The 115343-nt window shown below is 42.5% G+C and carries 105 protein-coding genes (1 of these 105 running past the window's edge); 40 read left to right on the top strand and 65 right to left on the bottom strand.

Going from position 1 to position 115343, the window contains the following annotated elements; genetic code table 11:
• Nucleotides 1-177: 177 nt before the first annotated feature.
• From rplT to NQ546_RS09365, 17 genes are all read right to left on the bottom strand, one after another.
• Nucleotides 178-528: a 50S ribosomal protein L20 gene (gene rplT, locus NQ546_RS09445; RefSeq protein ID WP_004289896.1), complete on the bottom strand. Its 351-nt coding sequence runs from the start codon at nt 526-528 to the stop codon at nt 178-180.
• Nucleotides 529-629: 101 nt separating this feature from the next.
• The gene (gene rpmI, locus NQ546_RS09440) at nt 630-827 is read right to left on the bottom strand and encodes a 50S ribosomal protein L35 (protein ID WP_004289895.1); all 198 of its coding nucleotides are present in this window, start codon (nt 825-827) and stop codon (nt 630-632) included.
• 65 nt (nt 828-892) lie between these two features.
• Nucleotides 893-1495 carry a translation initiation factor IF-3 gene (infC, locus tag NQ546_RS09435; protein WP_004289894.1) on the bottom strand — a complete coding sequence of 201 codons (603 nt, stop codon included), beginning with the start codon at nt 1493-1495 and terminating at the stop codon, nt 893-895.
• Between the two features lie 119 nt (nt 1496-1614).
• Nucleotides 1615-3555 (bottom strand): threonine--tRNA ligase, encoded by a 1941-nt coding sequence (gene thrS / locus NQ546_RS09430; protein ID WP_004289893.1) that lies wholly within the window; start codon nt 3553-3555, stop codon nt 1615-1617.
• Between the two features lie 80 nt (nt 3556-3635).
• The gene (locus NQ546_RS09425) at nt 3636-5681 is read right to left on the bottom strand and encodes a tetratricopeptide repeat protein (RefSeq protein ID WP_004289892.1); all 2046 of its coding nucleotides are present in this window, start codon (nt 5679-5681) and stop codon (nt 3636-3638) included.
• Between the two features lie 117 nt (nt 5682-5798).
• Nucleotides 5799-6353 (bottom strand): peptide deformylase, encoded by a 555-nt coding sequence (gene def / locus NQ546_RS09420; protein ID WP_004289891.1) that lies wholly within the window; start codon nt 6351-6353, stop codon nt 5799-5801.
• A gap of 44 nt (nt 6354-6397) precedes the next feature.
• A complete protein-coding gene (ruvX, locus tag NQ546_RS09415) occupies nt 6398-6823 on the bottom strand; it encodes a Holliday junction resolvase RuvX (protein WP_004289890.1) in 426 nt (141 codons plus the stop codon).
• Nucleotides 6824-6903: 80 nt separating this feature from the next.
• Nucleotides 6904-7467 carry a nucleoside deaminase gene (locus tag NQ546_RS09410; RefSeq protein WP_004294854.1) on the bottom strand — a complete coding sequence of 188 codons (564 nt, stop codon included), beginning with the start codon at nt 7465-7467 and terminating at the stop codon, nt 6904-6906.
• A gap of 73 nt (nt 7468-7540) precedes the next feature.
• On the bottom strand, nt 7541-8506 hold the full coding sequence (locus NQ546_RS09405) for a PCMD domain-containing protein (RefSeq protein ID WP_004289888.1): 966 nt from the start codon (nt 8504-8506) through the stop codon (nt 7541-7543).
• A 22-nt stretch (nt 8507-8528) separates the two neighbouring features.
• A complete protein-coding gene (locus NQ546_RS09400; RefSeq protein WP_004289887.1) occupies nt 8529-9635 on the bottom strand; it encodes a sulfotransferase family protein in 1107 nt (368 codons plus the stop codon).
• 20 nt (nt 9636-9655) lie between these two features.
• Nucleotides 9656-11116, bottom strand: a complete 1461-nt coding sequence (gene cysN, locus NQ546_RS09395; RefSeq protein ID WP_004289886.1) for a sulfate adenylyltransferase subunit CysN — start codon at nt 11114-11116, stop codon at nt 9656-9658.
• Between the two features lie 31 nt (nt 11117-11147).
• A complete protein-coding gene (gene cysD / locus NQ546_RS09390) occupies nt 11148-12059 on the bottom strand; it encodes a sulfate adenylyltransferase subunit CysD (RefSeq protein WP_004289885.1) in 912 nt (303 codons plus the stop codon).
• A 6-nt stretch (nt 12060-12065) separates the two neighbouring features.
• The gene (cysC, locus tag NQ546_RS09385) at nt 12066-12668 is read right to left on the bottom strand and encodes an adenylyl-sulfate kinase (protein WP_004289884.1); all 603 of its coding nucleotides are present in this window, start codon (nt 12666-12668) and stop codon (nt 12066-12068) included.
• A gap of 7 nt (nt 12669-12675) precedes the next feature.
• Nucleotides 12676-14229 (bottom strand): SLC13 family permease, encoded by a 1554-nt coding sequence (locus NQ546_RS09380; protein ID WP_004289883.1) that lies wholly within the window; start codon nt 14227-14229, stop codon nt 12676-12678.
• Between the two features lie 16 nt (nt 14230-14245).
• Nucleotides 14246-15061, bottom strand: coding sequence for a 3'(2'),5'-bisphosphate nucleotidase CysQ (gene cysQ / locus NQ546_RS09375; RefSeq protein ID WP_004289882.1), 816 nt, complete (start codon nt 15059-15061; stop codon nt 14246-14248).
• A 247-nt stretch (nt 15062-15308) separates the two neighbouring features.
• Entirely contained in the window at nt 15309-15812 is a 504-nt protein-coding gene (locus tag NQ546_RS09370) for an SPOR domain-containing protein (protein WP_004289881.1), read from the bottom strand.
• Nucleotides 15813-15861: 49 nt separating this feature from the next.
• Nucleotides 15862-16314 carry a lipocalin-like domain-containing protein gene (locus tag NQ546_RS09365; RefSeq protein ID WP_004289880.1) on the bottom strand — a complete coding sequence of 151 codons (453 nt, stop codon included), beginning with the start codon at nt 16312-16314 and terminating at the stop codon, nt 15862-15864.
• 201 nt (nt 16315-16515) lie between these two features.
• On the opposite strand from NQ546_RS09365, the gene NQ546_RS09360 reads away from it, so the two are divergent.
• From NQ546_RS09360 to NQ546_RS09350, 3 genes are read left to right on the top strand one after another with little or no spacing between them, the layout of a single operon-like run.
• Nucleotides 16516-16725: a YtxH domain-containing protein gene (locus tag NQ546_RS09360; RefSeq protein WP_004289879.1), complete on the top strand. Its 210-nt coding sequence runs from the start codon at nt 16516-16518 to the stop codon at nt 16723-16725.
• A gap of 29 nt (nt 16726-16754) precedes the next feature.
• Nucleotides 16755-17117 carry a hypothetical protein gene (locus NQ546_RS09355; RefSeq protein ID WP_004289878.1) on the top strand — a complete coding sequence of 121 codons (363 nt, stop codon included), beginning with the start codon at nt 16755-16757 and terminating at the stop codon, nt 17115-17117.
• A gap of 6 nt (nt 17118-17123) precedes the next feature.
• Nucleotides 17124-17384: a hypothetical protein gene (locus NQ546_RS09350; protein WP_004289877.1), complete on the top strand. Its 261-nt coding sequence runs from the start codon at nt 17124-17126 to the stop codon at nt 17382-17384.
• Between the two features lie 86 nt (nt 17385-17470).
• On the opposite strand, the gene NQ546_RS09345 is transcribed toward NQ546_RS09350, so the two are convergent.
• The 30 genes from NQ546_RS09345 to NQ546_RS09200 form a co-directional block, all read right to left on the bottom strand.
• Nucleotides 17471-17572: a smalltalk protein gene (locus tag NQ546_RS09345; protein ID WP_017141194.1), complete on the bottom strand. Its 102-nt coding sequence runs from the start codon at nt 17570-17572 to the stop codon at nt 17471-17473.
• Nucleotides 17573-17616: 44 nt separating this feature from the next.
• Nucleotides 17617-18099, bottom strand: coding sequence for an HU family DNA-binding protein (locus NQ546_RS09340; RefSeq protein WP_004289876.1), 483 nt, complete (start codon nt 18097-18099; stop codon nt 17617-17619).
• 174 nt (nt 18100-18273) lie between these two features.
• Nucleotides 18274-19833, bottom strand: coding sequence for an ATP-binding protein (locus NQ546_RS09335; protein ID WP_115615910.1), 1560 nt, complete (start codon nt 19831-19833; stop codon nt 18274-18276).
• A gap of 88 nt (nt 19834-19921) precedes the next feature.
• Complete coding sequence (locus NQ546_RS09330) at nt 19922-21481, bottom strand: ATP-binding protein (RefSeq protein WP_115615909.1); 1560 nt, start codon at nt 21479-21481, stop codon at nt 19922-19924.
• An 88-nt stretch (nt 21482-21569) separates the two neighbouring features.
• On the bottom strand, nt 21570-23126 hold the full coding sequence (locus tag NQ546_RS09325) for an ATP-binding protein (RefSeq protein ID WP_004294860.1): 1557 nt from the start codon (nt 23124-23126) through the stop codon (nt 21570-21572).
• A 168-nt stretch (nt 23127-23294) separates the two neighbouring features.
• Nucleotides 23295-24428 (bottom strand): OmpA family protein, encoded by a 1134-nt coding sequence (locus NQ546_RS09320; protein ID WP_021939871.1) that lies wholly within the window; start codon nt 24426-24428, stop codon nt 23295-23297.
• 158 nt (nt 24429-24586) lie between these two features.
• A complete protein-coding gene (locus NQ546_RS09315; RefSeq protein WP_039953220.1) occupies nt 24587-25561 on the bottom strand; it encodes an MraY family glycosyltransferase in 975 nt (324 codons plus the stop codon).
• 37 nt (nt 25562-25598) lie between these two features.
• Entirely contained in the window at nt 25599-26495 is an 897-nt protein-coding gene (locus tag NQ546_RS09310) for an NAD-dependent epimerase/dehydratase family protein (RefSeq protein WP_004289871.1), read from the bottom strand.
• 36 nt (nt 26496-26531) lie between these two features.
• Nucleotides 26532-27353 carry a glycosyltransferase family 2 protein gene (locus tag NQ546_RS09305; protein WP_004289870.1) on the bottom strand — a complete coding sequence of 274 codons (822 nt, stop codon included), beginning with the start codon at nt 27351-27353 and terminating at the stop codon, nt 26532-26534.
• Nucleotides 27354-27576: 223 nt separating this feature from the next.
• Complete coding sequence (locus NQ546_RS09300; RefSeq protein WP_004289869.1) at nt 27577-28536, bottom strand: glycosyltransferase family 2 protein; 960 nt, start codon at nt 28534-28536, stop codon at nt 27577-27579.
• A gap of 60 nt (nt 28537-28596) precedes the next feature.
• A complete protein-coding gene (locus NQ546_RS09295) occupies nt 28597-29574 on the bottom strand; it encodes a hypothetical protein (protein WP_115615908.1) in 978 nt (325 codons plus the stop codon).
• 177 nt (nt 29575-29751) lie between these two features.
• Nucleotides 29752-30627, bottom strand: coding sequence for a glycosyltransferase family 2 protein (locus NQ546_RS09290; RefSeq protein ID WP_004289867.1), 876 nt, complete (start codon nt 30625-30627; stop codon nt 29752-29754).
• A gap of 110 nt (nt 30628-30737) precedes the next feature.
• Nucleotides 30738-31652: an NAD-dependent epimerase/dehydratase family protein gene (locus tag NQ546_RS09285; RefSeq protein WP_004289866.1), complete on the bottom strand. Its 915-nt coding sequence runs from the start codon at nt 31650-31652 to the stop codon at nt 30738-30740.
• 3 nt (nt 31653-31655) lie between these two features.
• Nucleotides 31656-32087: a hypothetical protein gene (locus NQ546_RS09280; RefSeq protein WP_004289865.1), complete on the bottom strand. Its 432-nt coding sequence runs from the start codon at nt 32085-32087 to the stop codon at nt 31656-31658.
• The gene (gene rfbG / locus NQ546_RS09275; protein WP_004289864.1) at nt 32084-33187 is read right to left on the bottom strand and encodes a CDP-glucose 4,6-dehydratase; all 1104 of its coding nucleotides are present in this window, start codon (nt 33185-33187) and stop codon (nt 32084-32086) included. The genes NQ546_RS09280 and rfbG overlap by 4 nt, the downstream gene beginning before the upstream one ends.
• A gap of 20 nt (nt 33188-33207) precedes the next feature.
• A complete protein-coding gene (gene rfbF, locus NQ546_RS09270; protein ID WP_004289863.1) occupies nt 33208-33978 on the bottom strand; it encodes a glucose-1-phosphate cytidylyltransferase in 771 nt (256 codons plus the stop codon).
• Nucleotides 33979-34005: 27 nt separating this feature from the next.
• Complete coding sequence (locus tag NQ546_RS09265) at nt 34006-35535, bottom strand: MATE family efflux transporter (RefSeq protein ID WP_039953170.1); 1530 nt, start codon at nt 35533-35535, stop codon at nt 34006-34008.
• 70 nt (nt 35536-35605) lie between these two features.
• The gene (locus NQ546_RS09260; protein WP_004289861.1) at nt 35606-36496 is read right to left on the bottom strand and encodes a glycosyltransferase family 2 protein; all 891 of its coding nucleotides are present in this window, start codon (nt 36494-36496) and stop codon (nt 35606-35608) included.
• 1 nt (nt 36497) lies between these two features.
• The gene (locus tag NQ546_RS09255; RefSeq protein ID WP_004289860.1) at nt 36498-37685 is read right to left on the bottom strand and encodes a hypothetical protein; all 1188 of its coding nucleotides are present in this window, start codon (nt 37683-37685) and stop codon (nt 36498-36500) included.
• Between the two features lie 43 nt (nt 37686-37728).
• Nucleotides 37729-38466 carry an SDR family oxidoreductase gene (locus NQ546_RS09250; protein ID WP_004289859.1) on the bottom strand — a complete coding sequence of 246 codons (738 nt, stop codon included), beginning with the start codon at nt 38464-38466 and terminating at the stop codon, nt 37729-37731.
• A 1-nt stretch (nt 38467) separates the two neighbouring features.
• Complete coding sequence (locus tag NQ546_RS09245) at nt 38468-39799, bottom strand: aminotransferase class III-fold pyridoxal phosphate-dependent enzyme (RefSeq protein WP_039953218.1); 1332 nt, start codon at nt 39797-39799, stop codon at nt 38468-38470.
• Between the two features lie 4 nt (nt 39800-39803).
• Nucleotides 39804-40526, bottom strand: coding sequence for an acylneuraminate cytidylyltransferase family protein (locus NQ546_RS09240; RefSeq protein WP_004289857.1), 723 nt, complete (start codon nt 40524-40526; stop codon nt 39804-39806).
• Nucleotide 40527: 1 nt separating this feature from the next.
• Nucleotides 40528-41565 (bottom strand): nucleotidyltransferase family protein, encoded by a 1038-nt coding sequence (locus NQ546_RS09235; RefSeq protein WP_004289856.1) that lies wholly within the window; start codon nt 41563-41565, stop codon nt 40528-40530.
• A 1-nt stretch (nt 41566) separates the two neighbouring features.
• Nucleotides 41567-42736, bottom strand: coding sequence for a UDP-N-acetylglucosamine 2-epimerase (gene neuC, locus NQ546_RS09230; protein WP_004289855.1), 1170 nt, complete (start codon nt 42734-42736; stop codon nt 41567-41569).
• Nucleotides 42720-43742 carry an N-acetylneuraminate synthase gene (gene neuB / locus NQ546_RS09225; RefSeq protein WP_004289854.1) on the bottom strand — a complete coding sequence of 341 codons (1023 nt, stop codon included), beginning with the start codon at nt 43740-43742 and terminating at the stop codon, nt 42720-42722. The genes neuC and neuB overlap by 17 nt, the downstream gene beginning before the upstream one ends.
• Complete coding sequence (locus NQ546_RS09220) at nt 43742-44374, bottom strand: acetyltransferase (protein ID WP_004289853.1); 633 nt, start codon at nt 44372-44374, stop codon at nt 43742-43744. Before NQ546_RS09220 ends, neuB begins: the two co-directional genes overlap by 1 nt.
• Complete coding sequence (locus tag NQ546_RS09215) at nt 44371-45525, bottom strand: LegC family aminotransferase (RefSeq protein ID WP_004289852.1); 1155 nt, start codon at nt 45523-45525, stop codon at nt 44371-44373. Before NQ546_RS09215 ends, NQ546_RS09220 begins: the two co-directional genes overlap by 4 nt.
• Nucleotides 45526-45540: 15 nt before the next feature.
• Nucleotides 45541-46749, bottom strand: coding sequence for a UDP-N-acetylglucosamine 4,6-dehydratase (locus NQ546_RS09210; RefSeq protein WP_039953166.1), 1209 nt, complete (start codon nt 46747-46749; stop codon nt 45541-45543).
• 28 nt (nt 46750-46777) lie between these two features.
• Nucleotides 46778-47239, bottom strand: a complete 462-nt coding sequence (locus tag NQ546_RS09205; protein WP_004289850.1) for a UpxZ family transcription anti-terminator antagonist — start codon at nt 47237-47239, stop codon at nt 46778-46780.
• A gap of 49 nt (nt 47240-47288) precedes the next feature.
• Complete coding sequence (locus tag NQ546_RS09200) at nt 47289-47807, bottom strand: UpxY family transcription antiterminator (RefSeq protein ID WP_004289849.1); 519 nt, start codon at nt 47805-47807, stop codon at nt 47289-47291.
• An 899-nt stretch (nt 47808-48706) separates the two neighbouring features.
• Here NQ546_RS09200 and NQ546_RS09195 point away from each other — a divergent pair.
• From NQ546_RS09195 to NQ546_RS09185, 3 genes are all read left to right on the top strand, one after another.
• A complete protein-coding gene (locus NQ546_RS09195) occupies nt 48707-48892 on the top strand; it encodes a hypothetical protein (protein ID WP_239463449.1) in 186 nt (61 codons plus the stop codon).
• A 191-nt stretch (nt 48893-49083) separates the two neighbouring features.
• The gene (locus tag NQ546_RS09190; protein ID WP_004289846.1) at nt 49084-49431 is read left to right on the top strand and encodes an SH3 beta-barrel fold-containing protein; all 348 of its coding nucleotides are present in this window, start codon (nt 49084-49086) and stop codon (nt 49429-49431) included.
• Nucleotides 49425-50270 carry a DUF4373 domain-containing protein gene (locus tag NQ546_RS09185; RefSeq protein ID WP_004289845.1) on the top strand — a complete coding sequence of 282 codons (846 nt, stop codon included), beginning with the start codon at nt 49425-49427 and terminating at the stop codon, nt 50268-50270. The genes NQ546_RS09190 and NQ546_RS09185 overlap by 7 nt, the downstream gene beginning before the upstream one ends.
• 138 nt (nt 50271-50408) lie before the next feature.
• Here NQ546_RS09185 and NQ546_RS09180 read toward each other — a convergent pair whose 3' ends face one another.
• Complete coding sequence (locus NQ546_RS09180) at nt 50409-51383, bottom strand: type I phosphomannose isomerase catalytic subunit (protein ID WP_004289844.1); 975 nt, start codon at nt 51381-51383, stop codon at nt 50409-50411.
• Nucleotides 51384-51586: 203 nt separating this feature from the next.
• On the opposite strand from NQ546_RS09180, the gene NQ546_RS09175 reads away from it, so the two are divergent.
• Genes NQ546_RS09175 through galK form a run of 3 tightly spaced genes read left to right on the top strand, consistent with a single transcriptional unit; the run spans nt 51587 to nt 55258 of the window.
• A complete protein-coding gene (locus tag NQ546_RS09175; RefSeq protein WP_004289843.1) occupies nt 51587-52684 on the top strand; it encodes an aldose epimerase family protein in 1098 nt (365 codons plus the stop codon).
• A gap of 54 nt (nt 52685-52738) precedes the next feature.
• On the top strand, nt 52739-54049 hold the full coding sequence (locus NQ546_RS09170; RefSeq protein ID WP_004294887.1) for an MFS transporter: 1311 nt from the start codon (nt 52739-52741) through the stop codon (nt 54047-54049).
• Nucleotides 54050-54103: 54 nt separating this feature from the next.
• The gene (gene galK, locus NQ546_RS09165) at nt 54104-55258 is read left to right on the top strand and encodes a galactokinase (protein WP_004289840.1); all 1155 of its coding nucleotides are present in this window, start codon (nt 54104-54106) and stop codon (nt 55256-55258) included.
• A gap of 92 nt (nt 55259-55350) precedes the next feature.
• Here galK and NQ546_RS09160 read toward each other — a convergent pair whose 3' ends face one another.
• The 3 genes from NQ546_RS09160 to NQ546_RS09150 are packed head-to-tail and all read right to left on the bottom strand — an operon-like array spanning nt 55351 to nt 59834.
• Nucleotides 55351-56322 (bottom strand): glycoside hydrolase family 43 protein, encoded by a 972-nt coding sequence (locus NQ546_RS09160; RefSeq protein ID WP_004289839.1) that lies wholly within the window; start codon nt 56320-56322, stop codon nt 55351-55353.
• Between the two features lie 24 nt (nt 56323-56346).
• The gene (locus NQ546_RS09155; RefSeq protein WP_004289838.1) at nt 56347-58326 is read right to left on the bottom strand and encodes an alpha-L-arabinofuranosidase C-terminal domain-containing protein; all 1980 of its coding nucleotides are present in this window, start codon (nt 58324-58326) and stop codon (nt 56347-56349) included.
• Nucleotides 58327-58346: 20 nt separating this feature from the next.
• Entirely contained in the window at nt 58347-59834 is a 1488-nt protein-coding gene (locus NQ546_RS09150; RefSeq protein ID WP_039953163.1) for an arabinan endo-1,5-alpha-L-arabinosidase, read from the bottom strand.
• 177 nt (nt 59835-60011) lie between these two features.
• Between NQ546_RS09150 and NQ546_RS09145 the strand changes: the two genes are divergently transcribed.
• The 21 genes from NQ546_RS09145 to NQ546_RS09045 all read left to right on the top strand — a co-directional run bounded on the left by NQ546_RS09145 (nt 60012) and on the right by NQ546_RS09045 (nt 91695).
• A complete protein-coding gene (locus tag NQ546_RS09145) occupies nt 60012-64274 on the top strand; it encodes a hybrid sensor histidine kinase/response regulator transcription factor (protein WP_004289836.1) in 4263 nt (1420 codons plus the stop codon).
• Nucleotides 64275-64669: 395 nt separating this feature from the next.
• Nucleotides 64670-67864, top strand: coding sequence for a SusC/RagA family TonB-linked outer membrane protein (locus tag NQ546_RS09140; protein WP_004289835.1), 3195 nt, complete (start codon nt 64670-64672; stop codon nt 67862-67864).
• A 37-nt stretch (nt 67865-67901) separates the two neighbouring features.
• A complete protein-coding gene (locus tag NQ546_RS09135) occupies nt 67902-69653 on the top strand; it encodes a RagB/SusD family nutrient uptake outer membrane protein (protein ID WP_004289834.1) in 1752 nt (583 codons plus the stop codon).
• Between the two features lie 94 nt (nt 69654-69747).
• Complete coding sequence (locus NQ546_RS09130) at nt 69748-71547, top strand: bacterial Ig-like domain-containing protein (RefSeq protein WP_004289833.1); 1800 nt, start codon at nt 69748-69750, stop codon at nt 71545-71547.
• A 79-nt stretch (nt 71548-71626) separates the two neighbouring features.
• Nucleotides 71627-73519: an arabinan endo-1,5-alpha-L-arabinosidase gene (locus NQ546_RS09125; RefSeq protein ID WP_004289832.1), complete on the top strand. Its 1893-nt coding sequence runs from the start codon at nt 71627-71629 to the stop codon at nt 73517-73519.
• A 165-nt stretch (nt 73520-73684) separates the two neighbouring features.
• Complete coding sequence (locus tag NQ546_RS09120) at nt 73685-74824, top strand: aldose epimerase family protein (protein WP_004289831.1); 1140 nt, start codon at nt 73685-73687, stop codon at nt 74822-74824.
• A 26-nt stretch (nt 74825-74850) separates the two neighbouring features.
• Nucleotides 74851-76545: a sodium:solute symporter gene (locus NQ546_RS09115; RefSeq protein ID WP_004289830.1), complete on the top strand. Its 1695-nt coding sequence runs from the start codon at nt 74851-74853 to the stop codon at nt 76543-76545.
• 116 nt (nt 76546-76661) lie between these two features.
• On the top strand, nt 76662-77339 hold the full coding sequence (locus NQ546_RS09110; protein WP_004289829.1) for an NUDIX hydrolase: 678 nt from the start codon (nt 76662-76664) through the stop codon (nt 77337-77339).
• A 46-nt stretch (nt 77340-77385) separates the two neighbouring features.
• Complete coding sequence (locus tag NQ546_RS09105) at nt 77386-78072, top strand: L-ribulose-5-phosphate 4-epimerase (protein WP_004289828.1); 687 nt, start codon at nt 77386-77388, stop codon at nt 78070-78072.
• Nucleotides 78073-78127: 55 nt separating this feature from the next.
• A complete protein-coding gene (gene araA, locus NQ546_RS09100) occupies nt 78128-79636 on the top strand; it encodes an L-arabinose isomerase (RefSeq protein ID WP_004289827.1) in 1509 nt (502 codons plus the stop codon).
• Nucleotides 79637-79742: 106 nt separating this feature from the next.
• Nucleotides 79743-81341 (top strand): xylulokinase, encoded by a 1599-nt coding sequence (locus NQ546_RS09095; protein WP_004289826.1) that lies wholly within the window; start codon nt 79743-79745, stop codon nt 81339-81341.
• 404 nt (nt 81342-81745) lie between these two features.
• The gene (locus NQ546_RS09090; RefSeq protein ID WP_004289825.1) at nt 81746-84091 is read left to right on the top strand and encodes a beta-L-arabinofuranosidase; all 2346 of its coding nucleotides are present in this window, start codon (nt 81746-81748) and stop codon (nt 84089-84091) included.
• A gap of 72 nt (nt 84092-84163) precedes the next feature.
• Nucleotides 84164-85708 (top strand): alpha-N-arabinofuranosidase, encoded by a 1545-nt coding sequence (locus tag NQ546_RS09085; protein WP_004289824.1) that lies wholly within the window; start codon nt 84164-84166, stop codon nt 85706-85708.
• Nucleotides 85709-85888: 180 nt separating this feature from the next.
• On the top strand, nt 85889-87898 hold the full coding sequence (locus tag NQ546_RS09080; RefSeq protein WP_004289823.1) for a transketolase family protein: 2010 nt from the start codon (nt 85889-85891) through the stop codon (nt 87896-87898).
• A gap of 56 nt (nt 87899-87954) precedes the next feature.
• Nucleotides 87955-88392, top strand: coding sequence for a ribose 5-phosphate isomerase B (gene rpiB, locus NQ546_RS09075; protein ID WP_017141181.1), 438 nt, complete (start codon nt 87955-87957; stop codon nt 88390-88392).
• A 180-nt stretch (nt 88393-88572) separates the two neighbouring features.
• Nucleotides 88573-88848: a tetratricopeptide repeat protein gene (locus NQ546_RS09070; RefSeq protein ID WP_004289821.1), complete on the top strand. Its 276-nt coding sequence runs from the start codon at nt 88573-88575 to the stop codon at nt 88846-88848.
• A gap of 13 nt (nt 88849-88861) precedes the next feature.
• Nucleotides 88862-89089: a 4Fe-4S dicluster domain-containing protein gene (locus tag NQ546_RS09065; RefSeq protein ID WP_004289820.1), complete on the top strand. Its 228-nt coding sequence runs from the start codon at nt 88862-88864 to the stop codon at nt 89087-89089.
• An 11-nt stretch (nt 89090-89100) separates the two neighbouring features.
• Nucleotides 89101-90186 carry a 3-methyl-2-oxobutanoate dehydrogenase subunit VorB gene (locus tag NQ546_RS09060; protein ID WP_004289819.1) on the top strand — a complete coding sequence of 362 codons (1086 nt, stop codon included), beginning with the start codon at nt 89101-89103 and terminating at the stop codon, nt 90184-90186.
• Nucleotides 90183-90356 (top strand): hypothetical protein, encoded by a 174-nt coding sequence (locus NQ546_RS09055; protein WP_004289818.1) that lies wholly within the window; start codon nt 90183-90185, stop codon nt 90354-90356. The genes NQ546_RS09060 and NQ546_RS09055 overlap by 4 nt, the downstream gene beginning before the upstream one ends.
• A gap of 12 nt (nt 90357-90368) precedes the next feature.
• Nucleotides 90369-91133 carry a thiamine pyrophosphate-dependent enzyme gene (locus NQ546_RS09050; RefSeq protein ID WP_004289817.1) on the top strand — a complete coding sequence of 255 codons (765 nt, stop codon included), beginning with the start codon at nt 90369-90371 and terminating at the stop codon, nt 91131-91133.
• 19 nt (nt 91134-91152) lie between these two features.
• Nucleotides 91153-91695, top strand: coding sequence for a 2-oxoacid:acceptor oxidoreductase family protein (locus NQ546_RS09045; protein WP_004289816.1), 543 nt, complete (start codon nt 91153-91155; stop codon nt 91693-91695).
• Nucleotides 91696-91832: 137 nt separating this feature from the next.
• On the opposite strand, the gene NQ546_RS09040 is transcribed toward NQ546_RS09045, so the two are convergent.
• The 4 genes from NQ546_RS09040 to NQ546_RS09025 all read right to left on the bottom strand — a co-directional run bounded on the left by NQ546_RS09040 (nt 91833) and on the right by NQ546_RS09025 (nt 96502).
• On the bottom strand, nt 91833-93206 hold the full coding sequence (locus NQ546_RS09040) for a BACON domain-containing protein (RefSeq protein ID WP_004289815.1): 1374 nt from the start codon (nt 93204-93206) through the stop codon (nt 91833-91835).
• Nucleotides 93207-93231: 25 nt separating this feature from the next.
• The gene (locus NQ546_RS09035; RefSeq protein ID WP_004289814.1) at nt 93232-93807 is read right to left on the bottom strand and encodes a hypothetical protein; all 576 of its coding nucleotides are present in this window, start codon (nt 93805-93807) and stop codon (nt 93232-93234) included.
• Nucleotides 93808-93838: 31 nt separating this feature from the next.
• Nucleotides 93839-94492 carry a response regulator transcription factor gene (locus NQ546_RS09030; RefSeq protein WP_004289813.1) on the bottom strand — a complete coding sequence of 218 codons (654 nt, stop codon included), beginning with the start codon at nt 94490-94492 and terminating at the stop codon, nt 93839-93841.
• Between the two features lie 105 nt (nt 94493-94597).
• Entirely contained in the window at nt 94598-96502 is a 1905-nt protein-coding gene (locus NQ546_RS09025) for a tetratricopeptide repeat-containing sensor histidine kinase (RefSeq protein ID WP_039953217.1), read from the bottom strand.
• Nucleotides 96503-96728: 226 nt separating this feature from the next.
• Here NQ546_RS09025 and NQ546_RS09020 point away from each other — a divergent pair, with 226 nt between their 5' ends.
• Both NQ546_RS09020 and NQ546_RS09015 read left to right on the top strand, forming a co-directional pair.
• Nucleotides 96729-98810, top strand: a complete 2082-nt coding sequence (locus tag NQ546_RS09020; RefSeq protein ID WP_004289811.1) for a putative porin — start codon at nt 96729-96731, stop codon at nt 98808-98810.
• 18 nt (nt 98811-98828) lie between these two features.
• Complete coding sequence (locus NQ546_RS09015; RefSeq protein WP_004289810.1) at nt 98829-99647, top strand: transporter substrate-binding domain-containing protein; 819 nt, start codon at nt 98829-98831, stop codon at nt 99645-99647.
• Nucleotides 99648-99668: 21 nt separating this feature from the next.
• Here NQ546_RS09015 and NQ546_RS09010 read toward each other — a convergent pair whose 3' ends face one another.
• The gene (locus NQ546_RS09010) at nt 99669-101594 is read right to left on the bottom strand and encodes an NAD(+) synthase (protein ID WP_004289809.1); all 1926 of its coding nucleotides are present in this window, start codon (nt 101592-101594) and stop codon (nt 99669-99671) included.
• 234 nt (nt 101595-101828) lie between these two features.
• Between NQ546_RS09010 and NQ546_RS09005 the strand changes: the two genes are divergently transcribed.
• Nucleotides 101829-102263 (top strand): Fur family transcriptional regulator, encoded by a 435-nt coding sequence (locus NQ546_RS09005; protein WP_004289807.1) that lies wholly within the window; start codon nt 101829-101831, stop codon nt 102261-102263.
• A gap of 26 nt (nt 102264-102289) precedes the next feature.
• Entirely contained in the window at nt 102290-102847 is a 558-nt protein-coding gene (locus NQ546_RS09000; protein ID WP_004289806.1) for an NADH peroxidase, read from the top strand.
• 283 nt (nt 102848-103130) lie between these two features.
• Here NQ546_RS09000 and NQ546_RS08995 read toward each other — a convergent pair whose 3' ends face one another.
• Nucleotides 103131-104825: an OmpP1/FadL family transporter gene (locus NQ546_RS08995; RefSeq protein ID WP_004289805.1), complete on the bottom strand. Its 1695-nt coding sequence runs from the start codon at nt 104823-104825 to the stop codon at nt 103131-103133.
• Between the two features lie 33 nt (nt 104826-104858).
• The gene (locus tag NQ546_RS08990; protein WP_039953216.1) at nt 104859-106172 is read right to left on the bottom strand and encodes a hypothetical protein; all 1314 of its coding nucleotides are present in this window, start codon (nt 106170-106172) and stop codon (nt 104859-104861) included.
• 205 nt (nt 106173-106377) lie between these two features.
• Between NQ546_RS08990 and prmA the strand changes: the two genes are divergently transcribed.
• Nucleotides 106378-107220, top strand: a complete 843-nt coding sequence (prmA, locus tag NQ546_RS08985; RefSeq protein ID WP_004289803.1) for a 50S ribosomal protein L11 methyltransferase — start codon at nt 106378-106380, stop codon at nt 107218-107220.
• Between the two features lie 176 nt (nt 107221-107396).
• Here the strand turns inward: prmA and NQ546_RS08980 are convergent, their stop codons facing one another.
• From NQ546_RS08980 to nusB, 5 genes are read right to left on the bottom strand one after another with little or no spacing between them, the layout of a single operon-like run.
• A complete protein-coding gene (locus tag NQ546_RS08980) occupies nt 107397-107828 on the bottom strand; it encodes a DUF5606 family protein (RefSeq protein ID WP_004289802.1) in 432 nt (143 codons plus the stop codon).
• Between the two features lie 28 nt (nt 107829-107856).
• A complete protein-coding gene (gene coaE / locus NQ546_RS08975) occupies nt 107857-108471 on the bottom strand; it encodes a dephospho-CoA kinase (RefSeq protein ID WP_004289801.1) in 615 nt (204 codons plus the stop codon).
• Nucleotides 108461-109477, bottom strand: a complete 1017-nt coding sequence (locus NQ546_RS08970; RefSeq protein ID WP_004289800.1) for a CdaR family protein — start codon at nt 109475-109477, stop codon at nt 108461-108463. Before NQ546_RS08970 ends, coaE begins: the two co-directional genes overlap by 11 nt.
• A 14-nt stretch (nt 109478-109491) precedes the next feature.
• Nucleotides 109492-109821: a preprotein translocase subunit YajC gene (yajC, locus tag NQ546_RS08965; protein ID WP_004289799.1), complete on the bottom strand. Its 330-nt coding sequence runs from the start codon at nt 109819-109821 to the stop codon at nt 109492-109494.
• A gap of 38 nt (nt 109822-109859) precedes the next feature.
• Entirely contained in the window at nt 109860-110786 is a 927-nt protein-coding gene (gene nusB / locus NQ546_RS08960; protein ID WP_004289798.1) for a transcription antitermination factor NusB, read from the bottom strand.
• 171 nt (nt 110787-110957) lie between these two features.
• Between nusB and NQ546_RS08955 the strand changes: the two genes are divergently transcribed.
• The 5 genes from NQ546_RS08955 (at nt 110958) to NQ546_RS08935 (ending at nt 114203) form a co-directional block, all read left to right on the top strand.
• On the top strand, nt 110958-111359 hold the full coding sequence (locus tag NQ546_RS08955; protein WP_004289797.1) for a PUR family DNA/RNA-binding protein: 402 nt from the start codon (nt 110958-110960) through the stop codon (nt 111357-111359).
• Between the two features lie 136 nt (nt 111360-111495).
• Entirely contained in the window at nt 111496-112089 is a 594-nt protein-coding gene (locus tag NQ546_RS08950; RefSeq protein ID WP_004289796.1) for a 50S ribosomal protein L25/general stress protein Ctc, read from the top strand.
• Between the two features lie 141 nt (nt 112090-112230).
• Nucleotides 112231-112794: an aminoacyl-tRNA hydrolase gene (gene pth, locus NQ546_RS08945; RefSeq protein WP_004289795.1), complete on the top strand. Its 564-nt coding sequence runs from the start codon at nt 112231-112233 to the stop codon at nt 112792-112794.
• Nucleotides 112791-113207 carry an RNA-binding S4 domain-containing protein gene (locus NQ546_RS08940; protein WP_004289794.1) on the top strand — a complete coding sequence of 139 codons (417 nt, stop codon included), beginning with the start codon at nt 112791-112793 and terminating at the stop codon, nt 113205-113207. The genes pth and NQ546_RS08940 overlap by 4 nt, the downstream gene beginning before the upstream one ends.
• A gap of 9 nt (nt 113208-113216) precedes the next feature.
• A complete protein-coding gene (locus NQ546_RS08935; RefSeq protein WP_004289793.1) occupies nt 113217-114203 on the top strand; it encodes a Gfo/Idh/MocA family protein in 987 nt (328 codons plus the stop codon).
• Between the two features lie 60 nt (nt 114204-114263).
• On the opposite strand, the gene NQ546_RS08930 is transcribed toward NQ546_RS08935, so the two are convergent.
• On the bottom strand, nt 114264-114689 hold the full coding sequence (locus NQ546_RS08930) for an HIT family protein (protein ID WP_004294914.1): 426 nt from the start codon (nt 114687-114689) through the stop codon (nt 114264-114266).
• A gap of 53 nt (nt 114690-114742) precedes the next feature.
• A protein-coding gene (locus NQ546_RS08925; RefSeq protein ID WP_004289791.1) for a cation:proton antiporter crosses the window boundary here: on the bottom strand, nt 114743-115343 show its end. It continues 1667 nt past the right edge of the window; only the last 601 of its 2268 coding nucleotides appear in the window; the start codon falls outside the window, past its right edge; its stop codon occupies nt 114743-114745.

The following is a 115343-nucleotide window of genomic DNA, read 5'->3' as shown; positions in this document are numbered from 1 at the left end:
TCAATGCGGCTATTTTTTCTACTTCAAAGGTAATGAGTTTCTAGGAAAGAAACAAGAAAAACAGGAAATTTGTTTGCCTGTACCTTACGTTTTCACACTTTACCGCTATTGCCCAAAACAAAAGGCGCTGATTACCTGTTTGTAACCAGCGCCCTAGGATTTATCTTTTATCCCAGCTTATGCAGCCTTTGCTTTAGCAACAATAGCTTTGAAAGCTTCCGGATGATTCATCGCTAAATCAGCCAAAACTTTACGGTTGATTTCAATACCAGCTTTGTGCAAAGCGCCCATCAGTTTGGAATAAGACATACCTTCCAAACGTGCAGCAGCGTTGATACGTTGAATCCACAAAGCGCGGAAGTTTCTTTTCTTGTTCTTACGGTCGCGGAACGCATAAGTCAAACCTTTTTCCCAAGTATTCTTGGCAACGGTCCAAACGTTCTTTCTTGCACCAAAGTAACCTCTGGTCAATTTCAAAATTTTCTTTCTTCTTGCTTTAGAAGCAACATGATTTACTGATCTTGGCATAGTTTTACTTGTTTTTGAATGTTAGCGCCAGTGCTTCACGCAGCGGACTTAAAGCTAATGCATTCGGTTAATAACTTTAATAATACTTCTTACGCTTTTGATTACTTCATAGCTAAGAGTTCCTTAACCTGGCTCACATTCGTTATATCAACGGTTGTAGAGTAACACAGATTTCTCTTTTGCTTCTTAGTTTTCTTAGTCAAAATGTGACTGTGAAAAGCGTGCTTTCTTTTGATTTTACCTGTTCCGGTAAGAGTAAATCTCTTTTTAGAACCGGAGTTAGTCTTCATCTTTGGCATCTTACTTATTTTTTAATTATTTAATTATATGGCAACGCACTATACCTGTGGCGTTACTCATTTCTTTAGTCTTCGCTTTGTTCTTCAGCCGGAGCAGCTTTTGAAGCCTCTGCCGGTTTCGGTGCAGCAGGTTTCTTGGGAGCAGCGCCCTTTTTCGGAGAAAGCTGAATAGTCATTCTCTTTCCTTCCAGAATCGGCATCTGATCTACTTTTGCATAGTCTTCCAAATCATTGGCAAAGCGCAACAGCAAAACCTCTCCCTGCTCCTTGAATAAGATAGAACGGCCTTTAAAGAACACGTATGCCTTTACTTTGTCTCCATCTTCCAAAAAGCCTTTGGCATGCTTCAACTTGAAGTTATAGTCATGGTCGTCCGTTTGGGGACCGAAACGAATTTCCTTCACGTTTACTTTCACCTGCTTCGCCTTTTGTTCCTTCTGACGCTTCTTTAACTGATAAAGAAATTTAGAGTAATCAATAATACGACAAACAGGGGGTTGTGCATTTGGAGAAATCTCTACGAGATCCGCTTCCATCTCCTCGGCCATCTTTAAGGCCTGAGCTATCGGATATACTTTAGGTTCCACTTCATCGCCCACAATGCGGACTTCTTTGGCACGGATTTGCTCATTAATCCGATGTTGCCCTTTTAAGCTGTCATTCTTCATTAAATAACGTTTACTTCCAGTTTGTTTCTTGTTTATTACTCCCAAATTATTTTTTTGTTAAGTAAAAGCTGTCTTTAGAACATCGTATGTATGCTATGCTTTTACAATTGGGCGCAAAGTTACCATTTATTTATCATATTTTGAACTTCTTCGTTCACTTTTTTAGCAAATTCTTCAAATTTCATGGTTCCCTGGTCGCCTTCGCCTTGTTTGCGGACGGAAACTTCTCTGTTTTCAGCCTCTTTCTCACCTACAATCAGCATATAGGGAATACGTTTCATTTCGTTATCACGAATCTTACGTCCGATCTTTTCGTTACGTTCATCCACAATGGCGCGAACATCGTATCTCTTCAGATAGTCTTTCACTTCCTGGGCATAGTCATTGAATTTCTCACTGATAGGCAGGATAGCTACTTGATCAGGAGTCAGCCACAACGGGAATTTACCGGCTGTATGCTCGATAAGTACGGCAACGAAACGTTCCATAGAACCGAACGGCGCACGATGAATCATTACCGGACGGTGCTTCTGGTTGTCAGCTCCCGTATATTCCAGCTGGAAGCGTTCGGGCAAGTTATAGTCTACTTGGATGGTTCCCAACTGCCAACGGCGACCGATAGCGTCTTTCACCATAAAGTCCAGCTTAGGACCATAGAAAGCTGCTTCACCATACTCAACTTTAGCTTTCAGCCCCTTTTCTTCACAAGCCTCGATAATGGCCTGTTCCGCCTTTTCCCAGTTTTCATCGCTACCGATATACTTTTCGCGGTTCACTTTATCGCGCAAAGAAATCTGTGCTTCGAAATTCTCAAAATGCATGGACTGGAACACAATCGAGATTATGTCCATCACACGCAGGAATTCATCCTTCACCTGATCGGGACGGCAGAAGATATGCGCATCATCTTGCGTGAAACTACGGACACGAGTCAACCCATGAAGCTCGCCACTCTGTTCGTAACGGCAAACCGTACCGAACTCGGCCAAGCGCAAAGGCAGATCTTTATAAGAACGGGGAGAGTTCTTGTAAATCATACAGTGATGAGGGCAGTTCATCGGCTTCAGGAAGTACTCCTCACCTTCTTCCGGCGTATGGATGGGCTGGAACGAATCTTTACCATATTTGGCATAGTGTCCGGAAGTGATATATAACAACTTATTTCCAATAGGCGGACACATCACTTCCTGATAATCGTAACGTGCCTGAATACGACGCAAGAACTCTTGCAGACGGATACGCAATGCGGCACCCTTCGGCAACCACATCGGAAGTCCCTTGCCTACCGTATCGGAGAACATGAACAAATCCATCTCCTTGCCAATTTTACGATGGTCGCGTTTCTTGGCTTCTTCCAGCAGCACAAGATATTCATCCAACATCTTCTTCTTCGGGAAAGTGATACCATAGATACGGGTCATCATCTTGCGGTCTTCCTGTCCACGCCAATAAGCGCCGGCAACAGAAGTCAGCTTAATAGCCTTGATAGGTGCGGTAGTCATCAAGTGAGGACCACGACACAAGTCCGTAAATGCACCTTGCGTATAAGTGGTGATATGGCCATCCTCCAATTCCGAAATCAACTCACATTTATAAGTTTCACCGCGATCGCCGAACATTTTCAGAGCATCTGTCTTTGATATACTTTCTCTGACAACAGCTTCTTTCTTAGCAACCAACTCTGCCATTTTCTTTTCGATAGCAGGCAGATCGGCTTCCTTGATAGTGGCCTCTCCCGGATCTACATCATAATAAAAACCGTTCTCAATAGCCGGACCGATACCAAACTGAATACCCGGATACAACTCTTGCAAGGCTTCCGCCAGCAAGTGGGCACTGGTATGCCAAAAGGCATGCTTGCCTTGTTCGTCTTCCCATTTATAGAGAACCACTTCGGCGTCTTCACTGATAGGACGCCCCAAATCATAAGTTTCTCCGTTCACTCCACAAGCCAGCACGTCTTGTGCCAAGCGTGAACTAATGCTTTCTGCTATTTGCAGTCCCGTTACTCCTTCGTTGTATTCACGAACAGAGCCGTCTGGAAAAGTTATCTTTATCATAATGTTATGTATAGTTCATTTTTTTAGAACGCAAAAATAGCTAATTCTTTATTGATATTCTATTTTTTAGCAAAAAAATGTTATTGCTGCGTATTGGTAAATCGCTTGATAATGTTGTAGGCGGAAACAATACCCAATTCACCCGCCTTGCTCAAATCCGAAATACCCTGCCTGTTATTACCCAGGAAAATATGTGTCAGTCCACGATTGAAATATGCCTCGGCAAAGTCGGGGTTCAGTTCAATTGCTTTATCGTAATCCACCAGTGCCGCACGATAGTCTTTCAGCATGGACAATATATTTCCGCGATTATAATAGCCGTAAACAAAATCGGGCGCTAACCGGATGACATGGTCCAAATCATTTTTCACAATGTCGTAGTCCATAGCCGTCACTTCCGATTTTTTCACTTCCGATGCGCCGGAAACAGCACCCTCACTCATTCCGGCCTCCGCTTTTTTGTATTCCAATTGCTTATAACGCACCAAAGCACGCATAAAATATGCCGGAAAGAAAGTATCATCCAATAAGATACTCTGTGTAAAGTCGTCTATGGAACTTGCGAAATCTTGTACCAAATAGAAATCCAGCCCCCGCATGAACCGTTTTTTGGCATTCTTCTCATCCGCTACAATCTCTGATGTATGAGCGTCGATCAAAGCAAAATGGAAACGCACCTGCTCTTCTGTCAACGGAGACTCCATATTGGTGATTCGCAGCGGCTTGGGAAGCAATTTCGAATGATTCAATTCATCGATGTACTTATGATAGTGCACTATCCGCTTCACATCGCTCAGCTTCTCATAGTAGGTCAGCGCATACATCGGTTCGAGCTTGATAGTTACATTCCGATCTTGCACACGCCCACGATAGTCGCTCTTGTAACGCTGATCGGCTTCCGAATCATCCGCTATCACAATCTTGCGATAGTTCTCCATATTCTTATCAGACTTCTTACGGGTCTTACCGCTGTCCTGCCCGGAATCTCCGTTATTATTATCCGCCACATCCTTACCGTTACCACCGGAAGTTACACCGTTACGCTTGTCGAGCTGCATCTTCATAACCTTAAACTCATCCTGCTCCGCCCCCTTACGATCACCAATCTTCTTTCTGGCTTCAGCGCGATGATAGTAACCGGCCATGAAATTGGGATATTCATCTATCACTCTGGAATAATCGCTGATAGCACCGCGATAATCCCCTGTCTGTGCACGCAACAAACCACGATTGAACGTTGCCATCATATTATCCGGCTCTATCTTCAGCACAAAGTCAAAATCTTCTATCGCCCGGTTGTCATCACCAACTTGCGCACGCAACAAACCGCGATTATAGTGTCCGAGGAAATTATTAGGATCAATATCCAGCGCCAAATCGTAGTCACTCATGGCACCTCTCAAATTATTCTGATGAAAACGCGCCAAAGCACGATTAATGTAGTTGCCTGAGTTGCGCACACTCAGATGTATCGCCTGGTCTAAATCACTTTCAGCCTCTTTGTAATCGGCTTGCTGGAGACGCACAATAGCTCGTGCGGCCCAACTGTCCGGATCATAACGATCCATATCGATAGCTGTATCAAAGTCCTTCAAAGCCTGTATCGTATCGTTCTGCTTCAGGTTGACTTCACCTCGCATCAGATACGCCCGCGTATATCTCGGAGCTATGGCAAGCAGCTTACCTAAGTCTTCCTTGGCAGAGCTGAAGTCCTCTTTCTGCATATGGCACAAAGAGAGATTATGCCAGAGCACCACATTTTCCGGATCATATTTCAAGGCAGTTTTATAGTCTTCTATCGCACCATCAAACTTATCCTGGCGAATACGCGCCAATCCTCTTATCTGATAAGCGCCCACAACAAAAGGATTGCGCTGAATAGCCAAATCACAATCCATTTCAGCACCCTGAAAATCATCCAAATTAATTTTGGCCAGTGCACGAAAGAAATAAGGCTCATATAAATAAGGCTTCGCGTTGATTACCTGATTGAAGTATTGGATAGAAAGCACGTAGTCCTCAAAATACAATGCGTTCCGGGCAATAGTCATCACCCTTTCCGTATTGATTTGCGCATATAACAACGTGGGCAATAACAAAATTGCCAGCAATATCTTTTTGATCATATTGTCTTATAAATGCTTGTAAACAAAACAAAAGTAGCGTTTATTCATTTATATATCAGGATATACGGAAGACTTTTTATTTTTTTTGAGCCTTTTATACCTTATTATATGGTTTTCTTACTTAACAGTTTTCACTTTGTAAGTGCAATGTGCCTTACCTTTCAACATGGCATTCAATTTTCCTTTTATCATCTGCTTGCGCAAAGGCGACAAATGGTCGATGAACATCTTACCGTCCAAATGGTCAAACTCATGCTGCATTACACGAGCAAGATAACCTTCCACGATCTCGTCATGCTCCACCAAGTCCTCATCCAGATATTTCACACGTATTTTATTGCCTCTTTTTACAGATTCATGAATACCGGGCAAGCTCAGGCAGCCTTCTTCCATAGATACTTCCTCGCCCGATACTTCCAGAATGTGTGCATTGATATATGCTTTACGGAAACCTTTATATTCAGGATAGTCCTCCGACAGCACATCCAAATCTACAACAACCACACGAATCGGCAAACCGATCTGCGGTGCTGCAAGTCCCACACCGTCAGCGTGGTCCATTGTTTCAAACATATTCTGAATCAATTCTTTCAGGTTCGGATAGTCAGGAGTGATGTCCTCTGCCACTTTTCTCAATACGGGTTGTCCGTATACATAAACGGGTAAAATCATTTCTTTAATTATGAATTATCAATTATGAATTATTTCTTATACACTTATAAAGAAGCGAAACGCTTGTTCTCCAAATAAGTTTGCAGGATAATAGTCGCACTGATTTCGTCGACTAACGCCTTGTTCTGCCTGTCTTTCTTCTTCAATCCGGCTTCCAGCATCGTACGGTGCGCCAATACCGAAGTAAAGCGTTCATCCACGTACTCCACCGGCATATCCGGTAACTTCTTTTTCAGAGAGCGCACAAAGGGTTCGATACGCTTCATGTTCTCAGAAGCCTCGTTATTCATCTGTTTCGGTAAGCCGACAAGAATCCGTTCTACCGGTTCTTTTGCCACATAGTCAAGAATAAAGGCGAGCAACTCATGCGTAGGTACAGTAGTAAGTCCGTTAGCAATCATCTGTAACGTATCGCTAACGGCTATACCCGTACGCTTCTTACCGTAATCAATAGCTATTATTCTACTCATAATGGGCTACAAAATTACGATTAATATTTTAAATCAGCTTAAAAGAGATAAGTTTTATCTCTACGACAGTTTTTTACTACTCAATAAGGTATCTTGTCGCTCTTCTCCTGCCATTTACGGAATGCTTTCTGAGCCTCATCACGCAGGAAATGTTCACAACGAATGGAACGTTGGTCGTACCCCAAGTCCAGCTGGTCATAAATGAAAGAGTCGTCGAAGTCAATGGCCTTGGCATCAGCTTTCGTATTGCCGTAACAAATGCGTTTCACTCCCGCCCAGTAGAGGGCACTCAGGCACATCGGACAAGGCTCGCACGAACTGTAAACAGTACATCCTTCCAATTGAAAAGTATCCAACTTCTGGCAGGCATTGCGAATGGCATTCACTTCGGCATGGGCAGTAGGATCATTATTGGGAACCACCCGGTTCACTCCCGTAGCAATGACCTCTCCGTCACGAACAATGACGGCGCCAAAAGGACCGCCTCCATTATCAATGTTCTCAACAGACAAGTCAATAGCCATCCTCATGTAACGGGCATCTTCGTCGGAAAAATCCGTCTTTTCAGGAAGTCCATTCCGATTATTCCGCCCGGAACCGGAAAACAAAGAAGCTATTGCAGCTCTGATATTAAAATGTTTCATACCACAACCATTTATTTTTTTATATTCTTCATTAAAGTTGCAACCACCCTGTCCGGCCAATCGGAAAAAAGAATCAATATACCAACTTCACATTATCCACATAGAACGAGTTGCCCGGAGAACCGATGTACGCTCCGCCATGACTGGATGTAAATTGCAGCTGAATATGGGTAGGGACATCATCTTCCGTTCCCCACGCCACTTCTTTGATAGGCACACTTTCGCCCTTGCTGTTCACCGCATAGCGTTCCTGTACTTGCAGACGCATCATATGCGCTTTATATTCAGGATTACCCGTAATATCACCATACATAATGGAATAAGTGGCGTTATTGCGCCAGTCGTCCGTAGTGTTGTAATAGCGTACCACTACCGTACCCACACGTTTGGCGTAGATATTTCCATCCTTATCCTCCCAGCGTTTCTGCAAAAAGAGGTTCATTTCCGGAAAATCCTTACCTTCTACATCGGTTATCTTGCTGAAACCCGTTGCACGAATACGCTTTTCCCGGTCGGACATTTTCACCTTGTAGTCAAACTGGATTGCAATGGGCTTTTTCGTAAACGGAATACCGGAGTTCAGCATTTTCTGCGGATTTTTCGTTCCCTTGATAGGCTCGTGCACATTACCAAGGAATATGGAACCGGCAGCCAGCACCGTAATATCCACAATGCCAAATACCTTTACACTTTCCATACGGGTGTCCATACGGGCGCAAAAGCCATCACCCCGTTTTTCCGGAAATACCGAAGTATTGGTTTTGGTAATACCCGCCACGCGTGCCATTACATTGGAAGTAGCCCAGGGAGAGCCCCCCATATTCGTATATGCCTTATTCTCTGTGATAGTAGCAGTAGGCCCGATAGCAAATACATTCTTGGTGGCGCCACCGATAATCCCCGACTCTTTAATCTGACGATCAATCCATTGATCCATATTTCCAAAAGGAATCATTTCGACTTTATGCTGTGCCGATGCTGCTACGCTACAAAGCATTACGGACAGCAAACTCAACATACGAAGTTTTTTACGAATCATTTCTTTAGCCTCCTACAATCAATTAAAGTTCATAGTTCCATTGTTTCAGTGCAAAATTCCAGTTTTCCTGAACCAGCCGCACCGTACGGTCATCATATTTATATTTATTCTTCTTATAACCTTTCTTACCGCCTACATACTGTTCAATAGCGCCGCGGGCATCTGCAAAACCGGGTATGGACAGCGCATCGTAGATGTGTTCTGTCATTCCCATCGCATCAGCTTCAAAATCCTCAAATTTCACTTCAATCAAGTTACCAGCCGGAATACTTGCCTTGTCTGCCTCATACTTATGGTAGAGCTTGGCATAAACAGACAATATGTTCTGCTCCAACTCCGCAGGAGTGATATCCTGAAGTTTCAACGGCTGGATAGTATTCGTAAAGAAACTACGCGTACTTTCAAACACCGTATAAGGATTGCGCATCAAGTAGATGAACTTGGCATTAGGGAACATCTTCACCAGCTCCTTCACACGTCCCGTATGAGGCGGGTTCTTACTGAGGAACTGAGTTCCATGCGTATTCCACAAGGAAATCTTGATAAGCTTGGTGAATGTTTCTTCAAATACCCTCAACTCTGCTTCGCTTATATCATCAAACAACAGATACTTATCTGCATATTCTTGTTGGTGCTTAGGCAGAAACCAGAAATTGTAGTAGGTATAAGGCATCATATTCGCCAATGCAAACTCTTCTTCCTGCGGCAAGTCCACAGCCAGCTCCATATTATCCGTAGGACGCTTGTCGGGCATCAGCCAGCTCATATTCTTCTTGAAGAAAGGCTGTCCCCACATCATCAGATGCGGAAATACGGTCTGATAAGTTGTGTTATAGCCAAAGTGCTTATCACAAGAGAACACATTATGCACGAAAGTTGTTCCGCTGCGCCAGTGCCCGAGGATAAAAACCGGATCATGTTCCAGCGGCTTGGCAGCCAATAACTTCTCATAACGCTTGTCCTGCAAAGGAGCCAGTGTAGCAAGCAGACGGCATACGGCTTTCGTCAATCGATATTTCCCTTTGTATGCAGCATCTATTTCACGCCCCTTTGTAATGGCATTAAACGTTTTCCAGTCTGCACCGACAAGCGTATTAATCGGCAATTTATTGAATTCTAATAGACCCATTTTGTTTAATTCTTAACTTTTCACTTCTTGATTATCACTGCTATTCCCTGGCGTTCCAGTTCTTTCACAGCCTTTTCCACAGCCTCATACTGTCCGGGGAGAATTCCCAATTTCGGCAAATCCAATACGGGAAGTTCCTCGGAAAGGTGCATGTCCTTATCTTCCACCCGGTCGATAATCATACCTACGGCGCTGGTATTATTGGTTATCGGGTCTATCAAGATAAACGAACCGGTGGCTTTGTTAGCCCTGTACGGGTCAAAGAACAACTCTTTAGCAGTAGTCAACACCATGCGGGCAATCTGGTTCAGCTGCAGTGGCATAGTTTCTTTCGTCAACCGGCCATTATCAATGGAAAGCTCCTCCATTGTGTTGACATCTACCTTATACTTGATACTATCAATGCGCGTACGGCTCAAATTAGTAGTCTGCTTGATGAAGAAAGATTTATTTACGTCCATCGGTTCTTCATCCATCCACACCACCATAGCTTCAAAATTACGCTCCATCATCGGAAGATTATCAGGATGCACCAGCATTTCCCCACGCGAAACGTCGATCTCGTCTTCCAGTGTCAGCGTAACGGACTGTGGCGGGAAAGCATAATCCAGTTCACCTTCGTAAGTCACGATACTCTTGATACGGGACTTCTTTCCCGACGGCAACGCCATAACTTCATCGCCCTTACGGATAATGCCCGAAGCCACTTTACCGCAGAAACCGCGGAAGTCAAGATTAGGGCGAAGCACATATTGCACCGGGAAACGGAAATCTTTCAGGTTGTGGTCATTGTCAATAGGCACAGTTTCAAGGAAGTCAAGCAGAGAAACGCCCTTGTACCAAGGAGTACGGTCCGACTTCTCCACTACATTATCACCATCCAGTGCAGAAAGTGGGATGCAAGTCACATCGGGAATACCCAGCGGAGCTATAAATTTCTTATACTCCCCTACTATTTCATTAAAGCGCTCTTCGGAAAATCCCACCAAATCCATCTTATTGACAGCAAGCACTACATGCTTGATACCCAACAAAGAAACAAGGAAAGTATGGCGGCGTGTCTGTGTAATGACTCCCATTCGGGCGTCTACCAGAATGATTGCCAAGTTAGCGGTGGAGCCGCCGGTAATCATATTACGCGTATACTGTTCGTGTCCCGGAGTATCGGCAATAATGAATTTACGATTATTTGTAGAGAAATAACGGTAGGCTACATCAATCGTAATGCCTTGTTCACGTTCCGCTTTCAAGCCATCCAGTAGCAATGCATAATCAATGTGGTCGCCGGCATTGCCCATACGCTTGCTGTCGCGTTCCAACGCATCCAACTGATCTTCGTACAACTTCTTACTATCAAACAACAGGCGTCCGATAAGTGTGGACTTTCCGTCGTCTACCGAACCTGCAGTAAGGAAACGAAGCAAATCTTTCTGTTCATCTTTATCAAGGAAAGCCTTTATATCAAGTCTTGAATCATTCATTTCTTAATTCTCAATTTTAATTCTTAATTCCTTAGAAATATCCTTCACGTTTTTTCTGCTCCATACTTGCTTCCTGATCGAAGTCGATGACGCGGGTAGTACGTTCACTCTTGGTGGTAGTCATCATTTCCTCTACAATCTTCTCTATTGTATCGGCATTACTTTCCACAGCTCCGGTCAACGGCCAGCAGCCCAACGTACGGAAACGCACCATACGCATCTCTATCTTTTCACGATATTGTTCCGGCAGGCGGTCGTCATCAGCCATAATCAGATTACCGTCAATTTCCACACAAGGACGTTCTTTGGCAAAGTACAGAGGTACGATAGGAATATTCTCCAGACGAATGTATTGCCAGATATCCAATTCTGTCCAATTACTCAGCGGGAACACGCGGATGCTCTCCCCTTTATGGACACGTGCATTATATATATCCCACAATTCAGGGCGCTGGTTCTTAGGATCCCATTGGTGGAATTTATCGCGGAAAGAGAAAATACGTTCCTTCGCACGCGATTTTTCCTCGTCGCGACGGGCGCCGCCAAAAGCGGCATCAAACTTATATTTGTCCAATGCGTGCAGCAGAGCCTGAGTCTTCATCAAATCGGTGTGTACCTTACTGCCATGCGTAAAAGGTCCAACACCGGCTTGGAATGCTTCCATATTACTTTCCACAATCAGATTCCAACCATACTTTTTGGCATACTCGTCACGAAATTGGATCATTTCCTTAAACTTCCACTTTGAGTCGATATGCATCAGCGGGAAAGGCACTTTACCCGGTGCAAAAGCCTTTTCAGCCAGACGTACCATAACCGATGAATCCTTACCGATACTATAAAGCATCACCGGATTCTCAAATTCCGCAGCCACCTCGCGGATAATATGAATAGACTCTGCTTCGAGTTCTTTCAAATGGCTCAGTTTATATTCTTCTTTCATTATATATTATTTCTTCTGAATTCTCGGTAAAATTAATTCCAATAGCTTATTGACAGACTCTTCCAGACTCAATGCAGACGTATCCAACACCAACGCAGGCTGAGCAGGTGCCTCGAAAGGGGCGGAAATACCGGTGAAGTTCTTAATCTCCCCCCGACGCGCCTTTGCATACAGACCTTTTACATCCCGGCGTTCACATTCCTCGATGGGCGTACTGACGTACACTTCCAGAAAATCATCTTTTCCGATAATATTGGCCGCCATTTCGCGAATATCATTACTGGGGCTGATGAAGGCGGCAATCGTTATGATACCCGTATCTACAAAAAGTTTGGAAACCTCAGCTATGCGACGAATATTTTCTATACGGTCGGCTTCCGTAAAACCCAGATTATTATTAATACCGCTACGGATATTGTCTCCATCCAGAATACGGCAAAGCAGTCCCCGCTTATGCAACTCACGCTCTAAGGCGATAGCTATCGTACTCTTACCCGAACCGCTTAGTCCGGTAAACCAAATCATCACGCTATGTTGTTTCAAAAGCTCTTCTTTGTCTTGCCTCGACAACATTCTGTCAAAAATAGGATATATATTATTCTCTGTCATAATTCAATCAAAATGGCCAAATTAGGGGAATAAGGAATATGGATATAAGAAAAGTGATAATATTCAACGGCAGTCCGATACGAACAAAATCAGTAAACTTATAATTACCGATACCCTGTACTATCAGATTGGTCTGATAACCGATGGGTGTTGAAAAACTTGCCGATGCAGCCATGCAAATCACCACAAGAAAAGGTGTCGGGCTCACTCCCAACTGTGATGAAATGGAAAGCGCCAATGGGAAAGCGAGTGCAGCGGCGGCGTTATTCGTTATCAGTTCGGTAAACAGGTTTGTAATGATAAACATGACAGCCAGTAATACCGTAGGTCCATAATGTTCCGTAAGGCCGATAATATATTTAGCCACAGCATCCGCCACCCCGGAATTCACCATTGCCTTACTGATGGCGAAAGCACAAGCAATCGTTATCAGGATATCCCATGATATATATTTTGTATATTTACGTGCAGGAAAGATTTTTGTCCACGCCATTATAATGGTCGTCACCGAAACGAAGAAGAACATATCCAGCTTTATATTCGGAAAAGCTTCTTTCACAGCAGGAAGTTCACCGACTGTTGCTCCGGTAATCATCAATAACAACAGAATAAGTGCAAACCAGCGTTTGCCTCTGCTTGCAACAGGTTCCGTATCCTTACCGTTAGCCAACATTACGAACACAGAAGATTCTCCCCAAGTCTGCACAAAGGAGTCGTCAGCCATTACAACCAATGTATCACCTTCCCGAAAATATTCATTCTCCAAATCCTGCGTATAACTCTGGCCGTTACGTTTTATTTCTTTTACTTCAGCTCCGTAATGACGTTTAAAGTTGAAATCCTTCAACTTCTTGTTAATACCGGGAAAACGAGCGCCCAAAACAGCCTCTACACGATGCAAATCACTATGCTCTTCCGGTTCGTCATCCAATTTCACAGCATCTTTACGTACATCCGGCAGCAGTTTGGATGAAAACAGAAACAGATAGAGGATACCAACTACCGCCACAAAAATCCCCACCTTTCCAAGTTCAAACATGGTAAAGCCTTCATACCCGGCTTCCAATATCATGCCATGCACCACCAGGTTTGTAGAAGTACCGATCAATGTACATATACCTCCCAGAATCGTGACATATGAAAGAGGTATCAGGAATTTCGTTGCCGGAAGTTTTACCGACTCTGCCCAGCGCTTTATTATCGGGGCAAAAATTACAACAACAGGAGTATTGTTCAGGAAAGCGGAAATAAAGGAAATTATCGGCAACATTCGAAGTTGAGCCTTGAAAACCGTAGTTTTACCCTGCGGAAGCAGTTTCTTTATAAGCTGTCCCAATGCACCTGACTGGCGTATACCTTCACTGACTAAAAACAGCATGGCTACGGTAATCATCCCCTTATTACTGAATCCTTCCAACATTTCTTTAGGTGTCAGGATTCCCGCACAAAGGAACAACACCACAACCGAGAAAAGCACCATTCCCGGACGCATCTTGTCCAGAATCAGGGCTATCACCATACCCACCAGTGCCAAAAGCACAAATATGATTTCAAAGGTCATATATACGAGTCATTATTTAGTTACGCCTGGGCTCTACTATAAACCAAGGGTTCAGCAAATCTTCTTTATTATATTGCAAAGGCTCTTCCTTTTCAGCCTGATATACCTCCATACCGGCTGCGCGTGCAATGGCGTGTCCAGCCGCAGTATCCCACTCCATTGTCGGAGCAAAACGGGGATATACATCCGCTTTTCCCTCCGCAACCAAGCATATCTTGATAGAACTGCCACTTGAAACCAATTCCACATCCGAATGACAACACTTCATCTTTTCAATATAGCTTTCGGTTTCCGGAGACAAATGGGAACGGGATGCCACAATCACAAACCCGGAATGTTTGTCCTTCACAGGCAAACGAACGGCTTCTGCCATCAATTCTTCCAACGACGCCTCGCCACGAGTGGTGAAACCGGAAAGCTTGTAAGCCCCCAAAGTCTCTTCGGCAAAATAAAGTTCTTTTTTCACCGGAAGATAGATAACTCCCATTACAGGAACAGAGTTATGCACCAAAGCGATGTTAACAGTAAATTCTCCATTCCGTTTTATGAACTCCTTCGTTCCGTCCAAAGGATCCACAATCCATAGAGTGTCCCACGTACTTCTCTCGGCATAAGATAAATGCTTTCCTTCTTCGCTCAATAATGGGTAAGGGGTATTCTTTAGATATCCTGCAATGGTTTCATGCGCTTTTCTGTCAGCAATCGTCAAAGGGGAATTATCCGCTTTCTTTTCTATTTGAAAGTCTGATGCCGGATCATTATAAATAGAGAGAATGTCTGCACCGGCACACAGTGCTGCATCAATCGCATCAAGTATATATTGTCGTCCCATATGTATTCTAAAAATATATAAGGTGCAAAATTAAAAACTTTTCCACCGCAAAAAGTTTTTAATTTTGTTTTATAACTTCTTTTAAACGAAAAAGAGAAATTTATAAGCACTTTTCACAATCTCAAAAAACAGAGTTTTCATTATCATTTCCAACACATTATGAAAAAGGCAGTAACTTCCCAGTTACTGCCCTATCTTGAAAGGAGGAAGATACCCCTTTCCTATGAATTACCAAAAAGAATTCAAATTAATTAATGCGATACAGCAGCCAAGCACCCTGAAAATCCTGACGATTAGGATATTTGGCCTTGAAAGCATCACGAGCATTAGCAGCAGAATTTCTATCGGCGTATGTGCTCACAATCACGCGGTACATAGCAGCATCTGCATTAAATGCAATCACAGCATTGTAACCCTCCTTGTCCAAGAAGTTTTTCAGGTTCTCTGCATTAGCCTTCACACCGAAACTACCGCATACAACACTATAATCTTTCAGTCCGTCAACACCGGACACAACCGTTACTTTTTCTTCACGAATCGTACCTACCGGTGCACTTTCCACAACTTTTGCTTCTACAGGAGCGCTAACCACAGGGGCCACTTCCTCTACCGGTGTGGTAGTTTGTGGTTCAGCCAATTCCTGCTGTTTAGCCTTTTCATATGCCTTCTTGTAAGCACTTTCACTTGATTTACAAGAAGAGAATGCCAGTACAATACATACTCCCATTCCTAATACTGCCAGTTTTTTCATCTTTTTCTTTTATTTTTTGTTAGTAACTATGTCTATTCCAAAACTACACTCAATACTTACGGAAAACATATTTCGTTCCCTCATAGTTCAATCGCATCTTCTTGTCGGTCAGTTCTTCAACCTTGAATGTCCTTTCACCGGTATCTCCCCAGCCAAAGAAATTCTTATAACTTGCAGAATTCACCAGTTCCTCGTGCGCTGCCTCATTTCCGGAACTATTATCCGGCCACAAAGTTATAGAAATTTCATCATCTTTCAACTTATAATAGCCATAAAAACCTTCATAGCTTCCACTTTTATTCATACAATATGCCAAAAAGCTACCTTTTTGAAAGCCATAAAAGATGCTGTCCACTTTCTGCACTTTACCGTCGGGATACTGATATTCACGCAACTGCCATTTTCCAACCCAATCGGAACCTCCGTCATTCATACAAGACGTCAATCCCGATACTGCACACATCAAAAGTAATAGAATTGTCCCATTCAACAATTTTTTCATATACCTCTTTTTAATTTATGGAGCAAAAGTACGCCGAACCGCTTATCTTATGCCCTCCGATGCAGTTAAATATAATTAAAATGTACATTTTGTTGGTTTTCATGGTATATATTTCTAAAAAACAAGAACTGTTGAACAATCATTCAAAAAAAATTGTTAGCTTTGTTACATTAGACCTAATAAAAAGAAAGGAGTATTATTATGAAAGGATTAAATGTTTTAGCAGCATTTTTAGGTGGTGCAGCAGTAGGTGCCGCCATCGGTATTTTGTTTGCCCCGGAAAAAGGAGAAGACACGCGTCAAAAGATTGCAGAGATTCTCCGTAAGAAAGGTATCCGGTTGAACCGTAATGAAATGGAGAACCTCGTTGACGAGATTGCCGCAGAAATCAAAGGCGAAGCAAACGAATAAATCAAACCACATTTCAAAACAAAGCCACTATGTTTGCAGACGACAACAGTATTGAGAATATTCAGCAATTATTTTTAGAATTCAAGAAGTATCTGGAATTACAAAAGAAATATACCCAGCTGGAAGTAGCGGAGAAGCTAACCATATTGCTTTCCACACTTATACTTGTATTGTTGGTCGTCATTCTTGGCATGGTGGCTTTGTTCTATCTCTCTTTTACGCTGGCCTATATATTAGACCCGATAGTGGGCGGACTCATGGTAAGTTTCGCCATGATAAGTTGTTTCCACATCTTATTGATTGCACTGATTGTCATATTCCGCAAAAAAATCATTATTAATCCAATGACCAGATTCATTGCAGGATTATTCATAGATAACAACAAGAACTAAAATATCATGAATATGAATGATATTTCCAATACAGAGATCCTTACATTAGAAGACCTCCAACAGCGAAGAGCAGAAGCATTAGAAGAATTGCGTACTCAGAAACAGGTCATGTCCGACACCGCCCGAAACTTATTTGCTCCGATTGCCCCAGCAGCAGATAAAGGAACCGCTATCATGCGGGCATTTAACACCGGAATGGCAGTCTTCGACGGAGCAATGCTTGGAATAAAGCTTATGAGAAAAATCAGAAAAATATTCAGACATTAACAAATCACCCCATAACAACGAACACTCCCGGCATGCGTGCTCCACACAGCTTGCCGGGAGTGTTTCCATATTCGGACCGGAAATTCCTAAATACCTATTGCTTGTCCGCCAATTACACCTGCAATAGCGCTTGCCACTGCAATAATCACTTTCAGAATCTTATCCCAAACTGATACTTTTATACTCATTGTCCCTAAATTTTAAATTATTACTCGATAAATCATAACTCTTCTCATCCCAACGGATCTTCTTCCTCTCCGCCATCCGATTCGCCACCGCCGGAAGTTCCACCATCAACGGCTGCTTCCAGCCATTTTTCAAATTCCACGCCCTGCAACAAAGCGCGAGTAGTACCAATAGCCGCCGGGCGCGTATATTCCGGGGTAAACTGGCAACGCAACGCCGTAACTTGATTCGGGTTTACATCTTCTGCTTTTTCCGTCCCCTTACCACGCGTACGGGCCTTCATGGTGAATGTACCCAGACCATTCAGACGTACCGTACGACTATTCAACAGATGCATCCGCATCGTCGACATCAAGTTACGAATTACGTTCTGCACATCACCCGGAGTCAATGACGATTTTTCGGCAATACTCTCCGCCAGCAACTGCGTATCCACAACTTTTCCTACTTTTTTCAAACTCAGGTGCCATGTCTTTACACCCTCTTTCGTTGCAATCTGCGACTGTCTCGCATAATAAAATAGAGGCATATTATCTCTCCTTTACATTTTAAATTAGACTTTCTTTAAATTTTCATTTCGTTGATCAACGATGCAAAGGTGAGAATATACACAGGCATAAACAAAGAAAACAGCCCCACCGGAGCTGTTTCCTAGAAATACTTTATAAAACTTTCATTTCATGACAGTTACGTTTGCACTGATTCAGCCTATAACATAACAGTCTATATTGCGCTTCTCCTTACTAAAGTTCACCCCCACTTTCACCAACTTTCTCCCATCTAAAGTATAAGGTATCAGATACCCTTTTTCATCTATCTGCTTCAGCGCTTCTTCGGCAGTTCCATTCAGCTTGAATTCAAAAACAAAAATAAAGTCTTTTGTTTTCACAACTGCATCGGCACGACCACGAGCACTACGAACTTCCGTTTCTACAAATTGTCCCATCAGGGTGAAGACAACATAGAAAATCGCCTGATAATGACGCTCAGTATTCTCACTCAATTCATAAGGCATACCTGCAAAAAACACCTTCAGGCGCTCCATAAAGGCTTCAATATCTCCCGAACGAAGCTCCCGGATAAACTTGGCGATATGAAAACCCGTTTCATCATCAGAAACATTGGTATAATAAGGTACCAAAAAATTCAAAAAGCCGTAACAGACCTCATCATTAGGAAATTTCAAAGTATAAAGGTCTACTTCTTTATCATAATGCTTTATAGTCAGATACCCGCTCTGATAAATCATAGGAAGAGGATTATTCGCTTCCGCCCGGTACTCGCTGAAAGCGGAATTAGTTGTTTCGATGCCGTTTATTAAAAGACGGAGATCGTAATCACTTTGCTTCAACAAATCAACCAGGTAAGTGGGTGTACCTGTCTGAAACCAGTAGTTACCAAGCTTCAACTTCTGCAAAGCATTCAGCACACTGAACGGATTAAAAAGCCCGACAGTAGTATCCTCACAGAAATGATAACCGTCATACTGCTTCTCAAGACGATCAACAATTTCCTCAAACGTCAGGCCCAGAAACTCACCCAGATTCTTTATCTCAGGCACAAAGTTACTTGACAGTTCCTCTTTCGTGATGCCACACAATGAATTATAGGCATAATCCATACTGATATCATTCAACTGATTCAAGTCACTGAACACACTGACCTGAGCAAACTTGGTTACCCCTGTCAGGAATACAAAACGAAGATAACGGTCCGCACTTTTCAACACGCCGTAAAAAGCTTTCAGCGTACGGCGGTATTCTTCCAACAACGGCTCATCAAGGATAGCCTGAAGCAATGGCTTGTCATATTCATCGATCAGTACTACTGCTTGTTTGCCGGTCTGTTCGTAAGTACGCCTAAGTACTCCTGCAAAACGAGAAGCAAGTGTATCTTCTGCCGCATCCTTTCCCCATCGATCTTCCCACAGACTTAAATTACGAGAAAGCACCTGTTCCAGTGCTTCCTTACTATCATATTTTTCGGCGTTCAAATCCAAATGAAATACCGGATATTCTTTCCATTCGGTTTCCAATTTTTCTATAGCAAGTCCTTCGAACAGATCTTTCCGACCCTGAAAATAGGCTTCAAAAGTAGAAATAAGCAAACTCTTGCCGAAACGACGCGGACGACTCAAGAAATAAGGTTTACCGACATTTGCGAGCTGATACACCATAGCAGTTTTATCCACATAAAGATAATTCTCCTTACGTATTTCCTCAAAAGTTTGTATGCCTATCGGCAATTTACGCATTTGTTCCATTCTATTCTTTTTTAGAAGCCATATGCAAATATACAGCTTTTCATCTGTCTCTGATACAATTAGTAAAACACAGGCATAAATAAAGAAATCAGCCTATAACATAACAGTCTATATTGCGCTTCTCCTTACTAAAGTTCACCCCCACTTTCACCAACTTTCTCCCATCTAAAGTATAAGGTATCAGATACCCTTTTTCATCTATCTGCTTCAGCGCTTCTTCGGTAGTTCCATTCAGCTTGAATTCAAAAACAAAAATAAAGTCTTTTGTTTTCACAACTGCATCGGCACGACCACGAGCACTACGAACTTCCGTTTCTACAAATTGTCCCATCAGGGTGAAGACAACATAGAAAATCGCCTGATAATGACGCTCAGTATTCTCACTCAGTTCATAAGGCATACCTGCAAAAAACACCTTCAGGCGCTCCATGAAAGCATCAATATCTCCCGAACGAAGCTCCCGGATAAACTTGGCGATATGAAAACCCGTTTCATCATCAGAAACATTGGTATAATAAGGTACCAAAAAATTCAAAAAGCCGTAACAGACCTCATCATTAGGAAATTTCAAAGTATAAAGGTCTACTTCTTTATCATAATGCTTTATAGTCAGATACCCGCTCTGATAAATCATAGGAAGAGGATTATTCGCTTCCGCCCGGTACTCGCTGAAAGCGGAATTAGTTGTTTCGATGCCGTTTATTAAAAGACGGAGATCGTAATCACTTTGCTTCAACAAATCAACCAGGTAAGTGGGTGTACCTGTCTGAAACCAGTAGTTACCAAGCTTCAACTTCTGCAAAGCATTCAGCACACTGAACGGATTAAAAAGCCCGACAGTAGTATCCTCACAGAAATGATAACCGTCATACTGCTTCTCAAGACGATCAACAATTTCCTCAAACGTCAGGCCCAGAAACTCACCCAGATTCTTTATCTCAGGCACAAAGTTACTTGACAGTTCCTCTTTCGTGATGCCACACAATGAATTATAGGCATAATCCATACTGATATCATTCAACTGATTCAAGTCACTGAACACACTGACCTGTGCAAACTTGGTTACCCCTGTCAGGAATACAAAACGAAGATAACGGTCCGCACTTTTCAACACGCCGTAAAAAGCTTTCAGCGTACGGCGGTATTCTTCCAACAACGGCTCATCAAGGATAGCCTGAAGCAATGGCTTGTCATACTCATCGATCAGTACTACAACCTGCTTACCGGTCTGGATATATGCCTGCTCTATTATATAAGCAAAACGTTCTTCAGAACTACGATTACGCTTCTCATTTCCATATTTTTGCTCCCATTTTTCTAAATACTGATTAAGCATTGCAGTCAAGTCATCGGATGTCTCATACTTCTTGGCGTTCAAGTCCAAATGTAGCACCGGATATTCTTTCCATTCGGTTTCCAGTTTTTCTATAGCAAGTCCTTCGAACAGATCTTTCCGACCCTGAAAATAGGCTTCAAAAGTAGAAATAAGCAAACTCTTGCCGAAACGACGCGGACGGCTCAAGAAATAAGGTTTACCGACATTTGCGAGCTGATACACCATGGCAGTTTTATCCACATAAAGATAATTCTCCTTACGTATTTCCTCAAAAGTTTGTATGCCTATCGGCAATTTACGCATTTGTTCCATTCTATTCTTTTTTAGAAGCCATATGCAAATATACAGCTTTTCATCTGTCTCTGATAAAATTAGTAAAACACAGGCATAAATAAAGAAATCAGCCTATAACATAACAGTCTATATTGCGCTTCTCCTTACTAAAGTTCACCCCCACTTTCACCAACTTTCTCCCATCTAAAGTATAAGGTATCAGATACCCTTTTTCATCTATCTGCTTCAGCGCTTCTTCGGCAGTTCCATTCAGCTTGAACTCAAAAACAAAAATAAAGTCTTTTGTTTTCACAACTGCATCGGCACGACCACGAGCACTACGAACTTCCGTTTCTACAAATTGTCCCATCAGGGTGAAGACAACATAGAAAATCGCCTGATAATGACGCTCAGTATTCTCACTCAGTTCATAAGGCATACCTGCAAAAAACACCTTCAGGCGCTCCATGAAAGCATCTACATTACCGCTCCTCAACTCACGCATGAATTTTACAATATAAAAACCGGTCTCCGCATCAGACACTTCTGTATAATAGGGGATCAGGAAATTCAAAAAGCCATAACGAACCTCGTCATTAGGAAATCCCAAAGTATAAAGACTGACCTCTTTATCATATCCCTTGATTGTGAGATAACCACTCTGATAAATCATAGGAAGCGGGTTTCTTATCTCCGCACGATATTCCGAAAAAGCAGATGCCTGTACTTCTACTCCATCAATCAACAGGCGCAAATCATAATCACTCTGTTTCAGCAAGTCAACGAGATAGGTAGGTGTACCCGTCTGAAACCAATAATTATCAAACTTATAACTATCAAAAACATTTAACAGGCTAAAGGGATTAAAAACACCTTCTGCCGATTCTTCAAAATGATAGCCATCATATAAGGCTGTCAAACGACATACGGTTTCGTCAAAAGTAAGTCCGTTCTTCTCTCCCAAATTATCAATTTCGGGAGTAAACGTTTCCACCAATTCATCCTTCGTAATACCACAAACAGTGGCATAAGCTGGTTTCATACTGATATCGTTCAACTGATTCAAGTCACTGAACACACTGACCTGTGCAAACTTGGTGACTCCTGTCAAGAATACAAAACGAAGATACCGGTCCGCACTTTTCAACACGCCGTAAAAAGCTTTCAGCGTACGGCGGTATTCTTCCAACAACGGCTCATCAAGGATAGCCTGAAGCAATGGCTTGTCATACTCATCAATCAGTACTACTGCTTGTTTGCCGGTTTGTTCGTAAGTACGCCTAAGTACTCCTGCAAAACGGGAAGCAATTGTATCTTCTGCCGCATCCTTTCCCCATCGATCTTCCCACAGACTTAGATTACGAGAAAGCACCTGTTCCAGTGCTTCCTTACTATCATATTTTTCGGCGTTCAAATCCAAATGAAATACCGGATATTCTTTCCATTCGGTTTCCAATTTTTCTATCGCAAGTCCTTCAAACAAGTCCTTACGTCCTTGAAAGTAAGCCTCAAAAGTGGAGATAAGCAGGCTTTTTCCGAAACGACGTGGACGACTCAAAAAATAAGGCACAGAGGTAGATGCAATCCGATAAACCAATGCAGTCTTATCTACATAAAGGTAGTTTTCTTCACGTAGTTTCTCAAAAGTTTGTATGCCTATTGGCAATTTGCGCATTTGTTCCATTCTATTCTTTTTTAGAAGCCATATGCAAATATACGTTTTTTCGTTTATAAGTTTTGAAATAATTAGCAAAAACACAGGTATAAACAAAGAAAACAGCCCCATTGGAGCTGTTTTCTGAAAATAGATTATGATACCGTTGATTAGTTGTCTATTATAGACAGATGCAAATTAATCTTCATTGATTGTACAGATGCTGACGCGGTTCCAATCAGGTTCTTCAAACATATTACCTACACCCTGACCTTCGGCAGTTATACGATTTGCAGCAATCTTGTATCTGTTGATAAGCATATTCTTCACTGATTCTGCACGTTGTTTAGCGATACGAGCATTTACATCAGCATTTCCTTCCGGAGAAGCATATCCCTTGATAGATACGGTTGCATTTTTATGATTCTTCAAATAAGTAGCGATACGCTCTACATTAGGAGTTTGTGAAGACTCTACAGAAGTACCGCCTTGACGGAATGTAACAACAGATTCCAAAGTCTTCTTATTGTTGGTAACAGTCTCTGTAATTACTTTCGGAGCCTGATTTTTACAATCATTCAGTGCTTTTTCCAAATCAGCAGCTTTCTGGTTGGCATTCTTCAACGCAGCAGCATTATCATCAGCTTCCCGGCGCATATTGTTGATTTGATCATTCAAAGCATCTATTTCCGATTGATTATACGGTTTCACAATGGTGAAGTAATGTTTACCGTTACTGCAACTGAAGTGATACTTCAATCCGGCTGTAAACTCCCATGCGGCACGATTGGCATTGAAACATACATTGTCAGTTCCGTCTGCACTCATGTCATATACCAAAGCCGGTTTGAAAGCCAAAGTCCATGCTTTCTCTTCTCCTAGATTGAAGTTGAAGTTAAGTCCCAATTTGCTTGACATACTGTTAAGGTCACTTTCACCATTTACAGCATAATGCAGCCAACCGATACCGGCAACAGTCTCTACCTCAAAAAGTCTCGGTGCACCGGCATAACCGCCAAACAGATTGCTTAAGTTCAATGTACCCAGCACACTCAGGTTCGTATTATCAAATGCTGTCCGACTTGGCGTAGTATTGATGCTTGTCATTGCTTCAAATCCCAAACCTAATACCGGAGTTACCTGCTTGTCCAGTCCTACTCCCAATACAGCCCGCATATTTTTGAAAAAAGCGCTATGAGTAAGCGGAGTAGTTCCACCAGCATTAAAGCCTACCGACCAATTATCTGTAAACTTGTTTCCTTCTACTGCTTTCTGCGCATTAGCTGCAATAACAGCCATGCACAATACCAAACTTGCAACAATTTTTTTCATGTCTGTTTATAATTTAAAAATTCGGGGTGCAAAGATAGAAATAATACAACATAACAAGCAATATTTTCAATTCCCAATTAACAAAAAGGCCAAAAAATCCTACAATTTGAACAAAAACGTTTTTATTCATATTGAATAAAGCAACTATATCCCAAATATCACTTTATTATATTTTGTTGTTTCAAGTAAGTCTCGTGCAAAGGATAATATCTGTACATACAAATAATGTAAATTACGGCTAAACCACCAATAACCGTAAAAAAATACACCCAATGATCTACCGGTAGCCACAATAATCCTGCCACTATCAAAAATTGCAATACCATATAGATAACAGACACCGCCACATGAGGTATCCTTAGTTCATTAGCCATTAACTGATATAAATGCTTACGATGCGGTAAGCCTATGTTCTCATGCAACATCAACCTGTGAAAAATTGTCAATACGCTATCCACTCCATATACTGACAGCAATATAATCCAACTAAAATCCCCTGTTTGGATAATCAGCTTTCCTAGCAAGAATAATAAAATAAAAGCAATACTTACCGACCCCACATCACCTGCAAAACATCGTGCTTTCTTTCTGAAGTTGAAGAAACAAAAAACCAGTACTGACATTATTACTGTATAAATCAGGTCTTGTTCCACAAACGGAGTAACTTCCTCATTGATATAAGCCAAAGACAGCAAAACTACCAATGAATAACCTCCAGTTATCCCGTTAATACCATCCATAAAGTTATAAGCATTAATAATACCTATACATATTATCAAAGCTATAATTATCCACCACCAAGATAAAGAGAATAATCCCCATTGGTAGAACATCAAAGCCATAGCCGAAAAATGGAACACCAATCTTAATTTCTGAGATGTGGAACGAATATCATCTATGAAACTAATAATAGCCACAAAAGTCAATGCTAGCATAAACCATGGATACTCAAATCCACTCGTCAGAAAATATACCAATGCTCCGAAATAAAAGATAACTCCCCCACCACGCAGGGTTATTCGTGTATGACTGCTACGTTCATTAGGTTTATCAATGATATTATACTTATCCGCGACTTTAAAATAAAAAAGTTCTGCTAAAAATAGCAGAACTAAAATAATTAAATAATACATCATTTTATTATCTCTTTGTTAGAAAAACATCAAAGGTTTATTCGATTCTAAAGTTTTCCAATACATTTGTAGGCTTCCAACCTAATTCTCGTATTGCCTTTTCATTACTAAAAGTTAAGGACTCTGTTATTTTTTTCAATTTAGAAGTATTGATTGGAGCCTTTTCCCCAAGAACATTACCTAACAATGCCATACAGTTAGCTATCCAATACGGAACTGATATCGGCAAAGACTTTCTCAACTGCTTACAAATAACTATTTCCAGTTCTCTAAATGTAGGTTGGTAACTGTCACAAACATTATAAATGCCTCCTTTTTCAGTTAACAAAGGGACTAATGTGGCAATATCCTGTACCAGAAGCACGCTCTTACGGGCTTTTCCTCCAGCAATGCTCAAATATTTCCCACTACGAATTCCATTTATCATTGCTCCCAAATTACCCGGTGGATTAGGACCTGCAATTAAAGAAGGACGAATAATGCCTAGCACCACCTCATTTTTACTACACCACTCTTGCAGAAACTCTTCTGCAAGACGCTTACTCATAGCATAAGGAGTTTTTCCATTTAAAGGATGTTCTTCTGTAATATTCTCACCAAAATCACACCCATAGACAGCAACTGTAGAAACAAAGATAAATGCTTTGGGTATTCCTGTTCTTTCCAATGCTGTACAAAGATTTTTAGTTCCTTGTAGATTCACATCGAAAAACAGTTGTTTCTCTTCTTCCGTTTTGGGTATCGAATGAGCTTTTCCGGCAGCATGTAGTACGATATCATATACTTCATTAAAAACAGGAATCTCCTTAGCAATATTTATGGTATAATTATCACCAGGCATCAACCCTACTGTTGTGACATCATACATATTCTTTAAAAGAGAATATATGCTATTTCCCAAAAAACCAGAAGAACCTGTAAATAAAAGCCTCATAAATTTATAACTTTTTCAAATAAATAGCTCACTATTTTATAAACTTTTATTATAAATGTATTTAGTCTTTCTATTTATTTCTCGTCTTTCTTTATCAAAAAACCATCCCCATTTATTCAAATAATAAATAGCAGCTTTTACATGTATCCAAAATAAACGTAAACTTTTATGAGAACCTCTTTCAAATGCATGAGTTATAGTAACCATCGGATAATACATCGTTCTATACTTTTTATAAATACGACGATTTAAATCAGTATCTTCTCCATACATAAAAATACCTTCATCAAAAACTCCTATATCTTCAATAACAGATTTGCGCAAAAACATAAAACACCCTGACAAATATGGTACATTCATTTCCTCGTTATAATTAGCAAAACGCATCTCAAAGGAATAATTAATTCTCTCTTTAATTTTTTTTACGGGGATAAATATTCGTCCAACCCATTCCAGTGGAGAAGGCAAAAGTTTACAAAGATATTGTAACTCACCATTAGGATAGACAACACGAGGCATCACATTACCAACATCTATATTAGCATCCATATAATCACACAAACGTTCTAAAACTCCTACTTCAAAGTATATATCAGGATTCAAAATTAAATGGTATTTTCCCATCTTTTCAGGACATCGTAATATTACATTATGACCTGATCCGAAACCGTTATTGGAATCCATATATATATATGTAATCCGATCATCTGAGAATATTTCCCCCAAATCATCTTCAGGAGAATTATCAACTATATATAGATGAACATCTAACCTTGTCGTCAAGAAACTATTAATCGTTTTTAGTAACTGATTAGGATTGTTCTTATAAGTAACAATTGTAGCTGTCAACAATAGCATAATAAAAGATTTATATATAACATCATGAAAGGTTATTTAAACAATTTCTGACTTTTCAATAATTCATAATCCTTTCCATTCTTCTCGAAAGAAAGTTATATTCATTTTATCATATTAACAGATAAAAAAATTGAATTATATTAGTCCTTCATAACTTCTAAAATGGATTATTATAAGTATACAAAGCATCAAGAATAGAATTGAAGAAGCAAAAGAGCAGTAATTATCTGATTTTTTTATACAACAGGTATATAGGTGTAACAAACAAATAAAACACAAAAAAAGGGCATCTAAATATGAAAGAATATCTTTTCTTGCTTTTTACTATTTCAATTATTCTTGAGTAATATTTACTACTTTCACTATAGGTACCATCAAAATTCAATAAAAGTAAAGCTGTATTTAAACACCAAAAGTCAATATACCGATAATATTCATTTTCGTACTTGATCGGTATACTACCATGATTCCATTCCAAGCTAATTGTTTCTAAGATAAATAAAAGACTATCAATCTTACGAGAGTTATTTTTATAGGTAGTTATCGAATTCTTACGAATTTTATAAATATATGTAGCCTTTGCTACTAGAGCAATTACCTTAGCTTTATTTGCCACTTCATAAGACCAAAGTATATCTTCGTGCAATAAGCCATTTTTAAAAAGTAATCCGTTTTCGATAAGAAATCTTTTCTTGTATAACTTATTGCATGCACTAGTATTCCATTCTCTTTTCAAATATGATAAAATAGGTAATGTCTTTTCAACTTCACATAAAATTGGCCTTATATGAATAGATTTTGCACCTTCTAAGCATAAATCAGCAACAGTAAAATCCGCACCTGAAGTTTCAATAACATTATAATGTTTTTCAATACAATCTATCGTTATTTCATCGTCAGAATCCATAAAAAACACATATTTCCCTTGTGCATGAAGTAGTCCAGTATTCCTAGCAGCAGATAATCCTGCATTTATATCGTGACTCAAAATTTTAATATCCATGAATCGAGGATGATCCATAATAATACTTTTAACTACTTGCATTGTTTCATCAGTTGAACAATCATCAACTAAAATATACTCTATACTTTTGAAAGTCTGTTTCAATGCAGAAAATAATGAATCTTTCACATATTTTTCAACATTGTACAATGGAATGACTAAGGATACACTGTAGCTCATCTTAAACACAACAAATTATAATAGTTATGAAATACCACGAAAACAAAATTATAGTAAATATTATTTTGTATACTTCTGATATGTAAAGCAAATAGAATTTAAAACTTTTTCCCAAACATCAAGGGCTAGTAATGTTAGACAAATAGAGAATATACTTTGAGTAATCATAATCCAATCAAAATAATACAAAAAATCATACATAGAAAATAGTACGGCAATAAAAACGTATCGGTTTGAAGCATAATGTACCCATATCCAGAACAGAAAGGATAGAAAAGCAATAGTAAGGAAAATACCTACAACATAGTTTGTTTCCATAACAAAGTATACAGGCAACGTCATATTTATAGACATATAAGAATCTAACACAGTTCGCTCAGATGCCCCTAGAAAAATCTGTCTAAAGTACTGATTAGGAGAAACATCATATTCAAAAAAGTCTATTGGAGTCACTGTATTTACAACTTGCTTGACTTGATTATTTAATGAGTACTTTTCTTCAAAAACTTTCTGATCCATTGAAGCCTCTTGCTTACTCTGAAGCGGAATCATAGATAATTCAACAAAAGATATTCTACCAATAATAATTTTACTAAGTAACTCAGTATCAATCTCACCACGAACAGATGTAGCATAAAAGAATAAAATAGGAGATACGATAGTCAAAACTAATAATATCTTCTTCAGTTTACGATATATTGATTTGTAATTAGCGAATAATGGAATATATAAAAATAAAAGTAATACTCCTAAAACAGCAGAACGACTCCCTGTAATGGTCATTACAGCAACATATAAACATATCCAAACATAAATATGCTTCACGTGTTTTTGCAAACAAATTACCAAGAAAAAACTTACTGTAGCATTGAAAAAGAGAGAAAGAAAAGAAATCAGAGTTCCATGCGAACTTCCCTCTAAAGCCCCCGAATAACCACCACTACTATAAAATTTATATAAAGTAATGAATAAGGACACCAAAAAAAAAGATGATAAATGATTGTATTCCTTTAAAGGAGCGCTATCCATCGTTGGCATTTTTTTTATAATAAAAAGTGTACCCAACAATGATATTATATTTATTAAACAGCCAACATACCCCTGTACATCCGAATATAAATTAACAAAACCATAAATCAAAAAATATAAACATGGAAGTAAAAAATGGAAAACAAGAAAAAATATGATTATTATAGAAAATTGACGCCTCATTAATCAAACTTTAATGTGTAACATAGAAACACAATACATGACAATACTACGTAATGGTGTTAAGCCCGATATTGAATCCTGATATTTCCCCATTGCTTTTTTGTACTTTTTCAACTTATGAAATATCCTAGCTTGCCTATAAAACATATTTTTCTGGGCCTTTTCTTGTTCAACTTCACTCAACATATAACAATGAGCATTAAACAGATTCTGTTCTCTATTTATTTGCTTTACAGAAACCGAAGTATTATTACCTACCCAATATTTTCCCAACGCTTTATTTATATATTTAAATCGAGATGTAATCCTTGCAATACGAATCCAACAATCAGAGTCTTCTACTGCAAAAAGACTTTTATCCTCAGAAAAGCCAGAAACAGCATTTAAAATATCCTTTCTTACAGCAACACTAGAACAAGGCAAAGCATTTCCATTAATTATCAAATCTTTTTCTATATTTCCTTTCAACTCTCGACCTTTAACTTTCTTTTTCCACATTAGCTTACTATCACTATATATATCTAAATCATGATATATAACATCAAAATTCATAACACTTCTGAGTAACTCTTCTAACTTGTTTGGATAAAATAAGTCATCCGAATCCAAAAAGCATATCCAATCCCCATTAGCTAATTCAATTCCTTTATTTCTCGAAGCTGCTATTATTCCCGCATTTGAAAAATTAATTAATCGTATTCTTTTATCAGATAATGACTCAACCACTTCAACAGTATTATCCTCCGAATAATTATTGACAACTATTATTTCCCAATGCGTATATGTTTGATTTAGAACACTCTCTAAGCACTGTTTTATAAAATGCCCATGATTATACGTAGGAATTACAATTGAGAAAAAAGGAAACTCATTATTCATTTTAAACGTATTAATAAAAAATTATATATATATTTGGCTGGTAGACACTACTAAATCAAATACATCTAATAAATGAAATATTGTTATATATAAATTCCCTCAAGAAAAACTTATTTATTAATATTTTTTTTCATTAACCCAATACCATCTTTCAAACTAATATTAGTTTTCCAGCCAATTAATGTCAAATTTTTAGCTATCGGAGCTACAGCATACATCATATCCCTATTTCGATATGGTCTTCCACCCCAATTTATATTGCACTTCTTTCCTACAATATCTTCCATCATTGCAGCCACTTCACGAATACTCGTACCGTACCCCGTGCCTAAATGAAATTCTTCGCCATTCTTGTCTAAAGAATAGAACTTTTGCATATGATTAACTACATAAGTAAAAAAACCAGCTACATCATCCACGTGAATAAAATCAAGCACTTGTTCACCTGGTGTCATATCTACGGGAATTTCACTATCCATCGATTCATAAATATAATCCATAATCCGCTTTACCGTCATTTTACCTCCATATACAGAGTATGGTACAACAGTAATATACCGAAAACCTGCCAATTTTGAATAATAATCTACAAAAGCACGAAATGCAGTCTTTGAAGCAGTATAAAGATAGGCACTCTCAAACAATCCTGGTCCTAAACGATATTCAGCAAACGAACCTACATTAACGAACAATCTCATGTGGTCGCACTTTGTCAAAGCATCAAGTAACAGTACACCAAATTCTATATTAGCCGCTACCATAGGCTTGATAATTTCTGTATCATTGCGAGCTGTAGTCACAGTAGCCAAATGTATGGTAAGTTCCGGATTGAAAGCTATAAGTTGTTCTAAATTTGTTGTATGAACATGTTTACATCGGGAATATTCTATGGTAGGATAGAGTCTTTCTGCCTTTGCTACATCAACATTCAGTGTCAAAATTTCTATATCAGGGCATTCACGAATCAACATTGGCATTAAATTTTGTCCTATAAATCCAGTAACGCCAGTCAATGCTATTTTCATTCTTTAAAATTTGTAAATAAATTCCGACAAAGCCTTTTTATCCGCCTCATCTGGATTGTGAGGTTCCGGTATGATATCCAGTAGCATAGAAATACCTTTCCCCACTCCCTGAAAAGCCATCCATAAACCAGGTGCTATCGTCATGCGTTGATAATTACTGAATGAAGAAAGTATCACCTCCTCAAATTCGCCATTAGTTACACTTCCTTCTCGATCATCGTATATAACAAACTTTATAGCACCTACAGGGACCACAATATTCAGAATCATCCGATTGTGACGTTTCCATCCTTTCACTTCTCCCTCTTCTATCTGTGAAAAATAAGCTTCTCCAAATCCAGCATACCCTTCATCAGTTGATTTAAGAGCATGAAAAATATCCCCTTTTGGCACCATTATCTGCTTTAGAGGATAAAGCTTTACCCCTTCCATCATATTACTCCCCACTCCAAATTTTGTTTACTTGCACATTCCATATATGCTTCTATCTGCCTGGTAGTCAAACGGTACATATCTACATTTTTCTGAACATAAAAAGCTTTATACCAATCAGCAATATAATGCACACATTCTTTGTAATGAAGAGTAGAGTGCCAATTGAGATATGCTAATGCTTTATCGCAATTCAGTTTCAGTAGAGTTGCTTCCTTAAACGGAATATTGCCAGTAAGCTTTGCTGCATTATTACGATTCAACCCCCAAAATTCAGCTAAATCTTGTACTAACTCAAATACTGTTTTAGTTTGTTCTGCACGTGGTCCAAAATTAAAAGCCTCACCACTCCCCACTTTTTCTTCATAAAGAAATTGGCCAAGATTCAGATAGCCACTTAAAGGCTCCAATACATGTTGCCAAGGACGAGTTGCTTTTGGACATCTTATCTCTACTACCTGATTTACAGAAAAAGCTTTCACACAATCAACTATAATACGGTCTTTTGCCCAATCACCACCACCTATTACATTTCCGGCACGTGCAACTCCTAATTTAATATTAGGCATAGCTTGAAAAAATGACTTCCAGTAGCATTTGATAGTGAGTTCTGCCGCACCTTTAGATCCAGAATACACATCTTTTCCGCCAACAGCATCAGTTTCACGATAACCCCAAATCCATTCTACATTATCGTATGCTTTATCACTGGTAATAAGCACACAAGTACAATTCCAAGTAATATTACGCATGGCTTCAAGTACCGAAGCAGTCCCTACCACATTAGTAGTAATAGTATCAAAAGGATTTTCATACGAGGTAGATACAATAGCTTGTGCAGCCAGATGAAAAATAAAATCGGGTTTCACTTCCTGAATATATACATTCATTTCTTCGCGGTTACGGATATCCCCAAAGTAATGATGTACCTTATCAGGCAAACCAATCGTTTCAAACATGGAAGGCGAAGTCGGAATGTCATTCGAATAACCATAAACATCCGCACCAAGCATTAATAACCAAGTAGAAAGCCAACTGCCTTTAAAACCCGTATTACCCGTTATCAACACCTTTTTTCCATTATAAACATTATTAAATGCCATAGTCTATTTACTTTTACGTGTTACCAAATTTTCCAAGGAGCACTATCTGTATTCCATAAATGTTCTAAATGTTGCTTTTCACGCAACGTATCCATGCACTGCCAAAAGCCATGATGAACATAAGCCTTTAGCTGTGATTCTTCTACCAGTTTTTTCAAGGGTTCTTGTTCGAACACCATAGTATCTCCATCGATATAATTAAACACCTCAGGTTGTAATACAAAAAAGCCGATATTAATTAAGTTTCCATCAAGATCGGATTTCTCTCGAAAGGCCCTCACTGTACCATCTTTAATATCAAGAACACCTTTATTCTGACCAAAATTATAGACAGACACAGTAGCCAATTTTCCATGTTTTTTATGATATTCAAGCAAATATTCTATATTCACGTCACCTACCGCGTCTCCGTAATTCAACATAAACGGTTCATTACCTACATAATTTCTAATCCGCTTAATACGTCCCCCAGTCATTGTCTCTAATCCTGTATCAATCACTGTTACTTTCCAAGGTTCAATGTGTTTATGATGGACAATAATTTCATTCCCATTAGTAAAATCAAAAGTAATATCTGAAGTATGCAAAAAATAGTCAGAAAACCATTCTTTAATGACATGCTGTTTATATCCTGCACAAATAATGAATTCATTAAAACCGTAGTATGCATACACTTTCATTAGATGCCACAATATAGGCATTCCACCAATTTCTATCATTGGCTTAGGTTTATAAGCTGATTCTTCTGAAATTCGAGTTCCGAATCCCCCAGCTAAAATAACAACTTTCATATCATAAAATTTAGAATATTCAGATTTCTATCTTTTTATAAGGCTAAACACAGTATTGCGCATTTGTTTATTGGCTAATAAAGCAGCAAATAGAGAAAGGGCTAGACAGCAACCCATAATGAGTAGATTATTAAACAAAGCCGATTTCGAATGTTCATAAATCATAAAATTGCCAGCAATTTTACATAGCCCCAATGCCACTATAGTAGGAAATAATAGCGTTTTTAATAATCCTATAAATGAGATAAAAGTCCTCCCAGACTCATTAAAATCATTCTTCGCCATAATCCAATATCCAATGACAACCAAAATAGGGGCTATAGACTTAAAGATTGCAAAAGAATAAATACCTGTCCAATGTATTGTAGCTATAATACCTACCCAATAAATAAGTACATTCACTACATTCAGTTTGATAAGACGTAGATTCTCCTCTTTGGCTATAAAATAGGCAGAAATCGGAGTACTTATAAAATTAGGGATAAAACTGATAACCATTATTGAAATTAACAATGCTGATAGCATGTATGCATCGCCCACCCAACTTTCTACAAATGGAATAGCCAAACAAGAAAGTATTATGATAGAACAACATACCATAGGTGATAACTCCACAATGATTTTTTTCACAAATCGCTGCAAACCATTGATGTCTCCTGAGCCATGATAGTGATTATATCTTGAAGAATATGGTGAATAGAGCAACGACATAAATGTACGAACAAATGACATTACTGACAGAGCTATAGCATAAATAGCCACCATCTCTATTCCAATAAAATTAGCTATTACTATCTGGTCCAATTCATAATAAAGAATCATTGTTATCACCATAACCAGCGAAGTACCACTAAGTGTTTTTACTCTATTAAAAATCTGTCTATCAAAACGAATAGCTGCAAATAATTTTGCAGATTTATATCCATAATTACGGATATATAAAAGTGCAATAATAACAATCAAAAAATTTATCACCTGAGAAAAAACATAGTACTCCAGCAACTGATAAGCTCCTTCTCTAAAAAAGTAGAATACAGAAAAAATCTTTAGTAAACTACCTAATATAGATACCCGTTGAAATTTATAGTCTTCGACTCTAATAGTAAATATCATGTTAAGTACCCTCTGCCCAATAATAATAGGACAAGACAAAGCTAATGTTACCAATAACCATCGTGCCAGGAAAAAATGAGTACTTCCTACTTGTAATTCTGGAATCAGGAGTTTAGGATAGGTAGCACATACAACTATGATTAATGATACGATTAAAAACATAACCATCATCATAAAAGCCACAAAACCTATCATTTTCACTTCTTTCTCCTTATTCCCCTGAATAAAGTATTCAGCTGCATATTTTACTCCAGCTGATACAAAACCTAAATCAGCATAAGAAAAGAAAATCGTCAAAGACGTACAGACACTATATATACCAAATAATATTTTATCTGAAGACAGATATGGTACTACTACAAACAAGGATAGAAATCCCAATAATATAGACAATGACTGCCAAAAATAAATTAATAAATAATTTCTACGATAAGTTATCGCCACAACCTAATTAAAATATCTTATTATTTAAAACTCAAACAAACGCTCCACTAACCAAAGAATCTAACCAACACTATTGTAACTTATTATTTAAAATACTTCTCCAATATTTACCCAAATCCCCATTTCTTTCTTTCGTTAAAAGACGCAATGAGAAGCCTAAAAAGAGAATTTTTAGAATTACAGTTTCAATGAGAGGACGATGTTTACTAAAATAATAGCACAAACTTGTATGATACATTTTTTTTCTAAACAAACTGACTTTTTTTTGCGTAGACATCCCTTCTAAATGAATAAGTTTTCCCTTCGATAAAATTTTTCTTTTATATCCGTTATTACTCATTCTTTTTTGTAAATCAACCTCTTCCCAATACATAAAAAAATTAGTATCAAAAGTGCCTATATCTTCTATAACTTTTCGAGATACAAATAAATCAGCACCAATAATATAATCTACATCTATACATCCATTTTGCTTTGCATAGTGCACTGCTGCTCTCTTAGAACGTTTCAAAAGATGGCTAATAGCATCTCTCAAAAAAGATTTCAAAGTAGGGAAATTACCAAAAGAATTTGTATAATTTATATTATTATTTCGATCTAACAAAAAATAACCTAAAGCGCCAATCTTTTCTTCCTGTTGTAATCTTTTATACTGTACCAACAAATCTAACAAGATGTTTTCTAATACAATAGTATCTGAATTCAAAAAGAAAAAATATTCTCCCTTTGCAACTTCCAAGCCTAAATTATTTGCGCCTCCAAAACCTAAATTAGATTCACTTTCTATAAAAATAACATCTGGAAATTTAGGTTTCAAATAGTCTATTGAACCATCTTCAGAAGCATTATCAACCACTATAATCTCATATTTAATATCGAACGTATTTTTTAATATTGATTCAATACATGCTTCTACTAAAGAACAAGTCTTATAGTTTACTATAATTATAGAAACATCCATATCACTGATTACACATTATAAAATTCATAAAAGCATTTTTAGACTCTATACTTTTAGTTTTCTCTGATGTTAAGAAGTTATATATATATTTCGTATAAGCAGATTCAGAAAAAGACTCTACGACATCTATAGGTTCTGTTTCTCTATCAAAATACTGACAATTGCAATCTAAATAATACGCAAAATTAATAATACAACAATGTGAGGCATAAAGTCTATTTTTTATATCTTGAGATGTGATAAAGTGAAGTTTCTTACCATAAAGAATAGAATAACTTATAGATGTAGACATATGTGCTATTACAAAATCAGCATTTTTTGTGAGTTGTGAAGTTGCTCCAAAATAAACCTTGCGACCATTAAAATAATTCTTCTCCTTATATTTTAACGCTTTAGGATGTGCAGCTATTACAACCGGTTTACCAAATGTAAGTTCTACTTTATCAAAGTACTTATTCAACTGTTCATAATATCTTTCCGAGGGTATTGTATTCATACCTAAAAGATACCAATCAGGATGAAAAGGCAAATATTCATCTAAAAAAAGAATATATTCAAAATTAACATCAACTAGCGTCTCTTCCTTTTTTTGAGCTAAATAAGTATCATAATCCGTGCTATTAATCAGAATTCTATGCATCTTTTGTATAGAAGAAAAAGGGATATATCCCAAAGCCTTATACCCTTCATTACCAGCTAAGAAGACAACATCATAAGTTTTTAATCTTCCAAACTTTATATTAAATTCCACTAATCTATTCGTTATGTAATTCAGAAATTTAGAATAGTTAAAACGCTTCAGTTTACTAAAAAAAGAAATAGGATAGCTATTACATCCTATAGGAAGCATATTTCGCCCAAAACCTGCAACAGAACAATTATATTTTGTGAATAAAGCAAATAGTGGAACAAGTTTCTTCTCAAAAGTCATTAAAGATATAAATAAAGTTTTTTCATTCTCTTTTAAAGAAGATAATGAAAGTGCAAGACTTTCATAACTATTAAAGAATAAAGTTTTAACCAAATGGGATGAATCTTCTTGTTCCAATTTAGAGGAATAAAAGATAGATGATATATCCCAATATTCTACTTCGATCCCATTTGCTATAACATCTTGCATATAAAAATCATCATAGATTTTTCGTGTCAATGGTATATATCTTATATATATAATTTTAGAATAACTCATATACGCCGACTAATTAAAAATATAACAATAGATTATTTTTTTCTTAAATAGCCGTCCACCCACCATCTACCATCAAATTATGCCCCGTAATAAAAGATGACTCATCTGACAATAAGAAAGAAATAGCAGGTGCTATTTCTTCAGGTTTACCCATACGTTTAAGAGGCGATTTATATTCATAGCGTTCTATAAATGATGGATGTTGGTTATCTTTTATTCCTCCAGGAGAAACACAGTTCACACGAATACCATATTTTCCAAAATAAGATGCCAAATAGCGAGAAAAATTTATGATCCCCCCTTTAATAGCACAATATGCAGCTGGGGAAGTACCACCATATCCCTCATAAATTGTAAAATCATTTCCTACAACCCCATAGATAGATCCTATATTTACTATAGAACCATATTGCTGTTTTACCATTTGACTTAATGCCTTTTGGCAAAGAAGAAAAACACTATTCAATTGCATATCCACATTTTTCTTCCAAGATAACAGTGGGATTTCTTCAAACTTCGTTCCCCAATCTTTTGTACGTGGGTAGGCATTATTTACCAAACCATCAATTTTCAAATAGCGTTCGATAACAATATTTATCAAATCATTTACAGATTCTTCAGAAGTAATATCGCAATGCACATTACCTTGTGACAAATCAGTATCAACCGATATCTCAGCATTAATTGCAATTGCACCTTTCTTTTTCAAGTCATTAATAATGCACTGTCCAATCAATCCACTGCCACCTGTAACTATAATAACTTTGTCTTTTAATATCATTTTATGCTAATCTAACAAAACCTCCCTGACATACAGGTCCTAAAAGTAAATCTTTATAATTATTATCTTTAATTGCTTTTGACATTATAGCAAAAACTTCATCAACAGCTTCCAAATAAGCATTTATATGTTCTTTTTTGTGAGCATAAGAAGCATAATAAGCGTCACTTGCAATAAATCCACGACGTAACATCTCTTGACAAAATAAAGTTTTTAACTCTAATGGAGCATGAGTGAAAGATATATGGCTTAAAGGATATATACCACTTATATGAATATTCAAATTATGTTTTTTTGCCAATACAGTCCACCCAAGTTGAATCTGTTTGCCACATTCAACCAAATGTTTTTGAACATTATTATCACGCATTTTTTTTATCGATGCTATTGCTGCAGCAAAACCAATACGTTCAGTCCAAAAAGTACTACTAATAAAACTATCTTGTGCTGCATCCATAAATTTCTTTTTTCCTATAATTGCCGCTACAGGAAAACCGTTAGCTATCCCTTTGGCAAAAACAGCTATATCAGGATGAATACCCAAATATTCACAAGCCCCCCCACAATTTAATCTAAATCCACTGGTTACTTCATCAATAATAAGAGGAACACCTAAACGCTTAGTTTCTTTTTCTATCGTAAAGAAGAAATCTGATTCTGGGGTCATATTTCTAGCAGCCTCCAAAACAACCCCAGCAATATTACACTCATATTTTTCTACTAATTTCAAGAATTCATCTTTACAGTTATAATAAAATGGATAAGAGGTATTCTTCAAACCTCTTGCTACCCCTACTGGACTTAAACCAGGAAGTAATTGACCATCTAAAGCTGCCGTATCACCCAAATTTGCTGATAAATACCAATCATGCCAGCCATGGTACCCACAAAATAGGATTATATCTTTTTGAGTTGCAGCCCTAGCTATTCTTACAGCTACCGACATTGCATCTCCTCCTCCTTTTGCATATCTTACCATTTCAGCCCATGGATGTAACTCTAACAATAAATTAGCCAGCTCAACTTCTTCTGGAGCCATCAAAGATGACATACTACCAGCTCGAATAACTTCTTCCACTGCAGCGTTAACATCATCATCTGAGTATCCTAAGATACAAGCACCAATTCCCATAGTGCTCATATCGATATATTTGTTACCGTCTAAATCCCAAATTTCACATCCTTTGGCTTTCGAATAATAAGCAGGCCATAATTCTGGTAAAAATTTTTCAGGTCTTTTAGATAATAATTGTCCGCCACCAGGGATTATTTGCTTCGCTTTCTTATAAAGTTCTTGTCCCTTCCCGTTTTTTTTTAATTCACAATTTCCCATATTCTTATTTTTTAAAGAAACCATCTAATTTTAATTTCATAATTAATTCAATAATTTTAAAATCAATTATATCATCTATCTCGAAGCTTTTCCACTTAGGTACAATATATGGTAATGTTTTATCGTGATAAAATGCCTTCTTTTCTACAAACGCACTAATACTACTTACATAGATCGTCCCTTCAAAAAAATAGACATCTGGAAGTTCTTGTCTTCTAAGAGTTTTCATCTCCGCTTCATAGGGGACCAAAAAACTATCTTCTCTCATTTTTACCATAAATGCTGGATGCACATCTTCTGCTTTACAAACACCAACAATACTATCTGCATCAGGATTATTTACTAATATCTCAATAGATTTATCAATATCCTCAACATCTCTTAATGGTGATGTAGGTTCCAATAATATAAAATAATCAAAGACTTTCCCTTCAGCTTTCAACTTCTCTATTGTATAAAGTATAAATGCAGAAGATGGAGTAGTATCACTTGCATATTCACTAGGACGTAGTTCGGGAACATTAACCCCACATTCTCCAGCTACTGTTGCAATCTCCAAACTATCTGTTGATATGTATATATCATCTATATACTTACTTTCCTTTGCATGATTAATAGACCAACCAATCAAAGGCTTACCACATAATTTCTTAATATTCTTACCCGGAAGTCCCTTACTACCTCCTCTTGCCGGAATAATGGCTAAAATTCTTTTTCCTTGATACATATTAAAGATGTTTTACGAGTTCTTGTGCTTTCTTATAATCCTCATGTTTACCTATGTCTATCCAATAGCCTGTTATCGGGAAACGTACCACCTTCATTTTTTCACGAATTAACATCTCCATAAAATCTGTAGCATTAAAGAAAGTATCTATCGGAATCTTGTCCAAATGTTCTTTTTTTATCAGATATATCCCAGCGTTGGCATAATAATTATAAGTAGGTTTTTCACGGACTCCTTCAATATTCCTCCCTTCCAATTCAAAGATACCGTATGGAACAGATATTGAATAAGGAACGGCAGCAACAGACATATCGGCATCATGTTCTCTGAAATGCAGATAAAAATCTTCATAATCAATATTTGTAAAAAGATCTGAGTTCATAATAAGAACTGCATCATTATAAAAAGTATCCACAAACTTAACCGATCCGATCGTTCCCAAATATTTAGGTTCACAAATGCATTTAATTTGTATCCCATCCCTACATTCCTTAAAATGCTCTTCTATCTGTTCATGCAAATAATTAACCGTAACAGAAATGTGCTCAACCCCATAAGATATTAATCGTTCTATGTTATAGTCTATTATAGCCTTGTCACCTACATGCAATAAAGGTTTGGGGACTTTCTCTGTCAAAGGGCGAAGACGCTCTCCTTTGCCACCAGCCATTAAAACCGCATCAATTGGAAGAAGAGATTTTTTATTTTTCAGATCAATTACTTTCAATAGATGTCCATCCGTATCTAAGCACGGGATTAGAGATATTCCTCTTTTCTTATAATCACGAATTAAGGACAAAGAAACATTGGATTGTACGAAATGAAAGTTTGTTTGCATTGCATCCATAACGACTCCGTTAACATCCCCTCCTCCTATCAGATAACGGCGAATATCTCCATCAGTCAATGTCCCCACTATCTTTTGTTTATCATCCATAACAAATAAAACTAAGACATCATGGGAAAGATTATTCAGAGCGACAAGAGCATCCCGTATTGTAGCTTGGATATCTATTAAATATTTACAATAATCCTTCATTCTAAAGATTATAAAACGATTTTTGGAGTAAATTTTCTATTGAAACATTCTTAATAATTCGCACGATAGCCTCTGTGGTACCTTGTTTCTCATAGGGATTGCTTTGTAATTTCATCTTACCTCTCATCTCCTCTGAGAGAATTTGAAGCAATCCTATCATTATTTCGTTTTTAGATGTACCACAGTGTATTACACTCTCTGCTGCAATCCGTCCTTTTTGTCTATCACCTATATTCAAAGTAGGAATACCAAAGCTAGGAACTTCTATAATACCGCTTGAAGAATTACCAACCACAGCCGATATATATTGCAAAGCTGATAAATAACGAATCTTACCTAAAGAGGTAAAAGCAATTGAACGCTCTTTATGTTTCTCCACGAATTCATGAATTAATCGCATAATAATGCGTCCATTCGTATCTGAATTTGGTAAAGTAAAAATTATACGGTAATCAGAAAACTCCTCTAATGCCTCAAGCAGATTCATGCATTGCTCTTCTGCAGTAAAATGCTCTAATGTTACAGGATGATAAGTCACCAACAAAGACTTCTCACCCAATTCAAATTGTAAGTTCGCTTCTAATTCCTGCTTAGAAAGTAACGGGGTATTTTTTATATTTTCAACACCAATTGCACCCACATTGAAAACAGAATCCGGTCGTTCTCCCATTTGAATTACACGTTGGCGGTATTCTTCTGTTGAAGTAAAATGTAAATGACTCATTTTGGTAATAGCATGACGAATACAATCGTCATAGGCTCCCTCAGTAATCTCACCGCCATGAAGATGGGCTACCGGTATCTTATAGAAAAGAGCGGCAGATACAGCCGATAATATTTCAAAACGATCACCCAACACAACTATCATATCCGGTTGCAGGTCTTCATAAGCATCTGCAAAACCGATAGTCCCCAAACCTACAGATTTAACCGTTGCATTGGCTGTATCTGAAGAAAGGAGCATTTCCACTTTTTTGTCTATATGAAAACCATCTTTTTCTATTTCTTTATAGGTGAGGCCAAATTCCGGTGAAAGGTGCATATTAGTTGCGATGACCTGTAATTCCAAAGTTGCATCCACCTTTATAGCCTGCATTAACCCACTTAACAGACCATATTCAGCCCGACTACCGGTAATAACGCATATCTTTCGTTTATTCATTACCTTCATTAAAAATGATTTGCTCATCCGCTTCAAAAGTACGAATAGCTCGTGTTCCAATAATATACTCCCATTTCATGGGAGAAATTCCGCCACCGGGACGTTTCACTGTAAGGTTCTCTTCTGTCAAAAGTTCTCCTTTCTCAATATCTTTAGCCGCAACGATACTTTTTCTTGCTACAGATTTATTTCTTCCTTCCGAAGTAGAGACCTTTTTTTCTTCATTGCCTAAAGCTTGCTCAATATTTCGAATAGCAGTAACCATAGCCTTCAATTCTTGCGGTTCAAGTGAGGCTTTGTGATCGGGGCCATCCATCGTACAGTCAAGCGTAAAATGTTTCTCAACTACTGTCGCTCCCAAAGCAACAGCTGCAATAGGAACTTCTATCCCTTGAGTATGATCTGAATAGCCTACATTTACACTAAACTTCTCTCCGATGGTATGCATTGCTTTCAAATTTACGTCATTCATAGGAGTTGGGTATTCTGTATTGCAGTGCAAAATAGTTATTTGTTCTTTAGATACACCAAATTTGATTAATACAGATATAGCATCCGCTATTTCATCAAAGGTGCTCATTCCTGTAGAAAGTATAACCGGTTCTTTATAACTCGCTATTTTTCGAAGATATGGATAGTTGGTTATTTCACCGGAAGGAATTTTCCAAAGCCCTAAATGCAAGGATGCGAGAAAGTCAACGCTATCTAAATCAAAAGCTGTTGAGAAAAAATTTATTCCTTTTTCATTACAATAGGAAACTAGTTCATAATGTTGTTGAGGAGATAACTCCAGCTTTTTCAACATCGAATATTGAGAATTTTCTCCAACGCTCATATTCCGCTTCTGGTAATCAGCCATTTTAGCAGACCTGGATACCAAATTTTCTGTTTTAAAAGTCTGAAACTTCACATAATCCACTCCGGCATCAGCTGCCGCATCTATCAACTGTTTAGCAAGCTCTATCGAACCATTATGATTGACACCTGCTTCGGCTATTATTAATGTATGTTGCATCAAAATTTTATTTTCAGAAGTGCAGGGTTACCTGAATAAACACCTTTCTGAATAAGATTTTTACGTACCATTGTCCCAGCAGCTATCACACATCCCGCAGTTATTGAGGTACCATTTACCATGACACACTGGCTACCCAAAAAAGTAGCTTCCCCCACACGACATCCCCCATTAACCATGGCACCGGTGGATATATGACAATAATCCTCTATCACAACATCATGCTCTATATTTGCAAAAGTATTAATGATACATCCTTTTCCTATTTTAGCATCAGCATTAACAACGGCTTGATGAAGCACTACCGTACCAGGTTGAATATCTGCATAACGGGATATGTGCGCAGTAGTAGCTATTACCGTCGCCAGTTTACCTCCTGCCATCTCTATTTTTTCATGGATACGAAATCGGAGACTCGCATCTTTAATGAATCCCACTGTAACAATAAAATCAGCTTCTGATGCATATCGGCAGATATCATCATCTGTTCCAATTACCTGATAGTCAAAAATATGGGTTCCAACATTTTCAGGTACATCCAGAACTCCTTTTATGATAAATCCAGCACTTTCAGCAGCATCTATTACTGATTTACAATGACCACCGCCACCTACTAAAATTAAAGGTCTCATCTTTTCAAACGTACACTACTCGGTATATTCACTATTCTATCGGCCAACCACTCCGTATTCTTCAATCCATCCGTTTCACAATGCTTGAACATATCCAAGCGGTTCATAAGTTCCCAAACAGGACGAGTCATGATTCCATGATTATTTGTATATTCAAGGAATTCTTGTTGAGTTTTTTTATCTTTCAATATCACTACATTCAACCAATAGTTAGAGTGGCTATTTTCTGATTCGGTAAAAAAGGTAATATCAGGAATATTCTGGAAAAAATCAGTATATATTTCCGCTGTTTTCCGTTTATCCTCCACGTACCTCTCAAGATTCTCCAATTGAGCACATCCCAGGGCAGCATTGATATTAGGCATGCGGTAATTATAACCGATATGATCGTGGACAAAGGCCCAACGATGAGGAACTTTTGCCTGGGTTGTCAGGTGCTTGGCTAGTGCACCAAGCTCTTCGTCTTGAAATAGAAGCATACCACCACCACCTGTTGTAATCGTCTTATTACCATTGAAACTGATAGCACCTACTTTCCCGAAAGTACCTGTATGCTGTCCTTTATAGAAACTACCAAGGCTTTCGGCTGCATCTTCTACCAATTCAAGATGCCATTCTTTGCAAATATCAGCCAACTCGTCAATTCTTACCGGATGACCAAAAGTATGCATAGGGATGCAAGCTTTTACACGTCTACCAGTATGTTTATTATAACAAGCATTATTCTTGACCTCTGCATTTTTTATCAGCCAGGCTTTAACGGCTGCTGGTGATAATCCGAGAGTATCCTTATCTACATCAATAAATACCGGATGTGCATTGATATAGCTGATGGCATTACAAGTTGCAATGAATGTCAATGCCTGGGTTAGAATTTCATCGTTACGCTCCACTCCCACCAGCATCATTGCCATGTGAAGTGCATTGGTACCACTGACGCAAACGACAGCTTTCTTCGCACCAGTATAGGCTGCCACTTCAGCCTCAAAACGATCAACAAACTTACCAACACTGGACACAAAAGTAGTGTCAATACATTCGTTCAAATATTTCTTCTCATTGCCTATAAACAGAGGAGCATGCAAAGGTACAAACTCATCCGTATTATACAATTGATGGATAAAACTCACTATATCGCTATATATATTCATCTGTAAATTAACTTATTACATTTTTTGGTCAAGTGTTTTGCCTTTCTCTACGTGTTCAAAATTAGGTAGAAAGTTTTTAAGAGCAGACACTATTGCCGCTTTGGTAAAGCCAGGATTGTGGAAGATTGTTTCCAACTCTTCAAAAAAAGTGTTTAGTTCTTGTTTTGAACGCTTCTTTACTTCTTCTATAACGCCCAAAGATGAAAAACGAGTCATATTCAGTTTTTCACCTGGAACATAAAATTCTTCATAATCTTTTTCTCCAGTAGTATCACTCTTAAAATAGACCACCGGATATATTTTACTATCCTCAGGCATTTCAGCAGCAAATTTCTTTGCTTCATCATCTGTTACACATTCTTTTTTCTCATATCCCAACGTTTCAAGAAATCTGTCACAGATAGAAGAAAATGTTATCATTTTCTCTTCCCCGAGCTTTGGAAAGAAAATTTCTCCATTGCGCCCCAATATGCAAGCAAGCATACAAATCTGACCGCTTTCTTCGGGAGAAACAAAATAGCGACGCACATCGTAGGGAGCAGCTAAAGGCTGCTTCTTCATAATACGATCAACAAAACCAGCCAGTAGAGAACCATTGGAAAAAGCGACATTGGCAAAGCGTGCGGTGGTCACTTTGAACTGGGAAGAATAGGCCATAATCATATCTTCCATAATACGTTTACTAGCCCCCATTATATTTACCGGATTGGCTGCTTTATCTGTAGATACACAGAAAAAATGTTTAGGAGGATATTCTGCAAGTAAATCCAACAGCTTCTTTGCTTTAATAACATTGTTTTCTAGCAATGCCTGCACTGAATACTTATCTTTCTCACTACGCACATGCTTATGAGCTGAAAAATTAGCAACAATATCAAATCCTTTCTCTTCACGAAATATACGCTCAAAAATAGGGTCGGCAAAGTTTAAAGTATAAGTACGATACTCTTCAGGAATGTACATTCCACAAGTAGAACGTAAATCACGAGTAAGCTCCGCCAGACCATTCTCATTCAAATCAATAACTACCAGTTTAGAAGGTTTAAAAGGGAGTATGGCATGAATATACGAAGCCCCAATAGAACCGGCACCGCCGATAACTAATAAACTCTTACCCTTGATTTCTTTTATAAGAGTATCTTTGTTTGCGTCAATATCCAAAGCAAACATACTATTAGGACGAGAAGTAATATTCTCGTTGATAAACCTATTTATATTAAACATCATTACTAATAATATCTCTACAAAAACTTTACTCTACCACTTCCCAAGGACACTCATTCTCCTCAAACCTCCCTAATTCCTCAATAATCTCCACCTGCTCCAACGTCAACTGTGACTGATCCCACGTATTGATAATAGCATGTGCTTCTTGAGCTAATTCCTTATCATAAACTTCGCTATAACAATAAGTCAAAAGTCGAACTTTGAGCAATGATGCCGGTAGTTTAGGAAGAACTTCCCAACTACGGTCCAATACATTCTGAACGTATTCTTGCTTATGACCGTTATCGTAAATTGTAGCGGCAAAAGCCACTAAAAGACCAAGACAGAGTTCGGCTTCCGCTTCTACAGTCTTGCCTCGAGTACCGTAAAGATCAAGAGCCTGCTCGTAAACATCACGATTCAAACGTGTGAACTGGTCAACGTAGATGGGACTTCCATCCAACCCATAAACAAGAAGATTATGGGCTAAGGAAAATAATGAATCCATTGACTAAGTATGGTTTATGATTGATAAATTATGAATTACAAATAGAAAATTATTCAACAGGTTCAACGAGTGATGGCGAAATAAAAGTAGTAGCAACAGCCATGACACCTTCAATATTGACCACTACACGACGATCGTGGCGAATACGGACAAATTCACCTATTACCCCCTCGAATACACCACCCGTAATACGTACTTTTTGCCCTTTTGCCAAATGTAATTCGGCAGGCTCCACATAAAGAATAGCTTCCTCGTGGCTACCTGCCACAAGAATAAAACTACGCATCTGCGCATCGGGGATAACTACAGGTCGGCAAAACTCACGATTCATGATAAAACGTATAGGCATAGAAGATTCCAATTCATCTTTCAAAGCATCTATACGTTTACGAGTAGAGTGAACAAAAACAAGGTTATGAATAGCCGGAAGTAATCTACGAACACGCTTACCAGACTTTATGACATATTCATAACGCATCGGAATGAAATTCTCAATTTTCTCAGCATCCAAAATCGCTTTCAAAGCCAACTCACGACTGTAAGAAACCCGAATTGCAAACCAATTCATATCCGATTGAGGATTAACAGTCGACGGTTGACTACCAGAATTGCACTGTACAGCAGAAGATGTCTTTACTGAGGAACGAGACATTATAATAATAATTGTAGAGTATAAAATGATTAAATCCTAATGAAAAGGGCGTTCTTTAGGGACACCGGAGTACTGAAGCACTTCCGATCAATTTATGTAATGCAGTTATTTTCAACAGTTTAGTTAGCATCCATCTTGTTTTAGAACTTCCTACCATCGCGGAAAAAAGAAGTAGAAAAACAGTTATGTTAGTTATTCGCTCATAAAAAGCTGAAAACGAAGACATTAAAAACAAAGAATGTTTTTTAGACGTTCGTTTAATGGACACAAAGATAACCTGTATTTTTGAAACGAACAAAATGTTCAATAAAAATATTTTCATAAATTATTGAGTATAGGCATAAAGTATTGTCTATTAGCTTATTGAGCCAAACTTTATTCATCTTTATTTTTTGCAAATTTCTAAGTGTTTTTTCCCTTTTACTTTTCTAAAATATTGACGTCTATTAAACGAACGTTTAAAAAACACTTTTTTACATCCACATATTTTTCTGATACACAAATAATTGCCAACAATTACATATATTTCCCACTATTTAATTCCATTTAGGACTTGCCCACTTCCCCATGAAAAGCTAACTTCGCCATTCATGACATTTTTCCGTCGTTAATTATTTGCATTAAAACAAGAATTATTATGTACGATAAAAGAATAAAAGCGCAGAATAAAAAAAACTGCAAAAGGGAATAACAACAACAGCAAAGTTGCTTTAACACAAATCGTTAAGAAAAAGAGAGGAGTAAAGAGAGGAGAAGATATTCAAGGAGTTTACCTGAAAAGGGATGTATTGGAAATGCTCCTTTTGGAGATGTTCATGGAAGGAGACATGGGGATCGATCCAAAGGCAGGATTAGCCACATTGGAGCGTTTCATAGCCGAACGGAAGATATTTGTTACAAAGAGCGGTAAACCTCTATCATTCAATACCATAAAGGATGATTTCACTGAGATTCTCAAAGAATTTCTAAGAAAAATAACCAATAACAAAAAGAAAAAATAATAACAAAAAACAGTAAATAATTAACGACATACAACTTGTGCATGAAGCTTATATCTTTGCCGGCACTTTAGCAAAGATCAAGCCATATATCAAAAAAAGATGCCGCTTCTTCAAAAAGAACGGCATCTTTCTTTTTATTATGACTCCAACACCTGCTAAACAAGAAACAATATTAATTTAAAAGACAAACAATGAAAAAGTCGGCAAAGAACGCTTCACTTCACGAAGCACTGAGAAAACTATGGAAAATACGTATCATGCTTGAAAAAGGTTATACCCAAACATGTGCAGAATGGATGGCAGAAAGAATTGAGAGCCTAATTGACCACATGCAATATGGGCACGCTCTCATCGCATTCTACAAACAAGACGGAACATTCAAACTGGTGAAAGCAACACTGATACATTACGAAAACGAATTCCACAGAAACTACGAAATCACCCGAGTGACAGGCACCATCATCTTTTGGGACGTGGAACAACAGGCATGGAGAAATTTCCAACTGGAGAATTTTCTGGAGTGGAGACCGATATGCTGAAAAAATTAATTATTAAAGAAAAGATTATGGCTATGACGTATGGGGGAATCATGTATTTCCCATTGAATGTGAATTTCTTTGAAGACGCACCGATAGAATTGATAGAAGCCAAATTCGGATTGGTGGGAGAAGCGGCAGTGATGAAACTACTATGCAAGATGTACAAGGAAAAGGGATATTACCTGTTGTGGGGAGAAGAGCAATGCACGCTCTTCTCACACAAAACGGGAATTGAGAAAAGTTGTATGGAAGGCATCATCAACATTCTGGTGGAGAAAGATTTCTTCGACAAAAGATGCTACGAGGAGCGACATGTACTGACTTCTGCAGAAATTCAGAAAATTTGGCTGGATGCCACCAAGCGGAGAAAAAGAGAATTGACGCCACTACCCTATCTGCTGATAGAGAAAGGGAATGACACCAAAGCAGAGGCTGATCATAAACCGGAAAAAGAAGACGGTTGCATACAAAATCAAAAGAATTACATGCAGTCTGCAAACATTTCACCCGAAAATGCAGACAATTCAAAACAAAGTAAAGTAGAGCAGAGTATAGCAGTTAAGGAGGAAGAAAGTCCTGTCGGGAGCTTATTTCTGACACCGCCGGGATATGCACACAACAGGCAGACACACAACTACGACGGATTGATGTTCACCTTGCAACAGATGAAAATTATCAATCCCGAAGAAGTCAATGCAATTCTGCGGCTGTCTGATTACGGAAAGCTGAGAGGATACGTATGGCAGGTGATACACAGCACACGCTGGGGCGAGATTGTCGCCAAAGGGAAATACCTGATTGCGGCACTGGTGAAAGAGAAGAAAAAATCAGGCTGTTGACACCAAAGAAAAAGAAGTAGCAAAGACAAAAAATGAAGTTAACATCATTGGCTACACGATGTTAACTTCATTAATATGAAGATGTTAACTAATTACATCCAGTTTAGTTAACTTAATTACAGCGATGGTATTAACTTATCATACATAAGTCTCAAGCAGCTTCACCCTTTCTCCTTCCGGCACAATCGTTACCTCCTGAGTAGAGGCGGGCAACAGCACTGTTTCACCGGCACACATCGTTATTTCGTTCCGGTTATCATCCGTCAGACGACAAGCGCCTTCCACACAAATAAAGATTACGAAAGAATCCAGTTCCGAATAGTCACAAGTGATTTCCTCCGTCATGTCATATACGGATGTGGTGAAATAAGGACTCGCCACCATTTCGACCGGTTCATTTTGTATACGGTCATATTCCGTACGGAAATCATCCTGCACATCGGTAAAGTTAATGGCATCTATAGCCTGACTTGTGTGCAATTCGCGGGATTTGCCGTCTTTATCCTTGCGATTATAGTCGAAAATACGATATGTTATATCGGATGTCTGTTGAATTTCAGCAACGAATGCTCCGGCGCCGATACCATGCACACGACCGGCAGGCACATAAAACACATCTCCCGGCTCTATGGCACAGGTCTGGAGCACTTCGGCAAATGTTCCGTTATGCACTCTGTCTTTATATTCTTTCGGAGTTATCTGCTCGGAAAAGCCGGAGATTAATTTCGCACCTTTATCCGCAGCAATAACATACCACATTTCGTTTTTACCGAAGCTGTTATGGCGTTTTTTGGCAAGTTCATCATCCGGATGCACCTGAATGGATAAATCCAACTTGGCATCGATAAACTTTATCAGCAATGGAAATTTGTTTCCAAACCGAGCGTAATTTGCTTCACCGACCAGCTCATCCTTGTATTTACGGACCATTTCGGGCAAAGTATACCCTTTGTCCGCACCATTGGCTACTACAGACTCGCTGCCTTCTACTGCTGAAACCTCCCAGCTCTCGCCTACGTTCGGCAGGGTTTCATTCAAATGTTTGAATGGGATAATCTTGTCGCCCCCCCAAAGTGTTTGTTTTAGGATGGGCTCAAATTTTAAAGGATACATTCGTTGTTTTTAAGTTAGTACAATTCAATACTGTTATAATACTTTTCAGATTAACGCGACAAACATACAAAAAATATCAATTTGTATTCCAATTGTTAAACGCTAAACTTTCATAAAATGTTCTCCACATTTCTTCCCTTTTGCTTGGGAGAACAAAAGAATTTCTTTTTATTTGCAAGAAAATTAAATAATACCATTGAAATATGATAGACACTACTCCAACAGAAAGCAATTTGTCCGGTCTGGACAGAAAAGCTTTTCAGAAGAATATTAACAATCAACAGACAGATTTATACATCCTCAAAAATGCTCAGGGCATGGAAGTGGCAGTCACCAATTACGGGTGTGCACTCCTTTCAATTATGGTTCCCGATAAAAACGGGAAATATGCCAACGTTGTTTTAGGACACGACAGCATAGAGCATGTGATTAACAGCCCGGAACCATTTCTAAGCACAACAATAGGCCGCTACGGAAACCGGATTGCCAATGGAAAATTTACTTTATACGGCGAAGAACATCAACTGACCATCAACAACGGTCCCAATTCACTGCATGGTGGGCCGACCGGCTTTCACACCCGTATATGGAATGCGGTTCAGCCCAATGAGTCGACCGTCATTTTCAACTACACATCTGCCGACGGCGAAGAGGGCTTCCCCGGCAATCTGGAAGTAGAGATGACCTACCGTCTGGAGGACGAAACAAATGCCTTAGTGATAGAGTACAGAGCCACCACCGATAAAGCGACAGTGGTCAACCTAACCAATCATGGTTTCTTCAACCTGGCAGGTATTTCCAATCCCACCCCCAGCGTTTTGAACAATATCATTACCATTAATGCCGATTTCTATACTCCTATTGATGAGGTGTCCATTCCCACCGGAGAGATCCTAAAAGTAGAAGGAACTCCGATGGACTTCCGTACTCCCCACACGATCGGTGAACGCATCAATGACAAATTCCAACAATTAATAAACGGATCCGGATACGACCATTGCTATGTACTGAATAAAACGGAAAGTGGCGAGTTAAGCCTCGCGGCTACCTGTACCGACCCTGTCAGCGGACGTACCATGGAAGTATATACTACTGAAAATGGCGTACAGCTTTATACAGGAAACTGGTTGAATGGATTCACCGGTGCTCATGGGGCTACTTTCCCGGCAAGAAGTGCCGTATGCTTTGAAGCGCAATGTTTCCCTGATACCCCCAACAAAGCTCATTTCCCGTCAGCAGTATTGCTTCCCGGAGATGAATACCAACAAATCACCATCTATAAGTTTGGTGTAGAAAAATAGTCAAAATCGAGAAACTAACTAACCTAATTATAAATTTATAAATTTTTATTAACCATGACACAACAAAAACAGAATGGTAAACTCATCGCAATCATAACGATGATTTTCCTTTTTGGTATGATCTCATTTGTTACCAACCTGGCTGCTCCTATGGGAATTGTACTCAAAAATCAATTTTCCGTATCCAATGCCTTAGGGATGTTGGGCAATTTCGGTAATTTCATTGCTTACGCAGTAATGGGAATACCAAGTGGTATTCTATTGCAGAAAGTAGGATATAAAAAAACAGCGCTTATCGCGGTAGCTATCGGTTTTATAGGCGTGGGCGTTCAATTCTTGTCCGGACATTCCAGCCCTGAAATGGCATTTGCCGTATATCTGATCGGTGCATTCATCGCAGGTTTCTCTATGTGCTTGCTGAATACGGTTGTAAACCCGATGCTGAACAAGCTGGGCGGTGAAGGAAACAAAGGTAACCAGTTAATCCAGATCGGCGGTTCTTTCAACTCCGTAATGGCAACTATCACTCCGATGTTCGTAGGTATCCTCATTGCCGGTTCTATTGAAAAGGCTACCATCTCTCAGATATTCCCTGTGATGTACACAGCGATGGCAGTATTCGCACTTGCATTCCTCGTACTGTTGTTCGTTCCTATACCGGAACCCAATGCCGCTACAACAACGGAACCGATCGGCAAGCTAATGTCCGGCGCTTTAAAATTCCGTCATTTCATCCTGGGAGCTATTGCAATCTTTGTATACGTAGGTATTGAGGTTGGCGTACCGGGTACACTAAACCTGTTCCTGACCGACCCGGTGGAAAAAGGCGGTGCCGGTATTGCATCCACCATCTCCGGATTTGTAGTAGGTACTTATTGGTTCCTCATGTTGATAGGCCGTCTGGCAGGTGCTTCATTAGGTGCTAAAGTATCCAGTAAGGCAATGCTTACATTCACTTCTGCTTTGGGCCTGTTGCTGGTGTTCCTCGCCATTTTCTCACCTACCGATTCTTTCGTAAACCTGCCTGTGCTTCAGCAGAGTGCCACCGGCGGCTTATCCTTCGGACTTGCAGAGGTACCCATCAATGCCATGTATCTGGTATTAGTCGGTCTGTGTACTTCTATCATGTGGGGTGGTATCTTCAACCTGGCAGTAGAAGGTTTGGGTAAATATCTGGCAGCCGCTTCCGGACTGTTCATGGTCTTGGTATGTGGCGGTGGTATTCTTCCCGTTATTCAGGGAGTCGTTGCAGACATGGCAGGTTTCATGGCAAGCTACTGGGTGATCATTGCAGCTCTTGCATATCTGTTGTTCTATGGACTGATTGGTTGCAAAAACGTAAACAAAGACATTAAAGTCGATTGACAGACAGAACTAACAATATAGGTAATAGATTTATTCACCTTAAAAAATAATATCATGGATATAGAATACGTAAGAAGCCGTTTCATCAAGCATTTTGACGGAACAACAGGAGCTGTTTATGCTTCTCCGGGACGAATCAACCTAATCGGCGAACATACTGACTACAACGGTGGTTTTGTATTCCCCGGAGCAATCGACAAAGGCATGATTGCAGAAGTAAAGCCGAATGGAACAAACACTGTCAAAGCTTATTCCATTGATTTGAAAGATTATGTAGAATTCGGTCTGAATGAAGAAGACGCTCCCCGCGCCAGTTGGGCAAGATACATATTCGGTGTATGCCGCGAAATGATTAAACGTGGTGTAGAAGTGAAAGGATTCAATACGGCTTTTGCTGGCGATGTGCCTTTGGGTGCAGGTATGTCCTCTTCTGCTGCATTGGAAAGCACTTACGCTTACGCATTGAACGACCTGTTCGGCGACAATAAAATCGATAAGTTTGAATTGGCCAAAGTGGGTCAGGCTACAGAACACAACTATTGCGGTGTGAACTGTGGCATTATGGATCAGTTTGCTTCCGTATTCGGTAAAAAAGGCAGCCTCATCCGTTTGGATTGCCGTTCATTGGAATACCAGTATTTCCCGTTCGAACCGAAAGGTTACCGTCTGGTATTGGTGGATTCCGTAGTAAAACACGAACTTGCTTCTTCTGCATACAACAAACGCCGCCAAAGCTGCGAAGCTGCTGTTGCCGCCATCCAGAAGAAACACCCGCATGTAGAATTCCTGCGCGACTGTAATATGGAAATGCTTGAAGAAGCTAAAGCCGATATCAGTGCGGAAGACTTTATGCGTGCAGAATACGTGATTGAGGAGATTCAGCGTGTACTTGATGTTTGCGATGCTTTGGAAAAAGGCGATTACGAAACAGTTGGCCAGAAAATGTACGAAACACATCATGGCATGAGCAAGTTATATGAAGTGAGCTGCGAAGAGCTCGACTTCCTGAACGACCTTGCCTTTGACTGCGGTGTAACCGGCTCCCGCGTAATGGGCGGCGGATTCGGCGGTTGTACAATCAACCTCGTAAAAGAGGAATTATACAGCACATTCATTGAAAAAGCCAAAGAGGAATTCAAGAAGAAATTCAACAGAAGTCCGAAAATTTACGATGTCGTAATCAGCGACGGTGCACGAAGACTGGAATAAATAAAAACGTGATAAAAGCAATAGGGTGATAAAGTGGTTCTCCACAATATCACCCTATTTTTTATTACCTTTAATTGACCTAGCACTCTTTTCTAATAAATACCTTCTGTCGTCATTTGTATACGCTTCATCGTTCCGTCTTCATTGTAATACAAACGCTCCATGCAGACCGAACGGCGAAAACTTCCTCCTGTGGGATTAATGCCGCCGTTATGATAGATAAAATACCAATTATCCTTAAACTCTATAATAGCTTGATGATTCGTATTGCTATTTCCAGCCAATTCATTTAAAATCCCTTTGTATTCCCAAGGGCCCGTTATACTACGGCTCATGGCATAGCATATCTTCTCCGGGAATTCGGAAGCATAGGAAAGGTAATACCAATCGCCTCTTTTATGAATCCAAGGAGCTTCTGTGAAACGGGGTAAGTCAACCGGAATAATCGGCCCGTCCAATTCCACCATATTCTTTTTCAGTTTGGCGAAATAGCACTGACTGTTGCCCCAGTAGAGATATGCCTGCCCGTCATCGTCAATAAAAACGGTGGGATCTATATCATCCCAGTAACTTTTGCTACGGTCGGTTGTCATATCGTTGGTGATGAGGGCAGAACCGCGGGCATCGACAAACGGTCCTGTCGGTGAATCGGATACGGCTACACCGATGGACTTACCGGGAATCGTCTTATGCTCCACCGTTACGTACCAATAGAATTTGCCATCACGTTCTATTACCTGGCTTGCCCAAGCCTCGCCTTTTGCCCAAGAAAAGTCCTTAGCCTTTAGAGGGACGGCATGTTCGGTCCACGTTTTCAAGTCGGAAGAGGAAAAGACACACCATTCTTTCAGGTCATAATGCTCTTCCGGTGGAGGACACTCATCATGGCCGCCATAAATATACATCTTTCCATCATGCACCATCGCTGCCGGATCTGCAATAAACTTATGCTTTACTATCGGATTTCCCGCAGCAACAAAAGTAGTGTCACTTTGTGCCGACAGCCCTTGCGGAACTGCCAGCATCAAAGAACTAACCCAAAAAATAAATATATTTTTCATCATGATATTCCTTTAAAGCTCAAGACATCAATACTTCAAAATATATACCGCAAAGGTGGCAGGCTCCAGATCTACGTTCAAAGTATGCCCATCCACATCCAAAGATGTTTCTTGCGGAATGATTGCCAATGGATTCTCAATAGTATTGTCCTTATCCATGTCAGCGGAAGAGAGTTTGATGCAACGTGCTCCCGACAAAACCTCTTTCTTCTTCAATCCGTTAAAAATCAAAGACAAAGGCTGTTTTTTGTCTGAGGTATTGGCCACTTTCACTATGATCTCATTCTTATTTTTGTCACATACGGCACTCGCAAATAGTCCGTTCTGTCCCTCGGCACCCGTTACAGGCTTTTTATTCATAGTCAGAGAAAGGACGTTCGTTCCCTTATGCGTTGCAAAAAGCTGCTGTACATAATAGCTCACTGTACGCACTGAATTCAAATTATCAAACCATATCATGTCCGGACGCCACTGCCAACCTTCCACATGGGCAAATAACGGTGCATAGGTAGCCATATGCACAACATCCGCATTCCGTTCCAGTCCGGTCATAAAGGCCGCCTCAAGCAATGAAGCATGGAAATGGTTCCACTTCTTTCCTTTGCCATGACAGGCATATTCTCCGGCAAAAACTTTCGGGCCTTTACGGTCGTAATTGTCATAACGCGCTCCCTGGCTTAGGAACCATGCTTCGGGACGATAGAAATGTTCGTCCACCAAATCGGCTTTCAGTCTTTTCATTTCCGGCCAAAGATAGTCGAACTGCTCACCTTCCGAATTAGGGCCGGAACCACCCACAATCTTTATGTCGGGGTATTTCTTGCGAATGGCTTTGACAAAGGGTTCCAGATGTTCGGGATATTCCTTTCCCCACTGCTCGTTACCTATACCTATAAATTTCAGATTGAACGGTGCGGGATGTCCCATATCGGCACGTACCTTTCCCCAGGGAGTATCAACTGCACCATTTGCAAATTCTATCAGATCGAGCGCATCCTGAATATAACTATCCAGGTCGCAAAGAGGCACATGCGCATCCATATTCGGGTTTTGGAACTGACAAGCCAAACCGCAACTCAACACCGGCAACGGTTCCGCACCGATTTCTTCGGAAAGCTGGAAGAACTCATAAAATCCCAAACCATAACTTTGGTAATAATCGGGAAAGAACCGATGCGGGAAAGTATATTGCCAACGATTCTCATTCAGCGGACGGTTCTCCACCATACCTACCGACTTTTTCCAGTCGTAGCGTGATGCAATATCAGTACCTTCTACAATACATCCGCCGGGAAAACGAAATACACCCGGCTTTATATCTGCCAGTGCCTGCGCCAAATCTTTACGAAGCCCGTTTTCATGTCCTTGCCAGGTATCTACCGGGAAAAGGGAAATATGTTCCAAATCCACCGTTTGCCGGGAAGCAAGGAAAACACGAAGAATAGCTTTCGGATTGGTCACTTCCGGCTTTAGTATCACCTGATATTTTTTCCATTCCCTTGAATCGACCGTTACATCGGCAGTTGCAAAAGCCTGCTGTTCGCCCATAGATTTCGTATCGGCCAGCTCCACGCGGATTTTAGCGGGTGTTTCCCCCTCTGCCACACGTGCCCATACAGAGAAACGATACTCAGCGCCTTTTTTTATTCCGATACCGAAAAATCCTTCATTGTCCAGTCCGGTCTGTTTATGCGGATGTCCGGCATACGCCAAACGCACATAATGCGGGTTTCTTTCAAAAGGGCCGTCATCTTTCAGGGACACCTTACCGAATGTCTTCCACCCCATAAAATGTTGCGGAAACTCAAAAGAACGATTCTTCACAAGTTCGGCATACAGACCGCCGTCGGCAGCATAGTTGATATCTTCGAAAAACAAACCGTACATAGTAGGCTGAATTTCCGCTCCCGGTTTCCCGGCTTGTATCACCAATTCATTTGTTTGTGCTTGCAGTGCCGAACCTGCCGCAAGAGCCAGCACCGCCAATAAACCTTTGTATTTTTTCATGGTATAAAATGTATATATGATTACTTAATTCGCTTTCCCCATATAGACCTGCCACGACTGTCCAGTCCTGTGAAAAGAACGGTTTCCTTTTCGTTTTCCCAATCGTGTCCGGCAAATATAATCAGATTATTTATAATTTCACCTTCCAGAGTCAGAGACAATAATTGCTTTGCTTCCAAAAATTCCCAGTTACCCTTATTCTCACCTAAATGTCCGTTCTTCTCCAAGGACAGCAAATGAGACACGTTCCACTCCTCTTCTTTGAGCTGTCCCTCCCCCCATAGGATCTGGCCTGCCTGCAAACGGCGTTCATACGCAGGTTCCTGTATGCGTATAACTTCCCACTCTCCTGCCATATCTTCTGCCGAGAATTTACGGGAAACACTGCCTGTATAACGTTCGGGCGACACCACCGGCCATCCGTCGGGCGTAAAAAAGACCTGCCTCAGATGAAGATCCATCATTTGGTTATGGGGTGACAGGCGTCCCTGATGTGCCATAAAGTATTGCCCTTCATCCGAGGTGAATACACTGCAGTGTGCAGTCCCTGCCCAACCCGGATGATTATGAAAGCGGTATGGAGCTGTCAGAATAGGAAAATTATTAGTAGTGTCTTTCAGTTCCACGCCGGAGAAATCAACAAACGGACCTTCCGCTTTGTCCGAACGCCCTACCCGCACGTTATAGGTAGTCATCAGCGGATCGTATGAAACAAACAAATAATACTGTTTCAGATCAGGATTGTAAATAATCTCGGGAGCTTCCAGATTATCTTTCTGATAATTGGCGCGGCGTGCGGTGAGATGCCCCTGATCTCCCTCCTCGACGGGAAGTCCGGTTTCCGGATCCAACTCTACGCAGTACAACCCTCCAAAGAATGATCCATAATGCATCCACCACTTTCCGGTGACAGGATCGGCCATGACGCTCGGATCAATTGCATTCATTACCGAAGCCTCATTGGTCTTGACAACACAACCTCGTTGTGTCCAAGGGCCTTCGGGCGATGCAGCCTCTGCCATACCTATATACGATGTCTTGCGGCCAAAAGCCGATACACAATAGTAGAGTCTGTATTTATCACCGAAAGGGATTATATAAGGAGCCCAGATGTTCGTTGCTCCCTCACCTCCGGCATGTGAACGTACCCACTCCACAGCTTCCTGCGGTATTTCCGGAAAAGCCCAGCCGACAAACTCCCATTTGACAAGGTCCTTGGAACGGCGTACTTGTATGTATCCCAACGGAACATTTTTTTCTTCGGCTTCTTGACGGTTCTCACCCAAAATGGCATCGGTGGAATACATATAATAATAGTCGCCCAATTTACGGCAAGACGGATCATGTACATTGTAAGTTCCCCACGAGCGATAGTTGTCCATAGAGGACAAAAAAGAGTAGTCATCCTGCCAGGGATTAGGCGAAGCTATGGGAGTAAAAACCGGAGAATTGCAACCGGCAAACAGAATTCCCATGGACGTGACGGCCACACATAACATTTTTCTCATAATATCAGCAAATTAAAAATACAATGCAAATGTACGCCATGCCCAAAGCAGTAGAGGTGGATATATGACCTTTTAAGGTGGACAATCTTCCAACTTCACAAAAAAGACCGCAGACTTTTTATTGTCATCACAAGTAATCCATTAACTTTGCTTGTGCTAATACCAAATGATAAAACAATGCATAAGTTTTTCCACATTATTATATTATATATCGCTTTGGCAAGCCCCGCTTTTTTGTGGGCTCAGGAGTCTTTTACCAACCGGTATAACACAATCTACATAACCATGAATGAAGGGCTTCCCAATAATTTTGTCGATGATATCTACAAAGACCGGCAAGGCTTCCTTTGGATTTCCATGTCGGGAGGCGGACTATCCCGATACGACGGTTATGAATTCGTTAACTTCACTCCGGCTACCCCACATTGCCGGCTCAAGAGCAACTTCATACGCAAAGTCCATGAAGACAACTTTCAGCGGCTTTGGGTTGTATCGGAAGGGGGAACGGATATTATCGACCTGACAACCATGCAGTCCGTACTGCCTCATGATCCCCGAAAGAAGCTGGAGACACTCATTAAGCAACCGGCATTCATGGTTACACAAGATGCCAACGGATGTATTTGGCTGTATTGCGGCAATAGCCTGCACCGTATTGCTTTCCGCACCAATGGAGATATAGAAAGTATTCATTCACTGGAGGTTCCCAATCCTTACCGGTACGATATCGTCTTTAAGGATGTGGAAAATGAGGGAAAAGTATGGATAGGCATCAATGGTGCACTATACAAAGTAGGTATCACTGCACAAGGCAAACTGGAGGAAACCTTAATCGACGACTGCCTGAGTTTTGCACCGGATCTATATTTTACAGACTTCATAGCCAAAGAGAATGAAGTATGGATCGCCACCGACAAAGGCCTGTACCGATATAATAAAAATGAAGGTATAGTGAAGCAATATGTGCATGCCTCCGACAATCCGCATTCCCTCTCACAAAATTTCCTGACCTGTCTCGCCATAACCAACGACAAACAATTACTGGTTGCCAGCCTGAAAGGCATCAACATATACAATCCCATAAAGGACAACTTTGAACGCATAAGCGATCAGGCATCCAACACCGGCAGTAAGCTACTGAACAGCAATTTCATCAACTGCATCATCGTAGAAGGGCAGCATATCTGGGTGGGGACCGAAAGTGGCGGCATCAATAAAATGACCGCCAAGCGTCTGTCCATACAGAACTATCAGCATGATAACAAGAATCTCCAAACAATCTCCCACAATCCGGTGAACGCCGTTTACGAAGATCATAGCGGAAACTTATGGGTAGGCACCGTAGAAGGGGGGCTGAATAAAAAGGCGGTAGGAAGCGACAGCTTCATCCATTATACATACGAAAGCGGCACTCTTACCCACAACTCTGTCAGCGCCATCACCGCCGACGGGCAAGGAAGATTGTGGATTGGTACATGGGGCGGCGGCATCAACCTTATCAACCCGCAAAACCCACAGCACAGAATAGAAGCAATCACAGCCCAAAATAAAGACAACTATCCCATAGACTTTATCGGAGCACTGGCCTACGACTCCATAAACAACGGTATGTGGATCGGAGCAAACCAGGGATTATTTTTCTATGACCTGGCGCATAAACAGCTTTGTTCACCATTTGCCAAGCGTGCCGCCGAGGACATACGAGGTTGCATCGGCTCTATCATAGACAAAGACGGGCAATTATGGATGGGATGTCTGGACGGCGTTTATATCATCGACCTGCACTCCCGCTTCGTCTCATCGCCTGAGGGAACATTCCGTTACCGTCATCTGAAGTACAAACTGGATGATCCGTCTTCCGGACTGATAGAAAAGATATGTTGCTTTTACGAAACTCAGGACGGCACACTGTGGTTGGGCAGCAACGGTTATGGCATTTATAAACGTATGCAGAACGAAGATGGAGAAGAACAGTTCGTCTGTTACAACTCCCTTCATGGTCTGCCAGACAACAGTATCCGCAGTATCCTGGAAGATGATAAAGGATGTATCTGGATAGCAACCAACAATGGGCTGTCGCGCTTCCAACCCACAGAAAACCACTTTATCAACTACAACCGGCAAGACGGTCTTGCCGATACCCAGTTTTACTGGAATGCTGCTCACCGTTCACAATACAGCAAGCTCTACCTCGGCACCGTATCCGGACTGGTTGCCATAGATTGCAACCTGCCTGCCCTTACAACCCAGTCTTCCAAAGTACGGTTCACCCGTTTGAAAGTAGGAAACGAGGAAATATTCCCCGGCAACGAATACTTGCCGCTCGATATTGCCGTCAGTAAGGCTATCCGCATCCACGAACGTGAAAAATCTTTTTCACTGGAATTTTCCGCACTCAACTACGAGTCCGACAATACCGCCACTTACAGTTACCGCCTACTGGGTTTTGACAACCGTTGGATACACGTGCCTGCCAGCCGGCGTTTTGCTACTTACACCAATCTGTCTCCGGGAAACTATACGCTGCAAGTGAAGTACACGCCCTACACCCCAACCGGAGAGGATAATATAACGGAACTGGAAATAACAATCCAGCCCTATTTTTACAAGACAACCTGGTTTATACTGCTTGTAATAATCCTTGCCACATTCGCTACATGGCAATTCTACCAATGGCGCATACGAAGCCTGAAAGAGCAAAAAGCAAGATTACACCAAAAGGTGGAACAACGCACCCATGAACTGAAAAAGCAGAAACAACTACTGGAAGAACAGACCGAAGAGTTGTCCCGTCAGAACCGGATGTTGAAGCAACAAAACGAGAAAATTACCCGGCAGAAAGCGCAGCTTACCAAAATGACACGTAAGATACAAGAGCTGACCTTGGACAAGATAGCATTCTTCACCAATATCACACACGAATTCCGCACCCCAATCACACTGATCATAGGGCCGATAGAGCGTGCATTAAAGTTAAGCTACAACCCTCAAGTCATCGAGCAGCTACATTTCGTGGAACGCAATTCCAAATACCTGTTATCGCTTGTCAACCAGCTTATGGACTTCCGTAAAGTGGAGTCGGGCAAACTGGAAATCGTAAAATCCCGGAATAATTTTCTGAAATTTGCCAATGAACTGATCATACCTTTTGAAGTCTTTGCCAAAGAAAGAGACATCACAGTGAAACGTTATTTCCGGATGCCTTCACCGGAAATCTCCTACGACGAAGAAGCGATGCACAAAGTGCTGACGAACCTGCTGAGCAATGCCATTAAATTTACACCCAACGGCGGAAGTGTGTCTCTGTTCATAGCCCTGCTACCTCCTGCCGATAACCGCAAATCCATGCTTTACATCTGTGTCAGCGACACAGGCAGCGGTATTCCCGATGATGACGCAATCAAAATATTCAACCGTTTCTACCAGTCGCAAGGACAAACCAAATATCCGATGTACGGACAGGCCGGAAGCGGCATCGGACTTTACTTGTGTAAACGCATTGTACAGATGCATGGAGGTGAAATCCATGCGCAAAACAACCATACGACAGGCTGCTCGCTACGCATCCTCCTACCGATAACACCGGAAAGCAATACGGTGGAAACACTAGCCGAAAGCGCCCCGCAACTTATGACTTCCGATACGCTACCCCCATCCGATACCTTCGGAAAAGGTTTATCAATCCTGGTGGTCGAGGACAACGCGGATATGCGTGGATATATCCGTTCCATCCTACGGGATAAATACAATGTATTCGAAGCTGCCCATGGAGCAGAGGCCTTGAACATATTAAACTCACATTCGGTAGACTTCATCATCAGCGACCTGATGATGCCCGTAATGGACGGCATTGAACTGTCCCGCCGGGTAAAAGAGAATTTCGCTATCTCCCATATCCCTTTCCTTATGCTGACAGCCAAGACATCGCAGGAATCACGCCTGGAAAGCTACCGCATAGGAGTTGACGAATATTTACTGAAACCTTTTGACGAGACATTACTGCTTACCCGCATCGAAAATATCCTTGAGAACCGTAAACGTTATCAAAAGAAGTTTGCCATAGCCATGGATGTGGATGCCTTGAATATGGAAGAGGAATCGGGCGACAAGAAGTTCCTCAACCGCATCATGGATGTCATTAAGGAGAACTACAAAAATTCCTATTTCGAGGTGAGCGATTTCTGCGAAGCGGCAGGTGTGAGCAAAAGCCTGTTGAACAAAAAGCTACAAAGTCTCGTCGGGCAGTCTGCCGGACAATTCATACGCAACTACCGCCTGAACATTGCCCGCGAACTATTACTGAAAAACCGGGAAAATAAAAGCATGAACATTGCGGAAATTGCCTATGAAGTAGGATTTAATGACCCTAAATACTTCACGAGATGCTTCACCAAATACTTCAATACGACGCCAAGTTCACTGCTTAATGAGGAAGAATAACCCTTACTTACGGCAAAAAACAATAAATCTACATAATAAGCTGTATTCTCTACACTTAAAATTCGTTTATCCACCTCTAAAACCCATTTGTCCACCCCTATTTACACCATAAGCCCTACTTTTGCCATACAATCATTGCTTATTTCTTCAGGAAATCCCTCAAGGAAAAGCAATGATTGGAAATCTAATTTTAATATTAATAATATGAAGAACGACAAGAGAACGGCTGTCCATCGTAGATGGCATTGGCTAAATTCAACCTCCCCCAGTTTTGTGAAGTCTGTTACCTGACTCTCCCGGCGGTCAATATAGGATCGTATATTGACCAATATAATATTATAATATAGTTAACGGTGATCTAATCTATTAATTTAATAATCTTAATTCTTTTAAAAATGAGGAAACATTTATTTCTTTCCGTAATGCTTGGTCTGTGTGCCTTTAGCGGTATGACGGTGTATCCTACACCTGCCATGGCTACTGTGACACAATCTCCGACTATCAAGGTTCGTGGCCAAATTGTCGACGAACAAGGTGAACCTATGCCAGGAGCTACCGTCAGAGTTAAAGGCGGACAAGGCGGAACCATTACCGACCTGGATGGAAACTTCCAGTTGGAAGTTCCCGGAAACGCTATCCTTTTGATAAGCTATGTGGGTTTCAAGGAACGCGAAGTAGCAGTTCGCAACCGCGCCATTATTGATACCATACAATTACAGGCTGATGACCAGATGCTGGAACAAGTGGTTGTTGTAGGTTATGGTACACAAAAGAAATCCGACTTAACCGGTTCTGTTGCCGTAGTAGATGCGGAAGCTTTGAAACAGACATCAAACTCCAACATCTCCACCATGCTTGAAGGCAAGGTTTCCGGCGTACAAGTCACCTCCGACGGACAGCCGGGTGCCGATCCTACCGTACGTATTCGTGGTGTAGGATCTTTCGGCAGTACTTCTCCCCTCTATGTCATCGACGGCGTTCCCATGGGAACTTCCATCCGCGATTTCTCTTCCAACGATATTGAAACCATCCAGGTACTGAAGGATGCTTCGGCTGCCGCCATCTACGGTTCACGTGCTGCCAACGGTGTGATTATCATCACCACCAAACGCGGACAAAAAGACCAACCGCTGAAAGTGGACTACAATGGATATTTCGGTATGGATTATATTCCTAAGGGAGTCTATGATGTAATGGATGCCGACCAATACAGCCAGTACATCGGTCAGGCTTGTGCAAACTCCAACACTCCGCTGCCATCGGGATACAAGCTCAACAGCGAAACTGGGAAATACCATTTCCAAGATGACACCAATACCAACTGGTTCGACGAAGTATTCAAAACGGGTATCCGTCAAAACCATAATGTAAACCTTTCCGGAGGTGGTGCTCACAACACCTATAATATAGCATTAGACTATTTCAACCAAAAAGGAACACTCGAAGGTGCCGGTCCTAACTACGAACGTTACACCGCACGTGTCAACAACAGTATGGACACCAAGTTCATAAAGTTCCAGACCAGCCTTGTTTACTCCCACTCCGACCAAGACAACATGGGCCTGTCCAATGCTTCCGAATACGTTCAAGGTCTGTATGGCGACGTAACCAACATTCTACGCGGAACCTTATTGATGCAGCCCACCATCAAAGCATACGATTCTTCAACATGGGTGCTCGACAATTTGGTGGGAATTGCCAACAACTTCAATTATGACGCTTACGGCTATGGCGTATACTACGATACCATACATGGTGATATCTCCGCTTCCAATCCATTACTGGTAAACAACCTGCTGCAACGCAACACACGTGTGGACCGTTTCGTGGGAACAGGCTCGGCAGACGTAGACATCTTCAATATGTTCGGCTTCAACAGCAAAAACCACAAACTCAACTATAAAATAAACCTCTCTTACAGCAAAACCTTCTGCAAGGACTTCACTTGGATTCCGGCATGGGTGCAGAGTAACCGCGTCTATCTGTCCAAGAGTAATGAACGGTTGACCAAGGGTTCCCGTATTTATTCGGACGCCTTGATAGAGAATGTGCTTACTTACGATGGTACGATAGGCAAACACCACATCAACGTAGTGGCAGGCCAGTCTTACGAAGAAGAAAACACCGACCTGCTGACCGGATGGGGAATCAACTTCACCGAACCTTATTTCCTACAACTGCAGAATGCCGCCAACACGTATTCCGAAAGTTACGAATACAAGCATGCTATCTTGTCCTACATCGGTCGTATCAATTACAACTACGATGACAGATATTTATTATCGGCAACAGTACGCCGGGATGGCAGCTCACGCCTGACCAGAAGTATCCGTTGGGGAACTTTCCCTTCCGTCTCTGTGGGCTGGCGCTTTGACAAAGAAAACTTCTTCCCTTTCAATCCGGACGTCGTGAACATGTTCAAAGTTCGTGCAAGCTATGGCGAGCTTGGTAATGAGAACATCGGTGAATACATGTATCAGGCCGTCATGTCACGCAATAATATGACTTACAATTTCAACGGTAACGTAGTGACCGGTTCTGCCGTTTCCACTTTCGTGGACAATAACCTTGCATGGGAGAAAAAGAAGACCTACAATGTGGGTATCGATCTTGCTTTGTTCCGCAATCGTTTGGAGTTTACAGCTGAGTGGTACAAGAATACCAGTGAAGACCTGCTGTATGCTGTTCCTGTTCCGGAACAAGCCGGAGTGTCCAACACCACCGTAACGATGAATGCCGCTTCGATGAACAACTCCGGTTTTGAGTTCTCCGCTACCTATCGCAACCGCGACCATGACTTCAAATATGAAGTATCGGCCAACCTTAGCACATTACGCAACCGCGTAACCTCATTAGGTTTCGGTACCGATTCTTATATCTCAGGTTCTTACATCACTAAAGTAGGCCAAGAAATCGGTCAGTTCTACGGTTGGGTTTATGAAGGCATCGCCCGCACGCAAGAAGATCTTGACAACCACGCCACACAAGAAGGCGCCCAAATTGGTGACTGCCTCTATAAAGATGTAAACAATGACGGTAAAGTAGACTCCGAAGATCAAGTGGTATTGGGCAGCGGCATGCCAAAAATCAATTTCGGCCTTAATGCCCGTTTTGAATACAAACGCTTTGACCTGAGCATCGCAACGTTCGGCGCACTGAACTATCACGTTAGCGACGACATCTACAACTCACTCAACTCTTGCTATGGCTGGGGAAACAAAGAAGTGGGTATGCTCGAAGCCAACCGCTTTAGCGAAGACGGCAGCACTTACCTTTCCAACGTGCCACGCACCTATGTCACCAACAGTGCCAGCTTGGGTTGGAACGACCTCTTCAGTTCACGCAAGATTCAGAATGCAGCCTACTGGAAAATAGCCAATGTAGAATTGGGCTACAACTTCCCGGATAAGTGGTTCGGTAAATATGTATCCGATGTACGTTTCTACGTATCGGCACAGAATCTCCACACATTCACCGGCTATCATGGTTACAATGTGGATTACGCAGGAGGAACTTTCACTCCGGGATACAATTTCTGTTCCTATCCTACTGCACGTACTTTCATGTGTGGCGTTCATTTTACATTCTAATCGTTACTTTCTAGTACCTAAATTAAAAACATATCTTATGAAACTAAATAAATATTCACTTGCTCTCATTTTGGGATTTGGCGTGCTGACTTCCTGCAACGACAGATTGGAACTGTTGAATCCCAACCAGCAAACCTCAAGTACATTCGGCTTTAATGCTGACGACTTGGAGGAATGTGTGATTGCCGCCTACAACCACATCCGCATGGAAGGTTCTTATGCTCGTGTAGGCTACACCATCGATGTGTGTCGTGGCGATGAAGCCTGGAACTCTTCACAAGTGTGGTATCTGCCTTTTGATGATCTTAATGCTGAAGTCACTTCGGACATCACATGGTGGCCCTGGCGTGAGTGGTACTATACCATCAATGTGTGCAACTTCACCATTTCACGTTGCGGTGAAGATAACAGCCAGCTTACCGAAAAAATGAAACGCATCAAAGGACAGGCGCTTTTCCTTCGCGCTCTATCCTACTACAACTTAGTGGGCTATTATCAGAATCCGCCTCTCATTACGGATTATGCCACCTACTCTTCGTTGAACGGACTTTATGGCGCCAACAGCACCTACGATGCAGTACTCGACCAAGTGGAGAAAGACTTTCAGGAAGCAATGGGATTGCTTCCCTCCCGCGATGAAGGCAGTGAATGGAGCGGCGGACGTGCCACCTGCGGTGCTGCGGCCGGCTATTATGCCCGCGCCCTCATGATGCGTCAAAAATACAGCGAAGCACTTCCGGTATTGAAAGACATCATCGGCAAAAAGTATGGCACTTATAAACTGATGGACAACTACGGAGATAACTTCCGCGAAGGTTCGGCATACGAGAACAATGCAGAGAGCCTCTTCGAAGTACAGTTCCTCGACTATGGAGCACAAGGCACCGACGACGAATGGACACCGGTAAACACAAGCCCCAATGCCACACAAGGCTCGGCCGTCGAGAGCAACTTCGCTCCGGGTATCTACGGCGGATGGGCCGACATCTCGGCTTCGCCCTGGCTCTACCAGCTTTTTAAAGAAGAGCGCACCACCGGTGGAAAACTCGACCCCAGACTCTATTGGACCATTGGTACCTATGAAACCGATTGGGAGAACTTCGAGTATGGCAATGTGGCTTATACAAATACACTTAAATCCACTGATAATATCGTAACCAACAATACTTTCGGAGGTCTGCCGATTGCCAAATTCACGAATCTCCGTACCGGATTGTATAGCACTGTGGTTACGGGCTTGCACGATGGTATCAACCTGCGGCTGATGCGCTATTCCGATGTACTGCTACGCGCTGCCGAGTGCGAGAACGAAGTCAACGGTCCCACACAGCAGGCTATCGACTGGATCAATGAAGTGCGTAACCGCGCTAATCTGGCAGATCTGGAACTTGAAGACTTTAATTCTGCCGACAAACTCTTTGAACAGATAGCCAATGTGGAACGTCCTAAGGAATTCGGATGTGAATTCGGACGAGGCTTCGACCTCATCCGCTGGGGATTCTTCTATGACAGCGGACGCCTGCAACAACTAAAAGAACATGGCACAGTGCGCCGCTCCATAAATGGAGTAAAGGATCCTGTGAAGTACAGCGATATAGCAAGCGACTCCGAACTGAAGAGCACTTTCGATACTTACAGACCGGGACATGAGTTCCTGCCTATCGTACAACAGTTGATGAACAACAACCCGAACCTGACAGGAAACTCTGCCAATCACAGTACAGATAATTCCACTTACTTCCGGGAAAACGGATGGAAAGTACGTCCGGTCGTAGAGTTAAGCAAGTAAATAAACTTAGAAACACACTCCCCTCAGCCCTACGGCCTCAACCGGAGCAGGGCGGGGAACGTTTCAATCCATTACCTATTAAAAAATAAAGAAAATGAAACATTTCTATAAAATAACATTCTTCTGCTGTGCAGCAGCCTTGTGGATGCTGGCCCTGGCAAGCTGCGAAGGAGGCGAACTCTATGACGTAAATGCTCCCGAATGGATTTCCGATAAAATACAGGAAATAGAAGACTCCAAGAAAGAACCGGAAGATGAAGTACTCGAAGGTATGCAGGAAGATGTGTACACCATCGGGAATACGGATTTCACCTCCGGTTTCTGGGCTGCTTTTTCCAAGTATTATGTGATACCTGACGGCGAGAAATGGAACGCGGTGTTCAATCTTAACATCAACCCTGCCGATAACACATATTATAAGAACTTTGCCCTTATCATCACCAATGATGTGGAACGTGGCGGTGAGGGATATCTCGAATATGGAGCTATCCGCTTTGATGTTACAGGTAACCCTGAAACTTATAACTCTCAGTGGGGCGATCATATTGACTTCCAGTACATATCGGGCACCTTGCTTCTTAATCCCGTTGATAACAAAGACGAGAACGTACAAAAGTTGGGTGGCAAAGTGACGCTCACCGTAGACCGCACCAGCGAAAATGCTTTCACCGTCAAGATGACCAACGGCGTGGCTACTAAGACCTATGCACAACCGAATAAAGAACCCAACCTGAATGCAGATGCAAGCAACACCAACATTCGCTGCTTCTTAGTCCCCGAAGGCTCTTACATCGACTTCCTGCAAACCAACATCGTTCCTGTCGGTGGGCTTACATCTGCCGCAGACAAAAATCCGGTATCAATGGTATTGCAGAATGTACCCGCACAGATATCTTTGGGTACTTCGCTTGAAGAGGCCATGACTAACATCTCTGCCATTGTAACCTTTGAAGAGGGAGTGACTAAAACCGTAACGGCTTCCGAACTCCATATATCTGCTATCCCCGACATGGAGCAACCGGGTATGAAAAGTCTTGTGGCTATCTACAACAAAACTTTCAAAGGTGAAAACAGCGAACAGCCAATTATGGCTAACGCGACCTTTGAAGTTGTGGAAAAAATTGTATCCATCGAAGTGACTACTCAACCCTCGCATATGCAATACTATTATTATACTTCGGCAGCTACCGAGACTTTAGCAGACCGGACTATGGCTTTCGATCCAACAGGTATGGTAGTTACGGCAACTTATGCCAACGGAAGTTCAAAAGTCATCGACAACGCTAAACTCAGTTTCTCTGCCCTTCCTGCGAAAACCGGTTCTCAGACTGTTACCATTACCGCTGAAAAAGGAGTCACCGCAACGATAGGGATTACAGTCTCCAAATCTACTGTTTCTACAGTAAGTAACAGTACCAATATAGTAGGAGCCAATGACAACTCAACAGCCTTCTTTGGAGCCTTTTCAGATGACTTCAACGTACCTGTGGGCCAAACAAAGTCTATCACTTTCACCAACTACAGCAACCTGAGTCATAATTGGAACAATTTCATTGTGGTTCTCCGCGAAACCGATACTACCAAAGAATACGCAGTAGTTCGCGCCGACAACTATGGTTGGGATGGAGTAGCCGATGATGGCAACGGATATGACGCCTGCGTTCACAACGGAACACAAGGCGACTGGCTTACTTGGCTTGCCGGTATGAATGGAGCCAAAGTAACGGTCTACGTAACCAACTGCGGTAATGGTACCGCCGATGTTCAAGCAGTGATGGAGGGTACTACAAATGCAACTTCTACCCAGTACTATTTAGGCATCAACAAAGTGAATTCCAATGACTTGAACTTCGCACTAACCGTTGACGGTTGCCATCTCGTCTTCAATAATTAAGAATAACTATTAAATTCTTTATCATCCATATCGTTCCTTTTTATCAACGGAACGATATGGATCTTAAAAACTTACCCAAATGAAAAAAACAACATTTTTCTTACTATCCCTACTGACAGTATTCGTTTTCACAGCTTGTTCCGATGGGCTTGACAACATCGAATACAACAGAAACAGCGATGTAGTTTTAGCCACTCCCGAAGCAACTGCAACGGGCACCTCACTGAGCGTTAAATCATCAATCACCGGCAATCTGAGCAGCGTAGTCAAGAAGGGATTTTGCTATAGTGTAAATGTCTCAAATCCTACTATCAAAGACATGGTGGTGGAAGCGGATGAGAATTTCAGTGCTACCCTCTCCGGATTGAAAATCAATACCCCTTACTACATACGCGCATACGTGTATGGCAACAGCCGCTACACTTACTCGGAAACATTCACGTCGACCATAGAAATCACAGACATTAATGAACAATTAAAGAACTATGTAGCTCCGGAATACGAAGATAATTATGCGAGCATTGCAAGCTGGTCCAACCGTACTCAATGGAACTTGGCAAACGTGCACGATCCCAGCGTAGTGCTTGCCGAAGACGGATACTACTATATGTATCAGACAGATGCCTCCTACGGCAATGCACATACAGGACATGGGCACTTTCACGCCAGACGCTCCAAAGACCTCGTGAATTGGGAATACCTGGGCGGAACCATGCCGAAGCTTCCCGACTGGGTGATGCCGAAGTTAAATGAGATACGCAAAGCAATGGGATTGGAAGCAAGCACTGCCGCAGAAAGTGACTTCGGATACTGGGCGCCAAATGTGCAGAAAGTTAAAAACGGACTGTATCGCATGTACTACTCCATCGTAGTACCCGGCTATCTGGACGGCGGAACCGGAGCAACCGCCTGGAGTGAACGCGCCTTTATCGGCATGATGGAGAACAGCAACCCTGCCAACAACAGCGATTGGGTGGACAAAGGATATGTAGTGACCAACGCATCGGACAAGGGATTGAACTTCAACATACCCAGCACCCAATACGACAACTGTTATTACAAATGGAATGCCATCGACCCCTCTTACATCATTACTCCTGAAAATACCCACTGGCTGATATACGGTTCATGGCATAGCGGCATCGTTGCTATGGAGTTGAATGTCGAAACAGGAATGCCTAAACAAGACTTAGGTGTACCCTGGGCAGAAGGAAGTGCTCCGGCGGAATACGGACAGCTGATAGCCACCCGCGACATCAACAACCGTTGGCAAGCCAGCGAAGGCCCTGAAATCATCTACAATGCCGAGACAGGCTACTACTATCTGTTCGTAGCATACGACGCACTGGACATACCTTACAATACACGCGTATGCCGTTCCAAGAGCATCACCGGCCCTTATATCGGCATCGATGGCGCCAATGTCACCGAAGGAGCGGAAATGCTGCCAGTGGTAACACACCCGTACAAGTTCGGCAAGAGCAACGGCTGGGTAGGCTTCTCACATTGCACCATCTTCAACGACGGCAAAGGTAATTGGTATTACGCTTCACAAGCACGTCTTCCCAAAAGCGTGGACAATGCTATTATGCTAGGACATGTACGCAGCATCCGTTGGACCAAAGACGGTTGGCCTTTGGTTATGCCCGAACGCTACGGAGCCGTACCCCAAGTAGCCATTACCGAAGAAGAGCTCATAGGAAACTGGGAACACATAGACTTGTCCTACTCTTACGGAGTTCAAAAAGAATCTGCAACCATGACGCTGGCCGCCGACCACACCATTACCGAAGGAACATGGAAAGGCGGCACATGGAGCTATGATGCAGAACAGCAAATTTTAACAGCAAATGGAATAGACCTTTACCTGCAACGGGAAGTTGACTGGGAAGCCAGTCCCAGAACACCTACCATTGTCTATGCCGCTTACGGAAGTAACCATAAGACATATTGGGGTAAAAAAGTAAAATAAGTGTTCTTCCACACATTGAAACAGCTTTGAGATACACCAATTTCAAAGCTGTTTTTTTTCTTTTATGTTACATAACATACAAAAGTGTATATATTACACCAAATAAAAGTGTTACTTTTACACCCGAAATAAGATAAGAATCTAATTTTCAAATTAAATAACACCATGAAGAATCACATTCTTATTGCCGGAATAGCTACATTAATGTTAGCTTCCTGCGCTCAGAAAAGTCAAACGGAACTTACTCTTTCCGGTCTTAACCCGACAAAATTTCAAACTGTAGTGAACGATGCCCAGACAGGTCTTTACACATTAAAGAATAAAGCGGGCATGGAAGTATGCATCACCAACTTCGGCGGACGTATCGTATCTATTATGGTACCTGACAAAAACGGAGAAATGAAAGATGTTGTCCTTGGCTTCGACAGTATAGCCGACTACATAAACGTTCCAAGCGATTTCGGTGCATCTATCGGACGTTACGCCAACAGAATCAACCAGGGCAAAATGGTATTGGACGGCGATACGATCCAATTGCCGAAGAATAATTTCGGGCATTGCCTGCATGGCGGTCCTAAAGGATGGCAATATCAGGTGTATGAAGCCAACCCCATTGATGAAACCACTTTGGAGTTGACTCGCTTCTCTCCGGACGGAGACGCAAACTTTCCGGGCAACTTAACTGCCAAAGTCCTTTTCAAGCTGACGGACGACAACGCCATAGATATCAAATATAGCGCAACTACCGATAAGAAAACGGTTATCAACATGACCAACCATTCCTACTTCAACCTATCCGGCAATCCGTCTAAAGCAGCCACAGACCACATATTATATGTCAATGCCGATAATTACACTCCCGTAGACCGGACTTATATGACTACTGGAGAAATTGTACCGGTAAAAGATACTCCCATGGATTTTACTACCCCCAAAGCCGTAGGCCGGGACATTACCAACTTTGATTTCATACAATTGAAATATGGTAACGGGTACGACCATAACTGGGTATTGAACACCAATGGCGATGTCAAACAACTTGCCGCCAAACTCACCTCTCCCGAAAGCGGTATCAGCTTAGAAGTATACACTGACGAACCGGGTATCCAAGTATATACAGGTAATTTCCTGGACGGAACTGTAAAAGGAAAGAAAGGGATCGTCTACAACCAACGCGCTTCCGTATGTCTGGAAACTCAACATTATCCAGACAGCCCCAATAAGCCACAATGGCCTTCTGTTATTCTGGAACCGGGACAGACTTACAACAGCGAATGTATTTTCAAATTCTCAGTAGAAAAATAAATAATAACTTTTAAATCATTATTATCGTGGGAACATTAGATTGGGTAGTCATTGGAATTTTCTTCCTGGCTCTGATAGGTATTATTGTTTGGGTAGTCAAACAAAAGCAGAATGATTCGGCTGATTATTTTTTAGGTGGACGTGATGCCACATGGCTCGCCATAGGTGCATCCATATTTGCATCCAACATCGGTTCGGAACACTTAATCGGACTGGCCGGCGCCGGTGCATCCAGTGGTATGGCAATGGCGCATTGGGAAATACAAGGTTGGATGATCTTGATTCTCGGATGGGTATTCGTGCCGTTCTATTCACGAAGCATGGTATACACAATGCCCGAATTTCTGGAACGCCGTTACAATCCGCAGTCGCGTACTATTCTCTCTGTCATTTCATTAATCAGCTACGTGCTGACCAAAGTAGCTGTAACCGTATATGCCGGTGGACTTGTATTCCAGCAGGTGTTCGGTATCAAAGAACTGTGGGGAATAGACTTCTTTTGGATTGCAGCAATCGGTTTAGTTGTATTGACAGCACTTTACACAATATTCGGCGGAATGAAATCCGTACTTTATACCTCGGTACTGCAAACCCCTATCCTTCTTTTGGGTTCGCTTATCATCCTTGTCCTCGGTTTTAAAGAATTGGGCGGTTGGGATGAAATGATGAGCATATGCGGTGCAGTTACAGTCAATGAGTATGGAGACACCATGACCCAACTTATCCGCAATAACAATGATCCCAATTTCCCATGGCTGGGTGCACTGGTTGGTTCGGCCATTATCGGTTTCTGGTACTGGTGTACCGACCAATTCATTGTGCAACGCGTACTTTCCGGTAAAAACGAAAAAGAAGCCCGTCGCGGTACAATTTTCGGTGCATACCTGAAACTGTTGCCTGTATTCCTGTTCTTGATTCCGGGCATGATTGCTTTCGCCCTGCATCAGAAATATATCGGAGCCGGTGGCGAAGGTTTCCTTCCCCTGCTTGCCAACGGTACTGCCAACGCAGATGCCGCCTTCCCTACACTGGTAGCCAAACTTCTTCCTGCCGGAGTAAAAGGCCTTGTTGTTTGCGGTATTCTTGCTGCATTGATGAGTTCACTGGCTTCTCTGTTCAACTCTTCAGCCATGCTTTTCACAATCGACTTCTACAAACGTTTCAAACCGGAAACTCCGGAAAAGAAACTGGTAGGTATCGGACAGATTGCAACAGTGGTTATTGTAATTCTGGGTATCCTGTGGATTCCTATCATGCGTAGTGTGGGTGATGTTCTTTATACTTACCTGCAAGATGTCCAATCTGTATTGGCTCCCGGTATCGCAGCTGCATTCCTATTGGGAATCTGTTGGAAACGCACTTCCGCCAAAGGTGGTATGTGGGGATTGATTGCCGGTATGATCATCGGTCTCACCCGTCTGGGCGCAAAAGTATATTATAGCAATGCAGCGGTTACAGACAGCTCAATGTTTAAATATCTGTTCTATGATCTGAACTGGTTATTCTTCTGCGGCTGGATGTTCCTATTCTGTATTGTAGTAGTAATAGTAGTCAGCCTGATGACCGAAGCCCCAAGTGCCGAAAAGATACAAGGTTTGGTATTCGGCACATCTACGCCTGAGCAAAAAGCTGCCACACGTGCCAGCTGGAACCACTGGGATATTATCCATACGGTAATTATCCTGGCTATTACCGCAGCTTTCTACTGGTATTTCTGGTAAGAATCCGGGCATAGTGAAAAACTTTTTTGATGTACATGAAAAATATTTTTGATACGTATGAAAAACTTTTTTCATGTACATCAAACTAAAATCCTCCAATTATAAAAACAAAAGACATGAGTAGTTACTACAGTTCCAATCCCAAATTCTATGTAGGTATCGACTGCATCATTTTCGGCTTTAATGAAGGTGAATTAAATCTGTTGTTGCTGAAAAGAAACTTCGAGCCTGCAATGGGCAACTGGTCGCTAATGGGCGGATTTGTTCAAGAAAGCGAAAGCGTAGACGATGCAGCCAAGAGGGTTCTCGCAGAACTGACCGGACTGGACAACGTGTATATGGAACAGGTCGGCTCTTTCGGAGCTATCGACCGCGATCCGGGCGAACGGGTTATCTCCATTGCCTACTATGCGTTGGTCAACATCAATGAATACGACAGGGATCTGGTACAGCAGCACAATGCTTTTTGGGTAAATATCAATGAGTTGCCCCCACTAGTCTTCGACCATTCTGCAATGGTGGAGAAAGCGCGTGCATTGATGCAGCAAAAAACGACTACTGAGCCTATCGGTTTTAACCTGTTACCCCAGCTGTTTACGCTCTCACAACTGCAGAGCCTATACGAGGCCATTTACGGTGAAAACATCGACAAACGGAACTTCCGCAAAAGGATAGCCGAAATGGATTACATAGAAAAAACGGATAAAATCGATAAAACAAGTTCCAAACGCGGTGCCGCCCTCTACAAATTCAATGAAAAGGCGTATCGCAAAGCACCTAAATTTAAAATTTAATAACATGCTGATGTGCCCATATTAGCACATTAATCCATTAAACATTATGTTAGAAGAACTGAAAGAAAAGGTATTTCGTGCCAACCTTGATTTGGTGAAGCATGGACTCGTCATCTTCACATGGGGAAATGTATCGGCCATTGACCGGGCAACGGGATTGGTTGTTATCAAGCCCAGTGGAGTTAGCTATGATGATATGAAAGCGGAAGACATGGTTGTGGTCGACCTTGACGGCAATGTTGTAGAAGGCAATTTGAAGCCCTCTTCCGACACTCCTACCCACTTAGTGCTTTACAAAGCATTTCCGGAAATCGGCGGTGTGGTTCATACACACTCCACGTATGCCACTGCATGGGCGCAAGCCGGTTGTGACATCCCCAATATAGGAACTACCCATGCCGACTATTTCCATGATGCCATTCCCTGCACTACCGATATGACAGAAGAAGAGGTAAAAGGAGCTTATGAGCTGGAGACAGGCAATGTCATCGTGAAGCGTTTTGAAGGATTGAACCCGGTTCATACGCCCGGAGTATTGGTTAAGAATCATGGTCCTTTCTCTTGGGGAAAAGATGCACACGATGCAGTGCACAATGCCGTAGTAATGGAGCAGGTAGCCAAAATGGCTTCAATAGCCTATGCGGTTAATCCGCAACTGACGATGAACCCGCTGCTTATAGAAAAGCATTTCAGCCGTAAACATGGTCCGAATGCTTATTATGGGCAGAAGTAAAATCAAGCATAAAGTATAAGATTATAAAATATAAACAATTAAAACGAAGAACAGTATGAATGCATTTGATCAATATGAAGTATGGTTCGTAACAGGAGCACAGCTTCTGTACGGAGGTGACGCAGTTGTCGCAGTAGACGCACACAGCAACGAAATGGTAAAGGGTCTGAATGACTCCGGCCGTCTGCCTGTAAAAGTTGTATATAAAGGCACTGTCAACTCTTCCAAAGAAGTAACCGCCGCCTTCAAAGCTGCCAACAACGATGAAAAATGTATCGGTGTCATCACTTGGATGCACACTTTCTCTCCTGCCAAAATGTGGATTCATGGCCTGCAAGAACTGAAAAAGCCGTTGCTGCATTTCCACACACAATTCAACAAAGAGATTCCCTGGGACACAATGGACATGGACTTCATGAACCTGAACCAGTCCGCTCATGGCGATCGCGAGTTCGGACACATCGTTACCCGCATGCGCAAGAACCGCAAAGTAGTTGTAGGACACTGGCAAGATGAAAAAGCACAAAAGCAGATTGCTTCATGGATGCGTGTAGCTGCCGCATGGGCCGACGCACAAGATATGCTCATCATCCGTTTCGGCGACCAGATGAACAACGTAGCCGTAACAGACGGTGACAAGGTCAGCGCCGAACAAGTATTGGGCTACCATGTGGACTACTACCCCATCAACGACGTCATGACTTACTATAACGCAGTTGACGATGCTGATGTGAAAGCTCTCGTAGCCGAATACTTCAAACTCTACGACCATGATGCCGCACTCGAAAAAGAGGGAACAGAGGCCTATACCAAAGTATGGAACTCTGCAAAAGCAGAAATTGCTATCCGTCGCGTGCTGAAAGACACTGGCGCTAAAGGCTTCACCACCAACTTCAACGACTTGGGCGACTTTGACCAAATCCCCGGTCTGGCATCTCAGCGACTGATGGCAGAAGGCTATGGCTTCGGAGCAGAAGGCGACTGGAAAACTGCCGCACTCTACCGCACTACTTGGTTCATGAGCCAGGGCATGCCCAACGGATGTTCTTTCCTTGAAGATTACACGCTGAACTTCGACGGTGAAAAGAGCGCCATTCTGCAAGCTCACATGCTGGAAGTCTGTCCGTTGATAGCTGAACAGAAGCCCAAACTGGAAGTACACCGTTTGAGCATTGGTATCGACAGCGAAACAGCACGCCTCGTATTCACCAGCAAACAAGGCAAAGGCGTAGCCGCAACTATCGTAGACTTGGGCAACCGCTTCCGCCTCATCGTAAACAAAGTGGAATGCATCAAGAGCAAACCCCTTCCGAAACTTCCTGTTGCAAGTGCATTATGGATTCCGATGCCTAACCTCGAAGTAGGTGCAGCCGCATGGATTTTGGCAGGTGGTACACACCACACCAGCTTCTCCTACGACCTTACAGTAGAAGACTGGGGAGACTTTGCGGAAATGGCCGGCATCGAAATGATTGTTATCGATGAAAATACCACCATCAGCGAGTTCAAAAAGGAACTGCGCATGAATGAGGTATATTATATGCTGAACAAAGCGCTTTGCTAAGAATAACTGCGAATTACTAATTACGGATTACTTTTACGGTATGCGTAATTAGTTATTCGTGATTTATAATTAACCTCTCCTTTACCTTTATAATTACTTAAATCACATGAAATCAGATCCAAAATCAACAATTGAAGCCGGTAAAGCCATTCTTGGTATAGAATTCGGTTCGACACGAATAAAAGCTGTTTTGATTGACCCAGAAAATAAACCCATTGCTCAGGGAAGCCACACTTGGGAAAACCAATTGGTCGACGGGCTTTGGACATATAGCGTCGAAGCTGTCTGGTACGGGCTGCAGGATTGCTATGCAGACCTTCGTGCAAACGTAAAAAACTTATACGATACAGAAATAGAGTCTCTGGCTGCAATAGGTGTCAGTGCCATGATGCATGGCTATATGGCATTCAACAAAAAAGAAGAAATCCTCGTTCCGTTCCGTACTTGGAGAAACACCAATACCGCCCAGGCAGCAGCGGCTTTATCCGAACTGTTTGTCTACAACATTCCGTTGAGATGGAGTATTTCCCACTTATACCAAGCTATTCTGGACAATGAGGAACATGTTAAAGACATTGACTACCTGACAACCCTTGCCGGATTTGTACATTGGCAAATAACAGGTCAAAAGGTGTTGGGTATAGGTGACGCATCAGGTATGCTTCCCATAGATCCTGCCACCAAGAACTATTCGGCTGAAATGGTAGCCAAGTTTGATGATCTGGTTGCCCCGAAAGGCTATGACTGGAAACTTCTGGATATTCTTCCCAAAGTATTGCCGGCAGGTAAGAATGCAGGATTCCTCACGCCGGAAGGAGCCAAAAGACTTGACGTATCAGGCCACCTGAAAGCAGGAATACCGGTATGCCCGCCCGAAGGCGACGCAGGCACAGGCATGGTTGCAACCAATGCCGTAAAGCAACGTACAGGAAACGTATCGGCAGGCACATCCTCCTTCTCCATGATTGTTTTGGAGAAAGACCTGTCAAAACCATACGAAATGATCGATATGGTGACTACTCCTGACGGAAGCCTCGTAGCTATGGTACATTGCAACAACTGCACTTCCGACCTCAATGCATGGGTCAACCTATTCAAAGAGTATCAGGAATTGCTGGGTATTCCCGTAGATATGGATGAGATATACGGCAAGCTCTATAACCATGCACTCACCGGCAATACAGATTGCGGCGGCCTTATTTCATACAACTATATTTCCGGCGAACCCGTAACAGGGCTGGCAGAAGGGCGTCCACTGTTTATACGTTCGGCAAATGACAAGTTCAACCTTGCCAACTTTATGAGGGCTCATCTTCACGCTTCGGTCGGAGTTCTCAAAATCGGTAATGACATTCTGTTCAAGGAAGAAAAAATCAAAGTTGACAGAATCACAGGACATGGAGGATTATTCAAGACTAAAGGCGTGGGCCAGAGAATTCTCGCTGCGGCCATAAACTCGCCTATTTCCGTTATGGAAACAGCCGGTGAAGGCGGCGCATGGGGTATTGCCCTACTCGGCTCTTATCTTGTGAACAACGACAAGCAACAAACCCTTGCCGATTTTCTGGATGAAAAAGTGTTTGCAGGAGATGCCGGCATTGAGGTGTCACCGACAGCTGAAGATGTAGAAGGCTTCAACGCATACATCGAAAATTACAAGGCGAATCTGCCTGTTGAAGAAGCTGCTGTTAATTCCAAAAGATAATTCCTATAAGATTAGCCGGTTGCCTTAAGGAAGTTCATTCTGAATAAAAGGTGAAGGCTTAGGAACAATAATGCATGTAATCGTAGCGGGAAGAGTTTAGAGAGGTGTCAAAACTCTGACAAGCCTATCATTAGCTTCGCTCAAAATATCTTTTATTTCTTACGCTAATGTATAGTCTGTCATGCAGAACGCAGTGAAGCATCTCTTCTCCTAATCACACAGAGAGTAGATTCTTCGCTTCGCTCTGACTATACCTTAATAAAAAAGGTAGAAGAAGTTTTGAGCGAAGCTAATGACAGAGTAAAATGATAGTTAATGTTAGTTTTGACACACTGGCATCGAAATTACTCCCGCTACGTTTACATACATAAAGTTATTCATCATACTATAAACACCTGACACAAATGAAATCACCACTCACCTGCCTACTACTTTTCTGCTTTCTCTTAGCCGGAAAAGCCCAAACAAGACAAGCAGTGTCCTATTTCCCCCTTCAAGATATCAAGCTGCTGGAAAGTCCTTTTTTACAGGCACAGCAGACCGACTTGTACTATATCATGGCTATGAATCCTGACCGGTTGCTCGCCCCTTTCCTACGCGAAGCCGGACTTGCTCCCAAAGCCCCAAGCTATACCAACTGGGAAAACACCGGATTGGACGGACACATCGGCGGACATTACATTTCCGCACTTTCCATGATGTATGCCGCTACCGGCGACACGACCGTATACAACCGGCTGAATTATATGCTGAACGAATTGCACCGGGCACAACAAGCCGTAGGTAACGGATTCATCGGAGGAACACCCGGAAGCCTGCAACTTTGGAAAGAAATAAAAGAAGGGAGTATCCGTCCCGAAAGTTTCAGCCTTAACGGCAAATGGGTTCCCCTATACAACATACACAAGACTTATGCCGGGCTTCGCGATGCTTACCTCTATGCAGGAAGTGACCTTGCACGTCAAATGCTGATTGCCCTCACCGATTGGATGGCAGGCATCACGTCGGGACTCACCGAACAACAGATGCAGGATATGCTGCGCAGCGAACATGGAGGACTGAACGAAATATTTGCCGACGTAGCCGACATCACAGGCGACAAAAAATATCTGGAATTGGCACGCAGATTCTCCCATAAGACACTTCTTGAGCCCCTTATCGGAGGCGAGGACCATCTGACAGGTATGCACGCCAATACACAAATACCGAAAGTCATCGGCTACAAGCGCATCGCCGATCTCACTCAAAACGATGCTTGGGATCAGGCCGCACGTTTCTTCTGGAATACGGTTGTCAATCACCGTTCCGTCTGTATCGGCGGCAACAGTGTACGTGAGCATTTTCATCCTGCGGACAATTTCACATCCATGCTCAATGATGTACAAGGTCCGGAAACCTGTAACACCTACAATATGCTCCGCCTGACGAAGATGCTTTTCCAGACTTCTCCCGACATCCGCTTTGCCGATTATTACGAACGCGCCCTATACAACCATATCCTTGCCTCACAACAACCGGCAAAAGGCGGTTTTGTCTACTTCACCCCTATGCGTTCGGGACACTATCGTGTTTATTCGCAACCGGAAACATCCATGTGGTGCTGCGTAGGTTCAGGGCTGGAGAACCACACCAAATACGGAGAGTTCATTTATGCCCATGCAGAGGACACTTTGTATGTAAACTTATTCATCCCCTCCCGCCTGACCTGGAAAGAACAGAAATTGACACTGGTACAAGAAAGCCGTTTCCCCGATGAAGCGCAAATCAGATTCCGGATAGAAAAGAGCAATAAGAAAACATTCAGCCTCAAGTTCCGTTACCCCTCATGGGCAAAAGGAGCAAGTGTTTCCGTCAATGGCAAAGTGCAGGATATAAACGCCCAACCGGGCGAGTACCTGACGGTTCGCCGCAAATGGAAAGCCGGAGACGAAATCACGCTGAACCTGCCGATGCAGGTCACTTTGGAGCAAATACCCGACCAAGAACATTTCTATGCCTTCATGTACGGTCCCATCGTACTTGCCAGCCCCACCGGTACGGAAAACATGGACGGGCTCTATGCCGATGACAGTCGTGGCGGGCATATCGCTCATGGCAAGCTGGTCTCTCTGGAAAAGATGCCGATGTTGATAGGCTCTTCCGCATCATTGCCTCAAGCACTTCGGAAAACGGATGACGAACAGTTATCATTCAGCTATACCGGAAGCGTCTACCCTACGCAGAAAGAAGCGTTGCGGCTGATACCTTTCTTCCGCCTGCACGATTCCCGTTATGCCATTTACTTTCATCAGGTGAGCGAAGCCGAGGTGGAAAGCATCCGTCAAGAAATGGAGCGGAAAGAGCGCAAAGCCATGGAACTTGCCAACCAGACAGCAGACATTATTTTCCCCGGAGAGCAACAACCGGAATCCGATCATGGCATCCGGTACGAACAGGCGGAAACCGGAACCGACAGAGACCGTCATTTCCGACGCGCCAAAGGCTGGTTCGGCTACACTCTGAAAACAAGCAAGGAAGCAAGCCGGCTTATGATCACTACACGAAAGAACGATCCGATGAAGGTTGCAATCCTTCTCAACAACGAGAGACTGACTGCCGACCCCACAATCAGCGAAGCGGATCAAGAGGGCTTCGTAACACTCTGTTATCCTTTGCCCCAGAAGTTAGGCGCCGGTAATTATCCGATACGGTTCAGCCCGGACGGCACAGAATGGACCCCGGCTATCTATGAAATCCGTCTACTTGAATAGCCGTATGCCCGGTAAAGCGCCAACAGAATTGAGATTACATCATATTACAAACATCTATTACCAATAAACATTATGAGAAACAAGTTATTATTCAGCAGTGTCCTATTAGCTGCATCTGTATCCTTGTCTGCACAACAAAGTGCAACAATCACGCTTCACGCCGACCAAGGCAAGCAAATTATTCCCAAAGAAATTTACGGCCAGTTTGCCGAACATCTGGGTACTTGTATCTACGGAGGCCTTTGGGTGGGCGAGAACTCCGATATACCCAATGTCAAAGGTTACCGTACCGACGTATTCAATGCCCTGAAAGACCTCCAGGTTCCCGTTCTTCGCTGGCCGGGCGGCTGCTTTGCCGACGAATATCACTGGATGGACGGTATCGGTCCCAAAGAGAATCGTCCTAAAATGGTGAATAACAACTGGGGCGGCACTATCGAAGACAACAGTTTCGGCACACACGAGTTCCTCAACCTTTGCGAAATGCTGGGTTGCGAACCTTACATCAGCGGCAACGTGGGAAGCGGAACCGTTGAGGAACTTGCCAAATGGGTGGAATACATGACCTCTGACGGTGACTCCCCAATGGCGAATCTGCGCCGGAAAAACGGTCGTGACAAGGCATGGAAAGTCAAATACCTCGGTGTAGGTAACGAAAGCTGGGGTTGCGGCGGCAGCATGCGTCCCGAATACTATGCCGACCTTTACCGCCGTTACTCAACCTATTGCCGCAATTATGACAACAACCGCCTGTTCAAGATAGCCAGTGGCGCCAGTGATTACGACTACGAGTGGACAAAAGTTCTCATGGAGCGCGTGGGCAGCCGCATGAACGGACTCTCACTCCACTACTACACCGTTAGCGGATGGACCGGCAGCAAAGGCTCTGCAACCCGGTTCGACAAGGATGACTATTATTGGACCATGGGTAAATGTCGTGAAATAGAAGATGTGATCCGCAGACACTGCGCCATTATGGACGAATATGACAAAGACAAGAACGTGGCGCTCATGCTCGATGAATGGGGAACATGGTGGGACGAAGAACCCGGTACGGTCAGAGGCCACCTCTACCAGCAGAACACCATGCGTGACGCCTTTGTGGCTTCCCTGTCGCTCGACATCTTCCACAAATACACCGACCGCTTGAAAATGGCGAACATAGCCCAGGTTGTCAACGTACTGCAATCTATGATCCTGACCAAAGGGAAAGAGATGGTGCTGACTCCCACTTATTACGTTTTCAAGATGTACAAGGTACATCAGGACGCTACCTACCTTCCCATTGAAATAAGCTGCCAGCAAATGAACGTGCGCGACAAACGTACATTGCCCCTCATCAGCGCTACGGCATCCAAAAACAAAGATGGGAAAATTCATATTTCCTTGTCCAATGTTGATGTAGATAACGAGCAGGAAGTTATTGTAAATCTTCCGGGAATACAGGCTACAAAAGCGGCAGGAGAAATGCTCACTTCCGCACAAGTAACGGATTATAATTCCTTTGAAAATCCCGACAAAGTAAAATTAGTGCCTTTCAAAGAGGTAAAAATCAATAAAGGAGTCCTGAAAATAAAACTCCCCGCCAAATCAATCGTTACTGTTGAGTTACAGTAAACCATCAATAAAGACTTATTGTAATCAAAACAAGAAGCGGGTGACAGGGGCAAGAAAAAAGAGATAGGTTCTATGTTGCGGATTTACACATAAAAAGCTATCTTTGTCCCTGTCAAAATCAACAGGCAAGAAAATCAACTCACTAATAAAGTATTCAAATCATAACTATATTTTAATAATATGAACGACAAGAAACTTATGAACCTCGCAGCGGACAACATCCGTATCCTTGCTGCTTCTATGGTTGAAAAAGCCAACTCCGGACACCCGGGCGGTGCTATGGGTGGCGCCGACTTTGTGAATGTACTCTTTTCCGAGTTCTTAGTATACGACCCTGAGAATCCCGCTTGGGAAGGCCGCGACCGCTTCTTCCTCGATCCGGGACATATGTCACCGATGCTTTACTCCACATTGGCGCTGACAGGCAAATTCACATTGGATGAGTTGAAAGAGTTCCGCCAATGGGGCAGCCCCACTCCGGGACATCCCGAACGCGACCTGATGCGCGGCATCGAAAACACTTCCGGCCCGTTGGGACAAGGACATACTTTCGCTGTTGGAGCAGCTATTGCAGCCAAGTTCATGAAGGCCCGTTTTGAGGAAGTAATGAACCAGACAATCTATGCATATATTTCCGACGGTGGCGTTCAGGAGGAGATTTCACAAGGTGCAGGCCGTATTGCCGGCGCTCTGGGCTTGGACAACCTCATCATGTTCTATGATGCAAACGACATCCAGCTCTCAACCGAAACGAAAGATGTAACAATCGAAGATACCGCTAAAAAATACGAAGCATGGGGCTGGAAAGTTATCAAAATCGACGGTAACGATGCCGACGCTATTCGTGGCGCACTCAATGAAGCTAAAGCAGAAGCGGAACGTCCCACACTGATCATCGGTCACACCGTTATGGGTAAAGGCGCACGCAAGGCAGACGGCAGCAGCTACGAAGCCAACTGTGCTACTCATGGCGCTCCTTTGGGCGGCGATGCTTATGTAAATACAATCAAGAACCTGGGCGGTAACCCTGAAAATCCGTTCACTATCTTCCCCGAAGTAGCCGAACTTTATGCCAAACGCGCTGCCGAACTGAAAGGAATCATGGCAGAGAAATATGCGGCAAAAGCTGCATGGGCAAAAGCCAATCCGGAAAAGGCCGCTAAACTGGAATTCTTCTTCTCAGGCAAAGCACCCGAAGTGAACTGGGCAGCTATCGAGCAGAAAGCCAACTCGGCTACACGTGCCGCATCGGCCACTGTGCTCGGCGCTCTTGCCACTCAGGTGGAAAACATGGTTGTTGCTTCTGCCGACTTGTCCAACTCCGACAAGACCGACGGCTTCCTGAAAAAGACACACGCTTTCAAGAAAGGCGATTTCAGCGGCGCATTCTTCCAAGCAGGCGTATCGGAACTGACAATGGCATGCTGCTGTATCGGTATGGCACTGCATGGCGGCGTTATTCCTGCTTGCGGAACTTTCTTCGTATTCTCCGACTACATGAAACCTGCCGTACGCATGGCCGCTCTTATGGAAGTTCCTGTGAAATTCATCTGGACACACGACGCATTCCGCGTGGGTGAAGACGGTCCTACTCACGAACCGGTGGAACAGGAAGCACAAATCCGCTTAATGGAAAAGCTGAAAAACCACAAGGGACACAACTCTATGCTGGTACTCCGCCCTGCCGATGCAGAAGAGACAACCGTAGCATGGAAACTTGCAATGGAGAATACTTCTACTCCGACAGCTTTGATCTTCTCCCGTCAGAACATCACGAACCTGCCTGCCGGAAACGATTACAGTCAGGCAGCCAAAGGCGCTTACATCGTAGCCGGTTCGGACGAAAATCCCGACGTTATCCTTGTGGCTTCCGGTTCGGAAGTGTCTACACTGGTGGCCGGTGCAGAACTGCTGCGCAAAGACGGCATCAAACTGCGCATCGTGTCCGCCCCGTCTGAAGGCTTGTTCCGCAACCAAGCTCCGGGCTATCAGGAAAGCATTATTCCGGCAAACGCAAAAGTATTCGGTTTGACAGCCGGATTGCCCGTAACGCTGGAAGGACTTGTCGGTGCTCATGGCAAGGTTTGGGGACTGGAATCATTCGGTTTCTCCGCTCCCTACAAGGTGCTGGACGAAAAGCTGGGCTTTACGGCAGAAAACGTATACAAGCAAGTAAAAGCAATGATGTAATATAGCAATGCGCCGATATGCCTTCAGCCTATCGGCGCATACAAAAAATAATTATTATGAAAACAATAGGAATCTGCTCCGACCATGCCGGATACGCATTGAAACAATACGTAAAGCAATGGCTTGAAACCAAAGGCTGGGAATACAAGGACTTCGGCACTTACTCGCCCGAAAGCGTGGATTATCCTGATTTTGCACACCCGCTGGCACTGGCGGTGGAAGCAGGGGAATGTTATCCGGGCATCGCTATCTGCGGTAGCGGAAACGGCATAAATATGACGCTGAACAAACACCAGGGCATCCGCGCAGCATTGTGCTGGACAGCCGAAATAGCAGGACTTGCCCGCCAGCACAACGATGCCAATGTGCTCGTGATGCCGGGACGCTTCGTCACCAACCAAGAGGCGGACGAAATCATGACCAAGTTCTTCTCCACCCCGTTCGAAGGCGGACGCCACCAACGGAGAGTGGAAAAGATACCGGTAACAGAATAATCATCCCGTAAGACAAATAAATCCATCCTATGAGACGGATTTATTCATCCCGTAAGGCAAATTATTTCATCCCATGAGACGATTTATTTCATCTCATGGGATGATTTTTTATGTAGAGTTATCCATTGTCTTTAAATAAAAACTATCTTTGTACATCAATAATCCGGAACTCAGAATGATATGGAGCAATTAAACACCATAAAAGAGCTTATCAATCAGGGAAATGTGGAGCAAGCTATCCTTCAGCTTGACGAGATACTTCAAACCGATTTTCCCGGAAAAGACGAAGCCTATTATCTCCGGGGGAACGCTTACCGCAAGCAGAGCAACTGGCAGCAGGCTTTGAACAACTACCGCTATGCCATTGACCTCAATCCGGACAGTCCCGCCCGGCAAGCCTACAACATGGTAATGGATATTCTGAACTTCTTTCATAAAGATATGTACAATCAATAATAAGAACGTAATTATGGCAAAAATCAAAGGAGCAATCGTAGTGGACACCGAACGTTGCAAAGGCTGCAACCTGTGTGTCGTGGCTTGTCCGCTCAATGTAATAGCCCTCACCAAAGAGGTGAATGTAAAAGGGTATAACTATGCCCACCAGATATTGGAAGATACCTGTAACGGATGTAGCTCGTGTGCAACGGTATGTCCGGACGGATGTATTTCGGTTTATAAAGTAAAAGTAGAATAAATAAGAAGAATATGGCAGAAGAAGTTGTATTAATGAAAGGAAACGAAGCCATCGCCCATGCAGCCATCCGCTGCGGTGCCGACGGATACTTCGGTTATCCTATTACTCCCCAATCAGAAGTATTGGAGACACTTGCCGAACTGAAACCCTGGGAAACGACCGGAATGGTGGTGCTTCAGGCAGAAAGTGAAGTAGCGGCTATCAATATGGTATACGGTGGTGCCGGAAGCGGAAAAATGGTAATGACCTCCTCCTCCAGCCCCGGTGTCAGCCTCAAGCAGGAAGGAATTTCATACATTGCGGGAGCCGAATTACCATGCCTCATTGTAAACGTAATGCGTGGCGGTCCCGGACTCGGAACCATTCAGCCAAGTCAGGCCGACTATTTCCAGACAGTAAAAGGCGGCGGTCATGGCGACTATCGCCTCATAGCCCTTGCCCCTGCCTCCGTACAGGAAATGGCAGACTTCGTGAGCCTGGGCTTCGAACTCGCTTTCAAATACCGCAACCCGGCTATCATCCTTGCCGACGGTGTCATCGGACAGATGATGGAAAAGGTGGTTCTGCCTGCCCAAAAGCCGCGCCGTACGGATGCCGAAGTCATTGAGCAATGCCCTTGGGCCACCACCGGCAGAACCAATGGCCGCAAGCCCAATATCATCACCTCACTGGAGCTGAAACCGGAAGAAATGGAGAAGAACAACATCCGTTTCCAAGCCAAATATAAAGAAATCGAAGAGAACGAGGTGCGTTTTGAGGAAATTCACTGCGAAGACGCCGAATACCTGATTGTAGCTTTCGGCTCCATGGCGCGTATCGGTCAGAAGGCCATGGAAATGGCCCGCGAAGAAGGCATCAAGGTCGGGATGCTCCGTCCTATCACCCTGTGGCCGTTCCCAACCAAAGCCATTGCCGCCTATGCCGACAAGGTAAAAGGCATGCTGGTGACCGAATTGAATGCCGGGCAGATGATTGAAGATGTCCGTCTGGCTGTGAACGGCAAAGTGAATGTAGAACATTTCGGACGCCTCGGCGGCATCGTCCCCGACCCGGATGAAATCGTAATTGCACTGAAAGAAAAACTGATTAAGAAATGAATCCTGATAAAATAAGAAACGTACTGAATATTCTCTTCATGATACTTGCTCTGGCAGCTATCATCGTGTACTTCGCGGCAAGGGACGACTTCAAACTGTTTATATATGTTTGCGGAGCGGCTATATTCGTAAAGCTCATGGAGTTTTTCATACGGTTCACCAACAGATAAGGAGAAGTAATTATGACAAAAGAAGATATTATCAAACCTGAGAACCTGGTTGCCAAGAAACCGACTCTGATGAACGACAATCCCATGCATTATTGCCCGGGATGCAGTCATGGCGTGGTTCACAAACTGATTGCCGAGGTAATCGAAGAAATGGGAATGGAAGATAAAGCTATTGGCATCTCTCCTGTGGGATGTGCCGTATTTATCTACAACTATATAGACATTGATTGGCAGGAAGCCGCCCATGGACGCGCTCCCGCCCTTGCCACCGCCATCAAGCGCCTTTGGCCGGACCGTCTGGTGTTCAGCTATCAGGGAGACGGTGACTTGGCATGTATCGGTACCGCCGAAACCATCCACGCACTGAACCGTGGCGAAAATATAACCATTATTTTCATCAACAACGCCATCTACGGTATGACAGGCGGACAAATGGCTCCCACCACCCTCGTAGGCATGAAAACCTCCACCAGTCCTTACGGACGTGACGTGCACTTGCATGGCTATCCCCTGAAGATTGCCGACATTGCCGCCCAACTGGAAGGTACGGCATACGTCACCCGCCAGAGCGTGGAGACCGTTCCCGCTATCCGCAAAGCAAAAAAAGCTATCCGCAAGGCGTTTGAGAATTCCATGGCAGGCAAAGGCTCCAACCTCGTAGAAATTGTCTCCACCTGTAACTCCGGTTGGAAGATGTCTCCGGAGAAATCAAACAAATGGATGCAGGAGAACATGTTCCCCTTCTATCCGCTGGGTGACTTGAAAGATAAACAATGATGCTAAAAACAGAAGAACAATGAAAGAAGAAATCATTATAGCAGGCTTCGGCGGACAAGGCGTATTGTCCATGGGAAAGATTTTGGCATACTCCGGATTGATGGAAGGCAAAGAGGTGACCTGGATGCCCGCCTACGGACCGGAACAACGCGGCGGTACGGCAAACGTTACCGTAATTGTGAGTGACGAGAAAATCTCCTCGCCAATTTTGAGCAAATATGATGCGGCTATCATCCTGAACCAACCCTCACTGGAGAAGTTCGAGAACAAGGTAAAGCCCGGCGGCGTACTTATCTACGACGGCTACGGCATCATCAACCCGCCGACACGTAAAGACATCCACGTTTACCGCATCGATGCTATGGATGCCGCCAACGAAATGAAAAATGCCAAAGCATTCAACATGATTGTGCTGGGCGGCCTGTTGAAAATTGCTCCGATCGTAACATTGGACAACGTTATCAAGGGATTGAAAAAAACACTTCCCGAACGCCACCACCACCTGATACCGATGAACGAAGAGGCCATCAAGCGGGGTATGGAGCTGATTAAGGAGGTATAAAAAAACACATCATCCGTTTGGGCGAAACAGATGATGTGTTTGCCCTCAACGGATGATGCGTTTACTATAAACGGATGATGTGTTTCCAAGTGTGAACACATCATCCGTTTTTTTAGCGCCGTATATATATAGAAAGTCTAATATTCGATTGTCCAAGTAAACACATCCGCATCATCTTTTTCCTTCTCGGTCTTTTTATTTTCTATGGTGTATTTATAACCTTTTTCAGGAATATTCGGATCAACAAGCTCATTACCCACTACTACGGTATAAGTTGTTTTCATGACAGTGAAGCCTCTTTGAGTCTGAATACCGGTCAGGTAGTTGTCTTTGTCGAAGGTATAGTTCATCACTAACTCGTCATCAGACCATACAATCGTATGGTAATATTCTTCAACTGTTGTGTTCGGAGTCTGATAACTTTCCATTATTCTATCCCATTCATCACGCGCAGTAAAGTCCGGGAACACTTCCGGCAGATAATCACTCGTCTTACCCGTTCTTCCGATATAGAACAGAAAGTCATAAGCATCGTCATTACATAAAAGGAGTCCCACCATATCAACAGGAAGATTATTGGGATAACGGTGCGTATAGGCTTTATTCACATCCACACTGATTGTCCTGCTATCTTCCAATGATTTACCCTCAACGTATTCATACTTTGACAACATTCCATTATCATAAGAGAAAGTACCCGAACTGGTTTCACTGCCTGCATCGGCATCCTTCCACTGCGCAAGGCGGTTGTCATCGGTATAGCTGAGACGTATGTAGTCGCTGAACGTTCCGGTATTCTTGTCATCGTCCTGTATGGATGCTACATTTCCTTGTTCATTGAGTTTGATAATGTAGGTATCTTCGTAGATATTGCTGCTACTATCATAAACCTCTTTCTCGTTCATGGTTATCTCTCCGGCAATCGTGTAATCGAAAGTCGTTGTAGTTTTACCTTTAGATTGTACGTGGTCACGTACAATACGCGCCACACGTCCCTGCTCATCGTAACTAAAGGTCCTGATCCATTCGCTGGTGTAATCAGAGCTATTATAAACCTTATCAGAGTTGAACACTTCTTTACAAGCTATCTTCTTGATAGTTTTCAGTACTCCGGTACCACTTTCCGTTTCCGCTTTTTGTTCCACCGCAATGGTCAGTACGGTTTTACCTGCCGTAATGCGTATTTCCGCTTTCCGGCTTTTTCCACTGGTGTTCGGTGTAAGTGTAAGGTTCAAGGTGAACTCACCTGCGCCCCCGCTATACGCGCTCAGTTTCAACCAGTCCACATTGCTTCCATCGGCTCTTGTCTTTGTTTCGGTTACGGTTGCCGTCCAAGGCTCTGTGGCGGTGAATTTAATACCTTCCGACTTTTGCGTTTCGTCCGCATATATCGTTTGTGAAGTCTGAGTACCGCCAGTTAAAACAATAGCTCCTTCCGGTTCATTTTCTTCACTGCTACATGCCCCCAGCGCTATCGCCACCAGAAAGCCTAAAAAAAGTTTCTTCATCATATATTATATTTCAGTTATCATTCAATTATTTACCATAATTATCCACTAAGTTTTTGAACTCCGCACAACGTTCGTCCTCAAACAAATCTTCGAACTTATAACGGGCTTCCGCATCACCACAGAGATAGTAATACTTACCGGCAACTTTCTCCGTAGCCACATAAGCGGAGTTCTCGCAATCGGGAGTAGGTATAAAAGTAAAGGAAGGAGTATTCTTCATGGAACTCTTCTTTATGGTGATTTCCAGTTTATCACCGCCTCTCGGAACTATCATCACAAAATGTCCCGGTGTACATTGTATGTTGTCACCGTCCATCACATAAGTATAAATATTAATACCGTAAGCGCCCCTAATGTCATGCATCTTAAGGAACAAGCCCTTTTCGGGCATCAGGTAACCGTAATCGGGAGTCATGGTAGTAAAATCACCACAAAAATTGTTTGCTGAGATAGCAGGCATCAAGTAACCGCTCGGAGCATTCCCCCCGGCCTCCGCTTGACCTTCGGCATCTTGAACATTCTTCTTTGCACCGCCACATGCTGACAATACGACCAGTCCGCAAAGCATTGCGGAGATAATTGTAATAGTAAACCTTTTCATAACAATGATATGTTTTAAATGAGTAATGTCATCAACATTTACGGATAGGTATAATACCTCTGGAGATTGCTGTCATTATCAAGTCCGCCACATTCTTTGCATCAAGTTTGTCCAACAGATGACGCCGGTGTGTATCTACCGTATTGGTAGATACACACAAATCCTGAGCTATTTCCTGTGTGTTTTTGCCTTCAGAGATACACTTCAACACATCAAGCTCACGCTGTGTGAGTTCTTCACGCCGCCCTTCGTCCGAACGCCTCATCTGGTTGCGTACTTGTTCGGCATAAGTACAGTAGTAAGTCCCGCCATCGAGTACACAACGAATAGCCTCGACTATCTTGTTCGAGTCAACGGATTTAAACAAAATACTATCTACATCACACTGTATCAGATTCTTTATAAACCAAATTTCCTCGTGCATTGTATTCACGATAATACGCGCCTGAGGGTCTTTTTCCCGAATACGTGAGATTATTTCCAAACCGGACAAATCGGGCAATTCCATATCCAACAAGAAAAGATTAAAGCATTGGGAAGCTATTAAAAGCAATGCCTCCCGTCCCGATGAAGCTGTACATACGGTCTTGATTTCGGGTAACGAACATTCTACTATCCTCTTCAATCCTTGAAGCACCAAATCATGGTCATCTACCAACAAAATGCGTATATCTTTTTCTTTCATCAATCTATGCTTTGTGTTCTGAATTATGCTGCAAAGAAAAAGTATTTATTAATATCCGGCATCATCAAAAATAGTGATTTTAGTATCCGACATCATGGTTTTCTACTAAAGGGACAAAGGGATTTCAAGCTGAAACTGTTGGATACTCCCCTTGCAGTTTACAGAAAGAGACCCGCCTATGGCTTTGGCGCGTTCTTGGGTAGTATTAAGGCCGATACCGCCCATTGCAGCACCTGAATCGGAAAACGGCTTGCCATTGTCTGTGATGAGTAAAACCAACAGTTCCTTACTTAAGGAGAGATTTATATTCACTTCCGTCGCTTCGGAATGTTTCAGTATATTAGAAAGTAGCTCCTGCAAAATACGATAGACCTCATAAGCCGTCTGCTCCGGTACTTGCCCCCATTCTGCATGGTCATTTTCTTTACTGAAAGCCAGTTGCATGGATGCCGGAATGACCAAACGTTCTATATATGCCTCTATCGTTTCAGCCAATGTAACATACTGGAACTTTGGCGGCATCAGTTCATGGGAAATACAGCGCACCTCACCACGAACCTGTTCCAACAAATCCAGCAGCTCATGTTTTGACTCAGCCGAAGGTGGCATACATTGCACCTGCATGCCAATCCCCAACAAGTCATTGCAGACACCGTCATGCAACTCTTTCGCCAAGCGGGTGCGTTCACGTTCCAACCCGTCAATATAGCTTTTGGCAAGTTTCAACTCTTCCTCTTTTTTGACACGTTTCTGGCGGAACATATAATAAAATACCAAAAGTAAAAAAGCGGAGACAGCCACAGCAGCCACTATACCCCACTGCATCGTCTTAGCCTTTTGCTCCAGTTGCTCTTGAGTCAGCCTCGCTATTTCAAGTTCCTTTACCTGATTTTCATACTTCATGGACAGTTCGGAAAGTTCCGCATCCACCTCCGTCTGATGCAGGCTATCGGACGTCCAGTATGCTTTTTCATAGTAATCGGCGGCATGCGGATAATCTTTCAGCCCATGATAATTGCGTGCCATTTCCAAATAGAGCTTATCAATCGGGGTCTGGGCATTGACATCCATAGCTCTCAACATCTGTTGCTGAATGGAAAGACTCTCCCGATAACGCCCCATCTTGTTGAGAATCTTGAAAAGGGTTTCCTTATATCCCAGTACCTCCCCTGAAGACTCAGGCAATTCAGCCATCATTTTTTCCGCCTCACGTATATAATGATTGATAGAATCGTTATTGTTCATTCTGAAATAGGCATTCAACAGATATGTTATACTTTTCAACACAAATTTCGGTTTCTTCTGTTCGCGTGCCATAGCAAGTGCGGGATAGAGCATCTGAGCGGCTTCGTCGTATTTCTTCTGTAATGTCATGATACCTCCCGCCGTAGATGCTGCATACAAGACCATGTCCATATCATCGCACTTCTTTGACTCTTCCACCGCCGCCCGAACATAGTTTTCAGCCTCTTTCAAACGCGAGGTATTTGCATAAAGCACAGCCATATTTGTCAATAAGTGCACCCGTTCATCGTAGGATTTACGCCCCTCAAGTTTTTCCAACGCCCTGTTATAATATATCAGTGCCGAATCAGGCATGTCTTTTCTGCGATAATTCACACCAAGAGAAGTGAGCGTTGTAATCACTTGGTCCTCAACTCCGGTAAAACGTTCGGCTTCATCGAGTACCTTAAGGTAGCCGTCAATTGCACTCTCCATATCCCCCAAAGCACTATAAGTTTCCACCCGGTTTATCAATAAGGTGAGATAAGGTTCAGGTACATCCTTTCGGGCATATTCCAGACCTTTATCACAATAATACCGGGTACTGTCCGACTGGCGATAGGCATAATATTCCCCTAAATGACAATAAGCAGCTGCAATACTATCCCGATTCTTCAGTCTCAAGGCACGAGCCAACTCATCCTGATACATTTTTAATTCGGCATCCTGAGCATGCAGCAGAGGAAAAAGCAAGAATAAGCATAGCCAAAAAGATAGTGTTCTCATACAAACAGATATTATAATATTAGAAACGAAAAGTTGCTTCCTACCCGAAAGAGTCGGTAGCAAAGATAGCAAAGCTGCTGAATATACAGGCACATAAGCGGTAATAATTGCATCATTGCAACTGCCCGAATACTGTTTTTCCATAAAGAGCCGAGAGTTTTAAAAGAAGCAAAAAAGGTGGAATTCCGTAAGTGAATAATTTTTTATTGTATCTTTGCGCCTAATTATGAGACGAATCGTACTGACATATCTATTTCTGTCTATTATAGGTATCTTGGGTGCTGTGGCACAGACACCTTTCAACCGTATGGATCCTACAACCGGCCGCGACCAGTTCGGCAATCAGGTAGATCCCAACACCTTGCCGGATAATCTGGAAGACAGTACCAATACGGAAATTCAGAGTCTTCCCCCCAAACTTTATATGTGGCGCCTGAGTGAGACACTGGGCGAACGTACCATTATTCCCGCCGACACAGCTAATCTTAACTTCCAGAATACCAACTTGGTAGAAGGCATGTACGGGCACTATAATTATCTGGGTAACTTGGGTTCGCCGCGCATGTCACGCATCTTCTTTGAACGCAAGGATGCCGAACCGACTATCTTCATGCAACCTTTTTCCAGCTTCTTTGTCCGCCCGGACGAAGTGAAATTCACAAATAGCAACATCCCTTTTACCAACCTGACATACTACAAAGCCGGAAATAAAGTCAATGGCGAAGAACGCTTCAAGTCCTACTTTTCAGTCAATGCAAACAAGCGGCTGGCTTTTGGTTTCAACATAGATTACCTGTATGGACGGGGATACTATCAGAACCAGTCCACCTCCCACTTCAATGCCGGAGTGTTTGCCAGCTACATCGGCGATAAATACCAAATGCAGGCAGTGTACAACAACTTCACCATGAAGATGAACGAAAACGGAGGTATTCAAGACGACCGTTATATTACGCGCCCGGAAGATATGTCGGAAGGGAAAAAGGAATATGAATCCACCACTATCCCCGTAAAATTGGAACAGACGGCAAACCGTAACAAAGATTTCTACGTATATGCCACACAGCGCTACCGGCTCGGCTTTACACGAGAAACTACTACCATAGAGGATGCCCGTTCTTCCGGAATAACTGCCGCCAATGACAGTGTGCCCCTGCCCAAAGATACCATTATAACGGAAGAGTTCGTTCCCGTCACCAGCTTCATCCACACCATAAAAGTGGAACGTGCCCGCCATCAGTTCACTTCTGCCCAAGAGAAGGAGGGACAATATCCCAATGCGTATTTCAATGAAGTCGCCAGCCGGGATTCGACCACTGCCTTCAGCATAAAGAACGTGTTTGGAATTGCTTTGCTCGAAGGCTTCAACAAGTATGCCAAAGCCGGACTGACAGCCTATATATCGCACAAGTTCAACCGTTACGAATTAATGGATACTTTGTCGCGTACCCGTTTCGACGAACAGGAACTATTCGTGGGCGGCGAACTTGCCAAACGCCAAGGCAAAACGCTGCATTATAACGTAAATGGTGAAATAGGCATCATGGACAAGGCGCTCGGACAATTTCGCGTCAATGCCGACCTCGACCTGAACTTCCGCCTTTGGAAAGACACCGTAAACTTTTATGCAAGAGGCTATGTAAGCAACACTCTCCCCTCTTTCTACATGCGTCATTATCACTCCAACCATTATTATTGGGACAATGACAATATGAATAAGGAATTTCGCACACGTGTGGAGGGCGAGCTGAACATCCAACGCTGGAAAACAAACCTGCGTGCCGGCGTGGAAAACATAAAGAACTACACCTATTTTAATCAAAGCGCAATGCCTGTGCAGGAAAGCGGTAATATACAAGTATTGTCCGCAACTCTGAAGCAGGATTTCCGCTTGGGCATACTACATTTGGACAACGAAGTGACTTGGCAGAAATCGAGCAATGAAACCGTATTGCCTTTGCCACAGCTCTCACTATACCATAACCTGTACCTGCTTGCCAAAATAGCCAAGAAGGTGCTGACTGTACAGATTGGAGCCGACGTCAGATATTTCACCAAATACAACGCACCCGCCTACACTCCCGCCATCCAGCAATTCCATCTTCAGGCAGCGGACGACCAGGTAGAAATCGGCGGTTATCCGATTGTAAACGTATACGCCAATCTGCACTTGAAGCGGACCCGTATCTTTGCCATGATGTATCATGTAAACGCAGGAATGGGACAAAGCAATTATTTCCTCGTGCCCCACTATCCCATCAACCCGCGCTTGTTCAAGATAGGTATTTCATGGAACTTCTACGACTAACATTGTCCTCCATTCATCATGAAAAAGACCAAACTGTTGAAGTATATCATCCTGGGAGCAGTGGCTGCACTTGTCGCCACATTCATGCTGCCTAAAAGAGAGAGCCGCAAAGGGCATCCCCGCGATTACGCCGAAATAGCGGCAAATGGAACACTTCGTGCAGCTACGGAGTACAATTCCATCAGCTTTTATGTGGATAGAGACACTTTATCGGGCTTTCATTACGAACTGATAGAGGCTTTTGCCCGCGATCACAGTCTGCAAGTAGCCATAACTCCCGAAATGAGTTTTAATGAACGGCTCGAAGGTTTGGCAGAAGGCCGATACGACGTCATCGCCTACGGTCTCTTGGCAACCAGCGAATTAAAAGATTCCCTGCTCCTCACCGCTCCTATCGTTCTGAACAGGCAAGTATTGGTTCAGCGCAAAATGGATTCCCCCGATGACTCCCTATTCGTCAGGAGCCAGCTCGATTTAGCGGGAAAAACCCTGAATGTGGTTAAAGGCTCTCCTTCCATTCTGCGCATCCGCAACTTAGGAAATGAAATAGGCGACACCATATATATTAACGAAATAGAGAAATATGGCTCCGAACAGCTCATCGCGCTCGTGGCACATGGCGATATCGACTATGCAGTATGTGACGAAGCCATCGCCCGTTCCGCCGCCGACAGCCTTCCGCAAATAGATATAAATACCGCAATCAGCTTCACTCAATTCTACTCATGGGGAGTGAGCAAGCAGTCTCCGGTACTTCTGGACAGCCTGAACAGCTGGCTGGAACGGTTTAAAACAAAGAAAGAATATAAGAAGATTTATAGGAAGTACTATAAATGATATAATCTTCACCACAAACCTCTACAACGTCTCCACTTCCCTCAGCCACATCTCCGCAGATGCATCACTCGGCATGCGCCAATCTCCACGCGGACTTATGGAAATGCTTCCCACCTTCGGGCCGTCCGGCAGGCAAGAACGCTTGAACTGCTGGTTGAAGAAGCGGCGACAGAAGGTCTGCAACCATTTCCGTATCGTTTCTTCATCATAGACATCCTTAAACGTACGCGCTGCAAGGAAGAAGATTTTGGAAGGACGGAAGCCGCAACGCAGAAAATAATAAAGGAAGAAATCGTGCAGTTCATACGGGCCTACGAGATCCTCGGTAATCTGCTTGATATTTCCATTCTCATCTGCCGGTATAAGTTCCGGACTGATAGGAGTATCCACAATATCCAGCAATGTGGCTCGTGAAGCCTCGTCCATATCATTTTCCGCAACCCACTTCACCAGATGCTTCACCAACGTTTTGGGAATACTGCTGTTGACACCGTACATAGACATGTGATCGCCGTTATACGTGGCCCAGCCCAAAGCAAGTTCCGAGAGATCGCCCGTACCAACCACCATTCCCCATGTCTGGTTGGCAATATCCATTAATATCTGCGTACGTTCACGCGCCTGCGAATTCTCATATACCACATCATGCACGTTTATGTCATGGTCTATATCCTTAAAGTGTTGTATGCAGGCATCCTTTATGCAGACTTCGCGCATTGTCACACCCAATGAAGTCATCAGGTCGACAGCATTGGTATGCGTACGGTCGGTAGTGCCGAATCCCGGCATAGTCACACCGATAATGCCTTTACGGTCCCAACCCAGCTTATCAAAGGTTTTCACACAAACCAATAATGCCAATGTAGAGTCCAAGCCACCGGATATGCCTACCACTGCGCTCTTGGCATTGGTATGTACCAAGCGCTGTGCCAATCCTGATACCTGTATCGAGAATACTTCCTCGCAACGCTCGTCCAAAACCGGCCCTTGAGGAACAAACGGATGAGGTTCGAAAGTACGGGTCAGGTTCAAATCACCGGAATTGACATACTCTGTGGATATGCGCACCGGAATCTCAGGCGCACAATTGGCGTGGCAGGCCGCAAATGTCGTATTAACCCGACGTTCCGTACGTATATGCTCCACATCAATTTCGCTAACCACCAACTGCCCCTCAAAGGAGAAGCGTTCACTGCCGGCCAACAGCGTACCATTCTCATAAATCAATCCATTGCCGGCAAAAACCACATCCGTAGTAGATTCGCCAAAACCGCATGAACTGAATACATACCCTGCAATACAACGGGCAGACTGCTGACTGATGAGCGAACGAAGGTAAGCATGTTTACCTATTCCTTCGTTATCAGCCGACAGGTTGAAAAGGATTTCCGCCCCCTGCAACGCCAATGAAGAACTCGGCGGAATAGGAGCCCACAGATCCTCGCAAATCTCAATTCCGAAAGTCGTATCCGCAGTCTCAAAAAGCAGATTCCGACCCATAGGCACTACCTGTCCGCATAAGCGGGCAGTAGTCTCCGATACCTCACAGGCAGAAGCGAACCAGCGTTTCTCATAAAATTCTTTGTAGTTGGGAAGATATGTCTTAGGAACAACGCCCAGGATTTTGCCTTTCTGTATAACCACTGCGGTATTCAGCAACATACCGTTCAGGGGTACAGGCATGCCAAGAATGGATATAATGTCCATTTGACGCGTATTATTCAAAATCTGTATCAGCCCCATTTCGGCCTCTTCAAGCAAAAGTTGCTGGGCAAAAAGGTCTCCACATGTATATCCGGTGATGCATAACTCCGGAAAGACTATAATTTGTACACCTTTTCCGTCAGCTATGATTATCTCTTTTTCAATTTGTCCGGCATTGAACTTACAGTCCGCTACCTTAATACGAGGTACAGCCGCCGCTACTTTGACATATCCGTAATTCATAAGAATCTGATTAAATTAGGGTACAAAAATACGGCAATTTATCAAATAAACACAAAATAATCAGTCTTTTCACTCTCCGCTTCAAGATACTTGCAATCCCATCTAAGAATACAACAGGTCATTTTAATTAACAATATAAAAAAACTCAGATTTTTTTTTGGATAAATCAAAGAAGTATCTATCTTTGCAAGAGAATTAAAAATGTAATTATTACAAGTTTGAATTATAGATGATATGGATGTAATAAAGCGATTGCAAAATCACAACATAAAACCGTCAGTGCAGCGCATAGCCATTATGAGCTATCTGATGGAGCATCGTACACATCCCAGTGTAGACGAAATCTATACGGCTCTTGCTCCTTCCATTCCCACATTGTCCAAGACCACTGTCTACAACACTTTGAAACTTTTGAGCGAGCAAGGTGCTGCACAGACACTGACAATTGACGAACGGAATACCTGCTACGATGCAGAGACCAGCCCTCATGCCCATTTCTTGTGTAAACAATGCGGCAAAATATACGATTTGGAATATAATGCCAATATCAAGCAAGTGGAAGATATGGACATGGACGGCCATGATGTACAAGAGATCCATTATTATTATAAAGGTATCTGCAAGAATTGTTTGGAAAGTGAACAGTTAACTAAAATAACGAATAACTAATTCAACTAATTAAAATCTGAAGTAAAATGAAAAAATTTAGATGTACTGTCTGCGGTTACGTATATGAAGGAGACGCAGCTCCTGAGAAATGTCCTCTGTGTAAAGCTCCTGCAAGCAAATTCGTTGAAGTAGAAGAAGCACAGGCAGGTGGTCCGTTGGTTTTTGCCGACGAACATGTTATCGGTGTAGCTAAAGGCTGCGACGACGAAATGATTAAGGATTTGAACAACCACTTCATGGGCGAATGTACAGAAGTTGGTATGTACCTTGCAATGAGCCGTCAGGCAGACCGCGAAGGTTATCCTGAAGTAGCTGAAGCATTCAAGCGTTATGCATGGGAAGAAGCAGAACACGCTTCCAAATTTGCTGAATTGCTGGGCGACTGTGTATGGGACACTAAGACCAACCTTGAAAAGAGAATGAACGCTGAATCAGGCGCTTGCGAAGACAAAAAGCGTATCGCTACCCGCGCTAAAGCATTGAACCTGGATGCTATCCATGACACAGTTCATGAAATGGCTAAGGACGAAGCTCGTCATGGTAAAGGCTTCGAAGGTCTGTACAATCGTTATTTCAAGAAATAATCTGAAAAAACAGATACCATCTAAAAAGGCTTGCAGATTGCAAGCCTTTTTTTATTAGCAAAGGTAACTATATATTGCTTACAGTGTGAATCCTTGTTAGCAGTAGAGAGCAGTAAAGCATATTAAAATTATAAGCCCCCCATAAGCATTATAATTGTTTATAGAGGGCTTTGCTGTAAGGCAGTATATAGTTATTTTAGCAAAAATCCCCGGTACAATGAACTGCACCGGGGATTTCTTCAAATGCAATAAAAGATTATTTGCAATGGAAATACAATCTTTTTTAGAAACGCAGACCTAAAGTCAACAGTACCTGACTACGGGTATTCTTTACTTTCGCTTCAGGAGAACCTATCACCAATTGTTCTCCATCCATATAGGCATTGATGAACGGGTGGAAATCCTCTTTATAAGAAGAATACTTATAGGCCAAATCAGCATAGAACATAGAGCCGCGATAGCCGATACCTAATGTATAGTTGCTCAGCGCTTTTGTATTTGCAAAATCCGTATCGGTCTGAATAGAGTTATAAGGCAGATCTTTATATGCATCACTATTGAAGATAGCGGACGTATAATTATAGCCTGCACGCAAAGCAAACTGAGGAATAACCTTATATTCAGCACCCAGACGAATGGTGCTCACCCCTTTCAGCATGGAAGTGGTGCTGTTTTCGTATCCAAAGGTATCGGAGTAGCCCTCCTGATCTTTAAACTTCATAGAAGAATAGTCCTGATATTCATACTCAACGCCTAATGCCAGATCCTTACCGATGGTATATCCCAAGCTTACATTATAAGTCCATGGCGTCTGAAGCTGGAACTGGCGCACCATATCTCCTTTCAATATATCGTAAGTGTCTACATTATACTGACCTATCACACCACTACCCACCTCCGACTCATTGGCTATATCCAAATCATTCAGCACGTCCGACTCCAGACGGGCATTCGTCTTATAGTCCAGATTATAATAAGTGGGCGTATGAATGGCTAATCCGATTTTTAATGGAGAATATTCAAAAGGACGTATAATGGCTCCGAATTTCACATCAAAACCGGAACCATGTATTTTGTTCCAGCTCTGCAAATTATAGCCTTGTCCGGTAGCATTTCCTGCCTTATCCAGATAGTTCTCATCATAAAAAGTATATTTGCTATAATCTATGGCATAGGCTCCCACAGTCACACCTAAATATACCCGGTCGTTGATATTGAATGAAATGTTGAAATCATACTGGTCGATACCGCCACGCTCTTCCGAACGGAAACTTCCATTTCCTCCCCAAAACATCCCTCCATATTCACCCGGAGTAATATATACTAAATCACCATTCAGGTTTTTCACCTGCTTACCCCCTACCATATAGGGGACATAGCCGGAAGGAACATCGCCCTGTCCGTTATGAGCAATAAGATCGGTGATAAGATAACCATCGTATCCCAATGCAGACAGCCACCCCACCTCCGGATCAGTATAAATGTCACCGGACCAATCCTTGATACCTCCGGCTTGTGCAGCCATGTAGTCGGTCTGCGTATAATCTCCCAGATTACCGCCCATAGACATATTCTTATAGAAAGATTTTGCCTTATGGTAATTAAAGCCGAAATTCACATAACGCAAAGCCGTAGCATTACCTATCTTTGAAGAAAGCACAAAACCGGCATTATCAAATGAAGCCCTCATTTTATCGGAATTCATCTTGTTTCCCACATAGTTACTTTCCGTACCGTAGGAAGAAAATCCGAATGACACCATTGCATCATTACTGCGGTAAACACCTATACCGGCAGGGTTTGTGCCGATAGTGGAGATGTCACCTCCCAATGCTCCCATGGCACCGCCCATACCAACAAAGCGTGCCGTACCGTTTAAATCCTTATTAGTTATCTTAGCAGCATCGTACACAGTCTGTGCACTCATTGGAGCTGCAATCAGCAACCCCAAAGCAGCCAAAGTTATTATATTTTTCATATCCTACTAATCTTTTTCTATTAATACTAATACCTATCTTCTTCTTGAAGAACCACCGCCACCACCAGATGAACGGGTAGAACCGCCACCGCTGGAATAGCTACGTGAGCTGCTGCCACCGCCCGAAGAATAACTGCGGGTAGGGGTGTTTTGCACAGGTGTATAGGAACGACGGTTGCTGTTTCCGGTAGAATAAGTGCGCGTTGGCGATGTGGAGCTACCACGATTATAGGTAGAGGAGCTTCCTGTTGCTGAGCGTCTTGTTCCTGTGGCATTTACACCACTTCCGCTTCTGCGTGATTCCCCTACGGATGAAGTCCCTACCCTTGTACTACTTGGACGGGTATATACACTGCGTCGTGTGGAAGAGGCATCCGTACGAGTGGTTACCCCGCTGCGTGTGCCCGATGAGCGCGTGCCCACCACGCGTCTGGTTGTCGTACCGCTTTGTCCGCTTCTTCTATAAGAGGAGGTTCCTGAAGAACGGACAGCAGAACCTGCATCCCTGCGAGCTACGCTTGAACCTGACCTGCGGACTGTTGAAGAAGAATTGCGGTAACTGCTTGCTCCCGAAGAACGACGGTACGTATACGTATTACGTGGCCAATATCCCCCACCCCAGTGTCCTCCACCGGGATAATATCCGGGATGATAGTGATGGTGATGTCCCCACCAGCCACCATACCAGCCGCCCCAACCTACGCTCCAGCCAAAACCCCAGCCCGGACCGTACCAGCTGTTCCAGCCCCAGCCATAATAGGGATAGCCACCCCAGCCATAGGAGTTATACCGCCAATCCCACCATAAGCGGTTGGTAAATGTCGGAAATGCGTAGGCATATAATCCGTCCGTATATACGTTCCAGTCCCATGAGTTCAATCCGTAGACAACATCCCAATACAACGGGCTGCTGATACTGATTGCATAGCGGGGATTACGGAAACGGATAATTCGTGTGGCATATTCATAATCATCTTCCGAACCGTCAAAGCCGTTTACCCATTCCCCATCCAGACCGTCATACTCTTTCTCATCTATATAAAGCGTATCATTCTCCTGCGAGAATTCATAGTTCTTGGAGTCATACCGACGGTTGTACTCGTCCACATCACGAATATTCCCTTTACGGTCCTTCACCACAATCGTTGTATTGCCCGGCGACGCATAAACCGTAGTCGGCGCATTTGTCTTCACTACAACTGCATCGGCAGCCGGAGTCTTCTTTTTCTCCACCTTCTCTTCTTTCTTCTTGGAAGGCACGTAGTAAAGGTCGTCATCTATACTTTGAGCGGAAAGCACCCCTGGAAGGCACAATGCCAAAAGCGATAAAAAAACAATCTTTTTCATATTCATTTGGTTTATGGTTTACAATTCTATACTTTATCCACGTCACAAAGATAACGCCGTAATTTGTCCCATGCAGAAGATTTTCCCCAAAGATTTATAGGGATTTCCCTAAATGCACCTTATCTTTGTATCCAAAACAAATATACGCAGAAATAGGTTTCGCTCCTACGCCTGCCTTTTGCATTTAACAAACAATTATATTCCGATGAAATATTTAGAATTTATCTTCCATACCACCCCATGTACAGAAACTGTCAACGATGTTTTGTCCGCCGTATTGGGCGAGGTGGGCTTTGAGAGCTTTGTAGAGCAACCTGACGGCATCGCCGCCTACATCCAAAAAGATCTATACAATGAATCTTCCCTCAAGGAAGCTATTGCTGATTTCCCTCTTTCCGACACACAAGTGGAATATACCTACCGGGAAGCAGAAGATAAAGACTGGAATGAAGAATGGGAAAAGAATTTCTTCCAACCCATTATCATTGGCGATCGCTGCGTCATTCATAGCACATTCCACCATGACATCCCGCAAGCTGACTACGACATCGTCATCAATCCTCAAATGGCATTCGGTACAGGCCACCACGAAACCACCAGTCTCATCATCGGTGAACTGCTGGACAGCGACCTTCAAGGCAAGTCCTTGCTCGATATGGGCTGCGGAACATCTATCCTCGCCATATTGGCACGCATGCGTGGTGCTGCTCCCTGCACAGCTATCGATATAGACGAATGGTGCGTACGCAATTCACTTGAAAACATCGAGCTAAATGGCGTAGACCGTATTTCCGTATTCCAGGGAGATGCTTCCGCACTGGAAGGAAAAGGGCCTTTTGATGTGGTCATCGCCAATATCAACCGTAATATCCTGCTGAACGACATGAAGCAATATGTACGTTGCATGCGGTCTGGATCAGAGTTATATATGAGTGGCTTCTACGTAAACGACATACCTGTGATACAAGCAGAAGCCGAACGTAACGGGCTGCGGTTTGTACATCACCGGGAAAAGAACCGTTGGGCGGCTGTTAAGTTTGCATTATAAGCACCCGAAGTATAATACTGCAAATACTCCTAATAAGCCTGTTTCAGGTGGCTTATTAGGAGTATTTGGTTTCCACTCATAACACCCGCCTCCCCGGAAAACAAGGGGAATGCATACGAAAAAGTGAGAGGTGAGAGTAAGAAAAATAAAAGCCGGATGTCGGAATCCGAAACAGATTATTCGGCAGCAGCCTCTTTTTCCGCAGCTTCTTCGGCAACTTCTTCAAAATCCGTCATGCCGCTTGCTACCAGCAGATTATACCAAGTAATCAGTTTTTTAATATCCGATACATATACGCGGTCGCGATCAAAGTTAGGCAACACTTCTGCCAAATAGGCCTGAAGTTCTTTTACAGAAGCCTTTTTCACATCCAATGCCACAGCAGCGCCGTTTTCTTTCTTCTTCATTGAAAGAAGCACATCTTTCAAAGGCACTTCATCTGCATCTGTATACATGGCGATATCACCTAAAGAGATAATCTTTTCATTGCCATAGGCAGGGAAACGTTTCTTGTCAACGAGCGACTCTACAATCAACATATTCTTTCCCTGAGAAATGAGCTTATACAATCCCGGTTTACCGGAAATAGACAAAATAGTCTTCAACATAGTATATTCTGTTTTTGTAATTAGTAGTTTATTTTTTCGGTGGGCAAAGATAGGTATTATTTTGAGACAGGAAAGTGATTAAAGCTAAAACCTGCGGAATTAACGGTGTTTCACCATCATTCACTATCACAAAATCTGCCTGTCCGCGCTTTTCTTCATCACTCATTTGGCTGCGGATACGCTTTTCTATCAGTTCACGCGAGGAAGCATCCCGTTTCATGGCGCGTTGCACCCGTATTTCTTCGGGAGCATAGACCATAACAACCACATCCACTTCACCTGCAAATCCCGCCTCTATCAGAATAGCAGACTCAATACCTGCCATAGAACAGGTTGCACGCCGCCGAAGCCATTGCCTGAAATCTTCTTTCACACGCGGATGAATAATTCCGTTAATTTGCCGGGCATGCCCGGGACTGCCGAAAAGATAGGAAGCGAGCAAGGGTTTATTCAATGCTCCGCCGGCATATGCCTCTTTGCCCAACAAGGAAGTCAACTCACTGCGGATGCAAGTGTCAGTCATCATAAGTTGCTTGGTCTCCACATCGGAAATATAGACAGGTATTCCCATCACTTCCAGCAGTCGGGATACAACGCTTTTGCCGCTGCCAATGCCGCCGGTTATACCTATCCTAATGGTCATAATGAGAAGTAATCTGTTCTATGAGAAAATCGACTTGCTCCGGATTAAAGCGCACCTGACTCACTCCTTCAGGAACATTCTTCAGCTTTACTGTGTACTTGTCCGAACCCAACCGCAACAACTCCTCGTAGGAAACATTCATATGGAAATCATCCGCCGTTATCTGACGGAAGCGGCTAAGCCCCACCTGAAAAGTGACCTGAACCTTGGACGGGAAAGCACGCAACACTTTATCGGCCGGGAAGTTTATGCCATGCAACGGCACCTCCACCGTCTTCTCAGTATAAATATCTACCGGAAGCATCATCTCAATAGAAGCCGGCACAAATTTCACTCCCCTCCGGGTAAGTAAAGAGACCTGCTGCTTCAATGTGTCCGAAATATTCTCCAGTTCAACATGCTGTGTATAGGCAGCAGTTATCGTATCTAATACGCCCTCCGGCGCATATGCCAGAACCGAATCCGGACTGAAAACCGTATCCGATAAATAATACTGGCGACCGGCACTGACCTTTCCCGCCAATTTTACGGGGACCAGCTTGGACACTCCGGTTGCATAAATGTACTCCAGCGTATCCGGCTTCATGGAGAGCAAGCGCGTTGAAACACTCAACTGGCTCAACACTTTCTTCTCAAATTGAGAAGCGTACACCCGCACATGATTGCCGGCATCTTTATAATCAGAGAAGTCGAGAGAAATCGGATAGAAACTTTTTCCCAACATATAATTAAGGAGAACCGTTCCTTTATCCTTCACCTTAATCCGGAGTTCGGAAGCCGGTTCTGAAGTTATCATCGTATTGTTAGGCACTCCACGCAGACGTACCGGGATGGAGAACTCGGCTTCATAATCGTTATTCAATGTCTGTAACAGCCAAAAGCCTCCGGCTACAAAGAAGAAAAATAAAAAAACAAAGAACTCCCTGCTCTTATCACTGAGCAGAAAGTCCTTTGTTTTCTCTGTTATATTCAAATAAATACGTCTTATGTTCCTACGATCAAACATAGGCTCACATCTACTTATTTAGAAACCTGGCTACTGTTTGCGTCAGCAGCTGCGGCAAAAATAGAATTCTTGTCAATATGGATTTTAACGTTAGAAGCGATTTCCAATACTACATCATTATCGTTAATTTCCTTGATGATACCATGAATACCACCGGCAGTAATAACCTTCTGGTTCACCTGAAGAGACTTACGAAAATTTGCTATTTCTTTTTGCTTCTTATTTTGCGGACGAATCATAAAGAAATACATGATAGCGAACATGGCTATCAGCATAATCCACATCATACTTCCGTCCGGGCCTGCAGCAGGAGCTTGCAGAAAGAATACAGTCATTAAATTCATAAATATTCCGTTTTAGTTTTTATTATTCAACAAAGGTATCAGTTTTTCGACAACTTCCCCTCTTTTTTTAATTCCTTAACTATTCCGTCCAATGTACCATTGACAAAGCTCCCGCTTTTAGTGGTGCTGTACACTTTGGCAATATCCACATACTCATTCAACGAAACGCTGACCGGAATGTTCGGGAAACTCAATATTTCGGCTAATGCACATTGCATAATGACTACGTCCATAAAAGCCACACGATCCAAATCCCAGTTGCGTGTATTCTCACTGATGAGATGACGATAATAATCGCAATTCAGGATGGAACGACGGAACAGGCGACGGGCAAAATCCCGATCTTCCTCATCCTTAAATTCGGGCAACAAGGGTTGATTAGCGCCATTCTTCTCATCAAAGCGTTTGATGGTCTTCAAAACGAACGTATCAACAATCTCTTTATCATCGTTCCAATAAAGGCTTTGGTCTTCGAGCAGCACATCGAGTTCCTCGTTATTGAAAATGAATGTCTTATAAATCTTCCTCCATAATTCACGATCTTCTTCATACGTATCTTCGGAAGAAGCCATATATTCCTTATATATATCGGAAGCTATAATCTTTTCATACAGTCCCTTGACAAAATCCTCATCATTCGCCCAAGTACGTTTCTGATTGGAGATAAACTCCGTCAGTTGCTTGTTTACTTCTAATTGGGAAATAAATTTGTTTTCAACGAATTTCATATTCGGATACAACTCCTCGGCTGTAGGAGCCAACTTGGCTTTTGCCGTATCAAGGCGCTTTTGTGCGTAGTTCGTCAATGCTATCATCAGCATAAGCAGATAATTGTAAAGATCGTATGCTTTGGAAAGGCTGAAGAATAATTCTTTCTCCGCAGCATCTAAATTTTTACTGCCATTTTGATAATAAGCGTATACAATTTGTATAATTTTAAGACGAATAAGAACTCTGTTTATCATAACTAAAGTAAATACTGGTGTTTTAACGAGGGGCAAAAGTAGATATTTTTAATGAGTTTACATAAATAAATCACATTTTTTAATGCAGATAATCATTATCCGGGCTTTTTCTTTTGACAGTTTAAAAAAAATCGTCAATTTTGACCCCGATTACAACAAGATAGCTAAAATATGGAAGACTTAAAAAAGAAAAGTGGGCTGGATGTGAACGACAAAGAGATTGTATTTTCCCAATCCATCAAAGCAGGTAAGCGCATCTATTATTTGGATGTTAAGAAAAACAGAAAGGATGAAATGTTTCTTGCCATTACCGAAAGCAAGAAAGTAGTAATGGGTGAAGGAGATGACTCGCAAGTAAGTTTCGAAAAACACAAAATCTTTTTGTACAAAGAAGATTTTGAGAAATTCATGAACGGTCTGCAGCAAGCCATTGGCTTCATTCAAGAGCAGCAAGGAAGTTATGTACGTCATAATGACAATGAAAACTTACCCGACAGCGAACAACCGACGACAGAACAGGAGGAAAAAGGCTCTCCACTTGACGGGGAAATTAAAATAGATATTGATTTTTAAAGGGCAACCTTTTGATAATTCAAAAAGAAGCTGTACTTTTGCACCGCTTTTTGCAACATCGTGTGGTGAACCACATCGTGTGATGGTGAATTAAGCAATAATCTACTTAATTTAGAGTAACACAAAATTTTAAGAAATGAAATCAATTGAAGTAAAAGGAACTGCAAGAACTATTGCAGAACGTTCTTCGGAACAAGCAAGAGCTTTGAAAGCTATTCGTAAAGACAACGGTGTACCTTGCGTACTCTACGGAGCAGGTGAAAATGTTCATTTCACTGTACCGGCAGAAGGTCTGCGCAACTTGGTCTACACTCCGCACATCTACGTGGTTGACTTGGTTATCGATGGCAAAAAAGTAAACGCTATCTTGAAAGATATCCAATTCCACCCGGTAAAAGATACTATCCTGCACGTTGACTTCTATCAGATTGACGAAGCTAAGCCTATCGTTATGGAAGTTCCCGTACAAATGGAAGGTCTGGCTGAAGGTGTGAAAGCCGGTGGTAAACTGACTCTGCAAATGCGTAAGCTGAAAGTTAGAGCTTTGTACAACGCTATTCCGGAAAGACTGGTTGTCAATGTATCTCACCTGGGATTGGGTAAAACAGTAAAAGTTGGCGAATTGAGCTATGAAGGATTGGAACTGTTGAACGCTAAAGAAGCCGTTGTATGCGCTGTTAAGCTGACTCGTGCAGCAAGAGGTGCTGCGGCAGCTGCTGCAAACAACTAATCAGTGCTTTCTTAGCAAGAAAGAACGATATTCCGGAACGCGGATTAACGCAGACGACGCAGATTTCATATCCGCGGGCAACTGCGATAATCCGCGTTCCTCATTTATCTTAATTTATCATTAAAGTAATAATCTGAAACAATGAAATATCTAATCGTAGGGTTAGGCAATATCGGTCCCGAATATCATGAAACCCGTCACAACATAGGTTTCATGGTAGCAGACGCTTTAGCCAAAGAAGCCGGAACAGCTTTTAAGGACGGACGTTACGGGTTCACCACAACATTGTCAATCAAAGGCAGGCAACTGATATTACTGAAGCCCTCCACTTTCATGAACCTGAGCGGAAATGCGGTGCGCTACTGGATGCAAAAGGAAAACATTCCACTGGAGAACGTGTTGATAGTGGTGGACGACCTGGCATTACCTTTCGGCACTCTACGCCTGAAAGGTAAAGGAAGCGATGCCGGTCATAACGGTCTGAAGCACATCGCAGCCACATTGGGCACTCAGAACTACGCCCGCCTGCGTTTTGGCATCGGCAACGACTTTCCCCGCGGCGGACAGGTGGATTTTGTCTTGGGACATTTCACAGATGAGGACTGGAAAACAATGGATGAACGTCTGAAAATGGCCGGCGAAATCATTAAAAGCTTCTGCCTTGCCGGTATCGATATTACAATGAATCAGTTTAATAAAAAATGAGCGAAGCAAGAATAGACAAATGGATGTGGGCTGTACGCATATTCAAGACACGTACAATTGCTGCCGAAGCCTGCAAGAAAGGGCGTATCAGCATCAACGGTGCATTGGCAAAGGCAGCCCGGACAATAAAACCGGGAGACGTCATACAAGTACGAAAACCTCCGGTGACCTATTCGTTTAAAGTATTGCAAACCATCGAAAAGCGCGTAGGAGCCAAACTCGTTCCCGAAATGATGGAAAACATAACGACTCCGGACCAATACGAATTATTGGAAATGAGTAAGGTCAGCGGTTTTATCAACCGCGCTAAAGGGACAGGCCGTCCCACCAAAAAAGATCGTCGTGAACTGGAAGATTTCACCGCACCGGAATTCATGGACGACTTTGACTTTGATTTCGACTTTGAAGAATAGAATACAAGTATGAATGAGAAAATAATAAAATGGGGATTTATCGGTTGTGGAGAGGTAACCAAATACAAAAGCGGACCTGCCTTTCAGAAGATTGAACACTCCGAAGTAGTGGCTGTAATGAGCCGGGACATTTCCAAAGCCAAGGCATATGCCAAGGAAAGAGGCATTGCCAAATGGTACAATGATGCACAAGAGCTGATTAATGACGAAGAGGTGAATGCTGTATATATCGCTACCCCACCCTCTTCCCATGCCACATACGCCATAATGTCCATGAAAGCCGGCAAACCCGTATACATAGAAAAGCCAATGGCAGTGACCTATGAGGAGTGCTGCCGTATCAACCGCGTTTCTCAAGAGACCGGCGTCCCCTGCTTTGTGGCCTATTATCGCCGCTACCTTCCTTATTTCCTGAAAGTAAAGTCACTGGTAGAAGAAGGAGCCATCGGAAACATCATTAATATACAAATCCGATTTGCCCAACCTCCCCGCGATTTGGATTACAACAAGGAGAACCTGCCTTGGCGTGTACAACCCGATATCGCCGGTGGCGGCTATTTCTACGACTTAGCTCCGCACCAGATAGACATACTGCAAGATATGTTCGGCTATATTCTTGAAGCTAACGGATATAAGAGCAACCGCGGCGGGCTCTATCCTGCAGAAGACACCCTCAGTGCCTGTTTTCAATTTGACAGCGGGTTGGTAGGCAGTGGCTCATGGTGTTTCGTCGCCCATGAATCTGCACGAGAAGATCGCATCGAAATTATCGGAGACAAAGGTATGATATGCTTCTCTGTGTTTACTTATGACCCCATAGCACTACACACAGAAAAAGGAAGAGAAGAAATACCCGTTGAAAACCCCGTTTATGTTCAGCAGCCACTTATCCAAGCCGTCGTAGACCACCTGCTTGGCAAATCGACTTGTAGTTGCGACGGCGAAAGCGCAACACTGACAAACTGGGTAATGGATAAGATTCTGAATAAGATTTGAATAATGAGAAAGTTGTCCCAATGAAATTCAGCTATCATTGGGACACATCCCGATCACACATCAAAGATTTCTCTTCACCGCTTCAATCAGTTCTTGGTATTCAGGGTCTGTAAGATACACTTTTCCCGGATTCATTTGGAAAGTACCGCCATAATCAGGACCATCGACATACTTCGGCGCTAAATGGAAATGGAGATGAGACAACTTATCCGAGTACGCGCCATAGTTAATTTTCTCAGGATTAAACGCTTTCTGCATAGCGCGAGTCACGCGGGCCACATCTGACATAAAGGCATTACGCTCTTCATCACTCAACTCATTCAAGTCATTTACATGGTCCTTATAAGCCACAAGGCAACGCCCGCGATAAGTTTGTTCCTTAAAAAGGAAAACACGTGACACACTGAGTTGCGCAATCTCAATCATCAGATTATGCAACGTTTCATTATTCTGGCAATACAGACATTCTTTCGGATCGCTTTTCATGATATTCTTTTTTAGTTTATATTTACAGAACAAAGATAATTGTTCTTTTAACATTATAGGTCGACATTTTCATCATTTTCACCAACCAATTTGTACACATCAACACTTTCGCCAACAATCCATACCACATCCCCCTCCACAAAAGGCTCATGCACATCAGGAGCGTGTAACGTTTCTTCTCCCCGTTCCACACCGGCAATCAGACAATGGTATTTTTCCCGGATACCTGCTTCTTTCAAGGTTTTTCCCAAGAAAGGAGAATTTGCGTCTATGCGTAACTGGCGCAAGATCGTCTCACTTTTTTCTATCGCATCGGCATCGACCGTTGAAATCTTATTCATTTCTTCTCCAAACACGGTCAATTCTTCATCGGTAGCAATAACCTGTATCTTGTCCTGAGGGAAAAGACGCACCGAAGCTCCGGGAATATTTATCCGCTTGCGTCCACGAAGAATAGAAACGACATGCACTCCATAACGTTTACCAAAATTCAGCTCCGCCAGTGTCTTACCTGCCCATGCCGATTCACCCGGTATCTCATAATCCGTCAAATGCAAATCGCGGGAAAGTAAACGGCCGGCATACTCCGGCTTCTTCTCACCCAGATATTCAGCCCGCAGTTCTCTCGAACGCAGATTCTGAAAGAAAGTACGC

The sequence above is a fragment of the Bacteroides eggerthii genome, assembly GCF_025146565.1.
GTDB lineage: Bacteria > Bacteroidota > Bacteroidia > Bacteroidales > Bacteroidaceae > Bacteroides > Bacteroides eggerthii.
This window is presented reverse-complemented; position numbering and strand designations above follow the sequence as displayed.

Bases quoted from the DNA above. Each gene is read 5' to 3' on its own strand.
- NQ546_RS09145 (WP_004289836.1), top strand. From the start codon at position 60,012: ATGCATAAGTTTTTCCACATTATTATATTATATATCGCTTTGGCAAGC.
- NQ546_RS09410 (WP_004294854.1), bottom strand. From the start codon at position 7,467: ATGAAACATTTTAATATCAGAGCTGCAATAGCTTCTTTGTTTTCCGGT.
- NQ546_RS09200 (WP_004289849.1), bottom strand. From the start codon at position 47,807: ATGAATTGGTTTGCAATTCGGGTTTCTTACAGTCGTGAGTTGGCTTTG.
- coaE (WP_004289801.1), bottom strand. From the start codon at position 108,471: ATGACCATTAGGATAGGTATAACCGGCGGCATTGGCAGCGGCAAAAGC.
- NQ546_RS09180 (WP_004289844.1), bottom strand. From the start codon at position 51,383: ATGTATCCTTTAAAATTTGAGCCCATCCTAAAACAAACACTTTGGGGG.
- NQ546_RS09235 (WP_004289856.1), bottom strand. From the start codon at position 41,565: ATGAAGGATTATTGTAAATATTTAATAGATATCCAAGCTACAATACGG.
- NQ546_RS09070 (WP_004289821.1), top strand. From the start codon at position 88,573: ATGGAGCAATTAAACACCATAAAAGAGCTTATCAATCAGGGAAATGTG.
- NQ546_RS09350 (WP_004289877.1), top strand. From the start codon at position 17,124: ATGAATATGAATGATATTTCCAATACAGAGATCCTTACATTAGAAGAC.
- NQ546_RS09335 (WP_115615910.1), bottom strand. From the start codon at position 19,833: ATGGAACAAATGCGTAAATTGCCGATAGGCATACAAACTTTTGAGGAA.
- infC (WP_004289894.1), bottom strand. From the start codon at position 1,495: ATGAAGAATGACAGCTTAAAAGGGCAACATCGGATTAATGAGCAAATC.
- NQ546_RS09090 (WP_004289825.1), top strand. From the start codon at position 81,746: ATGAAATCACCACTCACCTGCCTACTACTTTTCTGCTTTCTCTTAGCC.
- NQ546_RS09290 (WP_004289867.1), bottom strand. From the start codon at position 30,627: ATGAATAATGAGTTTCCTTTTTTCTCAATTGTAATTCCTACGTATAAT.
- NQ546_RS09320 (WP_021939871.1), bottom strand. From the start codon at position 24,428: ATGAAAAAAATTGTTGCAAGTTTGGTATTGTGCATGGCTGTTATTGCA.
- prmA (WP_004289803.1), top strand. From the start codon at position 106,378: ATGAAATATTTAGAATTTATCTTCCATACCACCCCATGTACAGAAACT.
- NQ546_RS09215 (WP_004289852.1), bottom strand. From the start codon at position 45,525: ATGAATATATATAGCGATATAGTGAGTTTTATCCATCAATTGTATAAT.
- NQ546_RS09365 (WP_004289880.1), bottom strand. From the start codon at position 16,314: ATGAAAAAATTGTTGAATGGGACAATTCTATTACTTTTGATGTGTGCA.
- def (WP_004289891.1), bottom strand. From the start codon at position 6,353: ATGATTTTACCCGTTTATGTATACGGACAACCCGTATTGAGAAAAGTG.
- NQ546_RS09370 (WP_004289881.1), bottom strand. From the start codon at position 15,812: ATGAAAAAACTGGCAGTATTAGGAATGGGAGTATGTATTGTACTGGCA.
- cysD (WP_004289885.1), bottom strand. From the start codon at position 12,059: ATGAAAGAAGAATATAAACTGAGCCATTTGAAAGAACTCGAAGCAGAG.
- NQ546_RS08955 (WP_004289797.1), top strand. From the start codon at position 110,958: ATGGAAGACTTAAAAAAGAAAAGTGGGCTGGATGTGAACGACAAAGAG.
- NQ546_RS09205 (WP_004289850.1), bottom strand. From the start codon at position 47,239: ATGGATTCATTATTTTCCTTAGCCCATAATCTTCTTGTTTATGGGTTG.
- NQ546_RS09170 (WP_004294887.1), top strand. From the start codon at position 52,739: ATGACACAACAAAAACAGAATGGTAAACTCATCGCAATCATAACGATG.
- NQ546_RS09005 (WP_004289807.1), top strand. From the start codon at position 101,829: ATGGATGTAATAAAGCGATTGCAAAATCACAACATAAAACCGTCAGTG.
- NQ546_RS09195 (WP_239463449.1), top strand. From the start codon at position 48,707: ATGGAAGGAGACATGGGGATCGATCCAAAGGCAGGATTAGCCACATTG.
- NQ546_RS09185 (WP_004289845.1), top strand. From the start codon at position 49,425: ATGCTGAAAAAATTAATTATTAAAGAAAAGATTATGGCTATGACGTAT.
- NQ546_RS09295 (WP_115615908.1), bottom strand. From the start codon at position 29,574: ATGCCAACGATGGATAGCGCTCCTTTAAAGGAATACAATCATTTATCA.
- NQ546_RS09085 (WP_004289824.1), top strand. From the start codon at position 84,164: ATGAGAAACAAGTTATTATTCAGCAGTGTCCTATTAGCTGCATCTGTA.
- rplT (WP_004289896.1), bottom strand. From the start codon at position 528: ATGCCAAGATCAGTAAATCATGTTGCTTCTAAAGCAAGAAGAAAGAAA.
- NQ546_RS09010 (WP_004289809.1), bottom strand. From the start codon at position 101,594: ATGAATTACGGATATGTCAAAGTAGCGGCGGCTGTACCTCGTATTAAG.
- NQ546_RS09400 (WP_004289887.1), bottom strand. From the start codon at position 9,635: ATGGGTCTATTAGAATTCAATAAATTGCCGATTAATACGCTTGTCGGT.
- neuB (WP_004289854.1), bottom strand. From the start codon at position 43,742: ATGCAACATACATTAATAATAGCCGAAGCAGGTGTCAATCATAATGGT.
- NQ546_RS09000 (WP_004289806.1), top strand. From the start codon at position 102,290: ATGAAAAAATTTAGATGTACTGTCTGCGGTTACGTATATGAAGGAGAC.
- NQ546_RS09105 (WP_004289828.1), top strand. From the start codon at position 77,386: ATGTTAGAAGAACTGAAAGAAAAGGTATTTCGTGCCAACCTTGATTTG.
- NQ546_RS09280 (WP_004289865.1), bottom strand. From the start codon at position 32,087: ATGATGGAAGGGGTAAAGCTTTATCCTCTAAAGCAGATAATGGTGCCA.
- neuC (WP_004289855.1), bottom strand. From the start codon at position 42,736: ATGAAGGTAATGAATAAACGAAAGATATGCGTTATTACCGGTAGTCGG.
- NQ546_RS09065 (WP_004289820.1), top strand. From the start codon at position 88,862: ATGGCAAAAATCAAAGGAGCAATCGTAGTGGACACCGAACGTTGCAAA.
- NQ546_RS09060 (WP_004289819.1), top strand. From the start codon at position 89,101: ATGGCAGAAGAAGTTGTATTAATGAAAGGAAACGAAGCCATCGCCCAT.
- NQ546_RS09305 (WP_004289870.1), bottom strand. From the start codon at position 27,353: ATGCTATTGTTGACAGCTACAATTGTTACTTATAAGAACAATCCTAAT.
- NQ546_RS09030 (WP_004289813.1), bottom strand. From the start codon at position 94,492: ATGAAAGAAAAAGATATACGCATTTTGTTGGTAGATGACCATGATTTG.
- thrS (WP_004289893.1), bottom strand. From the start codon at position 3,555: ATGATAAAGATAACTTTTCCAGACGGCTCTGTTCGTGAATACAACGAA.
- NQ546_RS09325 (WP_004294860.1), bottom strand. From the start codon at position 23,126: ATGGAACAAATGCGCAAATTGCCAATAGGCATACAAACTTTTGAGAAA.
- NQ546_RS09345 (WP_017141194.1), bottom strand. From the start codon at position 17,572: ATGAGTATAAAAGTATCAGTTTGGGATAAGATTCTGAAAGTGATTATT.
- NQ546_RS09150 (WP_039953163.1), bottom strand. From the start codon at position 59,834: ATGAGAAAAATGTTATGTGTGGCCGTCACGTCCATGGGAATTCTGTTT.
- araA (WP_004289827.1), top strand. From the start codon at position 78,128: ATGAATGCATTTGATCAATATGAAGTATGGTTCGTAACAGGAGCACAG.
- NQ546_RS09380 (WP_004289883.1), bottom strand. From the start codon at position 14,229: ATGACCTTTGAAATCATATTTGTGCTTTTGGCACTGGTGGGTATGGTG.
- rfbG (WP_004289864.1), bottom strand. From the start codon at position 33,187: ATGGCATTTAATAATGTTTATAATGGAAAAAAGGTGTTGATAACGGGT.
- NQ546_RS09120 (WP_004289831.1), top strand. From the start codon at position 73,685: ATGAAGAATCACATTCTTATTGCCGGAATAGCTACATTAATGTTAGCT.
- NQ546_RS09360 (WP_004289879.1), top strand. From the start codon at position 16,516: ATGAAAGGATTAAATGTTTTAGCAGCATTTTTAGGTGGTGCAGCAGTA.
- rpmI (WP_004289895.1), bottom strand. From the start codon at position 827: ATGCCAAAGATGAAGACTAACTCCGGTTCTAAAAAGAGATTTACTCTT.
- NQ546_RS09255 (WP_004289860.1), bottom strand. From the start codon at position 37,685: ATGAGTTATTCTAAAATTATATATATAAGATATATACCATTGACACGA.
- NQ546_RS09110 (WP_004289829.1), top strand. From the start codon at position 76,662: ATGAGTAGTTACTACAGTTCCAATCCCAAATTCTATGTAGGTATCGAC.
- NQ546_RS09405 (WP_004289888.1), bottom strand. From the start codon at position 8,506: ATGATTCGTAAAAAACTTCGTATGTTGAGTTTGCTGTCCGTAATGCTT.
- NQ546_RS09210 (WP_039953166.1), bottom strand. From the start codon at position 46,749: ATGTTTAATATAAATAGGTTTATCAACGAGAATATTACTTCTCGTCCT.
- NQ546_RS08950 (WP_004289796.1), top strand. From the start codon at position 111,496: ATGAAATCAATTGAAGTAAAAGGAACTGCAAGAACTATTGCAGAACGT.
- NQ546_RS09310 (WP_004289871.1), bottom strand. From the start codon at position 26,495: ATGAGGCTTTTATTTACAGGTTCTTCTGGTTTTTTGGGAAATAGCATA.
- cysC (WP_004289884.1), bottom strand. From the start codon at position 12,668: ATGACAGAGAATAATATATATCCTATTTTTGACAGAATGTTGTCGAGG.
- NQ546_RS09130 (WP_004289833.1), top strand. From the start codon at position 69,748: ATGAAACATTTCTATAAAATAACATTCTTCTGCTGTGCAGCAGCCTTG.
- NQ546_RS09425 (WP_004289892.1), bottom strand. From the start codon at position 5,681: ATGATCAAAAAGATATTGCTGGCAATTTTGTTATTGCCCACGTTGTTA.
- NQ546_RS09340 (WP_004289876.1), bottom strand. From the start codon at position 18,099: ATGCCTCTATTTTATTATGCGAGACAGTCGCAGATTGCAACGAAAGAG.
- nusB (WP_004289798.1), bottom strand. From the start codon at position 110,786: ATGATAAACAGAGTTCTTATTCGTCTTAAAATTATACAAATTGTATAC.
- NQ546_RS09330 (WP_115615909.1), bottom strand. From the start codon at position 21,481: ATGGAACAAATGCGTAAATTGCCGATAGGCATACAAACTTTTGAGGAA.
- NQ546_RS09140 (WP_004289835.1), top strand. From the start codon at position 64,670: ATGAGGAAACATTTATTTCTTTCCGTAATGCTTGGTCTGTGTGCCTTT.
- NQ546_RS09080 (WP_004289823.1), top strand. From the start codon at position 85,889: ATGAACGACAAGAAACTTATGAACCTCGCAGCGGACAACATCCGTATC.
- pth (WP_004289795.1), top strand. From the start codon at position 112,231: ATGAAATATCTAATCGTAGGGTTAGGCAATATCGGTCCCGAATATCAT.
- NQ546_RS09240 (WP_004289857.1), bottom strand. From the start codon at position 40,526: ATGTATCAAGGAAAAAGAATTTTAGCCATTATTCCGGCAAGAGGAGGT.
- cysN (WP_004289886.1), bottom strand. From the start codon at position 11,116: ATGAATGATTCAAGACTTGATATAAAGGCTTTCCTTGATAAAGATGAA.
- rfbF (WP_004289863.1), bottom strand. From the start codon at position 33,978: ATGAAAGTTGTTATTTTAGCTGGGGGATTCGGAACTCGAATTTCAGAA.
- NQ546_RS09025 (WP_039953217.1), bottom strand. From the start codon at position 96,502: ATGAGAACACTATCTTTTTGGCTATGCTTATTCTTGCTTTTTCCTCTG.
- NQ546_RS09045 (WP_004289816.1), top strand. From the start codon at position 91,153: ATGAAAGAAGAAATCATTATAGCAGGCTTCGGCGGACAAGGCGTATTG.
- NQ546_RS08980 (WP_004289802.1), bottom strand. From the start codon at position 107,828: ATGTTGAAGACTATTTTGTCTATTTCCGGTAAACCGGGATTGTATAAG.
- NQ546_RS09125 (WP_004289832.1), top strand. From the start codon at position 71,627: ATGAAAAAAACAACATTTTTCTTACTATCCCTACTGACAGTATTCGTT.
- NQ546_RS09155 (WP_004289838.1), bottom strand. From the start codon at position 58,326: ATGAAAAAATACAAAGGTTTATTGGCGGTGCTGGCTCTTGCGGCAGGT.
- galK (WP_004289840.1), top strand. From the start codon at position 54,104: ATGGATATAGAATACGTAAGAAGCCGTTTCATCAAGCATTTTGACGGA.
- NQ546_RS08970 (WP_004289800.1), bottom strand. From the start codon at position 109,477: ATGTTTGATCGTAGGAACATAAGACGTATTTATTTGAATATAACAGAG.
- NQ546_RS09015 (WP_004289810.1), top strand. From the start codon at position 98,829: ATGAAAAAGACCAAACTGTTGAAGTATATCATCCTGGGAGCAGTGGCT.
- NQ546_RS09315 (WP_039953220.1), bottom strand. From the start codon at position 25,561: ATGTATTATTTAATTATTTTAGTTCTGCTATTTTTAGCAGAACTTTTT.
- NQ546_RS09245 (WP_039953218.1), bottom strand. From the start codon at position 39,799: ATGGGAAATTGTGAATTAAAAAAAAACGGGAAGGGACAAGAACTTTAT.
- NQ546_RS08935 (WP_004289793.1), top strand. From the start codon at position 113,217: ATGAATGAGAAAATAATAAAATGGGGATTTATCGGTTGTGGAGAGGTA.
- NQ546_RS08995 (WP_004289805.1), bottom strand. From the start codon at position 104,825: ATGAAAAATATAATAACTTTGGCTGCTTTGGGGTTGCTGATTGCAGCT.
- rpiB (WP_017141181.1), top strand. From the start codon at position 87,955: ATGAAAACAATAGGAATCTGCTCCGACCATGCCGGATACGCATTGAAA.
- ruvX (WP_004289890.1), bottom strand. From the start codon at position 6,823: ATGAGTAGAATAATAGCTATTGATTACGGTAAGAAGCGTACGGGTATA.
- NQ546_RS09055 (WP_004289818.1), top strand. From the start codon at position 90,183: ATGAATCCTGATAAAATAAGAAACGTACTGAATATTCTCTTCATGATA.
- NQ546_RS08990 (WP_039953216.1), bottom strand. From the start codon at position 106,172: ATGAAAAAGATTGTTTTTTTATCGCTTTTGGCATTGTGCCTTCCAGGG.
- NQ546_RS09355 (WP_004289878.1), top strand. From the start codon at position 16,755: ATGTTTGCAGACGACAACAGTATTGAGAATATTCAGCAATTATTTTTA.
- NQ546_RS09190 (WP_004289846.1), top strand. From the start codon at position 49,084: ATGAAAAAGTCGGCAAAGAACGCTTCACTTCACGAAGCACTGAGAAAA.
- NQ546_RS09020 (WP_004289811.1), top strand. From the start codon at position 96,729: ATGAGACGAATCGTACTGACATATCTATTTCTGTCTATTATAGGTATC.
- NQ546_RS09175 (WP_004289843.1), top strand. From the start codon at position 51,587: ATGATAGACACTACTCCAACAGAAAGCAATTTGTCCGGTCTGGACAGA.
- NQ546_RS09050 (WP_004289817.1), top strand. From the start codon at position 90,369: ATGACAAAAGAAGATATTATCAAACCTGAGAACCTGGTTGCCAAGAAA.
- NQ546_RS09260 (WP_004289861.1), bottom strand. From the start codon at position 36,496: ATGGATGTTTCTATAATTATAGTAAACTATAAGACTTGTTCTTTAGTA.
- NQ546_RS09300 (WP_004289869.1), bottom strand. From the start codon at position 28,536: ATGAGCTACAGTGTATCCTTAGTCATTCCATTGTACAATGTTGAAAAA.
- yajC (WP_004289799.1), bottom strand. From the start codon at position 109,821: ATGAATTTAATGACTGTATTCTTTCTGCAAGCTCCTGCTGCAGGCCCG.
- NQ546_RS09220 (WP_004289853.1), bottom strand. From the start codon at position 44,374: ATGAGACCTTTAATTTTAGTAGGTGGCGGTGGTCATTGTAAATCAGTA.
- NQ546_RS09135 (WP_004289834.1), top strand. From the start codon at position 67,902: ATGAAACTAAATAAATATTCACTTGCTCTCATTTTGGGATTTGGCGTG.
- NQ546_RS09095 (WP_004289826.1), top strand. From the start codon at position 79,743: ATGAAATCAGATCCAAAATCAACAATTGAAGCCGGTAAAGCCATTCTT.
- NQ546_RS09035 (WP_004289814.1), bottom strand. From the start codon at position 93,807: ATGAAAAGGTTTACTATTACAATTATCTCCGCAATGCTTTGCGGACTG.
- NQ546_RS08930 (WP_004294914.1), bottom strand. From the start codon at position 114,689: ATGAAAAGCGATCCGAAAGAATGTCTGTATTGCCAGAATAATGAAACG.
- NQ546_RS08940 (WP_004289794.1), top strand. From the start codon at position 112,791: ATGAGCGAAGCAAGAATAGACAAATGGATGTGGGCTGTACGCATATTC.
- NQ546_RS09285 (WP_004289866.1), bottom strand. From the start codon at position 31,652: ATGAAAATAGCATTGACTGGCGTTACTGGATTTATAGGACAAAATTTA.
- NQ546_RS09250 (WP_004289859.1), bottom strand. From the start codon at position 38,466: ATGATATTAAAAGACAAAGTTATTATAGTTACAGGTGGCAGTGGATTG.
- cysQ (WP_004289882.1), bottom strand. From the start codon at position 15,061: ATGGGACGACAATATATACTTGATGCGATTGATGCAGCACTGTGTGCC.
- NQ546_RS09160 (WP_004289839.1), bottom strand. From the start codon at position 56,322: ATGATGAAAAATATATTTATTTTTTGGGTTAGTTCTTTGATGCTGGCA.
- NQ546_RS09040 (WP_004289815.1), bottom strand. From the start codon at position 93,206: ATGATGAAGAAACTTTTTTTAGGCTTTCTGGTGGCGATAGCGCTGGGG.